This is a genomic window from Nitrospirillum amazonense, assembly GCF_029594735.1.
GTDB classification, from domain to species: domain Bacteria; phylum Pseudomonadota; class Alphaproteobacteria; order Azospirillales; family Azospirillaceae; genus Nitrospirillum; species Nitrospirillum amazonense.
The window spans coordinates 564,524-676,008 of sequence record NZ_JARPAF010000002.1 but is presented as its reverse complement, the minus strand read 5'-3'; the positions used below and the strand labels follow the sequence as shown (position 1 = coordinate 676,008).

At 68.3% G+C, this 111,485-nt stretch carries 101 protein-coding genes, 3 tRNA genes and 1 other RNA gene (2 of these 105 running past the window's edge); 63 read left to right on the top strand and 42 right to left on the bottom strand.

The window, feature by feature from the left end:
• From yidC to P5F91_RS09270, 4 genes are all read left to right on the top strand, one after another.
• Positions 1 to 905 carry the 3' portion of a membrane protein insertase YidC gene (yidC, locus tag P5F91_RS09285; protein WP_145610551.1) on the top strand. It extends 823 nt beyond the left edge of the window, so only the last 905 of its 1,728 coding nucleotides appear in the window; the start codon falls outside the window, past its left edge; it ends in the stop codon at positions 903 to 905.
• A 211-nt stretch (positions 906 to 1,116) separates the two neighbouring features.
• A complete protein-coding gene (gene yihA / locus P5F91_RS09280) occupies positions 1,117 to 1,782 on the top strand; it encodes a ribosome biogenesis GTP-binding protein YihA/YsxC (RefSeq protein WP_145610552.1) in 666 nt (221 codons plus the stop codon).
• 131 nt (positions 1,783 to 1,913) lie between these two features.
• Positions 1,914 to 2,840 carry an acetylglutamate kinase gene (gene argB, locus P5F91_RS09275; protein ID WP_277907069.1) on the top strand — a complete coding sequence of 309 codons (927 nt, stop codon included), beginning with the start codon at positions 1,914 to 1,916 and terminating at the stop codon, positions 2,838 to 2,840.
• A 136-nt stretch (positions 2,841 to 2,976) separates the two neighbouring features.
• Entirely contained in the window at positions 2,977 to 3,774 is a 798-nt protein-coding gene (locus P5F91_RS09270) for an abortive infection family protein (RefSeq protein ID WP_277907068.1), read from the top strand.
• 4 nt (positions 3,775 to 3,778) lie between these two features.
• On the opposite strand, the gene P5F91_RS09265 is transcribed toward P5F91_RS09270, so the two are convergent.
• Complete coding sequence (locus P5F91_RS09265) at positions 3,779 to 5,026, bottom strand: DUF2336 domain-containing protein (RefSeq protein ID WP_145610555.1); 1,248 nt, start codon at positions 5,024 to 5,026, stop codon at positions 3,779 to 3,781.
• Positions 5,026 to 6,744, bottom strand: a complete 1,719-nt coding sequence (locus P5F91_RS09260) for a sensor domain-containing diguanylate cyclase (RefSeq protein ID WP_277907066.1) — start codon at positions 6,742 to 6,744, stop codon at positions 5,026 to 5,028. The genes P5F91_RS09265 and P5F91_RS09260 overlap by 1 nt, the downstream gene beginning before the upstream one ends.
• A 219-nt stretch (positions 6,745 to 6,963) precedes the next feature.
• On the opposite strand from P5F91_RS09260, the gene P5F91_RS09255 reads away from it, so the two are divergent.
• The 4 genes from P5F91_RS09255 (at position 6,964) to P5F91_RS09240 (ending at position 10,520) form a co-directional block, all read left to right on the top strand.
• A complete protein-coding gene (locus tag P5F91_RS09255) occupies positions 6,964 to 7,713 on the top strand; it encodes a pyrimidine 5'-nucleotidase (RefSeq protein ID WP_145610557.1) in 750 nt (249 codons plus the stop codon).
• A 163-nt stretch (positions 7,714 to 7,876) separates the two neighbouring features.
• Positions 7,877 to 8,722: a 2,3,4,5-tetrahydropyridine-2,6-dicarboxylate N-succinyltransferase gene (gene dapD, locus P5F91_RS09250; protein WP_277907065.1), complete on the top strand. Its 846-nt coding sequence runs from the start codon at positions 7,877 to 7,879 to the stop codon at positions 8,720 to 8,722.
• A gap of 5 nt (positions 8,723 to 8,727) precedes the next feature.
• A complete protein-coding gene (gene dapE / locus P5F91_RS09245; RefSeq protein WP_277907064.1) occupies positions 8,728 to 9,918 on the top strand; it encodes a succinyl-diaminopimelate desuccinylase in 1,191 nt (396 codons plus the stop codon).
• Entirely contained in the window at positions 9,915 to 10,520 is a 606-nt protein-coding gene (locus tag P5F91_RS09240) for a hypothetical protein (RefSeq protein ID WP_277907063.1), read from the top strand. The genes dapE and P5F91_RS09240 overlap by 4 nt, the downstream gene beginning before the upstream one ends.
• 95 nt (positions 10,521 to 10,615) lie before the next feature.
• Here P5F91_RS09240 and truA read toward each other — a convergent pair whose 3' ends face one another.
• The 3 genes from truA to def all read right to left on the bottom strand — a co-directional run bounded on the left by truA (position 10,616) and on the right by def (position 12,945).
• Positions 10,616 to 11,356 carry a tRNA pseudouridine(38-40) synthase TruA gene (gene truA / locus P5F91_RS09235; RefSeq protein WP_277907061.1) on the bottom strand — a complete coding sequence of 247 codons (741 nt, stop codon included), beginning with the start codon at positions 11,354 to 11,356 and terminating at the stop codon, positions 10,616 to 10,618.
• A 4-nt stretch (positions 11,357 to 11,360) separates the two neighbouring features.
• Positions 11,361 to 12,305 (bottom strand): methionyl-tRNA formyltransferase, encoded by a 945-nt coding sequence (gene fmt, locus P5F91_RS09230; protein WP_145610562.1) that lies wholly within the window; start codon positions 12,303 to 12,305, stop codon positions 11,361 to 11,363.
• A 133-nt stretch (positions 12,306 to 12,438) separates the two neighbouring features.
• Positions 12,439 to 12,945, bottom strand: coding sequence for a peptide deformylase (def, locus tag P5F91_RS09225; RefSeq protein WP_145610563.1), 507 nt, complete (start codon positions 12,943 to 12,945; stop codon positions 12,439 to 12,441).
• Positions 12,946 to 13,176: 231 nt separating this feature from the next.
• Here def and P5F91_RS09220 point away from each other — a divergent pair, with 231 nt between their 5' ends.
• From P5F91_RS09220 to P5F91_RS29870, 3 genes are all read left to right on the top strand, one after another.
• Positions 13,177 to 14,022, top strand: a complete 846-nt coding sequence (locus P5F91_RS09220) for a TonB family protein (protein ID WP_145610564.1) — start codon at positions 13,177 to 13,179, stop codon at positions 14,020 to 14,022.
• Positions 14,023 to 14,086: 64 nt separating this feature from the next.
• Positions 14,087 to 15,232, top strand: coding sequence for a TonB family protein (locus P5F91_RS09215; RefSeq protein WP_277907060.1), 1,146 nt, complete (start codon positions 14,087 to 14,089; stop codon positions 15,230 to 15,232).
• 62 nt (positions 15,233 to 15,294) lie between these two features.
• Entirely contained in the window at positions 15,295 to 15,840 is a 546-nt protein-coding gene (locus P5F91_RS29870) for an energy transducer TonB (protein WP_422394474.1), read from the top strand.
• Here the strand turns inward: P5F91_RS29870 and recR are convergent.
• The 4 genes from recR to ffs all read right to left on the bottom strand — a co-directional run bounded on the left by recR (position 15,814) and on the right by ffs (position 18,998).
• Positions 15,814 to 16,422: a recombination mediator RecR gene (gene recR / locus P5F91_RS09210; protein ID WP_277907059.1), complete on the bottom strand. Its 609-nt coding sequence runs from the start codon at positions 16,420 to 16,422 to the stop codon at positions 15,814 to 15,816. The two genes, P5F91_RS29870 and recR, sit on opposite strands and share 27 nt — an antisense overlap.
• Before the next feature lie 123 nt (positions 16,423 to 16,545).
• The gene (locus P5F91_RS09205; protein WP_088870677.1) at positions 16,546 to 16,869 is read right to left on the bottom strand and encodes a YbaB/EbfC family nucleoid-associated protein; all 324 of its coding nucleotides are present in this window, start codon (positions 16,867 to 16,869) and stop codon (positions 16,546 to 16,548) included.
• Between the two features lie 3 nt (positions 16,870 to 16,872).
• Positions 16,873 to 18,810: a DNA polymerase III subunit gamma/tau gene (locus P5F91_RS09200; RefSeq protein ID WP_277907057.1), complete on the bottom strand. Its 1,938-nt coding sequence runs from the start codon at positions 18,808 to 18,810 to the stop codon at positions 16,873 to 16,875.
• Between the two features lie 90 nt (positions 18,811 to 18,900).
• An RNA gene (ffs, locus tag P5F91_RS09195) (signal recognition particle sRNA small type) lies at positions 18,901 to 18,998 on the bottom strand.
• Positions 18,999 to 19,132: 134 nt separating this feature from the next.
• On the opposite strand from ffs, the gene nudC reads away from it, so the two are divergent.
• Complete coding sequence (nudC, locus tag P5F91_RS09190; protein WP_338424071.1) at positions 19,133 to 20,089, top strand: NAD(+) diphosphatase; 957 nt, start codon at positions 19,133 to 19,135, stop codon at positions 20,087 to 20,089.
• A gap of 28 nt (positions 20,090 to 20,117) precedes the next feature.
• Positions 20,118 to 20,525 carry a phage tail protein gene (locus tag P5F91_RS09185; protein ID WP_277907056.1) on the top strand — a complete coding sequence of 136 codons (408 nt, stop codon included), beginning with the start codon at positions 20,118 to 20,120 and terminating at the stop codon, positions 20,523 to 20,525.
• Here P5F91_RS09185 and P5F91_RS09180 read toward each other — a convergent pair.
• From P5F91_RS09180 to P5F91_RS09170, 3 genes are all read right to left on the bottom strand, one after another.
• Positions 20,522 to 21,100 (bottom strand): hypothetical protein, encoded by a 579-nt coding sequence (locus P5F91_RS09180; RefSeq protein WP_277907055.1) that lies wholly within the window; start codon positions 21,098 to 21,100, stop codon positions 20,522 to 20,524. The two genes, P5F91_RS09185 and P5F91_RS09180, sit on opposite strands and share 4 nt — an antisense overlap.
• A gap of 49 nt (positions 21,101 to 21,149) precedes the next feature.
• Positions 21,150 to 21,929, bottom strand: coding sequence for a histidinol-phosphatase (gene hisN / locus P5F91_RS09175; RefSeq protein ID WP_277907054.1), 780 nt, complete (start codon positions 21,927 to 21,929; stop codon positions 21,150 to 21,152).
• Positions 21,930 to 22,057: 128 nt separating this feature from the next.
• On the bottom strand, positions 22,058 to 22,597 hold the full coding sequence (locus P5F91_RS09170) for a c-type cytochrome (RefSeq protein ID WP_145610572.1): 540 nt from the start codon (positions 22,595 to 22,597) through the stop codon (positions 22,058 to 22,060).
• Between the two features lie 273 nt (positions 22,598 to 22,870).
• On the opposite strand from P5F91_RS09170, the gene P5F91_RS09165 reads away from it, so the two are divergent.
• The 3 genes from P5F91_RS09165 (at position 22,871) to P5F91_RS09155 (ending at position 25,628) form a co-directional block, all read left to right on the top strand.
• Positions 22,871 to 23,653, top strand: coding sequence for a 3-deoxy-manno-octulosonate cytidylyltransferase (locus tag P5F91_RS09165; RefSeq protein ID WP_277907053.1), 783 nt, complete (start codon positions 22,871 to 22,873; stop codon positions 23,651 to 23,653).
• Positions 23,654 to 23,808: 155 nt separating this feature from the next.
• Entirely contained in the window at positions 23,809 to 24,684 is an 876-nt protein-coding gene (locus tag P5F91_RS09160) for a prephenate dehydratase (RefSeq protein WP_277907052.1), read from the top strand.
• Positions 24,685 to 24,695: 11 nt separating this feature from the next.
• Positions 24,696 to 25,628 (top strand): 2-hydroxyacid dehydrogenase, encoded by a 933-nt coding sequence (locus P5F91_RS09155; RefSeq protein WP_277907051.1) that lies wholly within the window; start codon positions 24,696 to 24,698, stop codon positions 25,626 to 25,628.
• Here the strand turns inward: P5F91_RS09155 and P5F91_RS09150 are convergent.
• The 7 genes from P5F91_RS09150 to P5F91_RS09120 form a co-directional block, all read right to left on the bottom strand.
• Complete coding sequence (locus tag P5F91_RS09150; RefSeq protein WP_186454725.1) at positions 25,622 to 26,365, bottom strand: cyclic nucleotide-binding domain-containing protein; 744 nt, start codon at positions 26,363 to 26,365, stop codon at positions 25,622 to 25,624. The genes P5F91_RS09155 and P5F91_RS09150 overlap by 7 nt on opposite strands.
• A gap of 172 nt (positions 26,366 to 26,537) precedes the next feature.
• The gene (locus tag P5F91_RS09145) at positions 26,538 to 26,915 is read right to left on the bottom strand and encodes a response regulator transcription factor (protein WP_246134370.1); all 378 of its coding nucleotides are present in this window, start codon (positions 26,913 to 26,915) and stop codon (positions 26,538 to 26,540) included.
• 127 nt (positions 26,916 to 27,042) lie between these two features.
• On the bottom strand, positions 27,043 to 27,687 hold the full coding sequence (locus P5F91_RS09140; protein ID WP_186454726.1) for a response regulator transcription factor: 645 nt from the start codon (positions 27,685 to 27,687) through the stop codon (positions 27,043 to 27,045).
• The gene (locus tag P5F91_RS09135; protein WP_277907050.1) at positions 27,677 to 29,179 is read right to left on the bottom strand and encodes a PAS domain-containing sensor histidine kinase; all 1,503 of its coding nucleotides are present in this window, start codon (positions 29,177 to 29,179) and stop codon (positions 27,677 to 27,679) included. Before P5F91_RS09135 ends, P5F91_RS09140 begins: the two co-directional genes overlap by 11 nt.
• Before the next feature lie 134 nt (positions 29,180 to 29,313).
• Positions 29,314 to 30,183 carry a C40 family peptidase gene (locus P5F91_RS09130; RefSeq protein ID WP_145610579.1) on the bottom strand — a complete coding sequence of 290 codons (870 nt, stop codon included), beginning with the start codon at positions 30,181 to 30,183 and terminating at the stop codon, positions 29,314 to 29,316.
• Positions 30,184 to 30,189: 6 nt separating this feature from the next.
• Complete coding sequence (locus P5F91_RS09125) at positions 30,190 to 30,621, bottom strand: MarR family transcriptional regulator (RefSeq protein WP_145610580.1); 432 nt, start codon at positions 30,619 to 30,621, stop codon at positions 30,190 to 30,192.
• Between the two features lie 194 nt (positions 30,622 to 30,815).
• Entirely contained in the window at positions 30,816 to 32,246 is a 1,431-nt protein-coding gene (locus P5F91_RS09120) for a leucyl aminopeptidase family protein (RefSeq protein ID WP_422394458.1), read from the bottom strand.
• A 170-nt stretch (positions 32,247 to 32,416) separates the two neighbouring features.
• Between P5F91_RS09120 and P5F91_RS09115 the strand changes: the two genes are divergently transcribed.
• Positions 32,417 to 33,094, top strand: a complete 678-nt coding sequence (locus P5F91_RS09115; protein ID WP_277907049.1) for a glutathione S-transferase family protein — start codon at positions 32,417 to 32,419, stop codon at positions 33,092 to 33,094.
• Positions 33,095 to 33,113: 19 nt separating this feature from the next.
• On the opposite strand, the gene P5F91_RS09110 is transcribed toward P5F91_RS09115, so the two are convergent.
• Together P5F91_RS09110 and P5F91_RS09105 are read right to left on the bottom strand one after the other, a co-directional pair.
• A complete protein-coding gene (locus P5F91_RS09110; RefSeq protein WP_277907048.1) occupies positions 33,114 to 34,250 on the bottom strand; it encodes a TAXI family TRAP transporter solute-binding subunit in 1,137 nt (378 codons plus the stop codon).
• Between the two features lie 136 nt (positions 34,251 to 34,386).
• The gene (locus P5F91_RS09105; protein ID WP_145610583.1) at positions 34,387 to 34,935 is read right to left on the bottom strand and encodes a PAS domain-containing protein; all 549 of its coding nucleotides are present in this window, start codon (positions 34,933 to 34,935) and stop codon (positions 34,387 to 34,389) included.
• A 113-nt stretch (positions 34,936 to 35,048) separates the two neighbouring features.
• Between P5F91_RS09105 and P5F91_RS09100 the strand changes: the two genes are divergently transcribed.
• Positions 35,049 to 35,705, top strand: a complete 657-nt coding sequence (locus P5F91_RS09100) for a glutathione S-transferase family protein (protein WP_277907047.1) — start codon at positions 35,049 to 35,051, stop codon at positions 35,703 to 35,705.
• Between the two features lie 24 nt (positions 35,706 to 35,729).
• Here the strand turns inward: P5F91_RS09100 and P5F91_RS09095 are convergent, their stop codons facing one another.
• Positions 35,730 to 36,491, bottom strand: a complete 762-nt coding sequence (locus P5F91_RS09095) for an SDR family NAD(P)-dependent oxidoreductase (RefSeq protein ID WP_145610585.1) — start codon at positions 36,489 to 36,491, stop codon at positions 35,730 to 35,732.
• Positions 36,492 to 36,726: 235 nt separating this feature from the next.
• Here P5F91_RS09095 and P5F91_RS09090 point away from each other — a divergent pair, with 235 nt between their 5' ends.
• From P5F91_RS09090 to P5F91_RS09065, 6 genes are all read left to right on the top strand, one after another.
• Positions 36,727 to 38,640: a di-heme-cytochrome C peroxidase gene (locus P5F91_RS09090; protein ID WP_277907046.1), complete on the top strand. Its 1,914-nt coding sequence runs from the start codon at positions 36,727 to 36,729 to the stop codon at positions 38,638 to 38,640.
• A gap of 137 nt (positions 38,641 to 38,777) precedes the next feature.
• Positions 38,778 to 40,085 (top strand): hypothetical protein, encoded by a 1,308-nt coding sequence (locus P5F91_RS09085; RefSeq protein ID WP_277907045.1) that lies wholly within the window; start codon positions 38,778 to 38,780, stop codon positions 40,083 to 40,085.
• Positions 40,086 to 40,094: 9 nt separating this feature from the next.
• Complete coding sequence (locus tag P5F91_RS09080; RefSeq protein WP_145610587.1) at positions 40,095 to 40,559, top strand: SMI1/KNR4 family protein; 465 nt, start codon at positions 40,095 to 40,097, stop codon at positions 40,557 to 40,559.
• A 9-nt stretch (positions 40,560 to 40,568) separates the two neighbouring features.
• Positions 40,569 to 40,889: a hypothetical protein gene (locus P5F91_RS09075; protein WP_145610588.1), complete on the top strand. Its 321-nt coding sequence runs from the start codon at positions 40,569 to 40,571 to the stop codon at positions 40,887 to 40,889.
• Positions 40,890 to 40,945: 56 nt separating this feature from the next.
• The gene (locus tag P5F91_RS09070) at positions 40,946 to 41,347 is read left to right on the top strand and encodes a hypothetical protein (RefSeq protein WP_277907044.1); all 402 of its coding nucleotides are present in this window, start codon (positions 40,946 to 40,948) and stop codon (positions 41,345 to 41,347) included.
• Positions 41,344 to 41,715: a hypothetical protein gene (locus P5F91_RS09065; protein ID WP_277907043.1), complete on the top strand. Its 372-nt coding sequence runs from the start codon at positions 41,344 to 41,346 to the stop codon at positions 41,713 to 41,715. Before P5F91_RS09070 ends, P5F91_RS09065 begins: the two co-directional genes overlap by 4 nt.
• Positions 41,716 to 41,727: 12 nt before the next feature.
• Here the strand turns inward: P5F91_RS09065 and P5F91_RS09060 are convergent, their stop codons facing one another.
• From P5F91_RS09060 to P5F91_RS09050, 3 genes are all read right to left on the bottom strand, one after another.
• Positions 41,728 to 42,354: a ParA family protein gene (locus P5F91_RS09060; RefSeq protein ID WP_145610591.1), complete on the bottom strand. Its 627-nt coding sequence runs from the start codon at positions 42,352 to 42,354 to the stop codon at positions 41,728 to 41,730.
• A 37-nt stretch (positions 42,355 to 42,391) separates the two neighbouring features.
• Positions 42,392 to 44,053 carry a CYTH and CHAD domain-containing protein gene (locus tag P5F91_RS09055; RefSeq protein ID WP_145610592.1) on the bottom strand — a complete coding sequence of 554 codons (1,662 nt, stop codon included), beginning with the start codon at positions 44,051 to 44,053 and terminating at the stop codon, positions 42,392 to 42,394.
• A gap of 132 nt (positions 44,054 to 44,185) precedes the next feature.
• Positions 44,186 to 44,770 carry a hypothetical protein gene (locus P5F91_RS09050; RefSeq protein WP_145610593.1) on the bottom strand — a complete coding sequence of 195 codons (585 nt, stop codon included), beginning with the start codon at positions 44,768 to 44,770 and terminating at the stop codon, positions 44,186 to 44,188.
• A gap of 166 nt (positions 44,771 to 44,936) precedes the next feature.
• Between P5F91_RS09050 and P5F91_RS09045 the strand changes: the two genes are divergently transcribed.
• Entirely contained in the window at positions 44,937 to 46,127 is a 1,191-nt protein-coding gene (locus tag P5F91_RS09045; RefSeq protein ID WP_145610594.1) for a phosphoglycerate kinase, read from the top strand.
• A gap of 157 nt (positions 46,128 to 46,284) precedes the next feature.
• On the opposite strand, the gene P5F91_RS09040 is transcribed toward P5F91_RS09045, so the two are convergent.
• On the bottom strand, positions 46,285 to 46,998 hold the full coding sequence (locus P5F91_RS09040; protein ID WP_246134372.1) for a M48 family metallopeptidase: 714 nt from the start codon (positions 46,996 to 46,998) through the stop codon (positions 46,285 to 46,287).
• 723 nt (positions 46,999 to 47,721) lie between these two features.
• Here P5F91_RS09040 and glpK point away from each other — a divergent pair.
• The 4 genes from glpK to P5F91_RS09020 all read left to right on the top strand — a co-directional run bounded on the left by glpK (position 47,722) and on the right by P5F91_RS09020 (position 52,730).
• Positions 47,722 to 49,209: a glycerol kinase GlpK gene (glpK, locus tag P5F91_RS09035; protein WP_277907042.1), complete on the top strand. Its 1,488-nt coding sequence runs from the start codon at positions 47,722 to 47,724 to the stop codon at positions 49,207 to 49,209.
• A 169-nt stretch (positions 49,210 to 49,378) separates the two neighbouring features.
• Positions 49,379 to 50,425, top strand: coding sequence for a retropepsin-like aspartic protease (locus P5F91_RS09030; RefSeq protein WP_277907041.1), 1,047 nt, complete (start codon positions 49,379 to 49,381; stop codon positions 50,423 to 50,425).
• A 79-nt stretch (positions 50,426 to 50,504) separates the two neighbouring features.
• Positions 50,505 to 51,584, top strand: a complete 1,080-nt coding sequence (locus P5F91_RS09025; protein WP_186454729.1) for a retropepsin-like aspartic protease family protein — start codon at positions 50,505 to 50,507, stop codon at positions 51,582 to 51,584.
• A 150-nt stretch (positions 51,585 to 51,734) separates the two neighbouring features.
• Positions 51,735 to 52,730, top strand: coding sequence for a retropepsin-like aspartic protease (locus tag P5F91_RS09020; protein ID WP_277907040.1), 996 nt, complete (start codon positions 51,735 to 51,737; stop codon positions 52,728 to 52,730).
• Between the two features lie 188 nt (positions 52,731 to 52,918).
• On the opposite strand, the gene gltB is transcribed toward P5F91_RS09020, so the two are convergent.
• Entirely contained in the window at positions 52,919 to 57,490 is a 4,572-nt protein-coding gene (gltB, locus tag P5F91_RS09015; protein WP_277907869.1) for a glutamate synthase large subunit, read from the bottom strand.
• A 21-nt stretch (positions 57,491 to 57,511) separates the two neighbouring features.
• On the bottom strand, positions 57,512 to 58,957 hold the full coding sequence (locus P5F91_RS09010) for an NAD(P)-dependent oxidoreductase (RefSeq protein WP_277907039.1): 1,446 nt from the start codon (positions 58,955 to 58,957) through the stop codon (positions 57,512 to 57,514).
• Between the two features lie 451 nt (positions 58,958 to 59,408).
• Here P5F91_RS09010 and P5F91_RS09005 point away from each other — a divergent pair, with 451 nt between their 5' ends.
• Positions 59,409 to 60,227 carry an undecaprenyl-diphosphate phosphatase gene (locus P5F91_RS09005; RefSeq protein ID WP_145610600.1) on the top strand — a complete coding sequence of 273 codons (819 nt, stop codon included), beginning with the start codon at positions 59,409 to 59,411 and terminating at the stop codon, positions 60,225 to 60,227.
• 235 nt (positions 60,228 to 60,462) lie between these two features.
• On the opposite strand, the gene P5F91_RS09000 is transcribed toward P5F91_RS09005, so the two are convergent.
• Positions 60,463 to 61,467 carry a complex I NDUFA9 subunit family protein gene (locus P5F91_RS09000; RefSeq protein ID WP_145610601.1) on the bottom strand — a complete coding sequence of 335 codons (1,005 nt, stop codon included), beginning with the start codon at positions 61,465 to 61,467 and terminating at the stop codon, positions 60,463 to 60,465.
• Between the two features lie 297 nt (positions 61,468 to 61,764).
• Here P5F91_RS09000 and P5F91_RS08995 point away from each other — a divergent pair.
• The 9 genes from P5F91_RS08995 to ptsN all read left to right on the top strand — a co-directional run bounded on the left by P5F91_RS08995 (position 61,765) and on the right by ptsN (position 68,911).
• Positions 61,765 to 61,851, top strand: a tRNA-Leu gene (locus P5F91_RS08995).
• 274 nt (positions 61,852 to 62,125) lie between these two features.
• Positions 62,126 to 62,212 (top strand) — tRNA-Leu (locus tag P5F91_RS08990).
• A 146-nt stretch (positions 62,213 to 62,358) separates the two neighbouring features.
• Positions 62,359 to 62,970: a ribonuclease D gene (locus P5F91_RS08985; protein ID WP_145618763.1), complete on the top strand. Its 612-nt coding sequence runs from the start codon at positions 62,359 to 62,361 to the stop codon at positions 62,968 to 62,970.
• A 209-nt stretch (positions 62,971 to 63,179) separates the two neighbouring features.
• A complete protein-coding gene (lptC, locus tag P5F91_RS08980) occupies positions 63,180 to 64,022 on the top strand; it encodes an LPS export ABC transporter periplasmic protein LptC (RefSeq protein ID WP_277907038.1) in 843 nt (280 codons plus the stop codon).
• Positions 64,019 to 65,062 carry an LptA/OstA family protein gene (locus P5F91_RS08975; protein WP_145610604.1) on the top strand — a complete coding sequence of 348 codons (1,044 nt, stop codon included), beginning with the start codon at positions 64,019 to 64,021 and terminating at the stop codon, positions 65,060 to 65,062. The genes lptC and P5F91_RS08975 overlap by 4 nt, the downstream gene beginning before the upstream one ends.
• Complete coding sequence (gene lptB / locus P5F91_RS08970; protein ID WP_145610605.1) at positions 65,059 to 65,868, top strand: LPS export ABC transporter ATP-binding protein; 810 nt, start codon at positions 65,059 to 65,061, stop codon at positions 65,866 to 65,868. The genes P5F91_RS08975 and lptB overlap by 4 nt, the downstream gene beginning before the upstream one ends.
• 61 nt (positions 65,869 to 65,929) lie before the next feature.
• The gene (gene rpoN / locus P5F91_RS08965; protein ID WP_277907037.1) at positions 65,930 to 67,465 is read left to right on the top strand and encodes an RNA polymerase factor sigma-54; all 1,536 of its coding nucleotides are present in this window, start codon (positions 65,930 to 65,932) and stop codon (positions 67,463 to 67,465) included.
• Between the two features lie 138 nt (positions 67,466 to 67,603).
• On the top strand, positions 67,604 to 68,248 hold the full coding sequence (gene hpf / locus P5F91_RS08960) for a ribosome hibernation-promoting factor, HPF/YfiA family (RefSeq protein WP_088870641.1): 645 nt from the start codon (positions 67,604 to 67,606) through the stop codon (positions 68,246 to 68,248).
• A 204-nt stretch (positions 68,249 to 68,452) separates the two neighbouring features.
• Entirely contained in the window at positions 68,453 to 68,911 is a 459-nt protein-coding gene (gene ptsN, locus P5F91_RS08955) for a PTS IIA-like nitrogen regulatory protein PtsN (protein WP_040844426.1), read from the top strand.
• A 183-nt stretch (positions 68,912 to 69,094) separates the two neighbouring features.
• Here ptsN and ubiG read toward each other — a convergent pair whose 3' ends face one another.
• Positions 69,095 to 69,838, bottom strand: coding sequence for a bifunctional 2-polyprenyl-6-hydroxyphenol methylase/3-demethylubiquinol 3-O-methyltransferase UbiG (gene ubiG, locus P5F91_RS08950; RefSeq protein ID WP_145610607.1), 744 nt, complete (start codon positions 69,836 to 69,838; stop codon positions 69,095 to 69,097).
• A 413-nt stretch (positions 69,839 to 70,251) separates the two neighbouring features.
• Here ubiG and P5F91_RS08945 point away from each other — a divergent pair, with 413 nt between their 5' ends.
• The 10 genes from P5F91_RS08945 to leuC all read left to right on the top strand — a co-directional run bounded on the left by P5F91_RS08945 (position 70,252) and on the right by leuC (position 84,065).
• The gene (locus P5F91_RS08945; protein ID WP_145610608.1) at positions 70,252 to 71,487 is read left to right on the top strand and encodes an aspartate kinase; all 1,236 of its coding nucleotides are present in this window, start codon (positions 70,252 to 70,254) and stop codon (positions 71,485 to 71,487) included.
• A gap of 171 nt (positions 71,488 to 71,658) precedes the next feature.
• Positions 71,659 to 72,750: an NAD(P)H-dependent flavin oxidoreductase gene (locus tag P5F91_RS08940; RefSeq protein WP_145610609.1), complete on the top strand. Its 1,092-nt coding sequence runs from the start codon at positions 71,659 to 71,661 to the stop codon at positions 72,748 to 72,750.
• Positions 72,751 to 72,905: 155 nt separating this feature from the next.
• Positions 72,906 to 75,113, top strand: a complete 2,208-nt coding sequence (ptsP, locus tag P5F91_RS08935; RefSeq protein ID WP_277907868.1) for a phosphoenolpyruvate--protein phosphotransferase — start codon at positions 72,906 to 72,908, stop codon at positions 75,111 to 75,113.
• A 162-nt stretch (positions 75,114 to 75,275) separates the two neighbouring features.
• On the top strand, positions 75,276 to 76,511 hold the full coding sequence (locus tag P5F91_RS08930; RefSeq protein WP_145610610.1) for a helix-turn-helix domain-containing protein: 1,236 nt from the start codon (positions 75,276 to 75,278) through the stop codon (positions 76,509 to 76,511).
• Positions 76,511 to 78,133 carry a GH39 family glycosyl hydrolase gene (locus P5F91_RS08925; protein WP_277907036.1) on the top strand — a complete coding sequence of 541 codons (1,623 nt, stop codon included), beginning with the start codon at positions 76,511 to 76,513 and terminating at the stop codon, positions 78,131 to 78,133. Before P5F91_RS08930 ends, P5F91_RS08925 begins: the two co-directional genes overlap by 1 nt.
• 140 nt (positions 78,134 to 78,273) lie before the next feature.
• The gene (ispG, locus tag P5F91_RS08920; protein WP_145610611.1) at positions 78,274 to 79,407 is read left to right on the top strand and encodes a flavodoxin-dependent (E)-4-hydroxy-3-methylbut-2-enyl-diphosphate synthase; all 1,134 of its coding nucleotides are present in this window, start codon (positions 78,274 to 78,276) and stop codon (positions 79,405 to 79,407) included.
• A 171-nt stretch (positions 79,408 to 79,578) separates the two neighbouring features.
• A complete protein-coding gene (prfA, locus tag P5F91_RS08915; RefSeq protein ID WP_145610612.1) occupies positions 79,579 to 80,667 on the top strand; it encodes a peptide chain release factor 1 in 1,089 nt (362 codons plus the stop codon).
• On the top strand, positions 80,664 to 81,530 hold the full coding sequence (prmC, locus tag P5F91_RS08910) for a peptide chain release factor N(5)-glutamine methyltransferase (protein ID WP_145610613.1): 867 nt from the start codon (positions 80,664 to 80,666) through the stop codon (positions 81,528 to 81,530). The genes prfA and prmC overlap by 4 nt, the downstream gene beginning before the upstream one ends.
• A 348-nt stretch (positions 81,531 to 81,878) precedes the next feature.
• Positions 81,879 to 82,334, top strand: a complete 456-nt coding sequence (locus P5F91_RS08905; RefSeq protein WP_145610614.1) for a DUF4167 domain-containing protein — start codon at positions 81,879 to 81,881, stop codon at positions 82,332 to 82,334.
• A 321-nt stretch (positions 82,335 to 82,655) separates the two neighbouring features.
• Positions 82,656 to 84,065, top strand: coding sequence for a 3-isopropylmalate dehydratase large subunit (gene leuC / locus P5F91_RS08900; protein WP_145610615.1), 1,410 nt, complete (start codon positions 82,656 to 82,658; stop codon positions 84,063 to 84,065).
• A 183-nt stretch (positions 84,066 to 84,248) separates the two neighbouring features.
• Here the strand turns inward: leuC and P5F91_RS08895 are convergent, their stop codons facing one another.
• Positions 84,249 to 85,517, bottom strand: a complete 1,269-nt coding sequence (locus tag P5F91_RS08895) for an NADH:flavin oxidoreductase/NADH oxidase family protein (RefSeq protein WP_246134374.1) — start codon at positions 85,515 to 85,517, stop codon at positions 84,249 to 84,251.
• A 68-nt stretch (positions 85,518 to 85,585) separates the two neighbouring features.
• On the opposite strand from P5F91_RS08895, the gene P5F91_RS08890 reads away from it, so the two are divergent.
• Positions 85,586 to 86,032 (top strand): MerR family transcriptional regulator, encoded by a 447-nt coding sequence (locus tag P5F91_RS08890; protein ID WP_145610616.1) that lies wholly within the window; start codon positions 85,586 to 85,588, stop codon positions 86,030 to 86,032.
• Positions 86,029 to 86,484 (top strand): GFA family protein, encoded by a 456-nt coding sequence (locus tag P5F91_RS08885; protein WP_145610617.1) that lies wholly within the window; start codon positions 86,029 to 86,031, stop codon positions 86,482 to 86,484. The genes P5F91_RS08890 and P5F91_RS08885 overlap by 4 nt, the downstream gene beginning before the upstream one ends.
• A gap of 22 nt (positions 86,485 to 86,506) precedes the next feature.
• On the opposite strand, the gene P5F91_RS08880 is transcribed toward P5F91_RS08885, so the two are convergent.
• Positions 86,507 to 87,052 (bottom strand): NUDIX hydrolase, encoded by a 546-nt coding sequence (locus P5F91_RS08880; protein WP_277907035.1) that lies wholly within the window; start codon positions 87,050 to 87,052, stop codon positions 86,507 to 86,509.
• Positions 87,053 to 87,136: 84 nt separating this feature from the next.
• Positions 87,137 to 87,736, bottom strand: a complete 600-nt coding sequence (locus P5F91_RS08875; RefSeq protein ID WP_338424070.1) for a DUF1178 family protein — start codon at positions 87,734 to 87,736, stop codon at positions 87,137 to 87,139.
• A gap of 46 nt (positions 87,737 to 87,782) precedes the next feature.
• On the opposite strand from P5F91_RS08875, the gene P5F91_RS08870 reads away from it, so the two are divergent.
• Complete coding sequence (locus tag P5F91_RS08870) at positions 87,783 to 88,388, top strand: class I SAM-dependent methyltransferase (protein ID WP_277907034.1); 606 nt, start codon at positions 87,783 to 87,785, stop codon at positions 88,386 to 88,388.
• A gap of 68 nt (positions 88,389 to 88,456) precedes the next feature.
• On the opposite strand, the gene P5F91_RS08865 is transcribed toward P5F91_RS08870, so the two are convergent.
• Positions 88,457 to 88,873, bottom strand: coding sequence for a hypothetical protein (locus P5F91_RS08865; protein WP_277907033.1), 417 nt, complete (start codon positions 88,871 to 88,873; stop codon positions 88,457 to 88,459).
• A 326-nt stretch (positions 88,874 to 89,199) separates the two neighbouring features.
• Between P5F91_RS08865 and P5F91_RS08860 the strand changes: the two genes are divergently transcribed.
• Positions 89,200 to 90,006, top strand: coding sequence for a hypothetical protein (locus P5F91_RS08860; protein WP_145610620.1), 807 nt, complete (start codon positions 89,200 to 89,202; stop codon positions 90,004 to 90,006).
• Positions 90,007 to 90,026: 20 nt separating this feature from the next.
• On the opposite strand, the gene P5F91_RS08855 is transcribed toward P5F91_RS08860, so the two are convergent.
• Positions 90,027 to 90,881 carry a tetratricopeptide repeat protein gene (locus tag P5F91_RS08855; protein ID WP_145610621.1) on the bottom strand — a complete coding sequence of 285 codons (855 nt, stop codon included), beginning with the start codon at positions 90,879 to 90,881 and terminating at the stop codon, positions 90,027 to 90,029.
• Between the two features lie 188 nt (positions 90,882 to 91,069).
• On the opposite strand from P5F91_RS08855, the gene P5F91_RS08850 reads away from it, so the two are divergent.
• The gene (locus P5F91_RS08850) at positions 91,070 to 91,957 is read left to right on the top strand and encodes an SDR family oxidoreductase (protein WP_277907032.1); all 888 of its coding nucleotides are present in this window, start codon (positions 91,070 to 91,072) and stop codon (positions 91,955 to 91,957) included.
• Here P5F91_RS08850 and P5F91_RS08845 read toward each other — a convergent pair.
• Positions 91,954 to 92,676, bottom strand: coding sequence for a hypothetical protein (locus tag P5F91_RS08845; protein ID WP_277907031.1), 723 nt, complete (start codon positions 92,674 to 92,676; stop codon positions 91,954 to 91,956). The two genes, P5F91_RS08850 and P5F91_RS08845, sit on opposite strands and share 4 nt — an antisense overlap.
• Before the next feature lie 221 nt (positions 92,677 to 92,897).
• Positions 92,898 to 93,569: a glutathione S-transferase family protein gene (locus P5F91_RS08840; protein WP_040844380.1), complete on the bottom strand. Its 672-nt coding sequence runs from the start codon at positions 93,567 to 93,569 to the stop codon at positions 92,898 to 92,900.
• Between the two features lie 70 nt (positions 93,570 to 93,639).
• Here P5F91_RS08840 and P5F91_RS08835 point away from each other — a divergent pair, with 70 nt between their 5' ends.
• The 3 genes from P5F91_RS08835 to P5F91_RS08825 all read left to right on the top strand — a co-directional run bounded on the left by P5F91_RS08835 (position 93,640) and on the right by P5F91_RS08825 (position 95,367).
• Positions 93,640 to 94,113, top strand: a complete 474-nt coding sequence (locus tag P5F91_RS08835) for a GNAT family N-acetyltransferase (RefSeq protein WP_338424069.1) — start codon at positions 93,640 to 93,642, stop codon at positions 94,111 to 94,113.
• A 172-nt stretch (positions 94,114 to 94,285) separates the two neighbouring features.
• On the top strand, positions 94,286 to 94,804 hold the full coding sequence (locus tag P5F91_RS08830; protein WP_277907030.1) for a hypothetical protein: 519 nt from the start codon (positions 94,286 to 94,288) through the stop codon (positions 94,802 to 94,804).
• Between the two features lie 38 nt (positions 94,805 to 94,842).
• Complete coding sequence (locus tag P5F91_RS08825; protein WP_277907029.1) at positions 94,843 to 95,367, top strand: hypothetical protein; 525 nt, start codon at positions 94,843 to 94,845, stop codon at positions 95,365 to 95,367.
• A gap of 74 nt (positions 95,368 to 95,441) precedes the next feature.
• Here P5F91_RS08825 and P5F91_RS08820 read toward each other — a convergent pair whose 3' ends face one another.
• Positions 95,442 to 96,707 carry a polyhydroxyalkanoate depolymerase gene (locus tag P5F91_RS08820; RefSeq protein ID WP_277907866.1) on the bottom strand — a complete coding sequence of 422 codons (1,266 nt, stop codon included), beginning with the start codon at positions 96,705 to 96,707 and terminating at the stop codon, positions 95,442 to 95,444.
• Positions 96,708 to 97,197: 490 nt separating this feature from the next.
• On the opposite strand from P5F91_RS08820, the gene recQ reads away from it, so the two are divergent.
• From recQ to acnA, 5 genes are all read left to right on the top strand, one after another.
• The gene (gene recQ / locus P5F91_RS08815; RefSeq protein ID WP_277907028.1) at positions 97,198 to 99,225 is read left to right on the top strand and encodes a DNA helicase RecQ; all 2,028 of its coding nucleotides are present in this window, start codon (positions 97,198 to 97,200) and stop codon (positions 99,223 to 99,225) included.
• A gap of 334 nt (positions 99,226 to 99,559) precedes the next feature.
• A tRNA-Thr gene (locus P5F91_RS08810) sits at positions 99,560 to 99,634 on the top strand.
• A 150-nt stretch (positions 99,635 to 99,784) separates the two neighbouring features.
• The gene (gene phoU, locus P5F91_RS08805) at positions 99,785 to 100,483 is read left to right on the top strand and encodes a phosphate signaling complex protein PhoU (protein ID WP_186454734.1); all 699 of its coding nucleotides are present in this window, start codon (positions 99,785 to 99,787) and stop codon (positions 100,481 to 100,483) included.
• Between the two features lie 742 nt (positions 100,484 to 101,225).
• Positions 101,226 to 101,888: a TerC family protein gene (locus P5F91_RS08800; protein WP_277907027.1), complete on the top strand. Its 663-nt coding sequence runs from the start codon at positions 101,226 to 101,228 to the stop codon at positions 101,886 to 101,888.
• Between the two features lie 337 nt (positions 101,889 to 102,225).
• A complete protein-coding gene (gene acnA / locus P5F91_RS08795; RefSeq protein ID WP_277907026.1) occupies positions 102,226 to 104,934 on the top strand; it encodes an aconitate hydratase AcnA in 2,709 nt (902 codons plus the stop codon).
• A 109-nt stretch (positions 104,935 to 105,043) separates the two neighbouring features.
• Here the strand turns inward: acnA and P5F91_RS08790 are convergent, their stop codons facing one another.
• On the bottom strand, positions 105,044 to 106,441 hold the full coding sequence (locus P5F91_RS08790; protein WP_277907025.1) for a hypothetical protein: 1,398 nt from the start codon (positions 106,439 to 106,441) through the stop codon (positions 105,044 to 105,046).
• A gap of 38 nt (positions 106,442 to 106,479) precedes the next feature.
• Positions 106,480 to 107,562 carry a hypothetical protein gene (locus P5F91_RS08785; protein WP_277907024.1) on the bottom strand — a complete coding sequence of 361 codons (1,083 nt, stop codon included), beginning with the start codon at positions 107,560 to 107,562 and terminating at the stop codon, positions 106,480 to 106,482.
• 789 nt (positions 107,563 to 108,351) lie between these two features.
• Here P5F91_RS08785 and P5F91_RS08780 point away from each other — a divergent pair.
• Positions 108,352 to 110,607: an ATP-binding protein gene (locus P5F91_RS08780; RefSeq protein WP_277907023.1), complete on the top strand. Its 2,256-nt coding sequence runs from the start codon at positions 108,352 to 108,354 to the stop codon at positions 110,605 to 110,607.
• A gap of 42 nt (positions 110,608 to 110,649) precedes the next feature.
• On the opposite strand, the gene P5F91_RS08775 is transcribed toward P5F91_RS08780, so the two are convergent.
• A complete protein-coding gene (locus tag P5F91_RS08775) occupies positions 110,650 to 111,354 on the bottom strand; it encodes a periplasmic heavy metal sensor (protein ID WP_145610633.1) in 705 nt (234 codons plus the stop codon).
• A protein-coding gene (locus P5F91_RS08770; protein ID WP_145610634.1) for a hypothetical protein crosses the window boundary here: on the bottom strand, positions 111,351 to 111,485 show its final stretch. Its footprint extends 429 nt past the window's final position; only the last 135 of its 564 coding nucleotides appear in the window; the start codon falls outside the window, past its right edge; it ends in the stop codon at positions 111,351 to 111,353. Before P5F91_RS08770 ends, P5F91_RS08775 begins: the two co-directional genes overlap by 4 nt.

Sequence of the window (111,485 nt, the reverse complement as noted above, 5' to 3'; positions counted from 1 at the left end):
TGCCGGACCAGGCCAAGAGCCTGACGGCCCACGTCACCCATCAGGAAAAGGGCGACCTGTACCAGACCGACTATGCCGAGCCGTCGGTGACGCTGGAGGCCGGGCAGAGCACGGAGAGCAGCGAACGCCTGTTCGCCGGCGCCAAGGAGATGAAGCTGCTGGACAGCTACCAGGATGACCAGCACATCCCGCTGTTCAACCGGGCCATCGACTTCGGCCACCTGTGGTTCCTGACCATGCCGTTCTCGCTGGCGCTGGACTTCTTCGGCCGCCTGCTGGGCAACTTCGGCCTGGGCATCATGCTGTTCACCATCTGCCTGCGCACGCTGATGTTCCCGCTGGCGCAGAAGCAGTTCCGCAGTGCGGCCAAGATGAAGAAGCTGCAGCCGCAGGTGGAGGCCATCCGCAAGCGCGCCGGCGACGACAAGCAGAAGGCGTCCATCGAGATGATGGCGCTGTACAAGAAAGAGGGCGCCAACCCCATGACGGGCTGCCTGCCCGTCCTGATCCAGATGCCCATCTTCTGGTCGCTGTATAAGGTGCTGTCGGTCACCATCGAGATGCGGCACGCGCCCTTCTTCGGCTGGATCCATGACCTGTCGGCGCCTGATCCGACCAGCCTGTTCAACCTGTTCGGCCTGCTGCCCTTCGCCCCGCCCGCCTTCCTGCACCTGGGCGTCTGGCCCATCCTGCTGGGCGGCACCATGTTCCTGCTGCAGAAGATGACGCCCACCCCGGGCATGGATCCGACGCAGCAGAAGGTGATGATGACCATGCCCCTGGTCTTCACCTGGATGATGGGCTCCCTGCCCGCCGGCCTGGTGATCTACTATGTGTGGTCCAACCTGTTCAGCGTGACGCAGCAGTACGTGCTGATGCGCCGCATGGGTGTGAAGCCGACTTAAAGGCGCCCTCAAGCGCCGGGCGGCCGCATCCGCGGCCTTGGCTTCCTCGCTCCGCCCTGCGGTACTCGCTCCGGCGGACGCACTTGCGTCCTACAACGGCATGCGGCGTGGCCGCACACCGTTGATGTAAGACCTGTTTTCATACGGCCGGGGGCATGGGACAAGGTTCCATGCCCCCGCGCCATTTCCAGATCGTGAGAGAGTACGGCCCATGGCCATCCAGCTGCCCCCCCTGCCCGCCCTGACCCCCATCTCGCCCGAGGCGCTGGAGCAGGGACGCCTGCTGTTCGCCAAGGAGTGCGAGTTCAAGTGGGGTGCTTCGGCCAAGGACAACCTGCCGCCGCAGGGCTTGCCGGAAGTGGCCTTCGCCGGCCGGTCCAACGTGGGCAAGTCCAGCCTGGTGAACGCCCTGACCGGCCGCAAGACCCTGGCCCGCACCTCTCACACGCCGGGCCGGACCCAGCAGCTGAACTTCTTCGACCTGGGCGACCGGCTGTCGCTGGTGGACATGCCGGGCTACGGCTACGCCAAGGAAAGCAAGGACAAGGTGGAGGCGTGGAACGAGTTCGTGCGCGCCTATCTGAAGGGCCGGGTGACCCTGCGTCGCTGCTGCCTGCTGATCGACAGCCGCCACGGCTTCAAGCCCATCGACATGGAGGTCATGGGCATGCTGGACAATGCCGCCGTCGTCTACCAGGTGGTTCTGACCAAGACCGACAAGCTGACGCGCCAGGCATTGAACCACGTGCACGCCGCCACCCAGGCCGCGATCAAGAAGCACCCCGCCGCCCATCCCGAGGTGCTGTTCACCAGCAGCGAGACGGGCCAGGGCGTGCCGGAACTGCGGGCCAGCCTGGCGGCTTTAGCCAATCCGTAACACGCACGGACGGCCGGCACCGCTATGCTGGTTCCCATCGCCGCACCGGCCGTAACGGGGGATTGCCCCAGGGCCGGGTCGGGTATAGATACGAACCGCCCTTCCATTCCCGTGACACGGATCCCGAGCCGATGACCGCTGCCACCGCCGCTTCCTCCTCCCTGGCCGCCTCCCGTGAGGAGTGGCTGGGCAAGGCCCTGACCCTGTCGGAAGCGCTGCCCTACATGCGCCGCTACGCCGGCCAGACCTTCGTCGTGAAGTATGGCGGCCACGCCATGGGCGACGAGCGCCTGGGCGAGATGTTCGCCCGTGACATCGTCCTGCTGAAGCAGGTGGGCATCAACCCCATCGTGGTGCACGGCGGCGGGCCGCAGATCGGCCAGATGCTGGACCGGCTGAAGATCAAATCGGAATTCATCGACGGCCTGCGCGTCACCGACAAGGAGACGGTCGAGATCGTCGAGATGGTGCTGTCCGGCTCCATCAACAAGCAGCTGGTGCAGCTGATCAACGACCAGGGCGGCCAGGCCATTGGCCTGTCGGGCAAGGACGGCAACCTGATCGAGGCCCGCAAGGTGCTGCGCACCAAGCGCGACCCCGACAGCAACATCGAGCGGGTGCTGGACCTGGGCTTCGTGGGTGACCCCTTCAACGTCAACCCGGGCATGATCCGCCGCATCCAGGACGCCGGCCTGATCCCGGTCATCGCCCCCATCGGCTTCGGCCCGCATGGTGAGACCTTCAACATCAACGCCGACACCGCCGCTGGCGCCGTGGCCGCCGCCATGAACGCCAAGCGCCTGCTGCTGCTGACCGACGTGGCCGGCGTGCTGAACAAGGACAAGGCCCTGATCCCCGAGCTGTCGGTGGAACAGGCCAAGACCCTGATCGCCGACGGCACCGCCAGCGGCGGCATGATCCCCAAGATCGAGACCTGCGTGCAGGCGGTGGAAAAGGGCGTCGATGCCGCCGTCATCCTGGACGGCCGCGTGCCCCACGCCATCCTCATGGAAATCTTCACCGAGGGCGGCGCCGGCACACTCATCGGCCACAAGTAAGCGCCCCCACGGTCCTTGAAGCGTGAAACGCCGGGTGGAGTGATCCGCCCGGCGTTTTGCATTTTGAATAGGCAGCGGCTCAGAATTCCGCCCCCTCGCCTGTGGATAAAGCTCTGCCGTTGCATACAATCAACGGATGAGCTCTGACATCTTTGACTCTCCTCGCCGCAACCCTGTCGCGGAGCTGCCTTTGGAAAGGCTTGAGAGGGCCATGGCCTTGCGCAATGGCCTCATCTCTCTATGCGAAGGGCAGGGGAAAATGGTCGACGAGGTTTATCGGGTCCTTCGTCTAGAATTTATGAATGACCCAACAACAAAAACTTTAGTTCCTCAATTCGTACGGTCAGCCCACGACACGGGATCTATGTGGGCATTCCTGAAATCTCATTCCGGCCAGTGGGCGCCACGCCGCCAATTCGTCCGCGATCAGTTCGTAAGCCTAATCAACTATTTGGAATCCGGTGCGTCTCCTGCGGATTTCCTAATTTCAGACACGCTCATCAGTTTTGACGCTCAAGGCGTTACTGACGCATGGCAGAAGGCACTATCGAGGCGCGAAACTGACCCTAGTGGAGCAGTTACCTCCGCGAGGACGCTTCTAGAAAGTGTATGCAAGCACATACTGGAGGATGACACGGGTGCCGCTCTGTACAGCCCGAATGACGATCTGCCTAAGCTTTACAAGTTCGCATCAGAACGGCTGAATATCGCGCCATCTCAACACTCAGAAGAAGTGTTCCGGCGTATCTTAGGAAGCGTCTCGAGCGTCGTTGAAGGACTCGGCGCACTACGTAATAAGATCGGTGATGCGCATGATCCAGGTAGGAAGCGATTCAAGGTAGCTCCTCGACATGCTGCGCTCGCTATAAACCTTGCTGGCAGCATGGCGTTATTCTTGGTCGAAACCGCCAACGCTCGCAGTCAGCGCAGCTAGCCGATCACTCAACCCCAAAAAATTCCAGCTGCCACTTCATCTCGTCGTCCGTCATGGGGTATTTGGTACCCTCGCGGGCGTTCAGCACATTGGACGGGGGGATCTGGGCCAGGCGCATCTGCACCTGGCGGGCGGCGCGCATGGTCAGCTTTGCCTTCCAGCACAGGGCGGTGACGCCGCGCGGGCTCTGGCCGGCGATGATCTTTTCCACGATGGGCAGGGGCAGGCCGGACAGCAGCGCCAGCGAGGCCATGACGAAGCCGCGGTCGCCTTGGCCCAGGGCCATGGTCACCGTATCCTCCGTCAGCTTCTTTTCCTTGTGCAGGCGCCGGGCCCGGTCGGCCGGGCGCTCCTTGGGGGCTTCCTCCTCATCCACCAGCCCGTTGCCGGTCGCGTTGCCCGCCTTGGCGGCGGGCAGGCGCTGGCGCACGGCCTGGGTGATCGCCTGGCGGGTTTCCGCCGGCAAGTCGCTGCGGCTTTCCAGCACCTTGACCAGGCTGTCGGTGACGAAGCCGGCGATGCGCGCGGCCGCCGCCGGCGGCAGGTGGGGGCGGCGCACCAGGGGGGCGTGCCAGGGCTCATGCTTGGGTGCGAGATCCAGGATGCGGTCCAGCGTCTCTTCCCGGATCTGGGCGCTGGCGTTGCCCAAGAGGCTGGCCACCGCCGCCTCGCGCTCCGTCTGCACGATGGCGTCGGACACGGCGACGCTGACGTCGGCACGCTCGGCGATGGCGCACAGCCGCTCATCCTCCGGCGCCCCGGCGATGATCTCCAGCAGGTCGTCGTCGGTCAGGATGGGGGAGTGGCGCAGGACGGGACCGGAGATGGAGGCATCCAGGTCGCGGGCCAGCTGCTGGATGACCGTGGGCGGGGCGTTGGGCATGTCCTTCAGCGCCGCCACCATGACGCCGCGCACCGCCACCGCCCGGTCGCGGGCCAACGTCTCCAGGATCTGCAGGGTCATGCGCTCGATCTGCCCCACCCGGTCGGCGGACAGCGTGGGCACCAGGGCCGCGATCTTGGAGGCCAGGCCGCTGCGCACGCCCTCGTCCACGTCGGTGGACAGCATCATGTCCGCCTGGCGGGGCGTGGAACTGTTCAGCGCGATCTCCCGCCGCACCTCGGCGCTTTTGTCGGTCGCCAGCAGGTACAGGATTTCCGGCTGGGTCTCGGCGCGCGAGGCGACGAAACGCCGGTCGGCCGCGTCGCCGGTGGCCAGCTTCTTGGCGGTATCGTAGTCCAGTCCGCCCATCACTCGTCCTTTTCCCCGGGACCCTCTTTCCCGGTGTCGTCACTATAGGCGGGCGACAGGCAGCGATGGCCCTTGCCCAGACGTTTGGCGGCGTACATGCCCTGGTCGCCGCGGTCCACCAGGCTTTGCACCGGCTCGCCTCCCCCGCCCAGGTGGACGGCCACGCCGATGGAGACGCCCAGCGGCTTCTCCGGGCCGGCCGACAGGGGGCGCAGGAATTCCGCAGCCTCGCGCAGCAGGCGGTCGGCCACCGACAGGGCCTGGGCCTCGTCCACGCGGTCGACCCACAGCACGAATTCATCGCCGCCCAGGCGCCCCGCCAGGTCGCCCGGCCGCGCCATGCGGCGCAGCAAATCGCCCACGGCGCGCAGCACGTCGTCCCCGGCGGTGTGCCCCCGCAGGTCATTCACCGCCTTGAAGTTGTCCAGGTCGAAATACAGCAGGGCCGAGGCGCCACCGGTCTTGGCGCCCAGGCGCTGGCCCAGCAGTTCCATGACCGTGCGGCGGTTGTACAGGCCGGTCAGGCCGTCGCGCTCCGACAGGGTTTTCAGCCGTTCCTGGTAGCGGGCCTGGGCGATGGCGGCGCCGACATGGTCGGCGATGGTGCGGGCCATGGACAAATCGTCGGCCGACCAGCCACCCTCTTTCGCGCCCACCCCAGGCCCATTGTCGGGAACCGTTTCGGGTGTGGGCCGCCATACCAGGACGGCGCCGTTGACCTCATGGCGGAACAGGGTGCGGGCGGCCAGCACGTCATAACCGGCGGCGGTGACCGTCACCGGCCCCTCGCTTTCCGCCGCCCGGTGGGGCAACTCGGCCAGCGTCGCCTCCAGCTCCGCCGGAATGTTTTCCGCCACGCCCACGGGGACGTAGCTGTCCGCCCCCTCGACCCGGGCGCGCAGGGCGGAGCCGGCGGCGCCGGTGGCGTTCACCGCCACGCCGGCCGCGATCTCCAGCGTGCGGGCGGGGTCGACGTCGTCACGGGTGGAGGAGACGATGTAGCCCAGGTAGCGCTCGCGCAGGCGCACCTGGGCCAGTTCCATGGCGCGCAGCCGGGCGTCGGTGATGTCGCGGCAAGCGCCGCGGGCCCCGACCCATTGCCCGTCCGGCCCCGTCAGCGGCAGGGCGGAGGAGATGAGGCAGGCGGGGCGGCCATCCGCCGCGCGCAGCCAGACCTCCACCCGCTCGATGGCGTCCCGCGCCTCGAACGGCGACAGGCCGTCGTCGAACTCCGGCAACAGGAAGTCGTTGGGGTGGCGCCCCACCAGGTCGTCCGGCCGATAGCCGATGGCTCCGGCGGGTGAGACGAAGGCGAAACGCCCGTCCGGCCCGGTTTCCCAGGCGAAGTCGCTGGAGATTTCCACCAGGTCCTTATAGCGCTGGCGCGACTCCGTCAGCGCCTGGCGCAGGCGGCGTTCCAGGGTGGCCATGCGCCCCAGCAGCAGGTACTGCGCGCGGCCCGCCCCGTCAGGGGGCAGCGACAGCGGCGTCCATTCCACCACCTCCTGGTCCGGCAGGGGGCTGGAGTGGGTGCCGGGCTGCAGCACGCCGCCATCCGCCACCCAGCGCGACAGCAGATCCAGCCAGCCGTCGTCACGCAGCAGCAACTGGGCGCCCATCGGATTGGCGGCGGTGACCCGGCCCTCGGCATCGACCGCCAGCCCGGGACCGGCCCACCCCGTCAGCAACGCCTGGCCATCGATCAAATCGGAACCCATGCCCCCGCCTCGCGCGCCCAACAGCCGCCCGCGCCCGCCAAGTCCTTGGGCTCAAATACCTGGACCGGCAAGCCTGCCTCCCCAAAGGAGTAGCTTACTCCCCGGATGGCGGCAACTGGCCCGGACGGGCACCCCGTGCCGCGTCAGGATAGGGTGCGGGCCCCGCCGGTGGTCAGTCGCGGCTTGCCCGGAACGGCCGGCGGGCCCATGGTGGGGGCCATGATGACCGACACCGCCGCGCCCCTGACCGTCACCCCCGCCGACCATGCGCCCATGGGCAGCCCCTTCGCCCATGTCGACACCTGGATCTTCGACCTGGACAACACGCTGTATCCGGCGGCGTGCAACCTGTTCGCCCAGGTCGACGTGCGCATCGGCGCCTATATCGCCGAGGCCCTGGGGCTGGACGCCGACGCGGCCAAGCGCCTGCAGAAGGACTATTTCCGGCAGTACGGCACCAGCCTGCGCGGCCTGATGCTGAACCATGGGGTGCAGCCGGAGCCCTTTCTGGACTATGTCCACGACATCGACGTCAGCGCCATTCTGCCGCAGCCGGCCATGGCGGAAAGCCTGGCGGCCTTGCCGGGGCGCAAGATCATCTACACCAACGGCTCGGCCGGCCATGCGGAGAACGTGATGCGGCGCCTGGGCGTGGCCGACCAGTTCCACGCCGTGTTCGATATCGTGGCCGCCGACTTCACCCCCAAACCGACCCCCGCCCCCTACGCCACGCTGATCCAGCGCCACGGCATCGACCCCACCCGCGCCGTGATGGTGGAGGACATCGCCCGCAACCTGGAACCGGCCCGGGCACTGGGGATGGCCACCGTGCTGGTGGAGACGGACTCGCCCTTTTCCCTGCCCAACCCCGACGCGCCGCCCGCGGCGTTGCCCTATGTGCAGCACCGCATCACCGACGTGCCCGCCTGGCTGGCCCAGGTGGTGGCTGACCTGGCCGGTCCCAAGTAGGCCCGCCCACGCAAGAATATGTCCGGGAGAGGCTGCTAAAGTAGGGTCTGGCCTGCCGCCGGGGGCGTTGACAGGGGTCGAAGCCCCCCGCCATTGTCCCCCCGCTTAATCGGACACCTCCGCCCCCAAAGCCGCCGACCAGGCGCCATCCGGACGACGCCCCATGACCGCTTTCACCGACCTGCAGAGCCATATCGAGCAAGCGTGGGAAACCCGCGACACCCTGAACGCCAGCACCACCGGCGCCACCCGCGACGCAGTGAACGAGGCGCTGTCGGCCCTGGACCGGGGTGACCTGCGGGTGGCGGAAAAGGTGGACGGCTCCTGGGTGGTGAACCAGTGGCTGAAGAAGGCCGTTCTGCTGTCCTTCCGCCTGACGGACAGCGCGCCGATGCCCGGCGCGCCGGGGGGCAGCACCTGGTTCGACAAGGTGCCCACCAAGTTTGAAGGCTGGGACGACGCCCGCTTCCGCGCCGCCGGCTTCCGCGCCGTGCCCGGCGCCATCGTGCGCCGCAGCGCCTACATCGCCCCCGGCGTGGTGCTGATGCCCAGCTTCGTCAACATCGGCGCCCGCGTGGGCAAGGGCACCATGGTCGACACCTGGGCCACGGTCGGCTCCTGCGCCCAGATCGGTGCCAACGTCCACCTGTCGGGCGGTGTCGGCATCGGCGGCGTGCTGGAGCCGCTGCAGGCCGGCCCGGTGATCATCGAGGACAACTGCTTCATCGGCGCCCGGTCCGAGGTGGTCGAGGGCGTGGTGGTCGAGGAGGGCGCCGTCCTGTCCATGGGCGTCTACATCGGCGCCAGCACCAAGATCATCGACCGCGCCACCGGTGAGGTCTTTATCGGCCGCGTGCCCGCCTACTCCGTCGTCGTGCCCGGCAGCATGCCCGGCAAGCCCCTGCCCGATGGCAGCCCGGGCCCCAGCCTGTACTGCGCCGTCATCGTCAAGCGCGTGGATGAGCAGACCCGGGCCAAGACCTCGATCAACGACCTGCTGCGGGACTGATCCCCATGGCCGCCAGCCCCCTTTCCACGCCGCTGGACGCCACCGACCCGGTGGCGCTGACCCAGGCGCTGATCCGTTGCGCCAGCGTCACGCCGGCCGACGCCGGCGCCCTGGGCGTGCTGGAAGGGGTGCTGGGCGCCCTGGGCTTCACCTGCCACCGCCTGCCCTTCACGGAAGAAGGGACGGCGCCGGTGGAGAACCTGTACGCCCGGCTGGGCGACGCCGGCCCCAACTTCTGCTTCGCCGGCCACACCGACGTGGTGCCGGTGGGGGATGAGGCGGCGTGGACGGTGGCGCCCTTTGCCGGGGACATCATCGACGGCCGGCTGTTCGGCCGGGGGGCATCGGACATGAAGGGGGCCATCGCCGCCTTCGTCGCCGCCGTGGCCCGGCACAAGGCCGCCGGACTGCCCATGGTGGGCAGCCTCAGCCTGCTGATCACCGGGGATGAGGAAGGCCCGTCCATCAATGGCACCCGCAAGGTGCTGGGCTGGCTGGCGGAGCGGGGCGAGGGCCTGGACGCCTGCCTGGTGGGCGAACCCACCAACCCGCAGCGCCTGGGCCAGATGATGAAGATCGGCCGGCGGGGCAGCATCACCTTCACCATCACCAGCCTGGGCGCTCAGGGCCATGTGGCCTATCCCCACCTGGCCGACAATCCCCTGCCCCGCCTGGCCCAGGCCCTGGCCCGCCTGTCGGGGGAGCCGCTGGACCAGGGCACGCCGCACTTCCAACCCAGCAGCCTGCAGATCACCACCATCGACGTGGGCAACCCCACCACCAACATCATCCCGGCCAAGGGCACGGCGGTGTTCAACATCCGCTTCAACGACCTGCACAGCCCGGCCAGCCTGGAGGCCCACGTGCGCGGCGTCCTGGCCGACGTGGGCGGGGCGTGGGACGTGAAGGTGACGGTCAGCGGCGACGCCTTCCTGACGCCGCCGGGGCAGCTGAGCGGTATCGTTTCGCAAGCGGTCCAATCCGTCACAGGGCTGGAGCCGGAGCTGAGCACCAGTGGCGGCACCTCCGACGCCCGCTTCATCAAGAACCACTGCCCGGTGGTGGAGTTCGGCGGCGTGGGCGCCAGCATGCACAAGGTGGATGAGCACATCGCCGTGGACGACCTGACCCGCCTGACCGACATCTACGCCCGCGTTCTGGCCGACTGGTTCGCGGCCCACGGCGCCGCCGCGTGATGGGGGAATTGGGCCGCAGCCTGGCCGGCGCCCTTCGTCTGGTCTTCCTGGACAAGACGGCCGCCGCCCGCTTCCCGGCCGACCGCGCCGGGGCGTTGCGCAGCTTCTGGGTATTCCTGGCCCTGCTGCCGGGCGTGGTGGCGCTGGACACGGTGGAGCGTTGGATGGGCCACCCGCTGACGCCGCTGGGCGACGGCACAGCTCTCGCCACCATCCCCGTGGCACGGGCCGTTCCCGCCACCCTGCTGGCCTACCTGATCGGTACCTTCGGCTATTTCCTGATGGTGGAGCGTATCCTGCACCTGCAGGGTAACGGCGCCTTATTCCCCCGCTTCATCGCCGCCTTCAACTGGAGCGGCATCGTCGCCCTGCTGGTGGCGCTGCCCCTGGCGGTGCTGGCGCACAGTGGCCTTCTGTCCATGCCCATGGGGGCCGCCATCATGGCGGTCACCTATTTCTGGAGCCTGTTCTACGAGGCCTACGTGACCCGCGCCGTGCTGGGCTGCGGCTGGCTGACCGCCACCGGCTTCGTGCTGCTGGACGTGGTCGTCAGCGACCTGACGACCACCCTGGTCCATGGGCCGCTGATGGCTGCCAGTTAGTTTCCTGTTCCCTGGAAACTTCCGCCCCGGAAACTTCCGGCGAACGCGGTCGCATCCTACTGCGGGATGAGGCGCCGCCTCACCCCGCAGGGCTTTCACTCATACCACGCCTCGGTGAAGTACAGCCCATCCGGCGGGGCGGTCTGGCCGGCGGCGGCGCGGTCGCGGGCCTCCAGCGCCCGGGTCACGTCATCGGGCGTCCACTTGCCCTCGCCCACCAGGCGCAGGGTGCCGATCATGTTGCGGATCTGGTGGTGCAGGAAGGACCGGGCGCGGGCCACCATGTGGATCTCCTCCCCCACCCGGCTCACCGTCAGCAGGCTCAGCGTCTTCACCGGGCTCTTGGCCTGGCAGATGCTGGCGCGGAAGCTGGTGAAGTCGTGGTTGCCCACCAGGCGCTGGGCGCCTTCGTTCATGGCGTCGGCGTCCAGGACGGTGGGCACGTGCCAGGCGCGGCCGATGTCCAGCGCCAGCGGCGCCCGGCGGTTGACGATGCGGTAGAGATAGGCGCGGCCCTTGCACGACAGGCGGGCGTGGAAGTCGTCATCCACCGCCTCCGCCCTCACCACGGCCACGGGCTCCGGCCGCAGGTGGAAGTTCAGGGCGTCGCGCACCGTGTCGGCCTTGGTCGGCTTTTCCAGGTCGAAATGGCAGACCTGGCCCAAGGCGTGGACGCCGGCATCGGTGCGGCCGGCGGCATGCACCCGCACCACCTCACCCGAAAACCGGCGGATGGCTTCCTCCAGGCAGGCCTGGACGGAGGGGCCGTGCGGCTGCAGCTGCCAGCCCTGGTAGGGCCGGCCGTCATATTCGACGGTGAGTTTCCAGCGCGGCATGGGGTCAGACGGCGGCGATGGGCTTGCCCACCGCGTGCGGGAAGCCGCGCAGGAAGGCCGCCCCCTCGACGGGGCCCTTGCCCGGGCGCTGCACGGTGGTGAGGCGCAAGGCACCCTCACCGCAGGCCACGGTCAGGTTGGCATCCAGCAGGGTGCCGGGGGCGCCGGTGCCGGCCACGGGCTCGGCCGCCAGCACCTTGATCTTCTCAATCGCACCACCCTCAAGGGCCGCCTCGAACCAGGTGCCGGGCCAGGGGGTCAGCGCCCGCACCTGGCGATCCAGATCCGCCGCCGGCTTGGTGAAGTCCAGCAGCCCTTCCTCCTTGGTCAGCTTGGCGGCGTAGGTCACGCCCTCCTCCGGCTGCACCGTGGCGGGCAGGTCGCCGGCCGCCAGGCGGTCCAGCGCCGTGACGATCAGGCGGGCGCCCAGGACGGAGAGGCCGTCGTGCAGCTGGCTGGCGGTCATGCGCGGGGTAAGGGCGATGCGCTCCTCCAGCAGCATGGGGCCGGTGTCCAGCCCGGCCTCCATCTGCATGATGGTGACGCCGCTCTCGGCGTCACCGGCCAGGATGGCGCGCTGAATGGGCGCGGCGCCGCGCCAGCGGGGCAGCAGCGAGGCGTGGATGTTGAGGCAGCCCAGGCGCGGCGCGTCCAGCACCGCCTGCGGCAGGATCAGGCCATAGGCGACCACCACCGCGACATCCAGGTTCAGCTCCCGGAACTCCGCCTGAGCCTCCTCGTTGCGCAGGGTGCGCGGCGTGCGCACCGGGATGCCCAGCGCCTGGGCCCGCGCGTGCACCGGCGTCAGCTGCTCCTTGTGCCCGCGCCCGGCCGGGCGGGGCGGTTGGCTGTAGACGCAGGCGACCTGATGCCCGGCCGCGACCAGGGCGTCCAGCACCGGAACGGAAAAGTCGGGCGTGCCCATGAAGGCAAGGCGCAGGCGGGTCATGGCTGCCTCCAACCAAACAAGTGAACCAGGCCTGCGACCGCGGGCCCCGGAGATTTCCGGGGAGCGTAGCGGACTGGAAATCGAGGATAGCCAAGCGGCCGGACGGCCGCGCCCGGCGCCTGAGGGAACAGCGTCAGCGAGCCGCCTTGGTCACCTTGCGCATGATCATGTTGCGCTTCAGCGAGGACAGGTGGTCGATGAACAGCACGCCGTTCAGGTGATCAACCTCGTGCTGGATGCAGCGGGCCAGCAGGTCGTCGCAATCGCGTTCCTGCACGCTGCCGTCGCGGTCGACGTAGCGCACGCGGATCTGCTTGGGCCGCACCACGTCGGCGTAGATCTCGGGGATGGAAAGGCAGCCCTCGTTGTGCACGCAGGTCTCATCCGACAGCCACAGCAGCTCCGGATTGGCCATGGCGATGGGTTCCTTGGCGCCTTCCTTATGCTCGGACACGTCGACGACGATAATGCGCTCCAGCAAGCCGATCTGCGGGGCGGCCAGGCCGATGCCGGGCGCCTTGTACATGGTCTCCAGCATGTCATCCATCAGCTTCACCACGCGGCCGTCGACATTGGCGATGGGCGCGCACTTCTTCTTCAGGCGGGCGTCGGGAACGGTCAGGATGGGCAGGAGGGCCATGGGTGTCGTGTCCGGATCAGGCGGCTGGTGAATGAGGGCGGTGAGTATAAACGCTCGCCCATCTGCGAGATAGGGGAAGCCGGCCGCCAGGGCAAGGCCCGGTTGCGTAGCGGGGGGTATGCGGGTGGATGTGCAGGGGGCGTTCATGGGCGCGGCGCATGCATCCCACCGGTTGCTTCACGATCCTGTTTATTCTAACGCTAAGGCCATGCGTGAACGGGGGAGACGCGCTTGACCATCCAACACCGCCGTTGCGGACACCTGCTCGCCGTCTTGTGCCTGGTTCTGATGCCGGCCGCCGCCGGAGCGGCCGACCAAACCGCCCAACCCGACCCGGCCAAGCCGCGCCTGGACCTCGCCTCGTTCAAGCAGCCGGACTATCCGCCAGAGTCGGCGCACGCGGGCGAGGAAGGCCGTGTGGGCGTCAGCGTCCAGTGCCAGGCGGACGGAAGCGTCACCGATCCCCAGGTGGTGGAGCCCAGCGGCTACGCCCGGCTGGACAATGCCGTGCTGTCGGTCGTGCCTGGCCTGCGCTGCTTCCCCGGCCACGATGCCCAAACCGGCGAGGTCGTCACCGGCCCGGCCAAGTTCCGCTATAACTTCAAGCTGCGCACGCCACCGCCCCCCGCCAGCCTGCACCTGACGTCCGAGGACATCCGCGACCTGGTGGCGGCCGCCCGCGCCGCCAACCCCGGCGTGACCATTCCCGAGCCCACGGACAGCAAGAGCCAGCAGGTCATGTGGAACCTGGCGCTGGACGCCAAGCTGGCCCCCGGCGCCTTCAGGCGCCCCGCCTATCCGGCGGCGGCCCTGGCGCAGCGCGAGGCCGGCACGGTGGCCATCGCCTTTCTCTGCGGCGCGGACAGCCACGTCACCGCCACCCGCGTCATCAACAGCGCTGGCAGCCCCCGCCTGGACGCGGCCCTATCCGACGCCGTGCCTCCGGGCACCGCCTGTCAGCCCACCACCACCGGCGCAGACCATACGCCGGTGGCCTCCTGGGGCTTCGTCGCCCACGCCTTCGTGCCGCCCGAGGCGCCAGTGGGACCCCCGCCAGCGGGCACCCAGCCTTTCTAAGGACCATGGTGCCGACCGCCATCAATTCCGTAACCATCGTCTTGGCAACAACCCGGAGAGAGACATGGCAAGGTGGTATGCCCACACCGGCAGGCTATTGTTTCTCAGCATGATGTATGACGCCTGGACCATGGAGGCCCACGCCATCCCTGCGGACTCGCCATCACCAGCTGGCTCCCCGGTCAAGCTGGACGCGAAGTCCTTCTTCGACGCGCAACCCATCTATCCTCCGGACTCCATTGCCGCGCAGGAGGAAGGACGCCTCGTCTTCATCGTATTGTGCGACGTCGACGGCACCGTCAGCGACGCCGTGATCATGGAAAGCAGCGGCCACGAGCGGTTGGACCAATCCTTGCTGACCGCCGCCCGTGCCCACCGGTGGGGGTGTGCCATCCATGACGCCAACGGCGACCCGCCAGACGGCATTCGGCGGGCCATTTGGGGCAGCACCAAGATAGCGTATCGCTTCCAGCTGCAGATGAGCGATGGAAGCCGCCCCACGCCAAACCGGCCACCACCTCCGGAAGCAGCGGTACAGCTGGAAACGGTGACGCCGCCGGTCTATCCGGCTGCCGCACGCGCCGCCGGGGAGCAAGGCCGGGTCGACCTGCGCTTCCTCTGCCAACCCGACGGCCGGCTGAGTGACATCACGATCGACCATTCCTCCTCACACGCGGATTTGGACCAAGCGACCCTGGCCGCGGCGCAGAGCGGGAAATGGCGTTGCCAGCTGCCGGCGGATAGCCGAGAGGCCACGGTGGGGTCATACAGCCACACGTTCCGCCTCTCCCCGGTGCCGCCGCAGCCAATCCCGCCCCCTCCGCCACCGCCGTCAAAGCCGATGCCGTTCTGGGAACGACAATTCTTGCCGCAGTTGCCGGTTGAGATCAGCAGCGCTGCCCTACCGCGCCTTCCAGTGCCGTATCCCCCTGAGTCCGTAAGACTGAAAGAAGAGGGCCGGGTTCGCTTCACAGCCTTTTGCAACGACGCTGGGATGTTCACGTCCGCGCACATCCAGTCGTCCAGCGGCTATAAAAGGTTGGACGATGCGCTGCTGGCCGCCGTGGACTCTCATCGCTGGCGATGCGCGAATCCCAAATCGGCCAAGCCGCCGCTCACCTCCCTCGTCGAGGCCGAGTATCTGTTCCGACTACCCGCGCGGCAAAAGGGCGGCCCGCGCGTTCGTGACAAGCCACTGCCGAAACCTTGAGCTGCGACAACCCTCTTTCACTTCTGCAACGTTTATCTCTTGGGGATGAGAAGGGGGACTTCATGCGGACTAGCGGAAGCCAGGCGGTCATTAGCGGCATCCTGGTTGCGGTAGCTTGTTGGCCGTTAACTCAAATGTCATCGTTGGCTGAACCACCGGAGAGGGTCTTCAGGCCGGCATGGTCGTCAATAATATCCGACTTTCCTTTCGCGCATGATGAATCGTTCTACTTCGGCTTTGCCGCCATCCCCCAGGGTGCCGCACTCGATGTCCCGTCTTTCCGCCGCTTCCCTCCGGTTTATCCCTTGGAGGCGGTGAGACTGAAGAACCAGGGCCGGGTTAACTTCATCGCGCTCTGTGATGCGAAGGGTGTTGTCACCTCCGCCGAGATCCCGCGGAGCAGCACACATCCTGAATTGGACGATGCCGTACTGGCGGCTGCCCAATCCGGCCAGTGGCGCTGCAAACCAGCTCTCGTAAATGGACTGCCTGAAACCTCATGGGCGAAAGCGAGTTTCCGCTTCCGTCTCAGCGACGTTGGGAAAGCCCGCGCACACCAGGCGGCCGCCGTCCGCACCCCCTCACCCCAGCGTCCGCCGCGCCCGTAACGCCGCGGTCAGCGTGCCGTCGTCCAGGTAGTCCAGCTCGCCGCCCACGGGCACGCCGTGGGCCAGGCGGCTGATGGCGACGTTCAGGCCGGAGAGGCGGTCGGTCAGGTAGTGGGCGGTGGTCTGGCCGCCGGCGGTGGCGTTCAGCGCCAGGATGACCTCGCGCACGGGCGTGCCGTCCGTGCCCTGGGCCACGCGGGCCAGCAGGCCGGGCACGGCCAGGTCGTCGGGACCGATGCCGTCCAGCGCCGACAGGGTGCCGCCCAGCACGTGGTAGAGGCCGCGATAGGCGCCCGTGCGCTCCAGCGCCCAAAGGTCGCCCACCTCCTCCACCACGCACAGGATAGCGCGGTCGCGGGAGGTGTCGCGGCAGACGCCGCAGGGGTCGACCGTGTCCAGGTTGCCGCAGACGGGGCAGGTGCGGATGCGGGCAGCGGCGGCGGCCAGCGCCTCGGCCAGCGGGTCCATCAACTGGTCGCGCTTCTTGATCAGGTGCAAGGCGGCGCGGCGGGCCGAGCGCGGGCCCAGGCCCGGCAGGCGCGATAACAGCTGTATCAGGCGGTCGATTTCAGGGCCGATCATGGCCCCAAGATAGGGGCTGTGCCGGCTTTGTTCCAGCCCGGCTTTGTTCCAGCGGGAAAATGAAGACGCCGGGCCCGTCGCCAGGCCCGGCGTTCAAAACCACACCCTGAAGGGCGGCGCCGATCAGAACGGCAGCTTCATGCCCGGCGGCAGCTTCAGGCCGCCCATGAGCTTGTTGGTCTCTTCGGCGATGTGCGCCTCGACCTTGCCCTTGGCGTCGTTGAAGGCGGCGACCAGCAGGTCCTCCAGCACCTCGATGTCCTCGGGGTCGACGACGGACTTGTCGAGCTTTACCTTCTTCAGCTCGCCCTTGCCGTTGACCACGACGCGGACCATGCCGGCGCCGGACTGGCCGTCGGCCTCGATCTCGCCCAGCTTGCCCTGCATTTCCTGCATCTTGGCCTGCATCTGCTGGGCCTGCTTCATCATCTGGCCGATGTTCTTCATGGCCTAAAAATCTCCTTCCCAGTCGCCGTCGCTCATGTCGGGCGGGGCGTCGAAATACGGGTTGTCGGGGGCATCCATACCGCCATCCTCGTAAGAAGGGAAGGCGGGGGTGAGGGCGGCCTCTTCAGCGGCGGCCTTGGCGGCCGCCGCGGCCAGCTGGTCCAGGTCGCGCACCACCGCCATCCTGGCGCCGGGGAACGCGGCCATCAGGGCCTGCACCAAGGGGTTGGCCGCGGCCTGTTCGCGGGTGCGGTTCTCCGCCGCGCGGTCCTGGTCGCTGAGCGTGGGTTCGCCGGGCGCGCTGGAGACGGTGACGATCCAGCGCCGGCCGGTCCATTCCGTCAACAGCTGGCCCACGCGGCCGGCCAGGTTGGGCACGGCCATGGCGGTGGGCCGCAGCTCGATCAGCCCCGGCTCGAACTTCACCAGGTGGACCATGCTCAGGAGGTTACCCTGTAGCATGCCCTCGCGCCGGGCGCCGAACAGCTCCGCCACCTCGCGGAAGGATTTGGGATCGGCCGGGGGTAGATCCGGAACGGGCTCCATCACAGGGGTGGGAGCGACCACGGGAGCCGCCTTCACCGCACCGGCCAAGCCGCCGCGCAGGACGGCCATGGGGGCGCCATTCGGGCCGCCGCCGCCGGCCATGGCCATACCGCGCGCCGTGGCGCCGCCGCCGCCGCCGCCCATGGAGCCGCCGCCCATCGGCGCGCCGCCGCCATTCCCGCCCGTGGTGGGCACACCGCCCTCCATCACCTTGCGCACCAAATCACCCGGGCTGGGCAGGTCGGCGGCGTAGGCCAGGCGGATCAGCACCATTTCCAGGGCCTGCATGGGTACCGGCGCCTGCTGCACCTCGCCCAGGCCCTTCAGCAGGATCTGCCAAGCACGGGCCAGGGCCGGCATGCCCAGCTTGGCCGCCAGGTCGCCGCCGCGCACCCGCTCCATCTCCGGGATGCCCTGGTCCTGGGCCGTGCCGGGAACCACGCGGGCGCGGGTGAGGAAATGGGTGAAGTCCAACAGGTCCTGGGCGATGACCACCGGGTCGGCGCCGCGCTTGTGCAGATCGTCCAGCACGGCCAGCGCGTCGGCCGGCCTGCCCGACAGGGTCGACTCGAACAGATCCACCACCAGGGTGCGGTCAGCCAGGCCCAGCATGTCGCGGACCTGCAGGCCGGTGACCGTGCCGCCGCCCAGCGCTATGGCCTGATCCAGCAGCGACAGGCCATCACGCACCGAGCCATCGGCGGCGCGGGCGATGAGGCTCAGCGCCTCCGCCTCCACCGGCACCGACTCCTGCGCCGCGATACGACCGAAATGGGCCTGCAGCGTACCCTGGTCCACCCGGCGCAGGTCGAAGCGCTGGCAGCGCGACAGCACCGTCACCGGCACCTTGCGGATCTCGGTGGTGGCAAAGACGAACTTCACATGGGGCGGCGGCTCCTCCAGCGTCTTCAGCAGCGCGTTGAACGCGCTGCGCGACAGCATGTGGACCTCGTCGATGACGTAGACCTTGTAGCGGGCACCAGCGGGGGCGTAGCGCACGCCCTCGATGATCTCGCGGATGTTGTCGACCGAGGTGTTGCTGGCCGCGTCCATCTCGATGACATCGACGTTGCGGTCCTGTGAGATGGACACGCACTGCTCACACACGCCGCAGGGGCTGACGGTGGGGCCGCCCTGGCCATCCGGGCCGATGCAGTTCAGGGCCCGGGCGATGATGCGGGCGGTGGTGGTCTTGCCCACGCCGCGCACGCCGGTCAGCATGTAGGCTTGGTGGATGCGCCCCGACTGGATGGCATTGCGCAGGGTGCGCACCAGCGCGTCCTGACCGATCAGCTCATCGAAATTGCGGGGGCGGTACTTGCGGGCCAGAACCCGGTAAACGGCATTACCGGCGGCGGTGTCGGAAGCGGAGGAAAGCGGGCTTTGATCGGTCACGGGATCGCTCAACCCTTCCGGCGCTGGCAGGGACAGGGCGCGCCGGCGGCTAGCGCCGGGTGCCCGCCTAGGGGCTTCTCATTTTATGAGGTGGGAGGCTGGACATGCGACCCGCGCCGAAACTCGTTACGGCTGCTTCCTTCCGGACCTGACCGGGTTGGCGAGGGACACGTCCGCCGCCAACCTCCCGCCGCCATATATCGGCATCGACCCGCCCCATAGCAAGTGAAAAGGCGGCAGGGCCGACCCGCCCCTTCCGATGCGCCGCATGACGAGGGGTGGCCTTGCCCGCTCCGGCCCCATCATGAGACGAATGGTGATCATGACGAACCGGTCCCAGAAAAACTTCTACACCGGCGCCGGCCTGGACCGCGCCACCATCGCCCGCAAGCAGGCCGACTGGCTGGCCCAGCGCCTGGCGGCCCCCGAAAGCCGTTTCCTGGCCGTCTGGCGCGGCCTGTTCCTGGTGGCATCACCGCCGCAAGGGACGCCAGAGGAAGCGTCGGTTCAGCCCGTCTATCTGGACCCAGCCAGCCCGTGGTGGCGCGAGGCCGCGACCCTGGCCCCCGCCTTCCTGGGCGTGGAGGGGGACGTCGCCCACTTCGCCGTCGACTTGTCGGGGCTGGAGGAAGGCCATCCGGACCTGCTGGGCCTGGGCACACCGACGGAGCTGCGCACCTTGGCTCATCAGGTGGACCGGTCCACGGCCAGCCTGCTGGCCTATGTGCGCGGTCTGCTGGGCTGGCATCAGCGTCACCGCTTCTGCGGCGTCTGCGGCACGGTGACAGAGGTGATCGAGGGCGGGCATGTCCGCCGCTGCACCAACCCCGACTGCAAGACGCTGCACTTCCCCCGCACCGACCCGGCCGTGATCATGCTGGTGCACGATGGCGACCGCTGCGTCATGGGCCGGCAGGCCCGATTCGGCCAAGGCATGTATTCCACCCTGGCCGGCTTCGTGGAACCGGGCGAAAGCCTGGAGGAAGCGGTGGCGCGCGAGGTGATGGAGGAGGCCGGCATCCAGGTGACGGACGTGCGCTACCAGTCCTCCCAGCCCTGGCCCTTCCCCTCCTCCCTCATGCTGGGCTTCCACGCCCGCGCCGTGACCACGGAGCTGAAGGTGGATTTGGAGGAGCTGGAGGACGCGCGCTGGTTCACCCGGGAGGAGGTGCGCGAGGCCAGCCTGCGCCGCGGCCCCCTGGACGGATCCTTGCGCCTGCCCCCGGCCGACAGCATCGCCCGCCGCCTGATCGAGGATTGGCTGGAGGGCGAGGTTTAGGCTATCGACCAAATCGGGGGAGGAAACCATGTCGGGGGAAACGCAGACCAGCACCTGGCCGCTGCCCAAGTTCTATTTCTCGGTCCAGCTGGGCAACGGCGTCGCCGCCACGTTCCAGGAAGCGGCGGGACTGGATACCGGTGCCCAGCCCACCCCGGCATCAGGCCCGCTCGGGAACGTGACCCTGCGTAAGGGCGCCGTCACCAACGGCGGCGCCCTGTGGGACTGGTTCAACCAGATCAAGCTGAACGCGACCACCCACCAGACAGTGGTGATCAACCTGCGGGACGAGGCCGGCGCAGTGGCGATGGGCTGGACCCTGAACAACGCCTTCCCCACCAAGATCACCGGCGCGGACCTGAAGTCCGAAGGCAACGAGGTGGCCGTGGAGTCGCTGGAGGTCGCCTTCGAAACCCTGGTGATCACAGCACCTTAAGGCGTGGTGCAAGAACCCCCATAAGCGTCGGCATAGGGCTTGCCAAAGCAGGCCAACAGGCCATCGACGATTCCCATGTTCATGGGCCAGCTCAGCATCATCATGGAATCGCCTGTGGTGTCCGATTCCAGTGGCGGCCGTGGAACATGGCTCAGGCGATCCCGCGCCGCCTGCAACGCTGGCCGGTCGTGGCGCAGGAAGGCCAAGGTCGCGTCGACGTACGCATTCCATGCCTGGGCCCGGGATGTGTCGCGCGAATCGTGAGACTGTTCCATCAACGTGAGGGCGGCGGTGTCGCCGGCGAGGGCCCGCACCTGTCCCTCGTGCCAGTACAGGATACGTGCCGGCTCCTGCGGATGGGCGGCCCGGTAATCGCGCAGCAGGTCGGCCGCCGCCATCAGACAGCCCGGCTTCTCCGCGATGGGGCGCCATCCCCCGGTGAGATCCTGGTCGAACGCCTGCTCGTCCAAGGCCAGCAGCGCGGCCCGGTCAGGCACGCAGGCATCAGCCGCCAGCGCTGACACGGCAGCAAGGGACAGAGAAACCAGCAGCACGGCCGGACACCACACCTTCATGGGCACACCACCATCGCGATTGACGGGTGGGATGCTAACCCAAAAAGTGTCAGCCGCCCATGATGGCCAGCGCCTGGGCATGCGCGCGGGCGTCGCCGGACGCCACCACCTCACCCACCGCCCCCAGCACCAGGTCGCGGCCCTGCCAGTCGGTCATGCGGCCACCGGCGCCCTCGACCACCGGCACCAGGGCCGCCCAGTCCCAGGGCGCCAGGTCGCGCTCCACCGAGATGTCCAGCCAGCCGTTGGCCACCTGGGCGTAGCCGTAGCAGTCGCTGCCGTAGACGACGTAGCGCGACGCGGCCTTGAGCTGGGCGAAGCGTTCCGCCTCCACGCCCTTGAACATGTCCGGGCTGGTGGTGGTTACCGTCGCCTCCGCCAGGGTGGCGCAGGCGCGGGTGCGAACGGGCGTGCCGTTGAAGCGGGTGGGGTGGCCGACACCGCCGATCCAGCGTTCGCCCAGGATGGGCTGGTCGATGACGCCCAGCACCGGGCGGCCGTGGCGCAGCAGGCCGATCAGGGTGCCGAAGATGGGCCGGCCGGTCATGAAGCTCTTGGTGCCGTCGATGGGGTCCAGCACCCAGACGTATTCGCGGTCCAGGCCGTGGGTACCCAGCTCCTCGCCCAGGATGCCGTCGTCGGGGCGCTCGGCCGCCAGCAGGGCGCGCAGCGCCTCTTCCGCCTGGCGGTCGGCGATGGTGACCGGCGTCAGGTTGGACTTAGCGTCGATTTCCACATCCGCCCGGAAATAGCGGCGGATGACGGCGCCCGCCGACTCGGCCATGCGATGGACCAGGGCGATGAACTCTTCTGGAACGGGCGTCGTCATGGGTTCTTCCTGGGCTGCGGGACATGCAAAGAGGGGCGGCCCCGGCCGGGACCGCCCCTGCTTTTATACCGGAGAGACCGCCGCCTCAAACCCAAGGCGGCCGGCTATTCCTTAAGCGCACCCGCTTGTCACGGCAGCGGGGCCGGGCTGTCGGCCTGGGCCCGCAAGTAGGCGATGACGTCGGCGCGGTCCTTGACGGACTTGAAGCCGGCGAAGGTCATCTTGGTGCCCGGGGCGTAGGTCTTGGGGCTGGCCAGGAACTCGTTCAGCTTTTCGTAATCCCAGGTGCCACCCAGCTTCTTGATGGCGTCGGAGTAGGCGAAGCCCTCCATATGGCCCTGCTTGTTGCCGATGATGCCCCACAGGTTGGGGCCCACCTTGGCCGGGCCGCCTTTGTCGAAGGTGTGGCAGGCCTGGCAGACCTTGGTCAGCTTGGCGCCGTTATCGGCGCTGGCAGCGGCCAGCAGCGGGCTGACCGGGTCCGGCTTGGCCGGCGCCGCCGGTTCGCCACCCGCGGCCGGGGCCGCCTCCACGCCTTCGATCTTGTACACGTTCTCGGTCAACATCGTCGGGTGCACGGCCTTCTTGGCGATGAACCCCGCCAACAGGGCGATCAGCGCGCCCAACAGAATGGCCATGGAAATCTTGTTGAAGAAGCTACCCGCCATCAGATCAAGCCCTCATGTCCCACGCTGTTTGCCGTTCGCGTGCTGGTTATGGTTCCTGCGCGTCCAGGTTAACGCCAGGTGGTGACGCTTGTCGATGCCCGGGGCCGTTATGGTCCGGCCATCATTCTCCCAAATTCCGGGCGACGATAAGCGGCCTGTTCAACCAGGGCAAGATAGTTCGGCGCCCTGCCTGCAAACCGGCTTGACCATGGGAGGTAAATGTCGCACGCCTGCCCCAGCCATGAGCCAAATCAAATCGTAGGCCGAAGCCCGATGTCTTCAAGCCCCACCGCCTCTCCCCTGGGCGCGCCCAAAGCCCCCATCGTGATCATTCCGGCGCGGATGGCTTCCACCCGGCTGCCGAACAAGCCGCTGGCCGACATCGGCGGCGCCCCTATGATCGTGCAGGTGTGGCGGCGCGCGGCGGAGGCCGACATCGGCCCGGTGCTGGTGGCGGCGGCGGAAAAGGAAATCGTGGAGGCGGTGCGCGACGCCGGCGGCCAGGCGGTGCTGACCGACCCCGACCACCCCTCCGGCTCCGACCGCATTTACGAGGCGCTGCGCCTGGTGGACCCGGAGGGGCGGCACGACGCCGTGGTCAACGTCCAGGGCGACTTGCCGACGGTGGAGCCGGCCACGGTGCGCGCCGCCTTCGGCCCGCTGGCCAATGGGCAAGTGGACATCGCCACCCTGGCGGTGGAGATCACGGTGGAGGAGGAGCGGCACAATCCCAACGTGGTCAAGGCGGTGATCGAGCTGGCGCCGGGCGCCCGCGTGGGCCGCGCCCTGTACTTCACCCGCACCACCACCCCCTGGGGTGCCGGCCCGCACTATCATCACATCGGCCTTTACGCCTATCGCCGCGAGGCCCTGGCCCGCTTCGTCGCCTTGCCCCCCGCCGCCCTGGAGCAGCGGGAGAAGCTGGAGCAGCTGCGGGCGTTGGCCAACGGCATGCGCATCGACGTGGCGGTGGTGGACGCGGTGCCCCTGGGCGTGGACACGCCGGAGGATCTGGAACGGGCGCGGGCCCTGATCGGCAGCATGACGGCCCCGTAAAACAAGCGGCATGAGCCATGGGTCATGCCGTTGTAGGCTGCGACCCCGATATACGGGAAAGGGCCGCCGGAGCTTTCCGGGAAGCGAAGCGGACTGGAAAGCAAGGAAGCCAAGGCTACGCACGTGGCCGCCCGGCGCTTGAGGGGGAAAAGAATATGTCCGACGCCGCCGAGAACAGCATCGCCTACCAGGGGGCGCCGGGCGCCAATTCCGACATGGCGTGCCGGCAGGTGTTTCCGGACATGGTCCCCCTGCCCTGCCATTCATTCGAGGACGCCTTCGCCGCCGTGACGGAGGGCCGCGCCCGCCTGGCCATGATCCCCATCGAGAATTCGGTGGCCGGCCGCGTGGCCGACATGCACCACCTGCTGCCCCAGGGCGGCCTGCACATCATCGGGGAGCATTTCCAGCGGGTGGTCCATTGCCTGGTGGCGCCTAAAGGGGCCACGATCGAGGGCCTGAAGCAGGTTCATTCCCACATCCAGGCGCTGTCGCAATGCCGAGGATACCTGCGCACCCATGGCATGGCGCCTGTCACCCACGCCGACACGGCCGGTGCCGCCGCCGACGTGGCCAAGTGGGGCGACCTGACCCAGGGCGCCATTGCCTCGGAACTGGCGGCCCAGATTTACGGGCTGGAGGTGCTGGCGCGCGGCATCGAGGATGCGGAGCACAACACCACCCGTTTCCTGATCCTGTCGCGGGAGCCCAAGCCGGCGACGCGCGGGGCAGGCCCCGTCATCACCAGCTTCGTCTTCCGCGTGCGCAGCGTGCCGGCGGCCCTGTACAAGGCCATGGGCGGCTTCGCCACCAACGGCGTCAACATGACCAAGCTGGAAAGCTACATGGTGGGCGGCCGCTTCACCTCCACCCAGTTCTACGCCGACGTGGAAGGCCACCCCGAGGACCGGTCCCTGCGCCTGGCGCTGGAGGAACTGGACTTCTTCGCCCGCGAACTGAAGATCCTGGGCGTCTATCCTGCCCACCCCTTCCGCTCCGAAAGCAGCCAGCGCGACGACGGGCAGGATTAAGGAGTCTTTTGATGGCCCTGCTGTTCGTCTCCGCCCACGACCACGCCGCCGACTGGGTGAACGAGCTGAACGCCCAATTGCCTGAGCTGGACGTGCGGGTATGGCCGGAGGGCATGGGCGACCCGGCGGAGATCGACTACGCCCTGGTCTGGAAGCCGCCGGCGGGCCTGCTGGCCAGCCTGCCCAAGCTGAAGGCCATCTTCTCGCTGGGCGCCGGGGTCGATGCCCTGCTGGCCGACCCCACCCTGCCCGACCTGCCGCTGGTGCGCATGGTGGAGCCGGGCCTGACCGAGGGCATGACCGAATATGTCTGCCTGCATGTGCTGCGCTGGCATCGCGACGCCCCCCTGTTCGAGGCGCAGCAGCGGGCGGCGCAGTGGAAGCAGCTGACCCACCAGCACCTGGCGCGGGAACGCAGGGTGGGCATCCTGGGCCTAGGCGCCCTGGGCAGCGACGCGGCGCAGGCCCTGAGGGCCCTGCGCTTCGACGTGGCCGGCTGGAGCCGCTCAGCCAAGCACCTGGACGGCATCGCGACCTATCATGGGGCCGGGGGCTTGGCGCCCTTCCTGGCGCGCACGGACATCCTGGTCTGCCTGTTGCCCCTGACGCCGGACACGGAGAACATCCTGGACGCGGGCCTGTTCGCCCAGCTGCCCCGGGGTGCCGTGGTCATCAACGCGGCCCGGGGGCGCCATCTGGTGGAGGAAGATCTGCTGGCGGCGCTGGACAGCGGCCACCTGGCGGGTGCCACCCTGGACGTGTTCCGTACGGAACCGTTGCCGACTGACCATCCCTTCTGGACCCACCCCAAGGTGACCGTCACCCCCCACGTCGCCGCCATCACCCAGGCGCGCACGGCGGTGGAACAGGTGGTGGGCGGGCTGAAGCGGCTGGCCGCCGGCCAGCCGCTGATCAACCTGGTGGATCGGCGTCTCGGCTATTGAACGAGGCCGGACTGGCCGCCGCCTTCGGACAAGTCGACCAAGGCCTCGATATCCACCAGTTCCACCATCTGATCGGGCAACAGCCGGATGAGGTGGGTGGTCTTGAGCTTGGTGAAGGCGCGAGAGACCGTTTCCATGGTCAGCCCCAGGAAATCCGCGATGTCGGTGCGGGTCATGGGCAGCGGGATGCGGCAATGGTCCTGAGGCTCGGGCGTCACCCGCCGGGCCTGGCGCAACAGGAAGCTGGCCAGCCGCTCCGGCGCGGTCTTGCGCCCCAACAGCAACATCTGCTCCTGTGCCACCTGCAGTTCGGTGGCGGTGGCCGCCAGCAGGCGCAGGCGCAATTCCGGATCCCGGTCCAGCAGCGTGTCGAACTGCGTGCGGGACAGGCGCCGCAGGGTCACGGGCGTGACGGCCTCGGCGGAATAGAGATAGGTGCCGCCTGGGGCCAGCCCCAGCATGTCGCCGGGCTGCAGGAAGCCCACGATCTGCCGCCGGCCGTCGGCCATCATACGCAGGATGCGGACCATGCCGGAGGTGATGATGCGCACGCTGCTGGCCGTATCGCCTTCCGAGAAGATCACCTGGTCCCGGCTGTAGGCGGAAGCCTCGTCCGCCCAGGGGGCGAATGGGCCGGCCGATGCGGCCCGGCTGGCGGACGGCGCCGGCAGGACGGTGAAGACGGCCGGGCTGGGCTGGCGGGGGGCGGTCGGGGCGGTGGCGAGCGATGGCGTCATCTGGGGGCTCCCGTTCATGTCGGGCCTGAACCAGCCCGTCGTCGTTCCGTGAGAGAACCCTAGCGCCCAGCGTTCCACCTGATGAGTTCGGTCTTCTACCTACGTAAAACCCCTTATGGGCGTAAAACCCCTTATGGGCGCAAAGCCCCTATGGACGCAAAACCAGGGTCCGTCAGGCAGGGCCGCCCAGCAGCCGCCGCAATTCATCCAGCAGCCGGCCGGTATCGACGGGCTTGTCCAGGAAGCCGGCCACCCCCGCCCGAAGGGCCCGGTCGCGCGTCTCCGCCTCCATGTTCGCGGACATCATCAGGACAGGCACGTCGCGCAGCAGGGCGCGATGCCCCTCGACGAACTCGACGCCCGTCATGCCGGGCATATGCTGGTCAAGCAGCAGGCACCCCGGACCGCCATCGAAATCGGCGGCGAAGTCCTGGCAGGAGGCGTAAAGATCGACCTCAAAGCCGTACAGCCGCAGCAGGAACTTTAGGGAGTCGCGGACGGACTCGTCGTCATCAACGACATGGATCCGTCCCGCCGCGATCTCGGCCACATCAAATCTCCTAGAGGCGTTACACCGGCGGCGGTGATGCCAACCCCGCCGACCCATTGAGGTTAAGGTGTCGACGCCTACAGGAGTAATAAGGGTTTCCCCGTATTCCGGGCGGGTTTGACGCGGATCAACCCGCGTTCGGGCGAATACCGGCCGCCAGCGCCAGCCGCACCAGGTGGGACAGGCTGCTGGCGCGCATCTTTTCCATCACCCGGGCGCGGTGGATTTCAACGGTGCGCGGGCTGATGGACAGGTCGAAGGCGATAATCTTGTTGGGCTTGCCATCGACCAGCCCCTGCAACACGTCCAATTCCCGCGGCGTCAGCGCATCCAGGCAGGCCAGCGCCTCCGGCGACGGCGTCTCCGTCCCGGTGGAAGGGGGAGACGCGTCGGCCACGGCACGGGGCCGGGACAGCGCCGCCTGGAGGGACGTGAGCAGCGTCTCCTCCTCGAACGGCTTTTCGATGAAGTCCAGGGCGCCGGCCTTCATCGCCGCCACCGCCAGGGGGACGTCGCCATGGCCGGTCATGACGATGACCGGAAGGGTGGACCCACCCGCGACCAGCCGTTCCTGGACCTCCAGCCCCGTCAGGCCGGGCATGCGCACGTCCACCACCAGGCAGGCGCAGCGCGCGGGCGCGTCGGAGTCCAGGAACTCCAGGGGTGAGGAAAAGACCGCGACCTGGTAGCCCGACGCCATCAGCAACAGCCGCAGCGAATCCCGCACGGCGGCATCGTCATCCAGCACGGCGATGATCGGCTCAGGCGTCATGGTTTCTCTCGGTCTCAGGCAGCAGGGGTAGCGTGAAACGGAAGGTCGCGCCGCCGTGTTCGTTACGTTCGGGCCATAGCCGCCCGCCATGGGCCTCGACGATGGACCGGCTGATCGACAGCCCAACCCCCATGCCCCGTTCCTTGCCGGAAACGAAGGGCTGGAACAGGCGGGCCATGGCGGCCTCATCCAGCCCATGGCCGGTGTCGGCCACCGCGATCTCCATGAACCCCGCGCCATCCGGCATCGCCGTGATGGACAGGATGCGTTCCGGCCGCCCCTCCATCGCCTCGACCGCGTTGCGGATGAGGTTGAGCAGCACCTGCTGGATCTGGATTTTGTCGATGACGGCGCGCAGGTCCTGCCGCTGCAGGCGCAATTCCATGCGCACACCGCTTTCGCGCGCGCCGACCAGGGCCAGGGCGGCCGCCTCCTCGATCAGGCCATCCAGGCTTTCCGCACGCCGGTCGGTACCGCCCTTGGCGATGAAGTCGCGCAGGCGCCGGATGATCTGCCCGGCCCGCAGGGCCTGCGCCGACGCCTTTTCCATGGCCTCCCGCGCCAGGGGCATGTCGATGGCTTCCGGCCGCTCCAGCAGCCGCAGGGACGCCTTGATGTAGTTGACCACCGCCGTCAGCGGCTGGTTCAGCTCATGCGCCAGGGCCGACGCCAGCTGCCCCATGACGCTGACCCGGCTGACGTGCAGCAGTTCCGCCTGCAGCTGCTGCAGCCGCCGCTCCACCGCCTGGTGTTCCGTCAGGTCGTGGATGAAGCCGGTGAACAGACGCTCGCCCTCCAGGTCCACGGCACCGACCGCCAGTTCCATGGGGAACACGGTTCCGTCGCGGCGCTGGCCGGAGACGATGCGGCCCACGCCGATGATCCGCTTCTCCCCTGTGGCGAGATAGCGGGCGATGTACTGGTCGTGCTGCTCCCGGTAGGGCGAGGGCATGAGCATGCTGACGTTCCGCCCCTGCACCTCGGCCTCGGCATAGCCGAACAGGCGCTGGGCGGCCGGGCTGAACGAGCGGATCAGCCCCTGGCCGTCGATAACGATAAGGGCGTCCGGGATGGTCTCAATGATGGAAGCCAGGCGCGCCTCGCGGTTGCGCAGGGCCTGTTCCGCCGCCCGCCGGTCGCTGATGTCGCGGATGATGCCGATATAGGCGGGGGGCCCGTCCTGCAGCGCCTCGCCCACCGACAGTTCCATGGGGAAGGTGGTGCCGTCCCGGCGCAGGCCTGTGACCTCGCGGCCGATGCCGATGATCCGCTTTTCCCCCGTGGCGCGGTAGCGGGCCAGATACTGGTCGTGCTCTTCCTGGTAGGGGGCGGGCATCAGCATCTTGACGTTACGGCCCACCACCTCCGCCGCCGTCCAGCCGAACAGGCGTTCGCAGGCGGGGTTGAAAGACTGAATCGTGCCCTGGCCATCGATGACGATCACGCCATCGGGCACGGTATCCATCAGCGCGCGGAAATGGGGTGAAAGCATGGGGGTCTCCCGTCCGTTCCACCATATGTCGTGGCACGAACGTTTCCCATACCAAACTAATCAAGCCCCACGCCAGGTTGAGCTTTTCCGACTGCCCACCCGAGAAACACGAGGCGCCTGACCGTCCGATGCCCTCACCCCAGCCGCTTGACCGCGCTGACGCCCTTGCCCGCCGCCATCCGCGCCAGGACATCGGCCAGGGGTTCGCGCACCGTGGCCATGTGATGGGCGTTGGCGTGCACCAGGTGGGTCTCATCCGCCATGATGCCGACATGGCCGGGGAAGAACACCAGGTCGCCGCGCTGGTAGGTGTGGCCGGCGCCATCGGCCGAAACCACGGTACCCAGGGCCGCCTGCTGCTGGTCGCTGTCGCGCGGGCACGGCAGGCCCGCGGCGTCCAGCGCCAACTGGATCAGGCCGGAGCAGTCGATGCCCACGCTGGTGCGCCCGCCCCACAGATACGGCGTGCCCAGCAGGCGCAGGGCGGTGTCCACCGGGTCGGCCTTCACGGTCCCGATCTCCGCCACATGCACCAGGGGGACCCAGCCGCCGCCCGCCACGCCGGCGAAGCCGTTGGCCTCTTCCACCACGCACAGCGGCGCGCCCAGGCTGATCATGTCCAGCGGCGGGGTCTTCAGGTCCGGTTCGGGATGGAAGAAGCTGCGCAGGGCCGTCAGCTTGTGCGTCGGCTCCGCCAGCTCGTCATCCAGGGCCTCCAGCTGCAGGTAGCCGACATAGCCGTCGGTGGCGTTCTGGCCCCAGACCCAGCCGTCCTTCTCCTCGAACACCGTGAAGACCTCGCCGAACAGCAGCTGGCTGGACTGGCGGGCGGTGAAGGTGGGTTCTTCCTTCAGGCTGACGTAGCCGGCGCGCACCTGGCAGGGCACGCCGTCGACATAGCGCTCGGCCGTGACCTTGCCGTAAAGGTGGGCGGAGGCGAGGTCGGAACGATAAGGGTTCACGCGCGGGTCGAGAACCGGCGTGGTCTTGGGCTTGCTGGACATCTCACATCATACCGGTGCGGAAACCGGCTCCGAAGCTGACGGGGGGGCGACGGGGGTCGCGGCGGCCGGCCGGGGCGCCGCGACACGTGACCCGTCCAATGCGCCCTGCACGGCGCCCGCGTCAATCACCATCTGCCCGAACTCATGCAGGAAGACGGAGCCCTTGACCGTGCGCTGGACCAGGACGTTGCGCCGGTCCTCTGCGTCACGCTTGCGCTTGGTGAAGCCCAGGCGGCCCAGCCGGTCCAGGGCCCGGGTGATGGCGGGCTTGGACACGTTCAGCGTCGCCGCCAGGCCGCGCACCGTGTGGGGCGGCGGGGTCATGTAGACGGTGAGCAACAGGGCCAGCTGGCGGGCCGAGAGATCCGGGCTGGCGGCCCGCACGCTTGCCACCAGCGCGCCGCGCCAGAGTTCCAGGGCTTCGAGATTACGCGACATGATGCCCCCCGCACCCGGAAACGTTTATCCGGCCCGCCCGTTGTTCCGGCCCCGCCGTCATTCCGACAGCGTATCGGCCAGCCGCAACTGTCGGGAGTGTGCCGAAAGTCCTGCCCAGCGGCAAGGGCTTGCCACCCCCGAAGGGGTAGCGGAACGCTACATAATTATTTTTTATCCAAGCCGGCGCCTCCCGGTCATTTCCCAGGAGGCGCCGGGTATTTCAGGCCTGGGCCGGGTACCGGCGGCTCAGCATGGCGAAGGCGGCGCGCAGGCCCATGGCCTCCCCCCCCCTCCGGCCGACCGGGCTTGGCGCTGGCGTTCCAGGCCATCAGGTCGATGTGGGCCCAGGGCGTGCCCTTGGTGATGAAGCGCTCCAGGTACAGGGCCGCCGTGATGGCGCCGCCATAGCCGCCGCCGGGCGCGTTGTTCAGGTCGGCGATCTTGCTGTCCAGCTGCTTGGCGTAGCCCTGCCACAGCGGCATGCGCCACAGCGGATCACCCGTTTCCTTGGCGGCGGCCAGGATGTCGTCGGCCAGCTGGTCGTCGTTGGCGAACAGGGCCGGCAGGTCGGTGCCCAGCGCGATCCGGGCGGCGCCCGTCAAGGTGGCGAAGTCCAGGATCAGGGCGGGCTTGGCGCTGTCGGCTTCCGCCAGGGCGTCGCACAGGATCAGCCGGCCCTCGGCATCCGTGTTGCCGATCTCCACCGTCAGGCCCTTGCGGGTGGTGATGATGTCCATGGGACGGAAGGCGTTGCCGGAGATGGCGTTCTCCACCGCCGGCACCAGCACGCGCAGGCGCACCGGCAGCTTGGCCGCCATGACCAGGCGCGCCAGGCCCAGCACATGGGCGGCACCGCCCATGTCCTTCTTCATCAGCAGCATGCCGCCCGCCGCCTTGATGTCCAGGCCGCCGCTGTCGAAGCACACGCCCTTGCCCACCAGGCAGACCAGCGGGTTGGCAGCGTCGCCCCAGGTGAGGTCGATGAAATGCGGCTTCTTGTCCGCCGCCCGGCCCACGGCATGGACGGTGGGGTAGTTGTGGGTCAACAGGTCGTCGCCGACGATGACCGAGACCTCGGCACCGAACTCCGCCCCCAGTTCCTTCGCGGTGGCGGCCAGGTCGGCCGGCCCCATGTCCTCCGCCGGGGTGTTGATAAGGTCGCGCACCAGGTAGACGGCGCGGGCCATGCTGTCCACGGCATGGGCGTCGGCGCGGGCCGGCAGCACCAGGCGCGGCAGGTCCTTCGTCGCCTTGCGATAGCGGGTGAAGCGGTAGCTGGCCAGCGCCCAGCCGGTGGCGGCGGCCGTCGCCTGCTCAGGACTCAGGCTGTCGTCCAGGGCGTAGCTGGCGCCAGCCCCTTTTGCCCCGGCGGGCAGCGTCGTGGGCAGGCCGGCGAAGCTCCACAGATCCAGCGTCTCGCCCACGCCCACCAGCACCCGGTCCAGTTGACCGTCGGCCGAGGGCAGCAGCGCGGTGGCGCCAGGCTCGGCCGTGAAGCCGACGCTGTGCACCCAGGCGGCGGTGGCGGCCGGGGCCGTTTCCAGCCAGGCGTCCAGCCTGTCCTTGCGCACGGGGATCAGGGTGACGGTGTCGGCGGCCTTCTGGGCCAGGAAGCAGGACAGCACGGGCGGAACCTTTCGGCTTCGGAAAGTCAGGCGCGCAGGGTTCCACATCCGGGCCCTGGTTTCAAACGCGGCGGTGCCGGGTGCGACGCCGCTGGCGCGGGGGGCCGTCGCCCGCTACCCTTTCGCCCCGCCTTCCGGCCCTGCCTCCCGCCCGACGCTGAGGAAACACCATGTCCGCCGACCTGACCCTGATCCTGGGCAGCAAGACCTATTCCTCCTGGTCGCTGCGCCCCTACCTGGCGCTGCGCCACGCCGGCCTGGCCTTCGAGGAGGTGGTGATCCCCCTGCGGCAGGCGGACAGCAAGGCGCGCATGCTGGCCCATAGCCCGGCGGGCAAGGTGCCGGCCCTGGTCCACCACACCGGGCCCCACCGCGCCGCGGGCGGCGACATCACGGTGTGGGATAGCCTGGCCATCTGCGAATACGCCGCCGAGCTGGCGCCTGAGGCCCGGCTGTGGCCGGAGGACGCCGCCGCCCGCGCCCACGCGCGCTCCATCAGTGCCGAGATGCACTCCGGCTTCATGGACGTGCGCCGCAACCTGTTCATGGATCTGGGCCGCACCATCGACCGTCCGGAGCGCCTGGCCAAGGCCGCCGGCGACATCACCCGCGTCCAGGCCATCTGGGCCGACTGCCTAGACCGCTATGGCGGCCCTTTCCTGTTCGGCGCCTTCACCATCGCGGATGCCATGTACGCCCCAGTCGTCACCCGCTTCCAGACCTGGAAGGTACCGCTGAGCGAAGCGTCCCAGGCCTATGTCGACGCCATCGAGGCCCTGCCCTCCATGAAGGATTGGCGTGCGGACGCCGCGAAGGAAACCGTCGTCCTGGACATGCTGCTGGATTAAGGGGTCAACCCGACGTGGGTCAGCCCGACGTGGCCAGGGTCACGTCGAAACCCTGTTCCCGGTAATAGCGCGCGGCCCCTGGGTGCAGGGGCACGGCCAGGCCGGTCAGCGCCGCTTCCTTGCGGATGCTGTCGCCCCGGGGGTGGCCCGCCACCAGCAGGCGGTGGGTGTTGGGATGCCACAGCGCCTTGACGATGCCGTAGGCCAGCTCATCCGGCAGGGCGGTGGTGGCCAGCCATTGGGCGCCCACGCCCAGGGTCTTGGTCTCCGGCACGCCGACATAGGCGCCGTCGCCGCCGATGGTGGTCTCGGTGAACAGGGGCAGGCCGGGGCTGAGACGCGGCAGGCGGGCGTCGATGATGGAGATGAGGCGCACGGGCAGGCGCGCCGCCACGTCGGCCACCGCCGGCAGGGGGTAGCCGCCAATGATGAAGAAGGCGTCCAACTGGCCGGAGGCCAGGCGGTCCCCCGCCGTGCCGGGGTTGAGGTAGAAGGGCTGCACCGTCTTTTCCGACAGGTCGTGCGCCTGCAGGATCAACAGCGCGGTAGGCAGGGTGCCGGAGCCCTTCTCGCCCAGGGCCACGCGCCGGCCCTTGAGGTCGTTCACCGTCTTGATGGGACTGTCGCCCCGCACCACCAGGTGCACCGTCTCGCTGTACAGGTTGGCAAGGGCCCGCAGCTCGGTGAAGGGCGGCTTGCCGGCATAGGGGCCCTTGCCCTTATAGGCCAGGAAGCCGATGTCGGCCTGCACCAGCCCCGTCTCATACCGGGCGGTGCGCAGGGCCTCGATATTCTCCACCGCGCCGGAAGTGGTCTGCGCCACGGCGATGACGCCGGGAATGCCGCAGCTGCCGCCCCGGTCACAGCCCGGGCTGCCCGGCGGGTTGCTGATGGCGTTGGCCAGGATGCCGCCGATGGGGAAGTAGGTGCCGCCGGTGGTGCCGGTGCCGATGGTCAGGAAGCGGATGGATTCGGCGTGGCCACCGCGGCCGCCGCCGCCCCAGCCCAGCCCAACCGCCGCCAGGGCGCCCAGTCCCCCCACCAGCAGACGCCGCCGCGAGGGGGCACCGGAGGGTGGAACAGCCCCCACGCGCCCCGCCCCTGGGCCCTCCCCTGATGACGGGACGGGATGCCGGCTGTCGGGGACCTCGGACACGGGAAAACATCCTTTGGCGGATGGCGCGGCGGCACCGGGAAACGGGGCACGCTCGGGTAATTATTATCGCGCCCGAGGCAGGTCCCGCGCAACGTTCGAATGCCGCGACCGCACGCTTCCTTCGGCCACTGTGGCCTTAAAGCGCCACCAGCCGCAGTTCGCGACGCAGCAGCCGGGCGCGATCCTGGAACACCCGCAACCGTACCTTGAAGTTCTCCGGCGTCGGCTGGTAGTGCATGACGATGGCCAGCCGGTCCAGGCTGCCGTCGGCGCCCTGGAAGGGCAGGCCGATGCGGGGCACGTGGTACATCACGCCCTCATCCGTGCCCACCTGGTCCTGGCCGAAGATGGGCTGGGCGTCGCGCACGATGGCCGCCTGAAAGCCCAGCGCCGCCTCCAGCATGTCGGGCGGATAGAATTCGTCAAAGTACCGGCCCGTGGGGTCGCTGCCGGCGGCCAACGCGGAGAGGGAGCCGCAGAACACCACCCGCACCCGGCCATCGGCGCGGAAGGCCGTGGTCACCGCCAGGTGGGGCAGGAAGCTGTCCGGCACCGCCGCCAGATCCAGCGCCGCCGAGGGCGGCGGCACGGCCCCGCCCCCCAGCCCCCGCCACCACGCGTAGGCATGGGCGATGGGACCGTCGGGCAATTCATCGGCACCGATGAAACCCGCGATATCCGGCAAGGGTTGGCAGGCATTCAGTGGCATAATGGAACGACCATACCGTCCAGCCCCGCTGACCGCCAGCCGCAAGACCATCATGCCTGGTCCACCTTTACGGTTAGAGGAGACAGCCCTTGAAACTTTATGGCGCCGCCCTGTCCCCCTACACCGCCCGCGTCGTGCTGGCCATCCGCGCCAAGGGCCTGGAAATTCCCCTGGTGGAGCCTCCGGGTGGCCAGAAATCGGCCGCCTTCCAGGCCATCAACCCGCTGGGAAAGACCCCGGTGCTGGATGCCGATGGCGCCCACATCCTGGAGTCCGCCGTCATTTGTGAATTTTTGGAGGATGCGTTCCCCAAGCCAGCGCTACTGCCGGCCGATCCGGTGGCGCGGGCAACCCAGCGCACGGTGGCGCGCCTGCTGGACCTGTACGTCCTGCCGCCGCTGCTGTCGCTGATGGCCCAACGGGCGACGCCCCAAAGCGGCGACGCCGCCGGCGGCGCCAACCGGGTGGCGGAGCTGACGCGGGGGCTGGACGCGCTGGAGGTGGTGGTGGATCGGGGGCCCCTGCCGGCCCCCTCGCCGCACACGCTGAGCTTGGCCGATTGCGCGCTGGCCCCCACGCTGATCTTCCTGGCGCGATTCCTGCCCCGTTATACGCCGCAGGACATGCTGGAAAAGCGGCCGGCGCTGGCGGCCCTATGGACCGCCTATGCCGCCCACCCCCTGGTCACCCCCATCGCGCGGGACATGGAGGACGCGCTGGAGGCGTTCCGCCAGCGGCGGGGCTGACGCCCCGACCGCCATTGGAGAGCGTTACTTCGCATTCATGCGCACGGCGCCATCCAGGCGAATGGTCTCGCCGTTCAGCATGACGTTGCGGACGATGGTCAGGGCCAGTTCCGCGTATTCCTCCGGCTTGCCCAGGCGCTTGGGGAAGGGGATGGAGGCCGCCAGGCTGTCCTGCACCTCCTGTGTGAAGCCCGCCACCATGGGTGTCCAGAAGATGCCGGGGGCGATGGTCATGATGCGTACGCCCACGCGGGCCAGTTCGCGGGCGATGGGCAGGGCCATGGCGTGCACGCCGCCCTTGGACGCGCTGTAGGCGGCCTGACCCACCTGGCCGTCGAAGGCGGCGACGGACGCGGTGTTGATGATCACCCCGCGCTCGCCGTCCTCCAGCGGGTCCAGCGTGCTCATGTCGGCAGCCGCCAGGCGCAGGATGTTAAAGCTGCCGATCAGGTTGATCTCGATGACCTTGCGGAAGGCGTCCAGGGCCAGCGGGCCCTCTCGGCCCAGCACGCGGCCAGCGGTGGCGACGCCAGCGCAGTTGACGGCGATGCGGGCCGCGCCATGGGCCTCGCGCGCGGCGGCGATGGCGGCGGCGGCGCTGTCGGCGCTGGTGACGTCGCAGCTGAGCGCCAGGCCGCCGATCTCGGCGGCCACCGCTTCCGCCGCGGCCAGGTTCACGTCCAGCAGGGCGACCTTGGCACCCTCGGCCGCCAGCCGGCGCGCCGTGGCGGCGCCCAGGCCCGAACCACCGCCGGTGATGATGGCGGCAACACCTTGAACCTGCATGCTTCTCTCCCAATGGTTAGGCGGGTGACCAGTCTCTCCCGGCTTTTACCCGCCTTTCTGGCAAGGATGGGCCCCCGCGTCCAGCGGGCATCCGGCACGCCGGCTGTGCGCGGGACCGCATGCGACATGGCCCATGCGTACGCACGGTTGAAGAAACCCCTTGCCATTCCGTACGGCACGGCGCAAAGGCACCGATGGGGGATCAAAGCGCGACGACGGCGATGGGGAAGGTGCCATGCGGGTTTTCAGCATGCGGCGACGCATGGCGGCGGCCTTGGCCGGCCTGGGCTTGCTGGCGGCCACGGCACGGGCGGCCACGCCCGCCCCCTTCCCCGCGGCGCAGACGCCCGAGATGGTGCGCCTGCTGGACCAGAACTGGCCGCAGTCGGTGCGCCAAGGCTTCTACACCACCAGCCAAGGCTCGCAGCTGATGCCGTATAGCTGGTTCAAGGCGCTGGAGCGGCCGGCCTCGACCGAGCTGTTCTTCGCCGACCGGCTGGCACGCTTCAACTATCTGCCCAACGACGTCTCGGCGCAGAACCCGGAGGGGCTGCCCGTGGGCTTCGCCCTGGACCGGGGCACCGGCCCCACCTATATCGGCATGACCTGCGCCGCCTGCCACACCGGGCAGATCACCTACAAAGGCACGGCCCTGCGCGTCGACGGCGGCCCGGCCGACGCCGACTTCCAGGGCTTCCTGGTGGAGCTGTCGGCCGCCCTGGCCGATACGGTGTCGGACCCGGGCAAGTTCAACCGCTTCGCCGCCCGCGTCGGCGGCGACAAGGCCGCGCTGAAGGCCGACCTGGCCGCCTTCTCCACCGCCTGGGGAGCGTTCTTCAGCGCCGCCTTGGACGGGCAGGCGTGGGGCCCGGCGCGGCTGGATGCCTTCAGCATGATCTTCAACCGCCTGACCGGCCTGGATTTCCGCGTGCCGTCCAACGTGCTGCCGGCCCATGCCCCGGTCAGCTACCCCTTCCTGTGGAATGCCCACCAGCAGGATGCGGTGCAGTGGAACCTGTCCGCCCCCAACGGCAACTACATCAAGGCGCTGGCCCGCAACGCGGGTGAGGTGCTGGGCGTGTTCGGGGCGCTGAACGTCTGCGTCGCCGGCAAGGACATCGCGGGGCAAAGCTGCCCGGGCGACCGGCGGCGCTTCGCCTCTAGGCTGTTCCCCCACATCCCCTTCTACGACAGCTCGGTCAGCGTTCCGGGCCTGATGAAGCTGGAATGGGCCATCACCCAGCTGGCGCCGCCCGCCTGGCCGTCCACCGTCTTCGGCGCCATCGACGCCGGCAAGGCGGAACAGGGGCGCCAGCTGTTCAACGAGGTCTGCGCCGATTGCCACCACATGACCCGGGCGGCCCTGAGCCAGGACGTCTGGCCCGTGATGGACCAGCGCCCCACCGACACCGACCCCACCACGTACCGCAACGCCCTGCGCTGGGCGAAGACCGGGCCGCTGCAGGGCACCCGCGCCCTGCTGTTCGGCGACGGCGGATCGGTCAGCGTGGGCGACATGCCGGCCGACGCCCAGGCCGTCAGCGTCCTGACCAACGGCGTCATCGGCAGCGTGGTGGACGGCCTACTGAACCAGAAGGGCGGCAAACTCAACCATGACGACTACGCCAACCTGGGCCTGACGCCGCTGAGCCTGATCAAGCTGGCCATCGACCAGAAGACCGGCTCGGTCAACGACGTCGAGCAGGCCATGGGCCCGGCCTTCAAGGCCGTGCCGCCCGCTGGCCCGCCGGCGCACAAGACGTCCTGCGTCACCAGTGACGGCGCGGCGGGCGACCAGACGCCACCGGTCTATGAGGCGCGGCCCCTGTTCGGCATCTGGGCCACCGCCCCCTACCTGCACAACGGGTCGGTCCCTACCCTGTGGGGGGTGCTGAAATCCTCGGCCCGGCCCGACGCCTTCGCCGTGGGCAGCAGGGAGTTCGACCCCGTGCAGGTGGGCTACGTCAGTGCGGTGGGCACGCCGGGCACCTGGGTCTTTGATACCCGCCTGCCCGGCAACTGCAACCAGGGCCACGACGATTACCGCCGCGCCGACGGCAGCCAACTGACGGATGACCAGCTGTGGGCAGTCCTGGAGTTCCTGAAGATGCTGACCACCAAGGATCAGCTCTGGACCAGCGTATACTGAGGATAAGGGTGCGCCGTCGGGCCCTATGCCGGGCGGCTTACCCCTGAGGAAAAGCCCCTCCTCCGGCCCCTTTCCGTGCCCCCGTCGCCGCCTTAGTTCATCCGCCGTAACCGGCTGAACCAGAGGCGGGAGGGGCGGTGCCTGACAGTTTCTCCAGTCACGCGCCCTTCGCGGCGGCGCCCGGCCAAGCGATGCGCGGCTGGGTCGAGGCCGCCATCCCCGAAGGCCGGCTGCTGATCGGCCCCACCCTGGCCGTGCCCGCCGGCATGCGCCGCTATGCCATCACCCAGCCCTTCCGCCCCTGGCAGGACAACCGCGTCATCCACGCCCTGAACAACCTGGATGAATTCGGGCGCCAGCGGCTGCGCCTGGTGGTGGACGGCGTGGACCATCGCTGCAGCACCGGGCAGCTGATGGGCCGGGTCATGGCCGACTTCGCCAACGGCAGCCTCAGCGCCTATCTCATCCCCCACGCCACGCCGCCCATATCCCCGCCCACCACGCCTCCGCCCCACTCCGGCGCGTATGGACAGCAGGACGGCGACCCACCGGGCCAGCCGGCGCAATGGTCGATGATCGAACGCGTGGTGGGCATGCTCCGCCGCAGCATCCCCTACCTGCCGCGCGACATGCAGCAGGCGGCGGGAAGCCTGTTCACACTGGAGACGCTGTACTGGCTGGCGGGTTTCCTGGCCGCCTGGGCGGTGGGCCACGCCGCCGGCTATGGCGAGGCCATCGACGTCATCCTGCTGGGCGTGGGCTATGCCATGGTGGGCTGGTCGGTGTTCGGCGGCCTGAACGACCTGGGCCACGGCGTGGCCATGGCCACCACCGCCAAGACCGAGCATGACCTGGACGAGGCCGCGAAACGCACCGCCGCCGGCCTGACCGTGCTGACCATCAACGCCCTGATCGCCCTCATCGCCAAGGTGAAGCCGGCCTCCGGCGGCAAGCGCCCGCCGGTGGTCGAGGAAGAACCGCCACCTCCTCCGCCGCCGCCGCCGCCGGACCCGCCAGTGAAGCCGGTTGAGCCGGCGCCCAAGGCCCCAGTTTACCCTGAAAAGCCCACAGCCTATAGCGTGGCTTATGAAATGAAGCTGGACCCTAGCGACTTTGGCAAAAGCCGCTCAGTGCAGTTCAACCGAGCCAATGCGGCGCTGGACAACGCCCTTAAGAGCGATCCTGAATTCGCGGGGCAGATGGAGGAATTGATCCCCGGCGTGCAAAAGAGCGTCTCTTCCGTAGGTGGTAGGGCGACCCCGAAGGATTGGGTTTGGGAACACGCATCGACATCTACCGCCTCGGGACAACAGGGGGTCATGAGACTGGTGCCTGATTTCCAACACACCCCTGGGTCACCTTGGTGGCGCGTCCTGCATCCTGACCCTGGCGCCTCCGGTGGCTATTCCGAGTGGGCGATTCCCAATGGTGCGCCAAAGAACTAAGGATAGGTCATGGATATCAAACGCCTGAACGTCAACTTTGGTGGCACCCCCTCCCCTGGCTATCAGGGGGGCGACGCCGCTTTCAATGACGTGGCGGCGCTGGTTCATAGCGCGCTGCCCTCCAGCTACATCGATTTTATAAAAGAAGCGGATGGTGGCCATCCGGAAATCGGAAGCTTCGCGCCAGTGGGCGGTGATGCCGGCAATCTGTTCGACATCGACCTGTTCTATTCATTCGGCGACAGCCCGGGGATGAACATCAAAGCCGCTCTCGCTCGTTGGGGCAGTATCCTTGGCCAGAACGCCCTTCCCATTGGGCGGGACGGGGGCGGCAATCAAATTTACATCGATCTGACGAATGGCGGCCAATCGGTCTGGATTTTTCTGCACGACGAAGAAAATCATAGACTTAAGATAGCCAATGATTTTGAAGCCTTTATTGATCTTCTGCAGGAAAATCCGGACTTCATCTAGAGGAAGACGATGGACAGGTACACCGGCAAGCCGTTCCTACGCCTGATCGAGTGCTACATTCTGGATCTTATCGACCAGCTTGAAGACAAGCAGCGGGCGACGTTGAAGGCGATGGAGCCCAACCTGCAAAAGACCTACAGCGCGCAAGGAACGTGGCAGGAAATCGTCGCCGCTCAAATGGCGTTTACCGAGTCATTCAACGCACAAGTTCGCACGTTCTGGAACGGATATCTAAACCATGCGAGGGCCAACCACGCCTCCGTACATCCGGAGGAGTTCGTAATCTCCCTAGTCGATCAGAACTTCAACTCTGATCAATCACCCCGCTGAAACGGCGCCCCCGAATGACGACAGAGGGTGATCAATTCCAAGTCTGGCTGATGGATATGAGTGACGCGATCGAGCGCTTCCTTCAGTCCGTCCCCACGCAGGTCGCTACGCGGCTGGACTACTCGCCCGAATCGCTGAACGTGATCGAAGAGTACATTCTGGACAGATACCCCACGATCGACGACATCAAAAAGCAGAGCGACGCCAAGATCGTCGACGGCATGGCGCGCTATGTCGGCCAAGTATTTCGCAAGCACTTCGGCGGGAAATGGATCATCGATTTTTCCGACAAGAAGAATGCGTTCTACGGCCTTCCTCAGTTGTCGGGCATGCAAGAACAGCGGACGGCGTCTTGCCCGCTGACCCTGGTGACGGCGTCCACCGACCGGCGGACGGGGAAATTCATTCGGACCGTCTTTGAAAACTATCGCCAGCGGATCGCCCAGGCCCCGAAATGAACGACGCAGCATCGGCGCTGGTCATCGACCTCGTACAGGAATTCATCACCTTCCTGAACAGCCGCAGCCCCGGCTGGATCAAAGGCTATTACCGGTTTCGGGCGGAGGAGGCCCGGCATGGCGCCAACGCCTCCTACACCACCGCTTCGGACGTCCAGCTCATCGGCGCGGTGAAGGCCAGCCCGCTTTACGCCGCGATGAACGAAACGGGATCTGCGCTGCTCCGCGCCCTGGGGAAGGAAACGGGTGTCTTCCTACTGACGGTGGATACCGGCGCTCAATACGACATCCGGTTCGATTGGGATGATCTGGACCGGTGGCGAATCACCAAGCTGGACGGCGGCACGGGTTTGCCAGCGGGGGCGTGACGCCCCCGCCCCTCAGCTCGGGTCCTCGATAAAGGCGATCAGCGGGGCCCAGTCCTGGCGCAGGTCGGCCAGGCGCTTGGCCTTCTGGTCGAACAGGCTGAGGCCGGCGGCGGCCGCGTCGGGGTAGGCCTGGCTGTCGCGCAGGCGGGTCACCACGCGATGGCCCACCGTGCCCAGGAAAGTGTCCAGCCGGTCGGCGGCGCGGGTGCGGGCGCGCACGCGGTTGCCCACCACCGCCACGGCCTTGCGGCTTTTGCGGATGGGCTTCAACTCGTCCAGCTTCTTCAGGAAGCGTTCCGTCGCCTGCTCGTCAAACGCGCCGGGCAGCAGGGGCAGCACGATCACGTCGGCCTCGGCCACCAACTGTTCCACCTCCTTGGGCTTCAGGGCGGCGGGCGCGTCGATGACCAGCACCTCGGCCCCCTTAGGCACGCCGCCGATCTCCTTGGTCCAGTCCAGGGCGGCGATGACCGGGGCGGTGACCGGCCGGCGGGCCAGCCAGCCCAGGGACGACTTCTGCCGGTCCACATCGGCCAGGACGGTTTGCCGGCCGTCGGCGGCGAAGGCGGCGGCCAAGTGGGTGGCGACCGTGGTCTTGCCGACGCCGCCCTTGATGTTGGCCACGAGGATGGAAAGCATAGGGTGCCGGTTCCTTGAAATGCAGCAGTGAGGAGGGTCAGGAGGGCGGGTGCGGCCAGTGGTCCACCGGCGTCCAGAAGGGGTCAGCGTCCAGGAAGTCGTCCACCGCGCGGCAGAGTGCCTCCTCCCCCACCGCCATGTGGGCGGCGTGCCAGCCCAGCACCAGGCCGGCGCCCATGTCCCAGCCGGCGGGGCTCACGTCCTTGGCGGCGGCCAGGTCGGCCCGCAGCTCCCGGATCAGCGCGTCCATGGTGGCGACGTCGTTCAGGTGGCCCAGCCCGTCCTGCAGGCCGGACAGCCGTTCCAGATACTTGCGCACCGCCTTCTGCGGGTAGATCTCGCGGAAAAAGTCCACGGCGTAGCGCAGCTTCTTCATGGCGATGCGCAGGCCGTGGCGGGCGGGCGCGTCCAGCCGTTCGAAATGGCGGCTGCGCTTGGCGGCGCGGTGGCGCTGCCGGGTCAGCACGGCGTCGGCGAAGGGCAGCAGCGGCTGGCCAAGCCAGGCCAGGCGATCGGCCGGGGCATCATCGCGCCAGCAGCGCCCATCCACCCAGCGGCCCAGGGTCAGCAACAGCTCGGTATAGCCCGGGCCCGACACGGCGGCCCGCGCCGCCGTATGGCCCCGGCCCCGCGCCCCTTGCGCCGCCACAGCCAGCGCCTGCAGGCTTTCCTGCTCCGGCATGGCCGCCGCCACCGGCGTCAGCAATTCCTCCAGGAACACGTCCCAGGACCGGGCGGGGCCCACGGCATCGGCAAGGCCCTTCAGCGCCGTCTTCAGGGTGGTGGCCTGCGCCTCGGGCAGGATGGCCTTGAACAGGGTGAGGGCGGAGCGCAGGCGCCGCACCGCCACCCGCAGCTGGTGCACGCCCGAGGGATCGCCGGCCAGCACCGCGCCCTCGTTCGCCGCCATGTGGTGCAGGCAGGCGCGGGCCACGCCGGCCAGCGCCGCCTCCACCGTATCATCGGGATGGAAGTTCAGGGGGCCGGCCTTCACCGCCTTGGGCGCCGCCGCATCCCCCCGCGCCAGGGCGTAGCCACGCTCCGCCTTGGTGCGCAGTTCCAGGCGCAGGGGCACGGCGCGGTGCAGGGCCAGCGCCAGGTCATAGAGCACGCGGCGGTCCTGGCCCTCGGCCAGTTCAAGCTCCAGCTCCGCGATCGGCTCTTCCCGGCCGTCGGCCGCGCGGGTGACGCCCTGGTCCACCGCCACGTCCACCGCCAGGCCGGCGACGAGCGGGAGGGTGCGGGTCCAGCGCTTGACCTCGTTGCTGAAGACGGGTCCCAGGCGGCGCAGATCGACACCGCCCAGCAGGGCCTGGGCGGCGGCGTCGGTGAAGGCCTGGGGCACCAGATGCCCATCCGGCGCCGGGATTTCCCATTCCGACCGGGCCAGGGCCATGCCCCCACCGGCCGCCGGCCCCTTCAGGGTCTGCAGCACCTTAGCACCCGAGTGGCGCAGGCGCAGGCTGACGCCCCGGGCGGCAAGGTCGCCCTCCGGCGTGTCGAAATAGGTGTTGCGCAGCGTCTTGGTGACGGCGCGCGGGCCGGCCAGAACCGGCGCCGTCTTCAGCCGGCCGAGGTGCCGGGGATCGACCGCGAGCTTGAGCTCGATCTCCTGCGGGGCGGCCGCAGGCACGGAAACGGGCGCACCCTCCGCCGGATTGGCGGGGGGAACGGATGACGTCGACGGGGATTCGGGCATCTAGGCGGGGTCCGGCATTGCCAGGGGCGGCGGCCGCTTGGGGGCGCGCCCTTGTCCCCCAACGCTATAGGACGCCCCGGGCGGCGACAATATGGTGAATGGTTAAACTTTAAGCGCTCACCGGTGCGCCCATTACAAGTGACCATGCCGCACGATGGCCAGGTTGATGGCCAGGTGCACCACCACCGTCAGCACGAACCACAAGGTCCGCGCCGCCGGATACGTCGCCCGCACCGCCCACAGCTGGCCGAAGGACAGCGCCACGTGCAGCAGGCTGGGCACCGACCGCGCCACCAGCACCGTGCCCAGGGCCAGCAAGGGCGGGAATCCCAGGCTGAGACAATGGACATTGCCGGCCGCGCACAGCGGCAGCATGCCGCGCGCCAGCGCCCAGACGGCCACGCCCAGCTCCCACGCCGCCCAGGCATAGCCGGCGCTGACCGCCGCCCGGGTGTCACGGTTGCTGAGCGACAGCAGCAGGTAGCGCCCCGCCTCCTCCACGCAGGCCCCCAGGATCAACAGCAGGGTCACGGGCCCGACATGGCCGCCGGACAGGCCCAGGGCGCCCAGGTCGTGGGCGAACCAATCCTCCATGGCGGTGACCCCGGGCAGGACCAGCAAGCCGGCGGCCAGCACCCGCCCCTCCAGCACGCCCCGGCGGGCCAGCACCAGGGTCACCAGGGCCAGGATGACCAGGAAGAGGATGTAATAGATCACGCGGGCGTTCCCATTTGTTCGAGCGCCAATGAGGTAAAGCGGGCTCCGCCTTTCGGCCAGAGTGGTGTAGCGGGGCGGCTTGTGCGGTTGCAACAGGGTCCCGCCTATGCTTCCTTGGCCCCCGTCTCACGCCATTCCACCTTGATACGGGCCGGGAACCGAAGCCATGACTTTCAAGACCCTAGACGATATCGCCCCCGCCAGCCGCACCGTGCTGGTCCGCGCCGACCTCAACGTCCCCGTGCAGGATGGCCAGGTGACGGACGCCACCCGCCTGGTCCGTCTGGTCCCCACCTTGAAGGAACTGGCGTCCAAGGGCGCCAAGGTCGTGGTGCTGTCGCATTTCGGCCGGCCCAAGAACGGCCCGGACGAGAAGAACTCCCTGCGCCAGGTGGTGCCGGCCCTGTCGGACGCCCTGGGCGCCCCGGTGGCCTTCGCCGGCGATTGCATCGGCAAGCCGGCGCAGGACGCCATCCGCGCCCTGGAAAAGGGCCAGGTGCTGGTGCTGGAGAACCTGCGCTTCCACGCCGGTGAGGAGAAGAACGACCCCGCCTTCGCCGCCGAGCTGGCCAAGCTGGGCGATATCTACGTCAACGACGCCTTCTCCGCCGCCCATCGCGCCCATGCCTCGACCGAGGCGCTGGCCCGCCTGTTGCCGGCCGCCGCCGGCCGCCTGATGCAGGCGGAACTGGTGGCCCTGTCCAAGGCGCTGGGTCAGCCGCAGCGGCCGGTGGCCGCCGTGGTCGGCGGCGCCAAGATCAGCACCAAGCTGGACCTGCTGCTGAACCTGGTGGGCAAGGTCGACATCCTGGCGCTGGGCGGCGGCATGGCCAACACCTTCCTCTACGCCCAGGGCGTGGACGTCGGCGCCTCGCTGGCGGAGAAGGACATGGCCGACCAAGCCCGCGCCATCCTGGCCAAGGCCGAAGCCGGCGGCTGCCAGATCCTGCTGCCCAAGGACGGCGCGGTGGCCAAGCAGTTCAAGGCCCACGCCCCCTCGCGCATCGCCGCCCCCGGCGACATCGCGGCCGATGAGATGATCCTGGACGCCGGCCCCGCCACGGTCGCCTATTACGGCGAGAAGCTGGCCACCGCCAAGACGGTGGTGTGGAACGGCCCCATGGGCGCCTTCGAGATCGAGCCCTTCGACGCCGCCACCAATGCCGTCGCCAAGATCGTGGCCGACCTGACCAAGGCCGGCACCGTCCTGTCCGTGGCCGGCGGCGGCGACACGGTCGCGGCCCTGGAGCATGCCGGCGTGGCCGACGCCTTCAGCTACATCTCCACCGCCGGTGGCGCCTTCCTGGAATGGCTGGAAGGCAAGGAGTTGCCGGGCGTAAAGGCGCTGGAAGAGTAACCCTCAATCGCCGGGCGGCGGCATCCGCCGCCTTGGCTTCCTCGCTTTTCAGTCCGCTGACGCTCCCCAAAAAAGCTCCGGCGGACGCGGTCGCGTCCTACAGCGGCATGAGGCGATCTCATGCCGCTGGCGGGTTGAACACCCCTCCCCTATAAAATTAACCAAACCGGTGCAGCTTGGCGCCGTGCGCCTTAAGCCAGGCGCGCGGTTTGTCGACGTCACCGGCCAAGTCCGCGCACAGGGCCCAGAACTTGGGCCCGTGGTTCATCTCCTTGAGGTGCGCCACCTCGTGCGCCACGACGTACTCAACGATCTGCGGCGGGGCCAGGATCAGGCGCCAGGAATAGCTGATGCGGCCGGTGGCGGAGCAGCTGCCCCAGCGGCTGCGGGTGTCGCGCACGGAGACGCCGCTGGCACGCAGTTTGGCGCGGGCAGCCGTCTCGGCCGTCAGGGCCGACAGGTGGCGCCGCGCCTCCGCCTTCAGGAAATCGGTGACGCGGCGGTTCAGAAATTCCGCCTCCCCGCCCACGCACAGGTCCAGGCTGGCCGGTCCCTCGACCAGGCGGGCGCCGCCCCTACGGCCGGGGTCGTGGCGGATGACGGCCGACCGGCCCAGCAGGGGCACCGCCATGCCATCGATGAAGGGCTGGCGCGGCGGCAAGGCTGCCAGGCGGGCGTTCACCCAATCCAGGTGGCGGCCGACGAAGCCCGCGACCTCGGCATCGCCCACGCGCGGTGGAACGGTGACGCGCACGGTGTCGGTGGCGCCGTCGACCTTGAGCGAGAGGCGCCGGGCGCGCGGGCTGCGCCGCACCTCCACCGGCTGGGTTATGCCGGCCACGCGCAATTGCGACACCGTGGTCGGCGCCACCCGCGCCTTCGTCCTGGTTTTCGGCGCTGGCCTTGTCGGGGCCGTCAGCCCCATGCCGCGCAACAGGCCCATCAACCCCATTGGTCCCGGCCCCTCGACATCCTCCGGCGGCCAAACCATGGCCCGCCACTCACCTCTATATAAGGGGTCCCGGCACGAGGCGCACCCCCATATGCGCCGCCCGCCGGTGTGAACGGGACGGGCGGTGGATAATGATGGGTAGATGTCCGGGTAGGATGGGGCATCGGCGCGGCGGGGCCGCCCCCACAAAAGCGAACCCCCGTGCCGGTCAGGGCAACGGGGGTTCTGTTGGCTTCAGTGAAGCTCAGATAGTCCATCGAGCGATACACCGGTCAGTAACCGGCATCAGCAATCGCTATATGTGTGGAGCTGTCACACAGCTCATACAGTACGCATCGGTGGAGTCATGGTTTGACACACCCTCCTGGTTACGGGCAACACATCGAATACTGCATGCATTCGACGATTTACCTGATCTGGTGGGCTAATCTGGTTTCTGATGCCTCCTGAGTGCTTCGGTAAGACAGATGGTGCGCCTGTTACAGTTCGGCGTCAACCCCATTACGCACGCCTTTTCGCCCCCCTTCTGGATAGCTTTTTCCGACCCCGCCGTTGACAGGTCGGCCCCCGCGACGCACCGTCGGCGTACAGCGCACGGGGCAACCAGCGCCGTGATAACAAGACCCTGAGGGAGGGGCCCCGATGCCCGCCGACCTGATCCTGGCCATCGACCAGGGTACCACCTCCACCCGCGCCATCCTGTTCGACGCCAACGGCCGCCCCCTGGCCACGGCCCAGCGCGAGCTGCCGCAGCATTACCCGGCGGATGGCCAGGTGGAGCATGAGCCGGAGGACATTTGGCGCGACACGGTGGCGGTCTGCCGGGACGTGGTGGACCAGGCCGGGGTGGCTGCCGCCCGCGTGGCCGCCATGGGCATCACCAACCAGCGCGAGACCACGCTGGTGTGGGACCGGCGGACGGGGGAAGCGCTGCACCCCGCCATCGTCTGGCAGGACCGCCGCACCGCCGGCCTGTGCCAGGCCCTGCGCCGCGAGGGGGCGGAGGCCATGGTGCGCCAGCGCACCGGCCTGCTGCTGGACCCCTATTTTTCCGCCACCAAGCTGGCCTGGATCCTGGACACCGTCCCCGGTGCCCGTGCGCGGGCCGAAGCGGGGGAGCTGGCGTTCGGCACCATCGACTGCTTCCTGCTGTGGCGCCTGACGGGCGGCCAGGTGCACGCGACCGACGCCACCAACGCCGCCCGCACGCTGCTGTTCAACCTGGAGACCCTGGACTGGGATCCGGAGCTGCTGCGCCTGTTCGGCATCCCGGCGGCCGTCCTGCCCCGGGTGCTGGACAACGCCGGCGCCTTCGGCGTCGCCACCGCCGACCTGCTGGGCCGGCCCATCCCCGTGCTGGGCATGGCGGGCGACCAGCAGGCCGCGGCCATCGGCCAGGCCTGCCTTACACCCGGCATGATCAAGAGCACCTACGGCACCGGCTGTTTCGCCCTGATGAACATCGGCGACACCCCGCGCCCGTCCAACCACCGCCTGCTGACCACCCTGGCCTACCGCCTGGACGGCCGCGCCAGCTATGCCCTGGAGGGGTCGATCTTCGTGGCCGGGGCGGCGGTGCAGTGGCTGCGCGACGGGCTGAAGCTGATCCCGGACGCGGCGTCCAGCCAGGGCCATGCCCAGGCGCTGGCCGACACCGGCGGCGTCTATCTGGTGCCGGCCTTCACCGGCCTGGGCGCGCCTTATTGGGACGCCGACGCGCGGGGCGCCATCCTGGGCCTGACGCGCGACAGCGGCATCAGCCACATCGTGCGCGCGGCCCTGGAGTCCGTCTGCTACCAGACCCGCGACCTGATGGACGCCATGGCGGCCGACAGCGGCTGCGCCCTGACCGCCCTGCGCGTGGATGGCGGCATGGTCGCCAACGACTGGCTGATGCAGTTCCTGGCCGACCAGCTGGACCTGACGGTCGAGCGGCCGGCGGTGACGGAAACGACGGCCCTGGGCGCCGCCTTCCTGGCCGGCCTGGCGGCGGGCCTGTTCCCCGGGCTGGACGCGATATCCACCCTGTGGCGGGAAGAACGGCGCTTCGAACCCGCCGCCGATCCGGCCGCGCGGGAGCGCCTGTATGACGGCTGGAAGCGGGCGGTCGGGCGGGTGCGGAGCGGCTGATTGCATGCGGCGTTTCGTCGCGGATTATCGCTATGCGTGCAAATTTTCGAGGAGATTCTTACACAATCATAGCATTCGATGGCGTCGCGCCAGCCCTGGGGCGAAGCCGGCATGGGCGGGGGCCCGGCCATCCTCAACAAGGTGGGGGCGGGTTTTGAGTCGTTTTTTGATGCGCATGGCGACCTTTACAGGAGTGGCCATGGCGGGGGCACTGGGTCTGGCGCTGCCCCCGGAGGGCGTCACCGCCCAAGCCGCGGACGCGCAATGCACCCTGGACCGGTGGATCGTCCCCGTCGTCATGGAAGGCAACCAGCCCCTTATCCCCGGCGAGATTAATGGAACGCCCGTCAAATTCCTGATCGACACCGGCGCCAACGACAGCTTTATCCTGCAAGGTGCGGCCAAGCGATTGAACCTGCCGAAAGGTCGGCTGAAGGGCTATGCCTATGGCGTGGACGGCAAAAGCGACATCAACGACACCATCATCAAGACACTGACCCTGAACGGCAGCAGCGCCAGCGATGTCCCCATTACCATCGCCGGCCAAGGCGACAATTTGGGTCACCCCGATGTCGTCGGCGTATTGGGAGAGCGCTTCTTCAGCCACTATGATGTCGAGCTGGATTTCGCCCATAGCCGGGTGGTGCTGTATACGCCCCATAATTGCGGCGACGCCGACTTGATGACTTGGCAGGGCAGCTACTCCGTGGCGAGTTTCCGCCCCATGACGTCCTTCCTGCCGCAGGTCATCATCGACTTGCAGATCAATGGCACTCCTATACAGGCCTTGCTGGACACCGGTGCTTATTTCTCGGTGCTTACACTGGATGCTGCGCAACGGCTGGGAATGACACCGGCCTCGCCCGACGCTAGACCGGTGGCACCCAGTGGCGGCGTCAACGGCAGGGCCGTTTCCACCTGGGTTGGAACTTTCGACAGCTTCACCCTGGGGGACGAAACTATCCGGCATCCGAAGATGCGCTTCGGCCTTCTGCGCAGTGGTTTCGAATCTTTCAATGCCCGGGATGCGACCACGGTGGCCGGAATGCAAATGCTGCTGGGGGCGGACTTCCTGCGCAGCCACCATGTGCTGATCGCCCATAGCCAGCATAAGCTCTACTTCAGCTATGTGGGCGGCCCGGTGTTTCAGACTGATGCGCCGCCCCCCGCCGTGGCGGCACCCGTCGCCCCGGCGACCGAGCATCAAAGCGAATAGAACGCTGGCCGGCGCCGGACAGGCGCGCGCATAGTCACGGCAACGCGAAAAAAAGGATGAAGACGGGGGCCTCATGGGGATGATGAAGACGAAAATTCGCGCGGGCGTGTCGGCGCTCGCCCTGATGGCGCTGGCGCTCCTTCCTTCGGTGTCCGCCCAGGCGGCCTCCTCCTGCAAACTGGCCCAGGTCGCGGCCATTCCCCTGGAGATGGACGGCAACATCCTGCTGGCCCGCGTCGCCATCAACGGCAAGCCCGCGCGCATGCTGGTCGACACCGGCGCCTGGATGTCGATCCTGACCCGGTCGTCGCTGGCCCCCTTAGGCCTGAAGGCGGTGGACGCGCAAGGTGAGATGATCGGCATCGACGGAACCAGCCGCCTGCTGCAGACCACCATGGACAGCCTGGAACTGGGTACCTGGCATGGCCGCGATGTCCGCGTCTATGTCGGCGGCTATGGGTCCTTGGGGGACAATGCCGTCGGCGCCCTGGGCATGGACCTGCTGGAACGCTACGACATGGAATTCGACCTCGCCCACAACCTGCTGAACCTGTTCAAGCCGGAGAAGTGCGACAACGATGTCCTGGCCTATTGGTCGAACAGCTACAACGTCACAGACATGGATGATGTGCGCGGCAACCGCTCCCGCATCCGCGTTCCCGTGCTGGTCAACGGCCAGACCGTGCACGCCGAACTGGACAGCGGCGCCAGCATCACCGTGCTGGATGAGGGCGTGGCCCGTCGCGTGGGCGTCGATGTCGTCGCCGGTGAGGGCGCGAAAGCCGGGACCCTGCAAGGCGCCAACGGCTATGCCGTCGAGACCCATATCGGCACCTTCGACAGCTTCAGCATCGGCGATGAGACCATCCGTCATGCCAAGCTGCGCGTGACCGACCTGTACAACCGCGTGGGCACGACCTATGTCGGCAGCCGCCTGAGCACTTCGTACGGCGACACCGACATGTACCTGGGGGCGGATTTCCTGCGCAGCCACCGCGTCTACATCGCGTCCAGCCAGCGCAAGGTTTATTTCACCTATCAAGGCGGCCCGGTGTTCCAGGTGGTGGGCCCGGCGCTGACCTCCGCGTCCCGCGGCGCCAAAGCGGACGAGGAGACGGAGCCGTCCGCCGCCGCCCCGACGAAAGCCCAAGGGCAATAGCGGCGGGGCCCGTTTCCCGTCGCGGCGCTTGATCCCTACACCGTTTGCGTGCACTCCTCTATGTGCATAAATGCGAACAACGATGTCGGGCAGGAGATGGGGAAGCGGATGCGCGTGCGATCGCGGGCTTTGCTTGCTGGGGTAGCCTTGTTGGCCCTGTCCATGGTCGCCGGAACGACGGCCTGGGCCGCCGACACCTGCCAGATGATCAAGTCGGATACCCTGCCGGTGGTCATGGATGGCAACCAGCCGCTGGTGAAGGTGGAGGTCAACGGCCACCCCGTCTATTTCCTGGTCGATACCGGCGCTGCCCTCAGCATGATTCTACGCAGCAAGGCGGAGGAGTTGGATTTGCCAGGCTTCAGCGGCCGCAACGGCACGCTGAGTGGCGTGGGCGGGCGCAGCGACATCCAGACCACGCGCATCAAGACCTTCACCCTGGGCAGGCAGACGGTCACCGACATGGCCCTGAACCTGGCGGGGGAGCGGGCGCTCGGCCGCGAGGATGTGGTGGGCCTGCTGGGCGAGGATGTGTTCCGCAAGTTCGACGTGGAACTGGACCTGGCCCATGAGATCATCAACCTGTACCAGCCGCGCGGCTGCGAGAACGCCTTCCTGGGTTTCTGGGCTGACAACGCCATGACCGCTGACATCCACACGGTGAACCCGCAGAACCCTCATATCATCATGGACGTGACCCTGGGCGGCCAGGCGGTGCAGGCCATGCTGGATAGCGGCGCTACGCATTCCGTCCTATCGTCGCAGGCGGCGGCCCGCATCGGCGTGACGCCAGAGACGCCGGGCGTGGTCATGGCCAACGCCGCCCAGGGCCTGGGTGCCAAGACGGTGCAGGAATGGGTCGGGGTCTTCGATGGCTTCACCCTGGGCGATGAGACCATCAATCACGCCAAGCTGCGCTTCGGCGACTTGTTCGGCAGCGGAACCTACACCGACAGCGGGTCGCGCATCGCCCGAACCACCCAGGCCAGCACGGACATGCTGCTGGGTGCGGACTTCCTGAAAGCCCACCACGTGCTGATCGCCCACAGCCAGAACAGGCTGTACTTCACCTACAACGGCGGCCCGGTGTTCCAGGTAACGGGCCCCGCCCTGAAGCGCGCGGCGGGCGGCGACGGCGCCAACTGACCCACAAACAAAAACCGCCACCGGAATGCCTCCCGGTGGCGGTCGCGTTTTCCGGGGGGCGGTGACGGATGCCGGTCGGCACCCCCTCGCCCCCTCTCCTTCGTCCCTCTTCGTGGGGCTCCCTTCAGGGAAGACGCCCCGATCGAAACCGGGGCGCCCGAGTGGAAAAGGTTACTCGGTGCTGGCCTCTACTCCGCGCTGAGGGCCTGGGGCGGGACAACGGGCACCGCCAGGCGGTGCAGCATTTCCTTCGGCACGACCTGCCAGAAGTGGCCGCGCACCAGCGGCCAGTCGTTCAGCAGGGTCATGGCCCAGCGGCTCTGCGTCCGCGCCACGTGTTCCTCGATCAGGGACACCAGCATGTCCTCGTAATGCTGGACCTCGATGCGCTGGAAGATGACGCTGTCGGGGTTGATGTGCAGCGGCAGGGTACCCGTCTGGTCATAGACGAAGGCCATGCCGCCGGTCATGCCGGCCGCGAAGTTGTCGCCCACGCCGCCCAGGATGACCACCATGCCGCCGGTCATGTACTCGCAGCCGTTGGAGCCGCAGCCCTCCACCACCACCGTGGCGCCGGAGTTGCGGACGGCGAAGCGCTCGCCCGCCTGGCCGGCGGCGAACAGCTTGCCCGCCGTAGCCCCGTACAGCACCGTGTTGCCGATGATGGTGTTCTCGTTCGACTTCAGCGGCGTGGCCGTCATGGGCCGCACAATGATGGTCCCGCCCGACAGGCCCTTGCCGACATAGTCGTTGGCGTCGCCGAACACCTCCAGCGTCAGGCCCTGGACGGCGAAGGCGCCCAAGGACTGGCCGGCGGAGCCGCGCAGCCGCACCGTGCAGTGGCCGGGCTGCAGGCCGCTCATCCCGAACTTGCGGGTGATCATGGCCGACATCCGGGTGCCGATGGCGCGGTGCGTGTTCTGAACGTTGTAGGCCAGCTGCATCTTCTCGCCATCATCGAACAGCTGACGGGCGTCGCGGATCATCTGGGCGTCCAGCGTGTCCGGCACCTCGTTGCGGCCGACCTGGGTGCAGTACCGGGCGCTGTCGCCGGCGGGGTCGGCCTGGGCCAGCAGCGGGTTCAGGTCCAGGTCGTCCAGGTGAACAGCACCGCGGCTGACCTGGTGCAGCAGGTCGGTGCGGCCGATGACCTCCTGCAGCGAGCGGAAGCCCAGGCTGGCCAGGATCTCGCGCACCTCTTCCGCCATGAAGCTGAACAGGTTCACGACCTTTTCCGGGGTGCCCACGAACTTCTGCCGCAGGCTTTCATCCTGCACGCACACGCCCACCGGGCAGGTGTTGCTGTGGCACTGGCGCACCATGATGCAGCCCATGGCGATCAGGCTGGCGGTGCCCACGCCGAACTCCTCGGCCCCCAGCATTGCCGCCATGACGATGTCGCGGCCGGTCTTCAGGCCGCCGTCGGTGCGCAGGGTGACGCGATGGCGCAGGCGGTTCAGCGTCAGCACCTGCTGCACCTCGCTGAGGCCCATTTCCCACGGCAGGCCGGCGAACTTCACGCTGGTCTGGGGCGAGGCGCCGGTGCCGCCGACATTGCCCGACACCAGGATGACGTCGGCGCCGGCCTTGGCCACGCCGGCGGCGATGGTGCCGATGCCCGAGCGGCTGACCAGCTTCACGCAGACCTTGGCGTCCGGGTTGATCTGCTTCAGGTCATAGATCAGCTGCGCCAGATCCTCGATCGAGTAGATGTCGTGGTGCGGCGGCGGGCTGATCAGCATGACGCCGGGCGTGCTGTGCCGCAGGCGGGCGATCAGTTCCGTCACCTTGAAGCCGGGCAGCTGCCCGCCCTCGCCGGGCTTGGCGCCCTGGGCCACCTTGATCTCGATCTCGCGGCACTGGTTCAGGTACTCGGCGGTGACGCCGAAGCGGCCCGACGCCACCTGTTTGATGGCGGAGTTCCAGTTGTCGCCGTTGGCATCCGGCTTGAAGCGTGCCGGATCCTCACCCCCCTCGCCGCTGTCGGACTTGGCGCCGATGCGGTTCATGGCGACGTTCAGCGTGCCGTGCGCCTCGGGGCTGAGGGCGCCCAGCGACATGGCCGGGGTGATGAAGCGCTTGCGGATGGCGGTGATGCTCTCCACCTCGTCCACCGCGACCTTGCCCTTTGAGGGGCGGAAGTCCAGCAGGTCGCGCAGCTGCAGCGGCGGGCGCTTGTGCACGCCTTCGGAGTAGCGCTTGAAGGTGGAATAGCTGTCGTTGGACACCGCCTGCTGCAGCAGGTGGATCAGGCCGCCTTCCCAGGCGTGGCGATCGCCGCCCTTGCGGAACTTGTAGAAGCCGCCGATGGGAAGGGCCACGACCTCCTCGTTCCAGGCCAGCGCATGCTGTTCCAGCACGTCCTTTTGGATGCCGACCAGACCCAGGCCGGAGATGCGGCTGATCATGCCGGGGAAGTGCTCGGCCACCAGCGAGCGGGACAGGCCCACCGCTTCGAAGTTCAGGCCGCCGCGATAGCTGGAGACGATGGAGATGCCCATCTTGGACATGATCTTCAGCAGGCCTTCATTGATGGCCTTCTTGTACCGCTCCAGGCACTTTTCCAGGGGCATGTCGCCGAACAGGCCGCGCCGCTGGCGGTCGGCGATGGCCTCCTGCGCCAGGTAGGCGTTGACCGTGGTGGCGCCCACGCCGATCAGCACGGCGACGTAGTGCACATCCAGGCACTCGCCCGCCCGCACGTTCACCGAGGTGAAGGTGCGCAGCTGCTGGCGGATCAGGTGGGTATGGACGGCGCCCGTCACCAGGATCATGGGCAGGGCGGCGCGGCCGGGGCCCATGGCCTCGTCCGTCAGGATCAGGTGGGTGGCGCCGCCGCGCACCGCGTCCTCCGCCTCCTGCCGCACGCGGCGCAAGGCGTCGGTCATGGCGAACTCACCACCGTCGGGATCGAAGGTGCAGTCGATCTCCGCCGCCGTGTCGCCCATGTAGCGGCGCATGGCGATGAATTCCGCCGTCGTCAGGACGGGAGTCTCCAACTGCAGCAGGCGGGTCTGGCTGTCATCCTCGTCCAGGATGTTGCCCAGGTTGCCCAGGCGGGTCTTCAGGCTCATCACCCGCTGCTCGCGCAGGCTGTCGATGGGCGGGTTGGTGACCTGGCTGAAGTTCTGACGGAAATAGTGGTGCAGGCCCCGGTAGCGGTCGGACAGCACGGCCAGCGGGCTGTCGTCGCCCATGGAGCCCACGGCCTCCTTCGCGTCCTCCACCATGGGGTGCAGGATGGTCTCCACATCCTCCATGGAGATGCCGTAGGCCACCTGGCGGCGGCGCAGCTGGTCGCGGCTGAGCTCGGCCGTGGCGGCGGGCGCCCCCTTCACCAGGTCGTCCAGCGCCGTGATGTGGCGCACCCAGCTGCCGTAGGGCTTGCCGGCGGCCAGGGTGTCCTTGATCTCGCGGTCCTTGTAGAGGCGGCCTTCGGCCAGGTCCAAGGCGATCATCTGCCCGGGCCCGAGGCGGCCCTTTTCCTGCACCGTATATTCCTCGACCTTGGTCATGCCCGTCTCGGAACCGGCGATCAGCAGGCCGTCGCCGGTGACGACGTAGCGCATGGGGCGCAGGCCGTTGCGGTCCATGCCGCCCACGACCCAGCGGCCGTCATACATGGCCAGGGCCGCCGGGCCGTCCCACGGCTCCATGACCGCGTTGGCGTAGCTGTACAGGTCGCGGTGGTTCTGCGGCATGGTCTCGCGATCGGACCAGGCCTCCGGCACCAGCATGGTCTTCACCATGGGGGCGGAGCGGCCGGAGCGCACCAGCACCTCGAACACGGCGTCCAGGCAGGCGCTGTCCGACCCGCCGGCGGGGATGATGGGCTTCACGTCTTCGATCAGGTTGCCGAAGATCTCGTGACCCATGCGGGTCTCGTGCGCCTTCATCCAGTTGACGTTGCCGCGCAGCGTGTTGACCTCGCCGTTGTGCGCCAGCATGCGGAAGGGCTGGGCCAGCCACCAGGTGGGGAAGGTGTTGGTGGAGTAGCGCTGGTGGTAGATGGCGAAGTTGGACTCGAAGCGCTCGTCCAGCAGGTCCGGATAGAAGGACGTCAGCTGCTCAGCCAGGAACATGCCCTTGTAGATGATGGAGCGGCAGGACAGCGTGCAGATGTAGAAGTCGCTGATGCTCTCCGCCTTCACCGCCTTCTCGATGCGGCGGCGGATGACGTAGAGGTCACGCTCCAGCTGGTCTTCCGGGATGTTGCGCGGGTTGCCCACCATGATCTGCTCGATCTCGGGGCGGGTGGCGTTGGCCTTCTCGCCGATGATCTCGATGTTGATGGGAACTTGGCGCCAGCCGTAGATGGTGTAGCCGAACTTCAGGATTTCCGTCTCGACGATGCAGCGGCAGCGCTCCTGCGCCTCCATGTCGGTGCGGGGCAGGAAGACCTGGCCGACGGAGATCAGGCCGTCCGGCGGCAGGTGGCCGCTGCGGGCCACATGCTCGCGGAAGAAGCTCTGCGGGATCTGCAGGTGGATGCCGGCGCCGTCGCCGGTCTTGCCATCGGCGTCGACGGCGCCGCGATGCCACAGGGCGCTGAGCGCCTCCACCGCCTTCTCCACGACGGAGCGGCGGGGCTTGCCATCGATGGCTGCGACGAAGCCAACGCCGCAGGCGTCATGCTCCATCTCCGGCGACCAGACGTGCGCCGCTTCCAGGCGGGCGGCGCTGGCGCGGTAGCGCTCGACGAACTCGGCGCCGGTCTCGGTTCCATTGGAAACGGAAAGGGGGCTGCCGTTTTCGATCATCTCGCTCATCTCAAATCCCCCTTACTCGGCGGCCAGCGCGGCGGCGGCGCGGGCGGTGATATAGTTATGGATACCGGCGGCGGCGTCGCGGCCGTCGCGGATGCCCCAGACGACCAGCGAGGCGCCGCGCACGATGTCACCGGCGGCGAACACGCCTTCCAGGTTGGTCATCAGGGTGCGCGGGTCGGCCATGACGGTGCCCCAGCGGCTGACCTTCAGGCCCGGCTCACCGAACAGGGTGGGCAGCGGCTCGGGATCGAAGCCCAGGGCCTTGATCACCAGATCGGCCTCCAGCGTGAAGGCGGAGCCCTCGATGGGCTGCGGCGTCTGGCGGCCGGAGGCGTCGGCCACGCCCATGTGCATGCGGTGGGCGCGCACGCCCGTCACCTGGCGGTCGCCCAGGAAGGCGTCCGGGGTGGCCTGCCACACGAACTCCACGCCCTCTTCCTCGGCATGGGCCACCTCGCGCTGGCTGCCCGGCATGTTGGCGCGGTTGCGGCGGTACAGGCACTTCACCGACTTCGCCCCCTGGCGGATGGCGGTGCGCACGCAGTCCATGGCGGTGTCGCCGCCGCCGATGACGACGACGTTCTTGCCCTTGGCGTTCAGGCGGCCGTTCTCGAAATCCACCACCGTGTCGCCCAGGCCGGTGCGGTTGCTGGCGGTCAGGTAGTCCAGTGCCGGGACGATGCCGTCCACGCCGCTGCCTGGGCCTTCCAGCTCACGCGCCTTGTAGACGCCGGTGGCGATCAGGATGGCGTCGTGCTGGACGCGCAGCTGGCCCAGCGTGGCGTGGCGGCCAACCTCGAAGCCCAAATGGAAGACGACGCCGGCGTCGGCCAGCAGCTTGGCCCGGCGCTCCACCACCTCCTTCTCCAGCTTGAAGCCGGGGATGCCGTAGATCAGCAGGCCCCCCACGCGATCGTAACGGTCGTAGACATGCACCTGATAGCCCTTGCGGCGCAGCTGGTCGGCGGCCGCCAGGCCGGCGGGGCCGGCACCGATGATGCCAACGCTCTGCGGCCGCTCGCGCACCGGGGCGGCCGGCTTCACCCAGCCGCGTTCCCAGGCCGTGTCGGTGATGTACTTCTCGACGGCGCCGATGGTGACGGTGCCGTGGGTCGACTGCTCGATGGTGCAGTTGCCCTCGCACAAGCGGTCCTGCGGGCAGATGCGCCCGCAGATCTCGGGGAAATTGTTGGTGGCCTGCGAGACCTCATAGGCCTCTTCCAGGCGGCCCTCGGCGGTCAGCTTCAGCCAATCGGGGATGTTGTTGGAGACGGGGCAATGCACCTGGCAGAAGGGTACGCCGCACTGGGAGCAGCGCGAGGCCTGGGTGGCGGCCTGATCGTCCGCGAAACGGGCGTAAATCTCGTCGAAATCCTGCCGGCGCAGCGCGGGCTCGCGTTTGTCAGGCATTTGCTGGTCCGTGTGGACGAACTGGAGCATCTGCTGCTTCTGCGCCATGGCCTTGATCCTTCGTGCTCTGCCCCGACGACCCGTGCGGTGGCCGGCGGAGATGTTCCCCGTCTCGCCCGCGCCGCGGCAAGGCGCCGGGTCACGGGCTTGCGCACAAGCGGGTGCGCCGAGTTCATATAAGTCGTTATGCCCCACCGCTCCAGCACTTTTTTCACGTTATGTCAGCTTAACTGTCCTATTGCGCATCAAGCACATGACTCGCGTGTGGAAAAGCGGTGACAGGTCCATTCGCACCCGCGGTAAATAGTACTAATTTGTTTACTATATGCACTCATATCGTTGATTTTGCTACAAACGCGGAATGAGAACTCCTGTCACGCGACAGCATCCGCTTTCCCAAGCCGCTGTCGCCGCCCGGCGCGACCGCTGCTATAAGCAGGCTGCCATCCAGCGGTCGGGTCCCGTCCGGCCGCCAATCGCCCCTAGACGTTGAGGCGCCATGTCTTTTTTGCAGACCCTGATCTTCGCGATCATCCAGGGCATCACCGAGCTTTTCCCCATCAGCAGCGTCGCCCACGGGGTGCTGACGCCCTTCCTGCTGGGGTGGGGCCTGGACCAGGCCTTTCTTAAGGAACACTTCCTGCCCTATCTGGTGATGCTGCACCTGGGCACAGCGGCGGCCTTGCTGGTGTTCTTCTGGCGCGATTGGGTCAACCTGCTGGCGGGTGTGGTCAAGGGGGGGCCGGACCGCCGTGTGCTGGCCCTGCTGGTTGTCGGCACCATTCCCGCCGCCATCCTGGGCCTGGCCTTCGAGAAGGTGCTGCGCGCCGCTTTCAGCGATCCGTTCAACGCCGCCATCTTCCTGATCGTGAACGGCTTCCTGCTGTTTTTCGGCGAGCGGCTGCGCGGCCGGGGTGAGCGCACCCTGGCGGAATTGAGCTTCGTCCAGGCCCTGCTGATCGGCCTGGCGCAGTCGCTGGCCCTGATCCCCGGCTTCTCCCGCTCCGGCGCCAGCATGGTGGCGGGCTTTTGGGCCGGCCTGAAACATGAGGAGGCCGCGCGCTTCTCCATGCTGTTGGCCACCCCCATCATCGCCGGCGCCAGCCTGCTGGTGGTGCCCAAGATGCTGCGCCAGGCGGAGGGCGACGTGATCCAGAGCGCGCTGGTGGGTGGCGCGGTCTCTGGCGTTTGCGCCCTGGTCGCCGTCTGGGCGCTGATGCGCTGGTTCAAGCGCAACGAGATCGACGCGATGCGCCCCTTCGCCTTCTACTGCTGGGCCCTGGGCGCAGTGGTGCTGGGGATGATTTATATCGGATAAGGAGCGCCTTCCGGGCCTCGCCGAATCGGCAACGAAAAGGGCGCCTCCCGGCCGGGAGGCGCCCTTATTCTTATTCGGCATCAGCCACAAATGGCTCAGGTCAACGGCTTGAGGACTGCCTTATGCCGTTGTAGGACGCGACTGCGTCCGCCGGACCTTTGCGGAAAGCGAAGCGGACCGCAAAGGGAGGAAGCCAAGCCCGCGGATGCGGGCGCCCGGCACCTGAGGGACGCAATCAATAATGCGTGCCGTGGGCGTCGATCTTGGTCAGCGCCGGCAGGGACGGCCCCTGGCGATGGCTGTCGTAACGGCCGGCCAACTGGAAGCGATCCAGGTAGGTCGGCAGGATCACCTCGGCGGCGGTGGGCGTGACACCCAGGTCGGCCAAGCCCGGCAGCTTACCGGACAGGACATTGTCGCTCTTCAGCAGGGTCACCTGGTCGCGGGTCAGCGGCTTGCCGGGCACCATCTCCAGAAAGGTGGCCTGCAGGCTGGCCAGGCCCCAGGGCAGGGACACCAAGCGGGTCTTACGGCCGGTCAGGTCCAGGACCAGCTGGATCAGTTCGCGGAAGCTGTAGGCGCGGGGGCCGCCCAGCTCGAAGGTCTTGCCCTCGGCGCCGGCGCGGGTCACGGCGTTAATGATGGCATCGGCCACGTCACCGACATAGACGGGCTGGAAGCGGGTGGCGCCGCCGCCGATCAGCGGCACGAAGGGCAGCGTCTTGGCCATCCCGGCGAAGCGGTTGAAGAAATTGTCCTCAGGCCCGAAGACGACGCTGGGACGCAGGATGGTCGCCTCGGGGAACACGGCGCGGACCGCCTGCTCCCCCGCCGCCTTGCTGCGGGCGTAGGCGGAGCGGGAATTGGCGTCGGCGCCCAGGGCGGAGACGTGCACCAGGCGGGCGACATCGGCCCCCTTGGCCAGGCGGGCGATGCGGCCGGCGGCCTCGGCATGCACCAGGTCGAAGCGCTGGCGCCCGCTTTCGGCCAGGATGCCCATCAGGTTGATGACGATGTCGGCGCCCTGGATGGCGCGGGCGACGGAGGCGTCGTCGGCGATGTCCACGGCCATGGGGACGATCTGGCCCACGGCGCCGTTCATCTTGAGGAAGGCGGCCTCGCCCGGGTGGCGGGCGGGCACGCGGATGACGCAGCCCGTCTTGGCCAGGCGCCGGATGACATGGCGGCCGATGAAGCCGGCCCCGCCGAACACGGTGGCGATACGAATGCTAGTGCCCATCCTCTTAGACCCTCTGCCCACTAAACGAATGACCCGCCGGACCTGTTGGTTCCGACCATACCCGCATGCGGGGGGTGACCGGGGCCGGCGGCGGCCGGAGACCCAAGCTTATAGCGAAGCCCGCGGGCGAGGGCTAGGCGCTTGGCCAAGGCCTGAAATGCAAGGAGAAGGACGCGCCCATGCACATGCGTGGGCGCGCGCAGCAGGGCGGCGGACGCCCCTTCACAAAAAACGAAAAGGGCCGAAAGAAGAGTATTGACAGGCCCCGGCCATGATCGTACTTAGGCGGCCCGCGCTGCCCAGGTGGCGGAATTGGTAGACGCGCAGGTTTCAGGTACCTGTGGCAGAGATGTCGTGGAAGTTCGAGTCTTCTCCTGGGCACCAATTACAGCGCGGGTTCAACGCAGGGCCGCCGTGTTCCAAATGGAACCGGCGGCCTGCGGCGTTTCTGGGGTCCGCTGACGCGTCGAACAGCGCCATCCTTCCCATCGAATACCTGACTGGTCGCCCCGTCCACCCCCCTCGACCTGGACGGGCGGGATCGGCGCCGTGCATGGGACCATCCCAGCGCCTGGCGCCACCGTCAAAAAAATTCAAAGGCGCCAAAAGAAGGGTGTTGACAGGCCCCGGCCATAATCGTACTTAGGCGGCCCGCGCTGCCCAGGTGGCGGAATTGGTAGACGCGCAGGTTTCAGGTACCTGTGGCAGAGATGTCGTGGAAGTTCGAGTCTTCTCCTGGGCACCAATTCAGCGCGGGTTTAAGGTCGCAGGGCCGCCGATGTTCCGATGGAACGCCGGCGGCCCGCGGCGTTTCTGGGGTTCGCTTTCGCGGGATGCCCCGGCGCCGGCGGGCCTTCCTCGGCAGCCCCTCCAGCATGAAGGACCGGTTTGATGCCCATCGATCTCTATGACGGCGATTTGCCCGACGGCCTGGACCTGGGCCCGGTGGTGGCCATCGACACCGAAACCATGGGGCTGAACCCGCACCGCGACCGCCTATGCCTGATCCAGCTGTCGTCCGGCGACGGGCGCTGCCACCTGGTGCAGCTGCGCCAGGGCCAGTACGACGCCCCCAACCTGAAGCGCCTGCTGACCAATCCGGAACAGCTGAAGCTGTTCCACTTCGCCCGCTTCGATATCGCCGTGCTGAACCAGTATCTGGGCGTCGTGACCGCCCCGGTCTACTGCACCAAGATCGCGTCCAAGCTGGTGCGCACCTATACCGACCGCCATGGCCTGAAGGATCTGTGCCGCGATCTGCTGGGCGTGGAGCTGTCCAAGCAGCAGCAGTCGTCCGACTGGGGTGCGGAGGAGCTGACGGCAGAGCAGCTGAAGTACGCCGCCTCCGACGTGCTGTACCTGCATGACATCAAGGCGAAGTTCGACGCCGTGCTGGCCCGCGAAGGCCGCACCGAGCTGGCCGAGGCCTGCTTCCGCTTCCTGCCGCACCGCGCCCTGCTGGACCTGAGCGGCTGGGACGAACCGGATATTTTCGCCCACTGAGGCGCCTTTCGGGGAAGGGGTCGCCCCCCTTCCCCCGGGTCCCGCGCGGGCGCGCCGCATGGGTGGGTAGCGCGCCGTCCCCCTGGAAAAAGGGACGGCGCATGACGATTTGACCGTGGAATCACTGCTCAGTTAGATTGGGCCTCAACCGGTGGCGGCAGCCGCCGGACATGCCTGCGCCACAATTGGCGGCCAAACCCCGTGGAACCATGACCCTGCCCCCCCCTTCAGAAAACCCCGGCGCCGGCACCGGCGACGCGGGCGGGATTCGGCAGCCGGCACCCCCGGCCGGTTCCGCGCCCCCTTCCGGCCACCTTTCGGATCAGCGTGCCCCGGACCCGCGCGGTCAGGACCCGCGCGGCGAGGAGCAACGGGGCCGGGGCGCCAGCGCCCGGCACACCCGCCGCGTCAACCAAGCCAAGGTGGTGTTGCCCACCCTGGCCGGCCTGACCATCGCCGCCATCGCGCTTTGGCCTCTGATCAAGGAAACCACCAATCCCCGCCCCGCCGACCCCGGCACCGGCCAGTTGGAAATGCTGGACGCCCATTTTCTGGGAACGGACAAGACCGACCGGCCCGTGGAAGTACGTGCCGACCGGGCCATGCAGGAAAGCAATCAGGACAACCTGATCGATCTTGTTTCGCCCGAGGCGGAGATCACGCTAAAGAATGGGCAGTGGGTGACCCTGAACGGGGACACCGGGCGGTACGACAAGCAGTCTGGCCACCTGACGCTGGAGGGGAGGGTCACGCTGTTTCACGATCACGGCTATGAGTTCACCACCGACAAGGCGGAAGTGGACACCAGCAAGAACATCGCCTGGGGCAACGCGCGCGTGGCCGGCCAGGGCCCGTTCGGCGACATCGACGCCGGCGGCTTCCGCATGACCGACAAGGGCAGCACCATCGTCTTCACCGGCAAGGCGCGCCTGCGCCTGGTGGAGAAGGAGCACCACGCCGACGGCGCCACGCCCGCCGGTCCCATCCCTGCACTCCCCATCACGGCACCCCCCATCACGGCACCGTCGCGGACCGGAGGCAAGAAACCTTGAGTATCCGGTTCACAAAGACGGTCCCGGCGGTGCGGACCCTGATGCTGAGCGGCCTGGCGGTTGCGGCCACGGCCCTGGTCGCCTTGGCCCCATCCTCCCGCGCGGAGGAAGCGGCGGGGGCCAAGCCCGTCGCCGGAAAGCCCGCTGGCGAAAAAGTCGCCAAGGCCAAGAAGCCCGCCGCTCAACCGGCGCAGAATACCGCCGTCCCCGGCGAGCCTGGCCTGCTGCCTTTCACCCCCGCCGAGGTCACGGCCTCCCCCCCGGGCGCCATCGACATCACCTCGGACGAGACAATGGAGTGGCACAACGACCAGCTGGCCGCCGTGGCCCGGGGCCACGTCATCGTGACGCGGGGGGAGGACACCCTGCACTGCGACACCCTGGTGGTGTACTACCGCAAGGCCAATGACGGCTCGACCGAGATGTACCGCATGGCCGCCGACGGCCAGGTGGTCATGACCTCGCCCAGCCAGCAGGCCTATGGCGACCACAGCGTCTACGATGTGGACCAGGACGTGACCGTGCTGACCGGCGACCATCTGCACCTGGTCACGCGCAGCGACACGGTTTACGCCCGCGACACCCTGGAATACTGGCGCCAGCAGCAGTTGCTGGTCGCGCGCGGCAACGCCATTGCCATCAATGACAAGGGCGACCGCATCCGCGCCGACGTGCTGGTGGGCATCATGGAAGAGAATGCGACTAAGCAGTTGGAGATGACGCGCATGGATGCCAAGGGCAACGTGCTGATCGTCACCCCCAAAGATATCGCGCGCGGCACCGAGGGCACCTATAACGTGAAGACGCGCATCGCCATCCTGACGGGCGATGTGAAGCTGACCCAGGGTCAGAACCAGGTGAACGGCCACCGGGCCGAGGTCAACAACGCCACGGGGGTCAGCCGCATGCTGCCCGACGAGACCGTCAAGGGGGGGCGCGTGCATAGCGTGCTGATACCCAAGAAGTCCGATCAGCCGGCCGCCCCTGCCGCGCCGCCCGCTGGCGGCGCCAAAACCCCCGGCGGCGGAGCGCAGCCATGAGCAAGACATCCGAACCCGCGAAGGCGCCGGCGGCGCCCAGGGAACCCAAAGCGGGAGGCCCGCGCCTGGTGTCAGACAACCCCAACAGCGGCCTGACGGCCACCAAGCTGGGCAAGAGCTATAAGGGCCGCCCGGTGCTGCGCGATGTCAGCGTCAGCGTACGCCGGGGCGAGGTCGTTGGCCTGCTGGGCCCCAACGGCGCCGGCAAGACCACCAGTTTCTACATCATGACCGGGCTGATCATGCCCGATTACGGCACCATCACCCTGGACGGGCTGGAGGTCACCGAACTGCCCATGTACCGCCGCGCGCGCTTAGGGATAGGCTACCTGCCTCAGGAGGCCTCGATCTTCCGCGGCCTGACGGTGGAAAACAATATCCGCGCCGTGCTGGAGGTGGTGGAGCAGGACCGCGACAAGCGTGAAGCCACGCTGGATGAGTTGCTGGCCGAGTTCTCCATCAGCCATCTGCGCCGCACCTCGGCCCTGGCCCTGTCGGGCGGTGAACGCCGCCGCGTGGAAATCGCCCGGGCCCTGGCGTCCCAGCCCAACTTCATCCTGCTGGACGAGCCGTTCGCCGGCATCGACCCCATCGCCGTCAACGACATCCGCGAACTGGTCAGTCATCTGCGCGAGCGCGGCATCGGCGTCCTGATCACCGACCACAACGTCCGCGAAACCCTGGACATCGTTGATCGCGCATACATTCTTCACGATGGTATGGTATTGATGGAGGGTGAACCGTCCGAGATCGTGGCCCACAAGGATGTGCGCCGCGTATACCTTGGCGAACGGTTCAGTCTGTAACTAAGTATAAGCGCGTTCTGCGCAATTCCATTTCGGGCCACTGTTCTTATTCGGGCGGGTGATGGCGCTTCAACAACGCCTTGATCTTCGGCAGACCCAGGCGCTGGTGATGACTCCCCAGCTGCAACAGGCGATCAAGCTGTTGCAGCTGTCTAACCTGGAGTTGGCCGACTACGTCGATCGCGAGATGGAGCAGAACCCGCTCCTGGAACGCGATGATGGCGACCGTAACCGCGATCCCGCCCCCGATGGAGTGGATCGGGAGGAGGTGGTCGCGCGCACCGACGACCTGCCCATGCGCGACACGGCCGACCTCACGGCTTCCGACCACATGGGCTCCTCCAGCGACGCGCCACTGGACACGGACTTCGAGAACGTCTGGACCAATTCCAGCGCGGTCGACATGGCGGCCGACGGCATGGGCGAGGGCGGAGAGGCCTTCGGCAACTGGTCGGGACGCGGCGGCAGCTTCGAGGATGATGAAAACTCGTTCGAGCAGACGCTGTCCGGCAGCGTCTCGCTGCGCGACCACCTGACCGAACAGATCACCATGGACATCGCCGATCCCCTGGATCGGATGGTGGCCTTCGCCCTGATGGACTACCTGGACGAAGCCGGCTATTTCACCGGCGATGTCGCCCTGGTGGGGGATCAGCTGGGATGCACCGAATTCCAGGTCGTTTCGGTTCTGGAACGGTTACAGCGCCTGGACCCCGTGGGCATTTTCGCCCGGTCGCTGAAGGAATGCCTGGCGCTGCAGCTGCGGGAGCTGGACCGGCTGGACCCCTGCATGCAGGCCCTGCTGGACAACCTGCCCCTGCTGGCCGCGCGCAACGTTCCGGCCCTGCTGAAGGTCTGCCAGGTGGATGCCGAGGATCTGGCCGACATGGTCGGCGAGATCAAGGCGCTGAACCCCAAGCCGGCCCTGGCCTTCGATCATGAGCCGGTGCAGACGGTGGTGCCTGACATCGTCATGCGCGCCCAGCCCGGCGGCGGCTGGCTGGTGGAGCTGAACAGCGACACCCTGCCCCGTGTGCTGGTCAACCAGCGCTACTACGCCCGCATCCAGGGGGCCGCCCGGAACAAGCAGGACAAGGAGTATCTGACCGAGCAGTTCCAGTCGGCCAGCTGGCTGGTGAAGTCGCTGCACCAGCGCGCCAACACCATCCTGAAGGTGGCGACCGAGATCGTGCGCCAGCAGGACGCGTTTTTCCTGCACGGCCTGCAGTTCCTGCGCCCCCTTATCCTTCGGGATATAGCGGAGGCGATCGGCATGCACGAATCCACCGTCAGCCGCGTGACGACCAACAAGTTCATGGCCACGCCCCGTGGCCTGTTCGAACTGAAATACTTTTTCACATCAGCCATTTCCGGGGCGGACGGCCAGGCCGCGCACTCGGCCGAGGCGGTGCGTTACCGCATCAAGGTGCTGATCGACGCGGAAAAGCCGGACGAGATCCTTTCGGATGATCGCCTGGTCGAGATCCTTCGGGATGAGGGGATCGACATTGCACGGCGGACGGTCGCCAAGTATCGTGAAGCCATGAAGATCCCTTCCTCAGTCCAGCGTCGCCGGGAGAAGGCCCTTGGGATCTGAACCATGCGCCCGATGGATGGCGCATGACGGCTGGCCTTCCCAGCAGCAAAAGGCCGGCCGCGGGCTATTGTAAAGGCCGACGGCAAGGCACAACGCCGCCGCCACTCCTGGCTTCCAACCAAGCGAGACGGACAGGCCATGCATATAATCGTCAAAGGCAAGCAGCTAGACGTTGGCGAGTCCCTGCGCACCCATGTCGAGACCACACTGACAGGGTTGGTGGAGAAATATTTCAGCAGTCCACTTGAGGCGACCGTCGTGCTGTCGCGCGAGGCGCATCTGTACAAGGCGGACATCCAGGCCCACGTCGGCCGCGGCATCCTTCTGCAAGCCTATGCCGAAGCCACGGAACCCTATCCCGCCTTCGATGAGGCGGCGGAGCGCGTCGCCAAGCGCCTGCGACGCTATAAGCGCCGGTTGCGCGACCATCACCAGCGCGTGCATGGCGAGGCCGAGGCCGCCGTGCCGGCCCGAAAGTACATCATCAACGCCGACGCCCACGACGACGAGGCCGATGAAGGCGGTCAAGGGGCCGGCAGCCACAACGGGCACGCGGTGAACGGCAACGGTGCCGACCACCACCCCATGATCATCGCCGAGATGCAGACCAACATCGACATGCTGACGGTCAGCGAGGCGGTGATGCGCATGGACCTGGCGGATCTGCCGGCCCTGCTGTTCCGCAACCGCGCGCATGGCCATCTGAACATGGTCTATCGTCGGCCCGACGGGAACGTCGGCTGGGTCGATCCCTCCGACGGCAAGCCCACGGCCACCCACTGATCGGAACCTGCTGATCAGGATACGGCTTCCAGAGCTATCCCCGCCGACCTTGGCCCCATTGACCTCGGGGCGGGGATAGCCGAAGCTTGGAACCGGGGGTTGGGCGGAAAAGTTTGATAAACCTTTCCGCCCTATAAAACTTCAAGCGAAATGCCCGTGTAAGCGAGTGTGGTGGCAATGCCGTCCCAGTTTTTGTTGACGCCGATGGTCGAGCTTCTGAAGCCGGACGGCATTGTCGCCAATCTCAAGGCCTCCTCCAAAAAGCAGGTACTGCAGGAACTCGCCAAACGGGCCGCCGACCTGACGGGTCAGCATGAGCGGGCCATCTTCGACGTGCTGCTGGAGCGGGAGCGCCTGGGCACCACCGGCGTGGGCCGGGGCATCGCCATCCCCCATGGCAAGCTGCCCACCTTGCCCAAGGTCTGCGCCCTGTTCGCCCGCCTGGAACGGCCGGTGGATTTCGATTCCATCGATGAACAGCCGGTGGACCTGATCTGCCTGCTGCTGGCACCGGAATCGGCCGGCGCCGATCACCTGAAGGCCCTGGCCCTGGTCTCGCGCATGCTGCGCAACCCGCTATTCTGCGAGAAGCTACGCGGCGCCGACACCGCCGACGCCATCTACGCCCTGCTGACGCATACGGAAGCCAGCAACGCGGCGTAGGTCGTTTTCCTCAAGCGCCGGCAGGCCCGTCCGGGCCTTTGGCTATCCTCGATTTCCAGTCCGCTGCCGCTCCCCGGAAATCTCCGGCGGCCGCAGTCGCGGCCTACGGCGGCATGTGATCATGCCCCCGCTTGGGCGGTATTGACTGCCTGGGCCGTGTTGCCTATTTGGCCGCTGGTTGCCTCAGCGGCTGGCCCAGAGCAGGTAGTTGACGTCCAGGTCGCGGGCGTCCAGGCGGAAGGTGTCGTTGAAGGGGCTGTAGACCAGGCCCATGACCTCGCGCACCGTCAGGCCGGTGGCGCGCAGGCCGGCGGCCAGTTCCGACGGCTTCAGGAACTTGCGCCAGTCGTGGGTGCCGCGCGGCAGCCAGCGCAGGACGTATTCCGCGCCGATGATGGCCATCAGATAGGATTTGGGCGTGCGGTTCAGCGTCGCCATGACCAGCAGGCCCTCGGGCTTCATCAGGGCGGCCAGGCTGTCCAGGAACAGCGGCACGTCGGCCACGTGTTCCACCACCTCCAGCGACAGCACCGCGTCGAACGTCTCGCCGGCGGCCACCAGATCCTCCGCCGTGGTGTGGCGGTAGTCGACGGTAGTACCCGTCTCCATCGCGTGGGTGGCGGCGGTCTTCACGTTGCGCTCGGCGGCGTCGATGCCCACCACGTCGGCCCCCATCCGGGCCAGCGGTTCCGACAGCAGGCCGCCGCCGCAGCCAATATCGACCAGGCGCAGGCCCTGCAGCGGCTGGGGTGCCAGTGGATCGCGGCCGAAATGGGCGCAGATGCGGTCGCGCAAATATTCCAGGCGCACCGGGTTCAGCTTGTGCAGCGGCCGGAACTTGCCCGCCTCGTCCCACCATTCGGCGGCGATGGCGGAAAAGCGCTGGATTTCCCCGGGATCGACGGTGGTCGTGGCGGTCTGGCTCATCATAGGCACCCTTGAACGGAACGCACCCCAATGGGGAGCGCGGCGGAGTATGTGCCGCCCTCGCGGTCAACTCAACCGCGCCGGCTGAATGGCTGCACCCGGCCGGGCTCGCAGAAAGGCGGGGGACGCGACCGCGTCCGCGGGAACGTTTCAGGGGGCGTCGGCGGGCTGAAACGGGAGGATAAACCCTGCCCGGCGGATGCCGGCGCCCGGCGTTCAAGGGGGGCCATGACCACGAAATAGAAATGCTCTGTCGCCCGGTTTACGCAACCCTGACCTTTTATTGCCCATTTATTGCCTGGACGCGCCCGACAGGGTAAGGATAGCGCGCTTTCCGGAAAGCCTCGCGCCCGGGAGCCCCCTTGCATCCACCGGCTGGCGCCTGCCGGCCTCTCACAAGGCAGACACGGGTTATGGCACGCCTCGTTTTGAAGTTCGGCGGGACATCGGTCGGCACCATCGACCGGATTAAGAATGTCGCCCGCAAAGTGAAACAGGAGGTCGACGCCGGCCATGAGGTGGCGGTGGTCGTCTCCGCCATGTCGGGCGTGACCAACCAGCTGGTGGACTATGTGAAACAGGTCAGCCGCCTGGCGGACGAGCGCGAGTACGACGCCGTGGTCGCCTCGGGCGAGCAGGTGACCAGTGGCCTGCTTGCCATCGCCTTGCAGGAGATCGGCATCCCGGCCCGGTCGTGGCAGGGCTGGCAGATCCCCCTGATCACCGACGATGTGCACGGCAAGGCCCGCATCGAGCGCATCGAGTCCGGCGACCTGGTGGCCCGCATGGCCACCGGCGAGGTGGCCGTGGTGGCGGGCTTCCAAGGCGTGTCCAAGGATGGGCGCATCGCCACCCTGGGCCGCGGCGGCTCGGACACCTCGGCCGTGGCCCTGGCGGCGGCGGTCCAGGCCGAGCGCTGCGATATTTACACCGACGTGGATGGCGTCTACACCACCGACCCGCGCATCGTGACCAAGGCCCGCAAGCTGGGCCGCATCACGTACGAGGAAATGCTGGAGATGGCGTCCCTGGGCGCCAAGGTCCTGCAGACCCGGTCGGTGGAAATGGCGATGAAGCACCGGGTGCGTGTCCAGGTGCTGTCGACCTTCGAGGAAGCGGCCGGCAGCGCGTTGCCGGGAACTCTTGTCGTTGATGAGGACGAAATCGTGGAACAGGAACTGGTCAGCGGCATCGCCTACAGCCGGGATGAGGCGAAGGTGACCCTGGTGGGGGTGGAAGACCGGCCGGGCGTGGCCGCGGCCATTTTCGGCCCGCTCACCGACGCCGCCATCAACGTCGACATGATCGTGCAGAACGTGTCGGAAGACGGCACCACCACCGACATGACCTTCACCGTCACCAAGGCCGATCTGGACCGCACCGTGCAGGTGCTGGAGGGCGCCAAGGACGATTTGAAGTTCCGCCGCCTGATCGCCGACAGCAACGTGGTCAAGGTCTCGGTCATCGGCGTCGGCATGCGCAGCCACGCCGGCGTGGCCCAGCGCATGTTCAAGGCCCTGGCCGACCGCGGCATCAACATCCAGGTCATCTCCACCAGCGAGATCAAGGTCAGCGTCCTGATCGCCGAGGAGTACACCGAACTGGCATTGCGCGCCCTGCACACCGCTTACGGCCTGGACCAGGCATAAGCATCTGAGCGACACTCTGCCCCGGGGGACTGGAGAGCGTCCCCCGGGGCATTGTTGTTTTCAGAGGTTGTTTTAGGTTAGGGATCGGCGTCGTTCCCCCGCCGCGGGGCACCGGCCGCCGCATCACGGGCGCGGGTGATACATTTTTTCCGCCAAAAGGAAGCGTTTTTGATGTCGACCACCACCACGATTGGAACCGCTCGCGACAAGCTGGACGCGCTGTGGGCCCGTGGGCGCGATTTCCTGGGCACGGAGCTGGCCGTCATGGGCGGCGCGATGACCTGGGTGTCGGACGCCGGCCTGGTGGCCGCCATTTCCAACGGCGGCGGCTTCGGCGTGCTGGCCTGCGGCGCCATGACGCCCGAGATGCTGGCCCAGGAGATCGACGCCACCCGGGCGCTGACGGCGAAGCCCTTCGGCGTCAACCTCATCACCATGCACCCGCAGCTGGACACGCTGGCCGCCGTTTGCCTGGACCACGGCGTGCACCATGTCGTCCTGGCCGGCGGCCTGCCCCCGGCACCGGTGATCAAGCAGCTGAAGGACGGCGGCGCCAAGGTCGTGTGCTTCGCGCCGGCCCTGATCCTGGCCAAGAAGCTGGTGCGCATGGGCGTGGACGCCCTGGTGATCGAGGGCATGGAGGCCGGCGGCCATATCGGGCCCGTCGCCACCTCGGTCCTGGCGCAGGAGATCCTGCCGGAGATCCGGGACGTGCCCGTGTTCGTGGCCGGCGGCATCGGCCGGGGCGAGGCCATCGTGGCCTACCTGGAGCTGGGGGCCGCCGGTGTGCAGCTGGGCACCCGCTTCGTCTGCGCCACGGAGTCCCGCGCCCACCCCAATTTCAAGCGCGCCTTCATCCGTGCCAGTGCCCGCGACGCCATGCCGTCCGCCCAGCTGGACAGCCGCTTCCCGGTCATCCCGGTCCGCGCCCTGCAGAACGAGGGCACCCGCCGCTTCATGGATTTCCAGCGCGAGGTGGTGGAGCGTTTCAACCGCGGCGAGGTGGAGCAGAAGGACGCCCAGCTGGAGATCGAGCATTTCTGGGCCGGCGCCCTGCGCCGCGCCGTCATCGACGGCGACGTGGAAAACGGCAGCCTGATGGCCGGGCAGTCGGTGGGCATGGTGACGCGCGAGCAGCCGACGGCCGAGATCCTGGCCGAGCTGGTGGCCCAGGCGGAGGACGCCCTGGCCGGCCGGTACGGCCATGCCAAGGACACAGGGGAAGCGGGACCGGCGCTGGCGCTGGCGGGAGCGGCAGGCTAGTGGCACCGCATTCCGGAACTCCCCCCATCCTCATCGACCCGGGGCTTGAGGTTCCGGAAACCGGTTCCATCACCACTGATACCGCTACCGAACGCCGCCGGTCCGCCGACGCGGCCGGCGGCGCCCGGCGTCTGCTGGCCCGGCTGCGCGACGTCATGGCCGCCGGCGGCACCGCCCAGTCGCGGCTGGACAAGATCGTCATGCTGATCGCCGCCGAGATGGGGGCGGACGTCTGTTCCTGCTATGTCATGCGGGCGGGCGAGGTGTTGGAGCTGTTCGCCACCATCGGCCTGAACCTGGACGCCGTGCACAAGACGAGGCTGAGGGTGGGTGAGGGCCTGGTGGGCGACATCGCCGCCCACGCCCGGCCGGTGGCCCTGGCCAACGCGCCCAGCCATCCCAATTTCGCCTACCGTCCGGAAACGGGCGAAGACCCGTTCGACAGCTTCATGGGCGTGCCCATCCTGCGCGGCGGCCGCGTGCGCGGCGTGCTGGCCATCCAGCACATCGCGCGCCGCGCCTATGACGAGCAGGACGTGGAGACGCTGGAGACCATCGCCATGGTGGTCGCCGAGCTGGTGGCCACGGGCGAGCTGGTCGATAATCGCGAACTGCAGGTGGCCAACGACCTGGTGCTGCTGCCGTCCCGCCTGGACGGCGTCAGCCTGAACCGGGGCATCGCCATGGCCGTGGCCGTGCTGCACCGGCCGCAACTGACCATCCGCCAGATGGTGGCCGATGACCCGGAGCTGGAGCTGCGCCGCCTGCGCGAGGCGGTGGACAGCATGCACTCCGCCATCGACCGCCTGCTGATCCTGTCGGGCGAAACCGGCGGCGAGCATCACGAGATCATCGAAACCTATCGCATGTTCGCCACCGACCGTGGCTGGCTGTCGCGCATCCGCGAGGCCATCCGCACCGGCCTGACGGCGGAGGCGGCGGTGCAGCAGGTGCAGAACGACAACCGCGCCCGCATGGCGTCGGTAACCGACAGCTACATCCGCGAACGCCAGCTGGACCTGGACGACATCACCAACCGCCTGCTGCAGCATCTGGCCGGCCGCCAGGACAAGGCGGACGGCGGCACCCTGCCCGACGCGTTCGTGCTGGTGGCCCGCAACCTGGGGCCCGCCGAGCTGCTGGATTATGACAGCACCCGCCTGCGCGGCCTGGTGCTGGAGGAGGGGGCAGCCTACAGCCACGTGGCTATCGTGGCGCGGGCCCTGGACATCCCGGTGGTAGGGCAGTGCACCGGTGTGCTTAACCGCATCGACCCGCTGGACTTCGTCATCGTCGACGGCGACCACGGCCAGGTGTTCGTGCGCCCGGCGGAGGACATCACCGAGGCCTTCCTGAAAAGCATCGAGGTGGGGGAGGAGCGCAAGCGCGAGTTCGCCGCCGCCCGCAAGCTGGAGTCGGTGACGCGCGACGGCGTGGCCGTGCGCCTGATGCTGAACGCCGGCCTGTTGATCGACCTGCCCCACCTGCATGCCACCGGCGCCGACGGCATCGGCCTGTACCGCACCGAAATCCCCTTCATGGTGCGGCACACCTATCCCGACACCGCCGTGCAGAAGGAGACCTACGCCAAGGTGCTGGACGAGGCGGACGGCAAGCCCGTCACCTTCCGCACCCTGGACGTGGGCGGCGACAAGACCCTGCCCTACTTCCCCGACCTGGGTGAGGAGAACCCGGCCCTGGGCTGGCGCGCCATTCGCATCGGCCTGGATCGTCCCGCCATGCTGCGCAAGCAGCTGCGGGCATTGCTGTGGGCGGCCTCGGGCCGCGACCTGCGGGTGATGTTCCCCATGGTAGCCGAGGTGTCGGAGTTCCTCCGCGCCCGCCGCGTGCTGGACCTGGAACTGCGCCGGCTGGAGCAGGATGGCGTGGCCCGCCCCCGCGACCTGAAGGTGGGCGTGATGATGGAGGTGCCGGCCCTGCTGTTCCAGCTGGACGCGCTGCTGCCCCACATCGATTTCATGTCCGTGGGATCCAACGACCTGCTGCAGTACCTGTTCGCCAGCGACCGCGGCAATCCCATGCTGAACAACCGCTATGACCTGCTGTCGCCGGCCATGCTGTCGGTGCTGCGCATGCTGGTGCGGCGGTGCGATGAGGCCGGGGTGCAGCTGTCGCTGTGCGGCGAGATGGCCAGCCGGCCCCTGGACGCCATGGCCCTACTGGGCTGCGGCTTCCGCACCCTGTCGATGAGCCCTGGCGCCTTCGGCGAGATCAAGACCATGATCCGCTCGGTCGACGTGGGCGTGCTGCAGCGGTTCCTGGACAGCCTGCTGGGGCGCCCCGACCGGTCGTTGCGCCAGCACCTGCTGGCCTTCGCCCGCGACCACGGCGTGCGGCTCTAGCCAATCTAATTAATTCTGACGGCACGATGGTTGCGGTACCGCGGCGCCCTTGATAAGACTCCCCCGTCAACGACGGTTGGGTAATATTCGAACCGGCGGTTGGGACAATTCAAATACGAATTCCGGGTGCCCTCTGGGGCCTTCTGTGCTGGGACCGCCGTCATGACTGAACGCCGCGACCGTTATCGGGACATGATCGACGCTGGCCGCGCCGCCGAACCACAGGCGCCGCGCGAAACCGTGGGCGACATCCTGCGCATGCGGCGCGAGGAACTGGGCTATGACCTGACGGGCGTGGCCAACGTCCTGCGCATCCGCCGCCCCTATCTGGAAGCCATCGAGGACGGCCGTTATGGCGACCTGCCGGGCCAGGCCTACATCCTGGGCTTCCTGCGCAGCTACGCCGACCTGCTGGGCATCGATTCGGGTGACCTGCTGAACCGCTTCAAGGATGAGACGGCGGGCCACGTCCGGCCGGCGGAACTGTACCTGCCCATCCCAGTCAGCGAGAACCGGGTGCCCAGCGGCGCGCTGATCGTGGGCGCCGTCGTGCTGGCCGCGGCCCTCTATGGCGGATGGTACCTCTATTCCTCCGCCGACCGCAGCGCCCTGGACCTGGTGCCCAAGCTGCCGGAGCGGCTGGCCCACCTGACGGGCAACAGCGACGCCTCCTCCCCGCCGCCGGCCAACGTGCTGCCGGCCCCCGCAGTGCAAGCCCTGCTGAACCAGGCGCAGCCCACGGCGCCGGAGGTGGGGGCCGCCCCCGACGCCACCGCGCCGCTGCCCGACGCGATGCCCGGCCCCGTGCCCGCGGCCCCCGCCAATGCCCAGGTCGCCCCGCAGGCGCCGGCGACCAATGCCCCCGCAGGCCAGGGGACCGCCGCGCCGACCGCCGCGCCGGGCAAGATCGCGACGGCGCCGCAGCCGGCCGCGCCCCAGCAAACAACCTCGGCACCGGTGGCGTCCGAGGCGCCGGATGACGAGGCGCCGCAGATGCCCGACCTGGGCCAGCCCAAGACCGCCGCCGCCGATCCGGATACCGCCCCGGCCGACGCCAGCATGCGCCCCGACACCACCGCCCCCGGGACGGCGCCGGCCCCCGCCAAGGGCCGCGTCTTCGGCCAGACCGGTCCCGCCCGCGTGGTGGTGCGCGCCACGGACGAAAGCTGGATCCAAGTGCGCGACGCCAAGGGCACGCTGTGGGCGTCCCGCGTGCTGCACCCGGGCGACAGCTTCCGCGCCCCCGACGTGCCTGGCCTGACCCTGGAAACCGGCAACGCCGGCGGCGTGGTCGTCAGCCTGGACGGCAAGGACCTGGCCGCCCTGGGCGCCAAGGGCCAGGTGGTGCGCAGCTATCCCCTGCAACCGGATGATCTACAGGCTCGGGTGACTCACTGATGGCTTCCCTGTTTCGCAGCAAGGCGGCCGTCGCCGCCTGTCTTTCCGCCTGCGTGGCCCTGGCCGTGGGCGTGGGCCTGGCACCCCAGTTGGCCCAGGCCGAAGGCCGCACCCGCCAGGTCGAGGTGGACGTGGCCAAGGCGACCCAGCCACTGGACCGCTTCTACGACCTGTCCGTCGGGTCCGACTACCCGGGCACCCTGATGCGGCCGGACAGCATGGCGCAGCTGAAGACCACCCAGGACGAGCTGGGCTTCCGCTACATCCGCTTCCACGCCATCTTCCACGACGTGCTGGGCACGGTGAAGGCCGAGAACGGCACCATCACCTATGATTGGAGCAAGATCGACCAGCTGTACGACGACCTGAAGGCGCGCGGGCTGAAGCCTTTCGTCGAGCTGGGCTTCACGCCCAAGGCCATGGCGACGTCGGAGAACAAGATCTTCTATTGGGAGGGCAACACCTCCCACCCCCGGCCCAACGCCTGGCGCGACCTGATCACCGCCTTCGTCCAGCACATCGAAGCCCGCTATGGCCAGGCCGAGGTGCGCAGCTGGTTCTTCGAGGTGTGGAACGAGCCCAACCTGTCCGGCTTCTGGGAAGGCGGCGACCAGCAGGCGTATTTCGCCCTGTACGACCTGACGGCCAACACCATGAAGGCCATCGACCCGGAATTGCGCGTGGGCGGCCCCGCCACGGCCGGCGCCGCCTGGGTCCCGGAATTCCTGGACCATGTGGCCAAGAGCGGCGCGCCCGTGGACTTCGTCACCACCCACACCTATGGCGTGGACGGCGGCTTCCTGGATGAGGCGGGCAAGGCCGACACCAAGCTGTCACCTTCCCCCGACGCCATCGTGGGCGACGTGCGCAAGGTGCGCGAGCAGATCGCCGCCTCGCGCTTCCCCACCCTGCCGCTCTATTTCACGGAGTGGAGCACCAGCTACACCCCGCGTGACCTGGTGCATGACAGCTACGTCAGCGCGCCCTACATCCTGGCCAAGCTGAAGGCCAGCCAGGGCATGGTCCAGGGCATGAGCTACTGGACCTACAGCGATCTGTTCGAGGAACCCGGCCCGCCCACCGCCCCGTTCGAGGGCGGCTTCGGCCTGATGAACCGCGAGGGCATCCGCAAGCCGGCCTACTTCGCTTACAAGTACCTGCACGCCCTGCAAGGCCAGGCGGTGCCGGTGACGGACGGCCAGGCGATGGCGTCTGCGACGGAGGGCAAGGCCGCCGCCCTGGTGTGGGATTTCCAGCAACCGCACCAGCCCGTCAGCAACCGGTCCTTCTACAGCAAGATCGTCCCAAACAAGGCCGCCCCGTCGGTCAAGGTCTCGTTCCGGGGCCTGAAGCCCGGCAGGTACCGCCTGGCGGTGCACCGCACCGGCTTCCGCGCCAACGACGCCTATTCCGCCTACATTGACATGGGCGCGCCCAAGTCCCTGTCACCGGAACAGCTGGCCAAGTTGACCGACCTGACGCGCGACCTGCCGGAGGCGGACAAGACCGTGACCGTGGGGGCCGACGGCCGCTTCGCCACCACCCTGCCCATGCACAGCAACGACATCATGCTGGTCACGCTGGACAGGCCCGCCGGGGACCAGGCCGCCGGCGGCAAATAGGTCAACCGCGTCGGCCGCTTAACCATTATGCACCGCGCCGTCCCGCACACGGCGCGGTGAAGCCTTGTGCGATGGCCTCTTGATCCCGGGGCCTTCCGGCAGCACTTTACCGATCAAATTCCCCCATGAGGCCAGTTCCCATGTCCACCTCCCATCGTGCGTATCGCCAGATCCTGCGCCGGACCTCCCGTCAGATTCGTGTCGGCAACGTCCTGGTCGGTGGCGACGCGCCGATCTCCGTCCAGACCATGACCAACACCCTGACCGCCGACGCCAAGGCGACGATCGAGCAGGTGTTGCGGGCAGAAGAGGCCGGCGCCGACATGGTCCGCGTCTCCTGCCCCGACGAGGAATCGACGGCGGCGCTGAAAGAGATCGTGAAGGCGGTGCACGTGCCCATCGTGGCCGACATCCACTTCCACTATAAGCGCGCCATCGAGGCCGCCGAGGCCGGTGCCGCCTGCCTGCGCATCAACCCCGGCAACATCGGTTCCGCCGACCGGGTGCGAGAGGTGGTGCAGGCCGCCAAGGACCATGGCTGCGCCATGCGCATCGGCGTCAACGCCGGCTCGCTGGAGCGCGAGCTGCTGGAGCGCTATGGCGAGCCCTGCCCCGAAGCCCTGGTGGAAAGCGCCCTGACCCACGCCAAGATCCTGGAAGACCATGACTTCCGGGAGTTCAAGATTTCCGTGAAGGCCTCGGACGTATTCCTGGCCGTGGCCGCCTACCAGGGTTTGGCCGAGGCCTGCGACTATCCCCTGCACATCGGCATCACCGAGGCCGGCGGCCTGCGCGCCGGCACCGTGAAGTCCTCGATCGGCCTGGGCATGCTGCTGTGGTCGGGCATCGGCGACACCATCCGCGTGTCGCTGTCCGCCCCCCCGGAGGAGGAGGTCAAGGTCGGCTTCGAGATGCTGAAGTCGCTGGGCCTGCGCCGGCGCGGCGTCACCGTCATCTCCTGCCCGTCCTGCGCCCGCCAGCAGTTCGACGTCATCAAGACGGTCGAGGTGCTGGAGGAGCGGCTGGCCCACATCACCACCCCCATGACCGTGTCGGTCATCGGCTGCGTGGTGAACGGCCCGGGCGAGGCCACCATGACCGATATCGGCTTCACCGGCGGCGGCAAGGGCGTGCACCAGGTGTTCCTGGCGGGCCAGCCAGCCCACCGCCTGAAGGACGAGAGCATCGTCGACCACCTGGTGTCGCTGGTGGAAAAGAAGGCCGAGGAGATCAAGGCCGCCCAGGCCGCCGAAGCCGCCGCTGCCGCTGAGTAACATGGAAGTGCGCGGCATGGGCTTTTGCTCATGCCGCTAGGCCCCAAGTGGGGCCGCCGGAGCTTTTTGGGAAGCGAAGCGGACTGAAAAGCGAGGAAGCCAAGCGGCCGGATGGCCGCGCCCGGCGCTTGAGGGCTTTAGTCAGCCCGGACACGGGATGACGGAACAACCATGACCACCACATTGGAAGAACGGTTCGGGGACACGCTGGCCAAGCTGTCGGCCCGGCATGACGAGCTGCGCGACGCCCTGGCAACGGGCACGCTGGCGGCCGACGCCTACACCCGCATGAGCAAGGAATTCGCGGAGCTGACGCCGGTGGCCGAGTCTATCGCCGAGCTGCGCCGCGCCCGGTCCGACCTGGCCGAGTTGGCCCGCATGGCGGAAGCGGAGTCCGATCCAGAGATGCGGGAGCTGGCGCAGGAGGAACTGATCCAAGCGGAGAAGGCCCTGCCTGGGCTGGAGCGCCAGGTCATGCTGGCCCTGCTGCCCAAGGATGCCGCCGACGACAAGAACGCCATGTTGGAGGTGCGCGCCGGCACCGGTGGCGACGAGGCGGCCCTGTTCGCCGCCAACCTGTTCGACATGTACCGCCGCTACGCCGCCATCCAGGGCTGGCGTTTCGAGGTCATTGAGATCTCGGAGACCGGCCTGGGCGGCTATAAGGAAGCCATCGCCAGCATTTCCGGGCGGGGCGTGTTCCGTCGGCTGAAGTTCGAATCGGGCGTGCACCGGGTGCAGCGCGTGCCGGCGACCGAGACTCAGGGCCGCATCCACACCTCCGCCGCCACCGTGGCCGTGTTGCCCGAGGCGGAGGAGGTGGATATCCAGATCGACGAGAAGGACCTGCGCATCGACGTGTTCCGCTCGTCCGGTCCGGGCGGCCAGTCGGTCAACACCACCGACAGCGCCGTGCGCATCACCCACCTGCCCACCGGCCTGGTGGTCAGCCAGCAGGACGAAAAGTCACAGCACAAGAACAAGGCCAAGGCCCTGCGTGTGCTGCGGTCCCGCCTGTATGACCTGCAGCGCAGCGCCCTGGACGCGGAACGCGCGGCCAACCGCAAGAGCCAGGTGGGCAGCGGCGACCGCTCCGAACGCATTCGCACCTACAACTTCCCCCAAGGCCGGGTGACCGACCACCGCATCAACCTGACGCTCTACAAGATCGATAAGGTCATGGCGGGCGAGGCCCTGGATGAGGTGGTGGAGGCGCTGATCGCCCAGGACGAGGCCGAGCGCCTGGCCGAACTTCAGTGAGCGGTCCCCTTCTCCTCCGTGATGTCTTAAAAACGGCCGAGGAACGCCTCGCCGCGGCCGGCTGCGCCAGCCCCCGGCTGGACGTGCGCCTGCTGGCGGAGGAGGCGCTGGGCTGGTCGCGCACCGCCCTGCTGCTGGACGGTGATCGACCGGTATCGGCCGAAGCCCAGGCCGCCCTGGCCACCCTGGTCGATCGTCGCGCCGCACGGGAACCGGTGTCGCGCATTCTGGGCAAGCGGGAGTTCTGGAGCCTGGAGTTCCGCCTGGCGCCGGACACGCTGGACCCCCGGCCCGATACCGAGACCCTGGTGGAAACCGCGTTGCGCCACCTGCCCGACGGCCAGCGCCCCCGGCGCCTGCTGGACCTGGGCACGGGCAGTGGCTGCATCCTGCTGGCGCTGCTGTCCGAGCTGCCAGGCGCCTGGGGCCTGGGCGTGGACATCGCCCCCGGCGCCGCCCGTGCCGCCGCGGCCAACGCGAAGGCCCTGGGATTCGCCAGCCGCAGCGCCTTCCTGGTCGGCAGCTGGACAGACGCGCTGGGTGCGGGAGCGCGCTTCGACGCCATCGTGTCCAACCCGCCCTACATCCCGGCCGCCGACATCGCCGGCCTGGAGCCGGAGGTGCGGACCTTCGATCCCATGCGCGCGCTGGACGGCGGCGCCGATGGGCTGGATCCGTACCGTCACCTGGCCGCTGTGGCCGGCGACCTGCTGCTGCCCAGCGGTCTGCTGGCGGTGGAACATGGCGCCGGCCAGGGGGCCGACGTGGCGGCCCTGTTCGCCGCCGCGGGCCTCGAGGTGCTGGAACGGGTGGACGATTTGGCCGGGCACGACCGGGTGGTCGCCGCCCGGCGGCTTGGCTGATTCCCCAAAAGACCAAGGCTCCTGACCACTTGCGCCAACCGCGCAGGGCGGCATCGCCAAAAAAAATGTTGGATTAGCGGGATTCAGCGTTTAGGGTCATTTTGCGTGGTGAAGGCCGAAGGGGCGACGCGCCAGGTTCGAAACGGGGGACACCGTTATAGGGGCCGGGCTAGCGTTCATGGGCCGATGATGATCACCACGGCATGCCAGTTTGCCCAGCATGGTCGATCCGGTTTCCTTCCGGGTTACGGTGTGGATTCCGGGATCGGATGCGGTGGCGCGGATGATGATGTCCGCCCCCTTGGCACGGCATGCATCGAACTCCAACGGGGCTAGAGCAGCAGTCGGATGAGACAGGGACCGAACTCCAGGCGTTCGCGTGGACGCGGCGGTAACAACGGTGGCAATGCCGGCGGCAACGGCGGCGGCAATGGCGGTGGCAACAACGGTGGCGGCAATAACCGCCGCCAGAACGTGCCCCTGCGCCATCAGACCTTTGACAGCAACGGCCCGGATGTGCGCATCCGCGGCAACGCCTTCCAGGTGCATGAGAAGTACTTGGCCCTGGCCCGTGACGCCCAGTCGTCCGGCGACCGGGTGGCGGCGGAAAACTATCTGCAGCATGCGGAGCACTATTTCCGCATCATCACGCAGATCAACGAGTCCGAACAGCGCCAGCGCGGCGGCGAGCCCAGGGGCTACCAGCCCCAGCCGGGCTACGACGACGCCGAGGGCGGCGATACGGCCGACGACGGCGAGGGCGATGCCCAGGCCGAAGACGAGCGCGAGCCGCTGAGCGCTTGATCTTAAAAAGCCCCGCCTGACAGCGGGGCTTTTTTGTTGTCTCAGGCGCCGGCGGCGCATCCGCGCCTTGGCTTGTCCTCGTTTTGCAGTCCACTGCGTTCCGCGCAAAACTCCGGCGGACGCGGTCGCGTCCTTGTCGCTTCGCTCCGAAAAAGGAGGGGCCCTGGAAGGGACGGGACATAGGCCCTATGCGGCCACAGCGCGAGCCGCCCCTTGTCCGCGACAGGACCGGTCGTTATTCTGCGCCTCCGTGAAACAAAAAGACCCGCCGCACGGGTTTTGGTGTTTCGGAAATGTCGGTCCGCATCAGAGTGAAGATCCATGGGCAAGCCGCGCACCCTCTATGACAAGATCTGGGACAGCCACGTCGTCCACCGCCAGGAAGACGGCACCTGCGTGCTCTACATCGATCTCCACCTCGTGCATGAGGTGACCAGCCCGCAGGCCTTCGAAGGTCTGCGCATGGCCGGCCGCAAGGTGCGCCGCCCATCCGCCACCCTGGCCGTTGCCGACCACAACGTTCCCACCAGCCACGACCGCCTGGCCGGCATCAAGAACGAGGAAAGCCGCATCCAGGTGGAGCAGCTGGCCATCAACACCAAGGAATTCGGCGTCGACTACTACGACATGTCCGACATCCGCCAGGGCATCGTCCACGTCGTGGGGCCGGAGCAGGGACTGACCCAGCCGGGCATGACCATCGTCTGCGGCGACAGCCACACCGCCACCCACGGTGCGTTCGGCGCCCTGGCCTTCGGCATCGGCACGTCGGACGTGGAACACGTGCTGGCCACGCAGACCCTGCTGCTGAAGCCGTCCAAGAACATGCGCATCAGCGTGGATGGCGAGCTGCCCGTGGGCGTGACCGCCAAGGACGTGGTGCTGGCTATCATCGGCAAGATCGGCACCGCCGGCGGCACCGGCCACGTCATCGAGTTCGCCGGCTCCGTCATCCGGGGCCTGTCCATGGAAGGCCGCATGACGGTCTGCAACATGGCCATCGAGGCAGGGGCCCGCGCCGGCCTGATCGCCCCGGACGAGACCACGTTCGCGTACCTGAAGGGCCGTCCGCAGGCGCCCAAGGCCGCAACCTGGGAGCAGGCCGTCAACTGGTGGAAGAGCCTGCCCTCGGACGAGGGTGCGGTGTACGACCGCGAGGTCGTGCTGAAGGCCGAGGACATCGCCCCCATGGTGACCTGGGGCACCAGCCCGCAGGACGTGCTGCCCATCACCGCCGCCGTGCCCAACCCCGCCGACGAGGCGGATGAGCACCGCCGCGCCGCCATGGAACGCGCGCTGAAGTACATGGGGCTGGAAGCCGGCACCCCGCTGGACGCCATCCCCGTGGACAAGGTCTTCATCGGCAGCTGCACCAACAGCCGCATCGAGGACCTGCGCGCCGCCGCCAAGGTGGTGGAAGGCCGCCATGTGAAGGATGGCATCTACGCCATGGTGGTCCCGGGGTCCGGCCTGGTGAAGGAACAGGCCGAGTCCGAGGGCCTGGACAAGGTGTTCACCGCCGCCGGCTTCGACTGGCGGGAGCCCGGCTGTTCCATGTGCCTGGCCATGAACGACGACAAGCTGAAGCCGGGTGAGCGCTGCGCCAGCACCTCCAACCGCAACTTCGAGGGCCGCCAGGGCCCCGGCGGCCGCACCCATCTGGTGAGCCCCGAGATGGCAGCCGCCGCGGCATTGACCGGCAAGCTGACGGATGTGCGCACGCTGAACTGAGCGAACGCATCGGTGCGATGTGAGCGACGGCGCGGAGCTCCAGAGGGTCCGCGCCGTTCGCTTACGTAAAGGTTCCCTCAGTCACCCGGCGGCCACATCCGTCGCGTTGGCTTCCTCGATTTCCAGTCCGCCATGCTCCCCGGAAAGCTCCGGCGGATGCGGTCGCATCCCACAGCGGCATGCTCATGTCGCTGGCGTCGTTCGGCTGCGATAACGGTAGCTGCGCCAGCCCAGCCGCAGCTGGTCGGTCAGCAGGGCCAGCGCAGGCGAGATGTCCGGCTTGGCCGGCTGCCCACGGCCCAGGCGGCGCAACTGGGCCTTCACCACCGCCATGGTGCCCATGGCCGCCAGGGTCTTGCGTTCCCAGCGGATGGGCGGCAACGCCGCCTCCACCCCCTGCCCGCGCTGCCAGGCGCGGGGTAGGCCAGGGTTCAGCGCCAGGGCGGTGGCCATGCCAGCCATGGCCACGCCGCTGTCCACCACCCGGGCCGCCACCTCCACCCGGCGGATGCCGCCCGTCACCATGAGCGGCATCCGCGCCACCTGATTGATGTCGGCGGCGAATTCCAGGAAATAAGCCTCGCGCGCCAGCGTCCGGCCGTCGCGGGTCTTTTCCGATGTCCCTGGCCCCTGCATGGCCGGCGCCTCGTAGGAACCGCCCGACAGTTCCACCAGATCGACGGCCAGGTCGTTCAGCCAGGCGACCACTTGGCGCGCCTCCTCCGGCGCGAAGCCGCCACGCTGGAAATCGGCGGAGTTCAGCTTCACCGCCACGCAGAAGCCGGGGCTGATGGCGGCGCGCACCGCCCGCACCACGTCCAGCAGCAGCCGCGCCCGATTCTCCAACGGCCCGCCCCAGCAATCGTCACGCCGGTTGGTCAAGGGCGACAGGAACTGGCTCAGCAGATAGCCGTGGGCGGCATGGATCTGCACGCCGGTGAAGCCCGCCTGTTCCGCCAGTGCTGCGGTCTGGGCGAAGCGGCGGGTGACGTCAGCGATGTCCGCCTCGGACATGGCGCGGGGCACCGCGAACAGCTTGGAGTAGGAACCGAGGTCCAGGGCCACGGCGGATGGCGCCACCGTTTCCTGGCCCAGGCTGGCGCGCATCTGCCGGCCGGGATGGTTGATCTGCATCCACAACTGCCCGCCGCCGGCTCGCCCGGCCTCCGCCCACTGTCGGAAGGGGCCCAGGTCGGCCCCCTGCTCCAGCACCACGCCGGCGGGGCCGGTCATGGCGCGGCGGTCGATCATGACGTTGCCGGTGATCAGCAGGCCGGCCCCGCCCTCCGCCCAGGTGCGGTAGAGGCGGATGAGGGTGGGCGACGGGCGATGGTCCGCTGTCGCCATGTTCTCCTCCATCGCCGCCTTGGCCAGGCGGTTGGGGATGATGGCGCGGTTGGGCAGGACCAGGGGCTGGAAAAGGGTGGGGACGGGCATGGCTGCGACGGTCATTCGGTTGACGGTCCCCCGACCCTAAGCTTAAAGTGAACTTTAAGGTCAATAGCTGTTTCGAGGCCATCATGCGCATCGGTGAACTGGCGCAACGCAGCGGCCTCTCCCCCTCCCGCCTGCGATTCTATGAGTCCGCCGGCCTGATCGGCCCGGCCGACCGGGGAACAAACGGCTATCGCGCCTTCCCGGCGGAAACGCTGACGCGGCTGGAACTGATCACCGGGGCGCAGAGGGCCGGCTTCACATTGGATGAAATCCGTGGCCTGCTGCCCGGCTGCGATAATGACGCCATCGGCCACGGCCCCCAGATCGCCGAGGCCCTGCGCCGCAAGGTGGGGGAGATCGAGGCGCTGCAACAGCGGCTGGAAACCAGCAGAGCCCGCCTGCTGGCCATCATCGACAGCCTGGAGAACGGCCCCCAGGACCTGGGCTGCGCCGCCAACACCCGCCGGGTGCTGGCGGAGATCAAGCTGACCGACATCAAGGAAACGGCGGCCAAGGAGGCAGCGGAATGAGCGACGGCAAAGTGGACGGCGTCACCGGGGGCTGCCAATGCGGCGCCGTGCGCTATCACAGCACCATGGCGCCGGAGGGCGTGCATTTCTGCCACTGCCGCATGTGCCAGCGGGCCGTGGGCAACGTCTTCGCCGCGCTGGCGGGGGTGCGCAAGGACACGGTGACCTGGAGCGGGACGGGGCGGCCCACCTTCTACGCCTCCTCCTCGGTGGCGGAGCGGGGCTTCTGCGCCCAGTGCGGTACGCCGTTGACCTTCGCCTACCCCGACAGCGACTGGATGAGCGTCACCATCGGCAGTCTGGACGACCCCGAGGCGGTGGTGCCGGAGGTGCACTGCGGCGTGGAAAGCCGGCTGTCCTGGCTGCACGTCCAGGACGGCCTGCCGGAGGAATACACCGACCCCAAGAGCGACCGCCTGCGCGACATGGTCAGCCACCAGGTATATTTCTGATCGTGGAAGGAGTGTCGGCGCCCTACAGCCCATCCACCGGATTGGTCGCCGGGGCGAAGGGCTGGCCGGCATGGATGAGGTCCCGCCGGACCTCGTACTCGCGCAGCGCCCAGTCCACACTGGGAAAGGCCAAATCGGTCCAGGGAATGTCGTCCCAGGCGAACAACGCCACCTCCTGGCTTTCCGGGCCGGCGGCGATGTCCGGGCTGGTCAGCCGCGCCAGGTAGATCAGCTGCACCTGGCTGATGCGGGGGATGTTGTAGACGGCCAGCAGCGGGCCGATGGCCAGTCGCGCCCCCGCCTCCTCCCACGCCTCGCGGGCGGCACCGTCCTGGGAGGTTTCCCCCAGTTCCATATAGCCGGCGGGCAGGGTCCAGTAGCCGATTCGTGGCTGGATGGCGCGGCGGCACAGCAGGATGCGGTCCTGCCACAGGGCGACCGAGCCCACCACGATCTTGGGGTTGTCGTAGGCGATGTAGCCGCAGTCCGGGCAGACCAGCCGCTCCCTATCCTCCCCCGGCGGCACCGTCACCACGCGCGGGCCGAACGTCGGCAGGGGGTCGGACATCGGCGTTCTCCCTGGTTGATTTCCGTCACTATAACCGCCCCGACGCCCCTTGGCTTGCGGGCGCTTCAAGGTGGCGAACGCCCCTCAACCATCATGCTTGGGCACCCAGGGGATGCGGGCGAAGGTCACGCCCTCATCCTCCAGTTCCGCCGCTTCCTCGTCGGTGGTCTCGCCGTAGATGGCCTTGGCCTCGGCCTCGCCATAGTGGATCTTGCGCGCCTCTTCGGCGAAGCGGTCGCCCACATGGGTGGCGTTGGCCTCGACCTGGCGGCGCATCTCGCGCAGCAGGGACATCACCGCCGCCGGACCCTGGGCCGCGGCCTCCGCCACCGCCGCGGGCGTCACCTCTGGTGCCGGCTGCGGCGGGACCGGGACGGGTGCCGGCGTCTCTTCCACGCGCGCGCCCCGGCCCTTGGCGATGCGGGGCGCCATGGGGGCCTTGCCCACCTTGTGGTCGCCGCAGACCGCGCAAGCGACCTCACCAGCCGCGACCTGCTGGTCGCAGGCGTCCGCGTTGCGGAACCAGACGTCGAAGGTGTGGCCTTGGCCACATTTCATTTCATAGAGGATCATGGGGAATGCGGCGACGATGGATAACGGCCCGTCCAGTTCGGCCAGGAAAATGTCATATACAGTCTGGATGTGGGTGGGGAAAGCCACCCCGGCAATGAGCATGCCCCGCATGCCCCGTATCCGCACACCCACCTCTGGGAACGCATAAGGCCACGCCATGATCCCCACGCCCCATCACGACCCCCGAGGCCAAGCCAGCGCGTGGGTGGCCCGTTTCGCGCCGCTGGTGGCCCGGGGTGGCGCCGTGCTGGATCTTGCCTGCGGTGGGGGGCGCCACACCCGGCTGTTCCACGGGGCAGGCCATCCGGTGACGGCGGTGGACATCGACACGCGCGGCGTGGCCGATCTGGAAGGCCGAGCCGGCGTCACCGTCCTGCAGGCGGACCTGGAGGGGGACGTGTCGCTAGATCCGGGCGGAGTGGACCTGGGCGGCCCCTACGCCGGTATCGTCGTCACCAACTATCTGCACCGGCCGCTGCTGCCTCGCCTGCCCGGTCTGCTGGCCCCTGGCGGGGTCCTGCTGTATGAGACCTTCGCCCAGGGCAACCAGCGCCATGGCCGCCCGTCCAGCCCGGCCTATCTGCTGCGTGCGGGCGAGCTGCTGGCCCTGGCCCACGACACCGGCTTGCACGTTGTGGCCTTCGAGCAGGGGGAGATCGCCCTGCCCCGCGCCGCCGTGGTGCAACGCCTGGCGGCGGTGCGGCCCCTGGCGGCGTCCGACCTGGGCGGCGACCCGGAGCCGCGGCCGCTGCCGCTGGCCTGAAACAGGAACGGCCCCGACCGCTGAGGCCGGGGCCGTCCTGGTAGACGGATGGGGAAGGTCGGGCGCGCTTACTTCTTGGGCGCGGCCGCCTCGGTGGTCTTGGCCACCTCGGCCTTGGCCTTCTTCACATGATGGTGGGCAACCGTCTTGGTCTCGGTCTTCGCGCCCTCAGCCTTGGCTTCGGTCTTGGCTTCCGTGGCCTTCACCTCGGTCTTCACCGCCGCACCCTTGGCTTCCACCGCCGGCTTGGCGGCTTCCGTGGTCTTGGCGACGTCGGCCTTGGCGGCCGTGGCGGCGGCCTCGGGAGCCTTCTGCACCGGGGCGGCCGTGGTCGCGCTAACCTGGGTCGCGGCGGCCTGGACGGCAGGGACCGGGGCGGCGGGGGTATCCGCCGCGAACGCCCCGGCGGAGAACGCCACTGGCACCATCACGGCCGCGGCGGTAGCGAGGGCCAGCAGGGGACGGCGGTGGGCGAACATGCTCATGGTCGTGATCCTTAATTTGATCGGGCGTCCCACCATCGGGGCGCAGGGTCATAGTCCCAAGGGAAGGGGGCCGCCGTTCGACCGGATTGTGGCGAAGGCGGGATATGATCGCGGCCTTTCCGCCGAACTTCTTGCTGGAAGGTTAAGACTTTCCTCCGCCCTTCCCCCAGCCTGGCGCGGCCGTGCACGCGTCCCGACGGACGGGAAAACGGCCCCTTCGCCGGACGGCGGAGGTCCGCTTAAGCCTTCCGGCCGCCGCCCATTTTCCACGGAACCCGCCAAAACCGCCGCCGTTAACCCAGCGCATCATCTCTTGAGGCGCCGGCATGACGACCGACAACGAACAAGCCAATCGCGAGCAGGTGGCGAAGCTGGTCCGCCTGCTGGGTTCGGATTTCGAGGGCGAGGCGGTGACGGCGCTGGCCAAGCTGCGCCGCCTGCTGCCCAAGCGGGGCCTGGGCTTCAACGATGTGGGCCAGTGGATCCAGTCCCCGGCCAAGGTGGTCTATCGCACGGCCCCGCCCCCGCCGCAGCCTGACACCCGGTCGCTGGAGGACCGCATCCTGGCCTTGGAGCGCCAGCGGGAGGAAGCCTTGCGTGCCCTGCGCGTGGCCCAGGCCCGCGCCGACGAGGCAGAGGACCAGGCAGGCCAACTGGTCAGCGAGCTGGTAGCGGCCCGCCACCAGGCCGGTGCCGCCGCCAAACCGGCCCGCTCGCCCAAGATGAAGCCGCGCGGCCGCTGGCGCGGCTACGTCTTGGCGGCCCTGGTGGGTGTCGCCGCGACCGTGGCGACGCGCGCCTATATACCACCCGCCGGCGCCACGGGCACCGACACCGGCCAAGCCCTGCTGGCGCGTGCCGCCCTGCTGCTCACCCCAGCCAAGGCGCATGTCACCGTAGCGGGGCGCAGCGCCTTCCTCTACCCGGCCCCCACCAACCAGCAGGCGGCCGTAGCCCTGCTGCCGCCGACCACGGAGCTGGAGGTGCTGGCGGAAGACGTGCCGGCTGGCGGTGTGCCCGGCGGCTGGGTCAAGGTGCGCGCCCGGACCGAGCAGGGCACGACCGTGGGCTACGTCGAGCGGCGGCGGCTGGGTCAAGCCACCGAAGTCGCGGTTCGCCGCGTCCCGGGTTAAGGCCCTTCAGACAAGGCCGGTCATTGACCCTTGGGCTTGTCCTCGGTCTTGGCATCCGCCTTCGGCGCCTTGCCCGGCGCGTCATCCTTCATCGGATCCTTGCCGTCCAACCGGGCCAGGTTGTCCTGGGCCGCAGCGCCGGCGGCACTGTCGCCCGCGACCTGCACGGCGTGGGTCCAGTCGGCCTTGGCACCCGGCTTATCCCCCCGGTCGGCCTTGATGTTGCCGCTGAGCAGCAGGCCCTGGGCGTTATCCGGATCCAGCGAGAGGGCCATGCGCAGATCACGCCCGGCCTCCACGTCACGACCCAGGCGGTGCTTGGTCTCCGCCCGCATGACCATGGCATCGACGCGGCCGCCATCCAGGCTGAGCGCCCGGTCGAGGTCGCGCAACACATCCCACCAGCGCTCCGCCCCTGCCCGTTCCGTGGCGCGATCGATCAGCAGGTCGGGGTCCTCGGGCTGCAGGCCGATGGCCTTGGTGTAATCGGTGTCGGCCTTGGCGTGTTCCTTGGCGTTGAACCAGGCCCAGCCGGCCTTGCCCCACAAACCGGCCGTCACCTTGGGCGGCAGGCCCAGGACGGGGATCACCGCCTCCAGCGCCACCGCCGATTCCTTGTATTCCCCCCGGAACAGCTGGGCCATGGCCTGGCACAGGCGGGCGTCGTTGCCGCCACCCTTCTTCTCCCACAGCTGGGCCTCGGCATAGGCGAAGTCGGGCAATTCCTTGGCCCGCTGCAGGCAGGTGTCACGGTTCAGCGCCACGGGCACGGCGCCGGCGCCGGTGGCGATACCGCAGAGGATGGTGCCGCCGAGGATTGTGGTGGCGGCCAGAACACGGCTGGAAAGGTGGGGAAGCTTGAGGGTAATCATCATGGCGCCTAGAGTCCCGAATGGCGGATGGATCGCAAGTGCTTTCATCCCGGGCCATCCCTTTGCAGGCGCGGCCTCGGGTTGCAGGATAGCACGGGCGGGCCCCGCCCCGGCAGGCGCGGGTCCCTGCCATCCCGATGGTGCGGGGGTCGCACATCCGCGCCCCACTGGTTAAATGGAGCCTGGTTCGCATGCCGCAATCCCCCACTCCCGGCCGCCTGTTCTGCTTCGGCCTGGGCTTCAGCGCCACGGCCCTGGCCCACCGCCTGCTGGACGCCGGCTGGCAGGTGGCCGGCACCTGCCGCACGGCGGAGAAGGCAGCGGCCCTGCGCGCCCAGGGCATCGAGGCCCATGTGTTCAGTCCCGACCAACCGCTGGAGCGGGGCGCCCTCGCCGGCACCACCCATCTGCTGGACTCGGTGCCGCCCACGGCGGAAGGCGACAGGGTGCTGGCGGCCCTGACGCCCGATATCCTGGCGCTGCCTAATCTGCGCTGGGTGGGCTATCTCTCCACCACCGGCGTCTACGGTAACAAGGACGGCGGCTGGGTGGACGAGTCGGCCCCCGTGCAGCCCAGCACGGAACGGGGCAAGGCCCGCGCCGTGGCGGAGGCGCAATGGATGGCCCTGCACGACACCCACGGCCTACCCGTGCACCGCTTCCGCCTGCCCGGCATCTACGGCCCCGGGCGTAGCGCCCTGGACCAGGTGCGGGCGGGCACCGCCCGGCGGGTGGACAAGAAGGGCCAAGTGTTCAGCCGCATCCACATCCACGATTTGGGCAGCGCGATCATCGCCAGCATAGGGCGGCCCAACCCCGGCGCCATCTACAACGTGGCCGACGATCACCCCTGCCCCTCCCCCGACGTGGTGACCTACGCCGCCGAGTTGCTGGGGTTGGAGCCGCCGCCGCTGGTGCCGTTCGAGCAGGCCGAGCTGTCGCCCATGGCCACCAGCTTCTATGGCGAGAACAAGCGCATCTCCAACGCCCGCATCAAGGCGGAACTGGGGGTGACCTTGCGCTATCCCAGCTATCGCGAAGGACTGGCGGACCAGCTGGCGGCTGAGCGCCAGGTTTAGCGCCCGGCAGGGGCCGCCGGCGCGTAGGCCGAGAAGGTGACGTGGGCCGTCTGCGTCGCCTTCTGCGCCACGTCCAGCCCGCCGTCCTCTGGTGGTTCTGCCGCTATCTTGTCCATGGCCATCATCGGCGCGCGCCGCAAGCCGCCGGAGACCACGGGCGCGTTGAAGTCCACGCGGCCGACGCGGAAGTCGCGGCCGGGGAAGGCGGCGTTCAGGCCCTTCATCTCCTCCGTCACGCGGCGGTACAGCGTCTCGCGCAGGCGGGTGCGCACGGCCTCCTGCTCCGCCAGGGTGGGGGTGAAGTCCACGCCTTCCACCCGGATCTGCAGGCCGGCGCGGCTGGCCTGGCGGGCGCGGTCGGCCAGGCCGCCCAACTGCGCTTCCGGCAGGCGGGCCTCAAGCGCCGCCCGCCAATGGTCCAGGCCGGCGGCGTCCTGCTGCCGGTCGAAGGAGACGACGCGCCACTCGCCCTTGTCCGACACGGCCTGCGCCGCCTTCAGCACGTCGGCGCGGGCGGAACCGGCGTTGCCGCCGCCGGCATCCACCGTCAGCGACACGCGCGCCGTGTCGGTCTTCACCCAGTCTTCCGCCGTCAGGGTCAGGGTCACCTGGTCCTGCACCGGCTGCGCCGCCATGACCTGCGCCGTGGCGGGGGCGGCGGCCAGGGGTAAGGCCAAGCTGGCGGTCGCGATCAGGGAGGCGGCAATCAGGCTACGCATCGGGGTCCACCCATCGTTCCTCGGCCGAAGCGGAATGCCCCGGCGGTCCCCCCGCTTGTGGCAAAGGGTCGCGGCGGATTTATGGCGGGAACGACGCCCCGAACGCTCCCCCCCCAGCGGCATCTCATGCCACTGTAGGCCCCGACCGGGGCCGCCGGAGCTTTCCGGGGAGCGTAGCGGACTAGAAAGGGCGAATGCCCGCGCCCGCCGTCTGAGGGAAGTCAGAAATCCAAATCCGCGTAATGCTTGGGCGGTGGGGCGCCCGGCAGGTGGTCACCCAGCAGGGGGCGGAAGCTGGGACGGCACTTGATGCGCATGTACCAGTCCTTGGCCTCAGGATGCTGGTCCCAGGGCACGTCGCCCAGATAGTCGATGGTCGACAGGTGCGCCGCCGCGGCGATGTCGGCCAGCGAGAAGTCGTCCCCGGCCAGCCATTTCCGCCGGTCCGCCAGATAGGCGATGTAGTCCAGGTGGTAGTGGATGTTGGCGAGGCCGGCGCGGATGGCCTGGGCATGCGGCGTGCCGGAACCGGAGAAGCGCTTGATCAGCTTCTCCCCCACCAGGTTTTCCGTCACCTCCTGGTTGAACTTGACGTCGAACCAGGCGGCAAGGCGCCGCACCTCCGCCCGCAGCAGGACCTCGCGGCCCAGCAGCGTGGGGGCGTGGGGGTAGGCCTCTTCCAGGTAATTGCAGATGGCGGCATGTTCCACCACCGTCGCCCCGTCATCCTCGACCAGCACCGGCAATTCGCCAGCCGGATTCAGCGCCAGGAACTCCTCACGGCGTTCCCAGGGCTTTTCGACCTCGAGTTCGACCTCGAGGCGCTTTTCCGCCAGCACGACGCGGACCTTGCGCGCGAAGGGGGACAAGGGATGGTGGACAAGTGTACGCATGTGGGCCGGCAATCTAACGTAAGCGCGTGGATTTCAATAGAGCCTAAAGGCCTTAAGCGGAGATCACCCTATGGCCATGCCCGAGTCACCCCGCCCAGAAATTAAGATAGAGCCCATTGGCGCCAATGACGAGGCCGCATGGCGCCCCCTATGGGATCAATACTGCGCTTTTTACCAGGTCAGCGTGGATCCGGGCGTGACAACCACGTTATGGGCGCGCTTGCACGATCCAAATTCGGCCCTGAAGGCGCTGGTGGCTCGCGACGCGGAGGGGCGCGTCCTGGGCTTCTGCCACTACGTCCTGCACCCCAACACCTGGGGCACCAGCCTGATCTGCTATCTGGAGGATCTGTTCACCGACCCGGCGTCGCGCGGCCAGGGCGTGGGCCGGGCCCTGATCGGGCGCTTGGCCGAACTGGGCCGCGAACATGGCTGGGGCCGCGTCTACTGGCACACGCACGAGACCAACGCCACCGCCCGCCGCCTGTACGACAGCGTGACCGACGGCGCGGACGGCTTCGTGCGCTACGTCATCCGGCTGTAGCGCATGCGTCAATCCGACGCGGGGCGCATCCCGAGCCACGACCGGTGTTTTACTGACAGAAATGCCACCGATCACCCCTCAATCCTCCTGATATTGGGGCCAAGTCATTGGTTCGCCACAGCGGGCAAGTTGATTTATGCATAGATGGGACGGGGAAATGCTTCCTGGAAAAATGAAGACGGCCATCACCATGGCCGCGCTGCTTGGCATCTGTGGCTGCACCTCCAGCAGCACGAGCCAGTCCAGTAAATCGCCACAATACACGGCCGCCCTCACGAAACTGTTCGTGATCACCAATATGGGCAACGGCCTGCGCACGACGTTCGGCGATGAAACCGACGATTTCATCACGCTGACCAAGGCCAGCCTGGACAGCTGCGGCGTCAAAGCGGAATTCCATACCAGGGACCCACTGGCGCTGAAGGACACCCTGCCCCAGCAGGTGGCCCAGTTCGGCCCCGACGCCGTCTTGGAGCTGTCCTGGAGCAAGGATGTCTCGGGCCGGACCACGCACGTCATCGACTACACCGCCAACCTCTACGACCCGAAGAGCCGGTCGGTGGTGTGGACGGCAACCATCACCCTGAACCAGCACTACAAGGCCGGGGCGGAAATGGCGGGTACCCTGATCGGCCAGATGAAAAAGGATGCGCTGCTGGGCGCCTCCTGCCAGGCGCCCAAGGCGTCGTGACGGGCGGCCAGACAATCAACACGTGTGGGATGGGGATCATGACTTCCAGGAAAATCCTGACGGCCGCCGCCGTAGCGGCCCTACTGTCCGTCTGCGGGTGCGTTTCCAGCACCAAGGTCGAATCGAACCGGGCGGCCGACTATACCCCCAACATCAAGAAGCTGTTCATCCTGCCCAACCTGGGAAAGACGCTGATCACTGTTGACGGCAACGAGACCGGGCACGTCCTCGCCCTGCTGAAGGCCGGGTTCGAGGGATGTGGCATCACCGCCACGGGCTATGCCGTACAGGCCCTGGCCACCCCCAAAGCCATCGATGACGCCGCCCCCGACGCCGTCCTGGATATCGCCTGGACCAAACAGACGCGACAGGGTTACGACAACACCGTCGATTATCTGGTGTCCCTGTACGACAGGCACGGCAAGGCCATCGTCTGGAAAGCCACCATTGAACTCAATCAGCACCTGAAGGCGGCGGAGGAACTGTCCTACGCCATCACCAGCCGCATGCAAAAGGATGGCCTGGTCGGCACCGCCTGCGTGACGCCTAAGCCCAATCTGTGATCCGTCTGAAAGCCGGCAAATAAAAGGGCGGCCCCAGCGGGACCGCCCTTCCATCTCAGCGCATCACCGGTCGATCAGACAGCGGTCCCCCGGCGCGGCTTGGCCACGGCCACGCGATCATGGCTGCGGATGAAGTCGCGCACGCGCGGCATGATGTGCTCGCGCCAGCGGCGGCCGTTGAAGATGCCGTAGTGGCCGACACCGGCCTGCAGGTGGTGCCGCTTCATGCCGTCGTCCAGGCCGCTGCACAGCGCGTGGGCCGCCACCGTCTGCCCGGGGGCGGAGATGTCGTCCAGCTCACCCTCGACCGTGAACAGCGCCGTCTTCTTGATGGCCGACGGGTCGACGCGCATTCCGCGGTATTCCAGGGTGCCCTTGGGCAGGTCGTGGTCCTGGAACACGATCTTGACCGTCTGCAGGTAGAACTCCGCCGTCAGGTCCATGACCGACAGATATTCATCGTAGAAGCGGCGGTGGGCCTCCGCACTCTCGCCATCGCCGCGCACCAGGTGCTTGAACAGGTCGACGTGGGCGCCGACGTGCCGGTCCAGGTTCATGGACATGAAGCCGGTCAGCTGGATGAAGCCCGGGTAGACGTGGCGCATGGCGCCCGGATAGTAGACCGGGACCGAGGTGGTCACCGTGCGTTCGAACCAGCCGATGTCACGGGTTTCGGCCAGCTGGGTCACCTGGGTGGGCGACACGCGGGTGTCGATAGGGCCGCCCATCAGGGTCATGCTGCGCGGCTGGCAGGTATCTTCCATCTGCGCCATGACGGCCGCGGCCACCAGGACCGGCACGGCCGGCTGGCAAACGGCGATGACATGGGTGTCCGGACCCAGGAAGCGGATGAAATCCATGACGTATTCGACGTAGTCGTCGAAGTCGAAGCGACCGCGTGACAGGGGCACCAGCTTCGCATCCACCCAGTCGGTGATATAGACGTCGTGGGAGGGCAGCAGCGCCTCCACCGTGCCGCGCAGCAGAGTGGCGTAGTGGCCCGACATCGGCGCCACCACCAGCACCTTGGGATCACTGTGCGGCGTGGCGCGCTGGAAATGACGCAGGACGCAGAAGGGCTTGCGCAGCGCCGCCTCTTCCGTCACCGCGACCTCGCGGCCGTCGATGTGGGTGATGTTCAGACCGAATTCCGGCTTGCCCCAGCGGCGCGTCGTGCGCTCGATCAGCTCGCCGGCGGCGGCCATGGCGCGGCCCATGCCGGTGTAGGAGGCCGGGACGAAGGGATTGCGGAAGGTCGCCTGCGTCGCCTCCGCCACGAGGCGGAGCGGGGTCAGGGCGGCATGGTGCATGTCAAACAGCTGGTACAGCACGCGGATCATCCTCGTCATTGGACGTGGCGGCGCCGGACATCCCTTGCGGTGGGTTGGGCGGCGTCTCGGGGACACGAAGGCTTGCCGCGATGGCGGCCCCAGGCGCGCCGCTTACCCAACTGCCGGCCCCGGACCTATATCCGAGGGGGTAGGCGGCCATTCAACTACGCCTCGTCCCTTATCCTACGTAGGTAAGGATGAAAAGGCCCTTAATGAAGGGGGCGAACGATACCGGTCACATTCTCGCAATGAAAGACCGATTTCTTCAAGCCGTCTCGTGATCCTGGCCTCTCCTCAAAAAGAAGGACGGCGGTCCCGCGCCGGGTGGTCCATCCTTAAACCGCCGGCGTTCCCGCGATGTTCCGGCCATGATGGCGAAAGCCACAGGAAGCAGTGGACAGCGACCCTGCGGGGCCCCTAGATATGGGCTTATCCTAGCTCCGCACCGCTATCCCTGGCCCTGCCTGCGCCTTACGGCGGGCCATGCCCCAGAGCCGTCATGTCCCACGCCCGGCCCCTTTCCGTCAGCCTGTTCGATCAGGAGCCTGATTTTCCGGACACCGGTTATCCGGATGCCGGCTTCCATGACTCCGGGCATCCGGAGGCCGGTGACTTCGTGCCCGACCATTACGGCGACGCGCCGGAGCCCAGCATCATCCACGGCGACTGGCCGGAGGATGATGCGCCGCAGGGCACGCGGGACCCGGTGGCGACGGCGCGGGACATCCTGAAGCGCGTCTACGGCTATTCCGCCTTCCGCGGCAACCAGGAAGACATCATCACCCACGTCATCCAGGGCGGCGACGCCCTGGTGCTGATGCCCACCGGCGGCGGCAAGTCGCTGTGCTTCCAGATCCCGGCCCTGGCGCGGCCGGGTGTGGCCATCGTCGTCAGCCCCCTGATCGCCCTGATGCGCGACCAGGTGGACACCCTGCGCCAGGCGGGCGTGCGCGCCGCCTACCTCAACTCCACCCTGGACTGGCGCGAGGCGCTGGACGTCGAGCGCGCGTGCGAGCGCGGCGATTTGGACCTGTTGTACGTGGCGCCGGAGCGGCTGGTCACCCCGCGCTTCCTGGAACTGCTGGATAGGTCCCGCATCAGCCTGTTCGCCCTGGACGAGGCGCACTGCGTCAGCCAATGGGGCCACGACTTCAGGCCGGAATACCTGCAGCTGTCGGTGCTGCACGAGCGTTTCCCCACCGTGCCGCGCATCGCGCTGACGGCCACGGCCGACGCGCAGACCCAGGCCGACATCGTGGAACGCCTGGCCCTGGGCGAGGCGCGGCAGTTCGTCTCCAGTTTCGACCGGCCCAACATCACCTATCGCGTGGCGCCCAAGGATAATGAGCGCCGGCAGCTGCTGGACTTCATTCGCCGCCACCATGCGGAGGACGCGGGCATCGTCTATTGCCTGTCGCGCGCCCGGGTGGAGGCGCTGGCCGACTGGCTGAAGGAACAGGGCCTGGACGCCCTGCCCTACCACGCCGGGCTGGATGCGTCCGTGCGCCAGGCCAACCAGGACCGCTTCATCAAGGGCGAGGGCGTGGTGGTGGTGGCGACCATCGCCTTCGGCATGGGCATCGACAAGCCCAACGTCCGATTCGTCGTGCATATGGACGCGCCCAAGAGCCTGGAGGCTTATTATCAGGAAACCGGCCGCGCCGGCCGCGATGGCCTGCCCGCCAACGCCCTGATGCTGTACGGCCTGCAGGACGTGGTCATGCTGCGCCAGATGATGGACGCCTCGGACAGCAGCGCCCAGCACAAGCGGACGGAGCGGCGCAAGCTGGACGCCTTGCTGGGCTTCTGCGAGACCGCCCATTGCCGCCGCCAGGTGCTGCTGACCTATTTTGGCGAGGAGCATCCCGGCAACTGCGGCAACTGCGACACCTGTTTCGAGCCGGTGGAGACCTGGGACGGCACGGTGGCGGCGCAGAAGGCGCTGTCGGCCGTCTATCGCACCGGCCAGAAGTTCGGCGTGGGCCACCTGATCGACGTGCTGCGCGGCGGCGCCACGGAGAAGGTGGTGCGTTTCGGCCACGACCAGCTGAAGACCTTCGGCTGTGGTGCTGAAATTTCCAAGGGCGACTGGCAGACGGTGTTCCGCCAACTGGTGGCGCTGGGCCACCTGACGGCCGACCCGGAGGGCCATGGTGGCCTGATGCTGACCGACCAGGCGGCATCGGTGCTGAAGGGGCAGGAGACGGTGCGCCTGCGCCGCGATCGCGCCGTGCTGTCAGGCGACGGGCGCCGCGGCGGCGGCCGTGCCGGCGGCGGACGCGCGGGCCCCTCGCTGGCCCCGCCGGATGACAAGCTGTGGCACAAGCTGAAGGCCGTGCGCCTGGAACTGGCCAAGGCCCAGGGCGTGCCGCCCTACGTCATCTTCCACGACAGCACGCTGATGGAAATGGTGATCAGCCGCCCGCGCGACCTGACCGGCCTGGGCCTGCTGCCCGGCGTGGGCGTGCGCAAGCTGGAGCGCTATGGCGCGACTTTCTTGGACGCCATCCTCTCCGAGGCTGGATAGATTCCCTCAAACGCCGGGCGCGGCCATCCGGCCGCTTGGCTTCCTCGCTGCCCCCTGCGGTGCTCGCTGCGGCGGCCGCGGTCGCGGCCTAGCCCAGTTCCATGAGAACTGGGCCTCATGCACCCTGGCCGAGCGGGCGCACCTGGAGCGTAGCGACAAGGACGCGACCGCGTCCGCCGGAGATTTCCGGGGAGCGTAGCGGACTGGAAATCGAGGACAGCCAAGGGGCGGATGCCCCGCCGGCGCCTGAGGCAAACTAAATAGACTCAAAACCTCACCGCGCTGTTGCCATCCGCGTTTCGGTCTGCTAATACCCCCCTCCATTCCAAGGGGCGCCCCAATAGCTCAGTGGTAGAGCAACCGCTTCGTAAGCGGTAGGCCGTTGGTTCAAATCCGACTTGGGGCACCATCCTTCCCATCATCCCCGCATCATCGGTCTGACGAACGTCCAGCTGGGCGCGGAATTGCCATCCCCTGCGACGCACGGTCGCACGATTGCAATATGATGACGGTATGGTGGCGCCACCCTGGTTTCCACCCATCGCTGGATGCACCGCCCATGTCCGAGCAGTTGCCCCGTCACATCGTCACCTCCTACGAAAACGAGCTGCAGCGCCTGGACGCGCTGCTGGCGGAAATGGGCGGCCGGGCCGAACAACAGCTTCAACAGGCGACCCGCGCCGTGCTGGAGCGCGACGACGCGCTGGCGCGTGAGACCGTGGCGCAGGACCAGGTGCTGGACGCGCTGGAGCATGAGGTCGAAAGCCTGATCATCCGCCTGCTGGCCCTGCGGCATCCCATGGCCATCGACTTGCGGCACACCCTGGCCGCCCTGAAGGCCGCCAACGCGCTGGAACGCGTCGGCGACTATGCGAAGAACATGGCCAAGCGCGCCCTGGTGCTGAACAGCGTCCCCGCCATCAGCGCCACGGCCTCGGTCGGGCGCCTGTCGGACCTGGCCCGCAAGCAGCTGGCCGGCGCCATCGAGGCCTTCACCCGCCGCGATACCGCCTTGGCCGCCGAAGTCTGGCGCCGTGATGCGGAGTTGGATGACATGCACGCCGGCGTGACGCAGGAGATTTTCGCCTTCGTCGCCAAGGATGCCAGCCTGATCGAAGCCTGCACCAGCCTGCAGTTCATCGCCAAGAACCTGGAGCGCGTGGGGGATCTGGCCACCAACATCGCCGAGATGGTGCAGTTCGACGCCACCGGCACGCTGGTGGACCCCGGCCGTCCGCGCGGCGGCGAGGCGCACTGATCAACTGACCGCTTGTACCGGCCGGGGCCAGACGGTTCCGGTTCCCGGTTGACGGCCTCCCGGGCCGCCGCTCCCCGTTCCCGAGTCTGGCGGCCCGGCGTTTTTGCACGGCCGTCCCGCGCGAGCCGGCGCCAGACGGCGCGCGCCCTTGATCCACCAACGCCCGATGGCGGCCCAGGACGCGGCTGGCCGGCTGTAGGGGGACTACCCCTATCGCCTAGTTTCAGGTTCCCGGGAGGCGTGTGTCCCCACAACTTGCCCACATCTGCTTTTTCTTTTCCCGCGAGGCGCTTAGCCGAATTTCGCGACGCCGAGACCTGTCACGGTTGCCAAATCAACCCCAACCACAGGTTCGGATTATATGAATTAACCCGTTCATCATTTGGGTGATGAGCTACGATCTTAGGAAAGGATTTGAAAACGCGGCGTCGCGTAAAAGAATACATATCCTTTTGCTACCGGTTCATTGCTTGACATCTTTTACGCCATGAGCTTTAGGTAATGTGTCCTGTATCACAGAGCAGGACCCAACTGCCAAAACTCTCGGCCCGCCACTTCTTGAAGTGTGCGGGCCGTATTTTATCCAAAATACACTTCGCCACCCTCGGTCGTTTCTGAACGGCGCCGCAACCACGTCAGGTAAAGCACACGGTGACTTGGGCCGTTGCGCCTCCGGTTCGGCCAAGACCGGATGTGATCCAGCGCGCGCTTATGCCGCAGCCGTGTTATGAAGGGTCGATCCATGACCGGAACGGCTGCCTTCCCCATGCTGCTTGCTGAATTGACCGCCCTGATCCAGGTGTTGCTGATCGACCTCGTCCTGGCAGGGGACAACGCCCTGGTGGTGGGCATGGCGGCCAGCGGCGTGCCGCTTGAAAAGCGCCGCAAGGTCATCTTCTGGGGCATCGGGGTGGCCGTGCTGATGCGCATCGGCTTCGCCCTGCTGGCGACCCGCCTGCTGGACATTATCGGCCTGACCCTGGCCGGCGGAATCCTGCTGCTGTGGGTGTGCTGGAAACTGTGGCGCGAGCTGCGCCAGCACGGCAAGGAACAGGCGGAAGCGGCCGAGGGGGAACCCCACATCCCGTCGCTGGCGGGGAAGAGTGTGGGCACGGCCATCCGGCAGATCGCGCTGGCCGACGTTTCCATGTCGCTGGACAACGTGCTGGCCGTGGCGGGCGCCGCCGAGGACCACACCTGGGTCATGGTGTTGGGCCTGGTGCTGTCCGTCGCCCTGATGGGTGCGGCCGCCACCCTGATCGCCCGCCTGCTGGCCCGCTATTTCTGGATCTCCTACATCGGGCTGGCCATCATCGCCTATGTCGCCTGCCATATGATCTGGGATGGCGGTACCGAGGTGGCCCCGTTCGCCCAGCCCCTGATCGACATGATCCGCCGCATTTGACGTCCGGCAGTGGGCGTCGCCTGACGGCGGCGCCGGGCTCCCAGGTTGTTCCGTCAACGCGCCGGGGAATCTCGGCAGGGGAGGCATGCGATGTCGCCCCTGCCGCAACCGTCCGGGCATTTGATCGCAGGCGCAAAAAGCGGTAAACCTCGCGCGCGCGCCTTTCCGCGCAAGCCTTCGATCACGCACGTCCCCAGCCCGGTATTCCTATTTCATAAGGGCTTCATAAGGGGCGTCGCGAAGGGTGTCGGAATGGCCGTCCGCATCGTTGGCCATGACACCCGCTGAAGGGTGCCGGCGACGCGGTACCATCCCCTTCCCCTAGGAGGCCACTCCTGTGTCCACGATCACCGGTCACGACACGCTGAAAACCCGCCGCAGCCTGAGCGTCGGCAGCAAGAGCTATGACTACTTCAGCCTCAAGGCGGCTGAGGAAGCCGGCCTGGGCGACCTGTCCCGCCTGCCCTACAGCCTGAAGGTGCTGCTGGAGAACCTGCTGCGCTTTGAGGACGGCCGCACCGTCAGCGTCGACGACGTGAAGGCCGCCGCCCAGTGGCTGGTCGACCGCCGCAGCGACCGTGAGATCGCCTACCGCCCCGCCCGCGTGCTGATGCAGGACTTCACCGGCGTTCCCGCCGTGTGCGACCTGGCCGCGATGCGCGAGGCCATGGTGGGCCTGGGTGGCAAGCCGGAGCGCATCAACCCGCTGACCGCCGTCGACCTGGTCATCGACCACTCGGTGATGGTGGACTACTTCGGCGGCCCCGACGCCTTCCAGAAGAACGTCGACGTCGAATTCCAGCGCAACGGCGAGCGCTACGCCTTCCTGCGCTGGGGCCAAAAGGCCTTCAACAACTTCCGCGTCGTGCCGCCCGGCACCGGCATCTGCCACCAGGTGAACGTTGAGTACCTGGCCCAGACCGTGTGGACCGACGGCGACCAGACCGGCGCCACCGTCGCCTACCCCGACACCCTGGTCGGCACCGACAGCCACACCACCATGGTGAACGGCCTGGGCGTGCTGGGCTGGGGCGTGGGCGGCATCGAGGCTGAGGCGGCCATGCTGGGCCAGCCCATCTCCATGCTGATCCCGGAAGTCATCGGCTTCCGCCTGACGGGCAAGCTGAAGGAAGGCGCCACGGCGACCGACCTGGTGCTGACCGTCACCCAGATGCTGCGCAAGAAGGGCGTGGTGGGCAAGTTCGTGGAGTTCTTCGGCCCCGGCCTGGACGCCCTGACCCTGGCCGACCGCGCGACGATCGCCAACATGGCCCCGGAATACGGCGCCACCTGCGGCATCTTCCCGATCGACGCCGAGACCATCCGCTTCCTGAACTTCACCGGCCGTGACGCCGACCGCGTCGCCCTGGTGGAGGCCTATGCCAAGGCCCAGGGCATGTGGCGCGACGCCAACAGCCCGGAGCCGGTGTTCACCGACACGCTGGAACTGGACCTGAACAGCGTCGAGTCCTCGCTGGCCGGCCCGAAGCGCCCGCAGGACCGCGTGCTGCTGTCCAACGCCAAGACCGAGTTCGAGGGCGTGTTCGCCAAGGACTATGCCGGCAAGCCCGCCAGCAACCCGGCCAAGGTCGCCGGTGAGGACTTCACGGTCGACCACGGTGACGTGGTGATCGCGGCCATCACCAGCTGCACCAACACCTCCAACCCCAACGTGCTGGTCGCCGCCGGCCTGCTGGCCAAGAAGGCGGTCGAGGCCGGCCTGGCCACGAAGCCGTGGGTGAAGACCTCGCTGGCCCCTGGCAGCCAGGTCGTGACCGACTACCTGAACGCCGCCGGCCTGACCCCATACCTGGACAAGCTGGGCTTCAACCTGGTCGGCTACGGCTGCACCACCTGCATCGGCAACTCCGGCCCGCTGCCCGAGGCCATCGGCGCCGCGGTGGACGCCAACGACCTGCTGGCCTGCTCCGTCCTGTCGGGCAACCGCAACTTCGAAGGCCGCGTGAACCCGCAGGTGAAGGCCAACTACCTGGCCTCCCCGCCGCTGGTCGTGGCCTACGCCCTGGCTGGCACCTTGCGCAAGGACCTGACCACCGAGCCGCTGGGCAAGGGCAAGGACGGCAAGGACGTCTTCCTGAAGGACATCTGGCCGAGCAGCGCCGAGATCGAGGAGGCCATCTCCAAGTCCCTGACGCCGGAGATGTACCGCTCGCGCTACGCCAACGTGTTCCTGGGCCCGCAGCAGTGGCAGTCCATCGAGACCGCCACCGGCCTGACCTACAAGTGGGAAGACGACAGCACCTATGTGAAGCTGCCGCCGATCTTCGAAGGCATGACCACCACCCCGGGTGCGGTGCATGACGTGAAGAAGGCCCGTCCGCTGGCCATCCTGGGCGACAGCATCACCACCGACCACATCTCCCCCGCCGGTTCGATCAAGAAGACCAGCCCCGCTGGCACCTACCTGATCGGCCACGGCGTGGAGCCGGTGGACTTCAACGGCTACGGCGCCCGCCGCGGCAACCACGAAGTCATGATGCGCGGCACCTTCGCCAACATCCGCATCAAGAACGAAATGGTGCCCGGCGTCGAAGGCGGCGTGACCAAGTACATCCCCACCGGCGACGTCATGTCGATCTACGACGCCGCCATGAAGTACCAGGCCGATGGCACCCCGCTGGTGGTGTTCGCCGGCCAGGAGTACGGCACCGGCTCATCCCGTGACTGGGCGGCCAAGGGCACCCGCCTGCTGGGCGTCCGCGCCGTGGTGGCCGAGAGCTTTGAGCGCATCCACCGGTCCAACCTGGTGGGCATGGGCGTCCTGCCCCTGCAGTTCAAGGACGGCGCCAGCCGCAAGATCCTGGGCCTGGACGGCACCGAGGTCATCGACATCACCGGCGTCGAGGCCGGCCTGAAGCCCCGCATGGACCTGACCCTGACCATCACCCGTGCGGATGGCAAGGTCGACACCGTGCCGGTGCTGTGCCGCATCGACACCCTGGACGAGGTCGACTACTTCAAGCACGGCGGCATTCTGCAGTACGTGCTGCGCAACATGCTGAACCAGCCGCAGGCGGCCGAGTAAGCAGACGTATTGGTTCCCGGCGGTCTTCGGATCGCCGGGGCCAAAAGGAAAGGGGCGCAACCCGGCCGGGCTGCGCCCCTTTTTTCATGACCTCACGAACGGAAATGGATCAATCAAACTGCAGGTCGCTGACGGCACCGCCCACCTCGGAGACCGGCAACAGGCCGGCCGCCGTCAGGTCGCCCGCCGCCACCAGCAGGGTGCGGCCGGCGGCGCCGGGGATGCCGGCGGCCTGGGCCAGGCTGGCCAGGGCCTCGCGGGTCGGCGCCTGGCTGATGACGCCGTTGCCGTAGATGAGGATGGATACGGCCAGGGTGCCCGGCCGGCTCTTTTCCACCAGGGCCGCCGCGTTCATCAGGCCGCGCAGGGTGGAGACGCGGGGGAAGCCGCTGTCGCTGAGGGTGTCGCCCGCCTCATCCAGCACCCAGTGGCGGCCCACCAGGTCCTCCACGCCCACCAGGATGGCCAAGGGCATGCCCCGGTGCCGGCCCGTGGCCACGGCCACCAGGCCGCCGTCCTGCGGCGTCTGCGGCAGCTGCACGGTGCCCCCCAGGATGTGCTTCACGCTGTCCAGCACCGAGGCCACGGCCTGGGCCAGCGCCTCCGCCCCCGTGGGCCGCATCAGGCTGGGCCAGGCGCCAAACACCAGGGAGGCGAGGCCGGCGGTGCCGCCGTCGGCCCGGTCCCCCGGGGCGGACGCGGGCGCACGGCGCAGCTTTTCCTCCACGGCGTCCAGCCGGCCGGCCAGAGCCTGGACGGTGCCGGCGTCGCCGGCCGCCCTGGCGGTGTCCGGGGCCTTGGCCTCACCGCCGGTGGGTGGCGGCAGGGCGGGGAGGCCGCCCTTCACCTGGTCGCGCAGGTCGCGCAGGTCCAACTGGGTGGTGCGCACGGCGTTGACCACGCGCAGCAGCGATTCATGCAGATGGTCGACCAGGCCACTGAGCTGTTCCGGCAGGGGGCCGGGGGGCAGGTCGGGCAGGCGCACGCCGTTCACCGCCTTGGCGTGGCTGAGCCAGTTTTCCAGGACGCCCACGCGCTGGGTCACATCTTCCAGAGTATGCTTCAGCTCGCCCATGCCCCGGGACAGGCGCTCCGCCTCTTCCGCCGGCCGGCCGGCATGATGGCTGACCACCCCCGTCAGATGGGCCACGCGTTCACGCAGTTCCTGGATGGACTGGCCCAGAGCATTGATGCGCATCGTTTCCGGTAGCGAAACGACGGCGGAGTGCATGGCCGTTAGATCGTTACGCAGGTCGCGCAACCGGCTGCCGACATGCAGCGCCAGATCGCGGACGATGGATTCGGCGTAATCGAAGGGATCGACGCCCTCTTCGATTTCACCCTCCCGTGCGCCCCCTTCCTGCACAGCCGGCGTCACGACCTCGGCGTCCATGATAGGCGCATCGCCGGCCGGCGCATCAGCGGCGGGCGCACCGGGGGCCGGGCTATGGGTACCCGGACCGGCGTCGCCATCGGGGCCTGGGGCGTCACGGTGCTCGTCGGTCATGGCATCGCTCACGAGGGTCGGGGAAAAGGGACTGGCGTCTAGAGATCGCCGGCAATGGCTTCTAGCAGACGGGCACGGCGCTTGTCCGCCTGTTCGCGTGGTAGACGCGGCACCGCCGCGGCCGGGCGCCGCGACACCGGCGGCTGGGGCGGCGGCACCGGCGCGTCGGAGGAGGCCTGGGGCGGAGTCTGCACCACCACCGGTGTCACCAGCGACGGCGCCTCGGCCGTCTCCGCCACCGGGGAAGGAGGCGGGGGCGCGGGCGGGACGGGTGCCACCGGCGCGGGCTGGGCCGGCGTCGACTTGAACGAATGCAGCGTCACCCGGGCCGCGGTAGCGGGGGCGGAGGCCATGCGGATCGCCCCGGGCACGGTGACGACAGGGGCAGCGACGCGGGGCGGCACCGGCTGGCTGGGCGTGGACAGGGGACGGGCCGGCAGGGGGGCGGCGACGGCCGACGGGCGCACGGGCGTTGGCGGAGCGGCGCGGAGCGACATGGCCCCCGGCACGCGGGGGGTGGGCGTGGGTACGGCCCGCATCTCCGCCTGGCCGGCCGAAGCGTCGCGGCCCTTGGACGCCAGGCTGGTGAACAGCGGCCCGGCGCGTGACGGCTGCGGCCCGGGCACGGGCTGGGCCGCGGGGGCCGGGGCCGGCTGGACGGGGACCGACAGGGGAGCGGTGCCCACGGCGGCGCTGGGCGGCGCCGGCGGGGCGATGGGCGCCGGGGCCGGAGACATCTCCGCCTCCGTCCGGACGGCGGGGACCGGTGCGGGCGCCGGGGAGGCGGCCGGGGTTTCAGTCGGCCCCCTGACGCCATCGCTGACGTCGGTCAGCAGGCGGCGCAGCACCGTGGCGGCGGCGGAGCGCGGTTCCCCCACCCGGTCAAGCGCCTTGGCGGTGAGGGCCGGATCGATACTGATCTGCAGGAAGCCGAATTGTTCGCTCGACAGCGACTGGAGCTTGCGGGTTAGGCCCTCGGCCTGTTCCTCACCCGCGACATAGCGGCGGATGGTCTCAATGGTGGAAGTGACGACAGCGGCGTCGCGCACGGCGCGGGAAGAGAAGACGGGGCTGCGGCCCCCATCGGATCGGCCGCCCCCATCGGATCGGCCAATGTCCATGCGCGCAGGCTCCGCCCCGGCGCCCGCTTGGCCGGACGCCCCGGGTCCATGCGATGCATCCCGCCCGGACGTTTCCCCCTGGGGCCCGTTGCCGTCAGGCCCGTTGGTGGGAAGGAGAGCATCCGGCGAGGCGGACGCATCATCCCCCTTGCCGGCGATCCAGCCCATCACCTTCCGAAACATGCCACCCTGCCCCCTGCAAGAGACCGGATTATGACCCCGCGGGTCCCGGCACGGCAAACGGTTTGCACCGGCCGTAAGTTCTCGACGGACTAATGGTTACCACGGCCTGTCAGGCCGATTCAATTTTCCATCCCCAGCGAATTCTTCGGGCTCTTGAGCCCTGTAATGCAAGAAAAAAGGCGTCTTCTGCCGAGCTTCATCCCATTTCTCCGCGCCGGCGTGACAAGTGGGGGACAGCAATCGTGGATTGATCCATCCAACACCCGGATTCCACTTATCCCCGGGGGCGCGGGCGGAGCGGTGCCGGACGGAATTATAAAATTTTAGGGATTTTGTCTGTCCGATAATTACGCGGTCCATTCGCAAATATGATTGGCCGATTCCCACCGCCGTCGTACAGTCCGCGCGGGGAATGGGTCCCGGCTGCTACCTAATCAGGGATCAGGTCGGCTCCCGCGCCCCATGTGGCAGTGGACCAGTTGGCAGTGGCCCACTTGGCTGTTGAATCGCCGGCGCCAAAGCCGGCGGATCGATCCGGATCGGACTACGGGGTAACCGGACGTGCGGCGCTTGAAACGGGGATTGCGGCGAAGGGACCGCCCGCTGGTGGGGCGTCCCCCCTCTGGCGGCCGCCGTGCCGACCCCTTGGAAGCCCTGGGCCGCCGCGCCGAATCTGTGCCGCGTGGGCAGCTGATCGAACTGGGCCAACTGATCCTGATGGCCCTGAACCATCGCGAGGACGCGTGGCTGGTGCCGGTGCTGACGGTGGTAGTGGCTGGCGGTGCCGCCACCTGGGCGCCCTGGCCCGCCGTCGCCGCCTGGGCCCTGCTGTCGGTCGCGACGGTAGGCGTGTCACAGCTGGCCCTTCATCGTTTCCTGGCCCAGGCCGACCACGTGACCGATTCCCGCCCCTGGCTGCGGCTGCTGGCCACCGCCCGCCTGCTGCCCTCGGTGGTGTGGAGCCTGCTTCCCCTGTTCGCCTGGCCGGGCGACCACATGGCCGGCCGCTTTTTCCTGATTCTGGTGCTGGGTGCAGCCATGGCCCTGCGCACCAGCGGCACCGCCCCCCATCCCCTGGTGCTGCGGCTGCAACTAGTGCCGCCCGCCCTGGCGCTGCTGGTCCTGACGGGCACCGCCCTGGCAGGCCCCCGCGCCAGCGTCAGTGCGGACGCGCCGGGCCTGGCCCTGGTCCTGAGCAGCCTGCTCTATCCCGTGTTCCTCTACCGCATGGGGCGGCAGACCTGCCTGCGCATGCGCCACATGCTGGAACTGCAGCTGGACCTGACGGCGGCCAAACGCGCCGCCGACCAGGCCAACGGCGCCAAGTCCAGCTTCCTGGCGACGCTGAGCCATGAAATCCGCACTCCCATGACCGGCATCCTGGGCCTGACCCAGCTGCTGCTGGAAACAGGCCTGTCGATGCGCCAGCGCGACTATGTCCGCACCGTGCACGAGTCCGGCGAATCCCTGCTGGCCATCCTGAACGACGTGCTGGATCTGTCGAAGGTCGAGGCCGGCAAGCTGGAGATCGAGCGGACGGCCTTCGACACCGGCCCGCTGCTGGACGGGGTGCGCAACCTGATGGCCGGCCGCGCCGCAGAAAAGGGGCTGGACCTGCAAATCCGCAAGGGCCCCGGTTTCCCCGAACGCCTGATGGGCGACCCCTTGCGCCTGCGCCAAGTGCTGCTGAACCTGGTGGGCAACGCTATCAAGTTCACCGAGCGGGGTTGGGTGCGCATCAGCGCGTCGGCCGACCGCCTGGCCGACGGCCGGCTTCAGTTCGGCATCATCGTGTCCGACACCGGCGTCGGCGTGCCGGAGGCGGCGCAGGGCCGACTGTTCGAGACCTTCGGCCAGGCCAGCGCCGAGGTCACCCGCCGCTACGGCGGCAGCGGCCTGGGCCTGGCCATCGCCAAACAGCTGGTCCAGGCCATGGGCGGGGAGATCGGCTTCCACAGCCGGCCGGGGGATGGCAGCCATTTCTGGTTCACCATCCCCACGGCGGAACCGGAGGCGGGCACCGCCACCGGCGCGATGGACCCCCAGGCCACCGCCATCGCCCTGCCGCCGCTGGCGGTGCTGGTGGTGGAGGATGTGACCGCCAACCAGGTGGTGCTGGACGCCCTGCTGCGGGCGCGGGGACACAAGGTCACCGTGGCCGCCGACGGCGCCGCCGCCGTCCGGCTGGTGGCCCGCGGCCGTTTCGACCTGGTGCTGATGGACATGCAGCTGCCGGGCATCGATGGGCTGGAGGCGGCGCGCCGCATCCGCGCCCTGCCCGACGCCACGCGCGCCCAGGTGCCGGTGGTGGCCACCACAGCCAACACCGACGCCGCCGACGGTGGCCGCTGCCTGGCGGCGGGCATGGACGGCTTCGTCACCAAGCCCCTGCGGCCGGAGGCGCTGGTCGAGGCCATGCACCAGGCGTGGGTGGCGCGCGGCGCGCGGGTCTGGCCGGAGGAGCCGGCGACGGAAGGCGCGGCCCAGCTGGACATGCGCCAGATGGACACCGTCGCCCAGGCCATCGGGCCTCATGACATGCCGGAATTCATCGCCATCACCGCCCGCACCCTGGTGGAGACGGCGGAACGCTTCCTGGAAAAGGTGTCGGGTGGCGACCTGCCAGGCGCGGGCCAGGCCGCCCACACCCTTTATGGCGTGGCCGCCAACGTGGGCCTGTCGGGGCTGTCGGCCGACGCCCGCCGGGCGCAGCAGGCCCTGCGCGACGACCACCCCGAAATCCAGCGCGCCCTGGCCATCCGCCTGCGGGACAACGCGGAAGAGGCGGCGGAGATGCTGGACCGCTGGCTTGGCGAATGGCTGGGCGGCCAGCCGACCGCCTCGCACAGCGCCGTCGCCTGACGAAAGCGGCCTTTGACCGGTCGCGATCAAAGGCCGCGCCTGTCAGTGCGGGGTCACCGGGGTCGCGGTGGGGGCCCGCGGCGTGAGGGGAATGCCGCCGTCATTGTGCGGCGTGGCCGCCGGATTCGCCGCCGGGCTGCCGGCGGGGCCCGGCCCGTCCGGGCCCTCATCGGGCGGCGGGGGCGGGCCATCGGGGAAGGGCGGATGATCGAAGCGACCCTCCGGCCATCCCGGCCCGCCCGGACCGCGCCCGTCAGGCCCGCGCCCGTCCGGACGGGGGCCATGCATACCGCCCAGGATGAAGGGGGCCTTCATCTCCGACAGCTTCTTGCGGCCTTCGGGCGACATCCGGGATAGGGCGTCGACCAGGGCCGACTGGCGCGACGCCTCGAAGGCGCGGCGGCTGTCCGCCACCTTGCGCAGGGCAGCGGCAAAGGCCTGGGCGTCGAAGGGCTCGGCCGCCAGCAAGGGCTGGATTTCGGCCCAGCTTTCCCGGGCCTGCTTCTCCAGCGCCTGGAAGTCGGCACGGTCGGGCGCCATGGCCTTCTGCAGCAGCTCGGCGTCCGCCGGCGGCAGGATGTCGGACAGCGGACGCGGCCGGTAGTTCAGGCCGGGCGCCGGCCCACGCTCCGGCCCCACCTCGTGGTGCCGCAGAAGATGGGGGACGAAGGTGCCGGCCAGGAACAGGTTCACACCGACCGACGCGATGAGCAGGGGCCCACGCCACCGGCTGGAAAACACACTCATCGGGCGTGGGTCTCCACGGTGTAGGAAGTGAACAGCAGGCTGGGCATGTCCGTGACGTCGGCCTGCGCCGTCTCCACCGCCGTTCCGGCCTGGGCCGTCGTGGTCTCCGCGCCGGACAGCGTGGCGGACGG

What these genes read in the sequence shown, in the direction of transcription:
- recR (WP_277907059.1), bottom strand. Translation starts at nt 16,422, where the DNA reads ATGATCGGCCCTGAAATCGACCGCCTGATACAGCTGTTATCGCGCCTG.
- P5F91_RS09155 (WP_277907051.1), top strand. Translation starts at nt 24,696, where the DNA reads ATGGCCCTGCTGTTCGTCTCCGCCCACGACCACGCCGCCGACTGGGTG.
- fmt (WP_145610562.1), bottom strand. Translation starts at nt 12,305, where the DNA reads ATGACCCGCCTGCGCCTTGCCTTCATGGGCACGCCCGACTTTTCCGTT.
- recQ (WP_277907028.1), top strand. Translation starts at nt 97,198, where the DNA reads ATGTCCCACGCCCGGCCCCTTTCCGTCAGCCTGTTCGATCAGGAGCCT.
- P5F91_RS09150 (WP_186454725.1), bottom strand. Translation starts at nt 26,365, where the DNA reads ATGACGCCATCGCTCGCCACCGCCCCGACCGCCCCCCGCCAGCCCAGC.
- P5F91_RS08850 (WP_277907032.1), top strand. Translation starts at nt 91,070, where the DNA reads ATGCCGCAATCCCCCACTCCCGGCCGCCTGTTCTGCTTCGGCCTGGGC.
- P5F91_RS08890 (WP_145610616.1), top strand. Translation starts at nt 85,586, where the DNA reads ATGCGCATCGGTGAACTGGCGCAACGCAGCGGCCTCTCCCCCTCCCGC.
- P5F91_RS08790 (WP_277907025.1), bottom strand. Translation starts at nt 106,441, where the DNA reads ATGACCGACGAGCACCGTGACGCCCCAGGCCCCGATGGCGACGCCGGT.
- P5F91_RS08840 (WP_040844380.1), bottom strand. Translation starts at nt 93,569, where the DNA reads ATGCGTACACTTGTCCACCATCCCTTGTCCCCCTTCGCGCGCAAGGTC.
- P5F91_RS08895 (WP_246134374.1), bottom strand. Translation starts at nt 85,517, where the DNA reads ATGACCGTCGCAGCCATGCCCGTCCCCACCCTTTTCCAGCCCCTGGTC.
- phoU (WP_186454734.1), top strand. Translation starts at nt 99,785, where the DNA reads ATGTCCGAGCAGTTGCCCCGTCACATCGTCACCTCCTACGAAAACGAG.
- P5F91_RS09055 (WP_145610592.1), bottom strand. Translation starts at nt 44,053, where the DNA reads ATGCCCGAATCCCCGTCGACGTCATCCGTTCCCCCCGCCAATCCGGCG.
- P5F91_RS08830 (WP_277907030.1), top strand. Translation starts at nt 94,286, where the DNA reads ATGAAGACGGCCATCACCATGGCCGCGCTGCTTGGCATCTGTGGCTGC.
- def (WP_145610563.1), bottom strand. Translation starts at nt 12,945, where the DNA reads ATGGCCCTCCTGCCCATCCTGACCGTTCCCGACGCCCGCCTGAAGAAG.
- P5F91_RS08775 (WP_145610633.1), bottom strand. Translation starts at nt 111,354, where the DNA reads ATGAGTGTGTTTTCCAGCCGGTGGCGTGGGCCCCTGCTCATCGCGTCG.
- P5F91_RS08880 (WP_277907035.1), bottom strand. Translation starts at nt 87,052, where the DNA reads ATGTCCGACCCCCTGCCGACGTTCGGCCCGCGCGTGGTGACGGTGCCG.
- P5F91_RS09180 (WP_277907055.1), bottom strand. Translation starts at nt 21,100, where the DNA reads ATGAAGGTGTGGTGTCCGGCCGTGCTGCTGGTTTCTCTGTCCCTTGCT.
- yihA (WP_145610552.1), top strand. Translation starts at nt 1,117, where the DNA reads ATGGCCATCCAGCTGCCCCCCCTGCCCGCCCTGACCCCCATCTCGCCC.
- rpoN (WP_277907037.1), top strand. Translation starts at nt 65,930, where the DNA reads ATGGCGCTTCAACAACGCCTTGATCTTCGGCAGACCCAGGCGCTGGTG.
- ispG (WP_145610611.1), top strand. Translation starts at nt 78,274, where the DNA reads ATGTCCACCTCCCATCGTGCGTATCGCCAGATCCTGCGCCGGACCTCC.
- P5F91_RS09045 (WP_145610594.1), top strand. Translation starts at nt 44,937, where the DNA reads ATGACTTTCAAGACCCTAGACGATATCGCCCCCGCCAGCCGCACCGTG.
- P5F91_RS09090 (WP_277907046.1), top strand. Translation starts at nt 36,727, where the DNA reads ATGCGGGTTTTCAGCATGCGGCGACGCATGGCGGCGGCCTTGGCCGGC.
- P5F91_RS09135 (WP_277907050.1), bottom strand. Translation starts at nt 29,179, where the DNA reads ATGCTTTCACCCCATTTCCGCGCGCTGATGGATACCGTGCCCGATGGC.
- P5F91_RS08985 (WP_145618763.1), top strand. Translation starts at nt 62,359, where the DNA reads ATGCCCATCGATCTCTATGACGGCGATTTGCCCGACGGCCTGGACCTG.
- P5F91_RS08825 (WP_277907029.1), top strand. Translation starts at nt 94,843, where the DNA reads ATGACTTCCAGGAAAATCCTGACGGCCGCCGCCGTAGCGGCCCTACTG.
- P5F91_RS08940 (WP_145610609.1), top strand. Translation starts at nt 71,659, where the DNA reads ATGTCGACCACCACCACGATTGGAACCGCTCGCGACAAGCTGGACGCG.
- P5F91_RS09095 (WP_145610585.1), bottom strand. Translation starts at nt 36,491, where the DNA reads ATGCAGGTTCAAGGTGTTGCCGCCATCATCACCGGCGGTGGTTCGGGC.
- prfA (WP_145610612.1), top strand. Translation starts at nt 79,579, where the DNA reads ATGACCACCACATTGGAAGAACGGTTCGGGGACACGCTGGCCAAGCTG.
- P5F91_RS08945 (WP_145610608.1), top strand. Translation starts at nt 70,252, where the DNA reads ATGGCACGCCTCGTTTTGAAGTTCGGCGGGACATCGGTCGGCACCATC.
- P5F91_RS09070 (WP_277907044.1), top strand. Translation starts at nt 40,946, where the DNA reads ATGAGTGACGCGATCGAGCGCTTCCTTCAGTCCGTCCCCACGCAGGTC.
- P5F91_RS09255 (WP_145610557.1), top strand. Translation starts at nt 6,964, where the DNA reads ATGATGACCGACACCGCCGCGCCCCTGACCGTCACCCCCGCCGACCAT.
- P5F91_RS09170 (WP_145610572.1), bottom strand. Translation starts at nt 22,597, where the DNA reads ATGGCGGGTAGCTTCTTCAACAAGATTTCCATGGCCATTCTGTTGGGC.
- P5F91_RS29870 (WP_422394474.1), top strand. Translation starts at nt 15,295, where the DNA reads ATGCGGACTAGCGGAAGCCAGGCGGTCATTAGCGGCATCCTGGTTGCG.
- hisN (WP_277907054.1), bottom strand. Translation starts at nt 21,929, where the DNA reads ATGACGACGCCCGTTCCAGAAGAGTTCATCGCCCTGGTCCATCGCATG.
- P5F91_RS09115 (WP_277907049.1), top strand. Translation starts at nt 32,417, where the DNA reads ATGTCCGCCGACCTGACCCTGATCCTGGGCAGCAAGACCTATTCCTCC.
- nudC (WP_338424071.1), top strand. Translation starts at nt 19,133, where the DNA reads ATGACGAACCGGTCCCAGAAAAACTTCTACACCGGCGCCGGCCTGGAC.
- argB (WP_277907069.1), top strand. Translation starts at nt 1,914, where the DNA reads ATGACCGCTGCCACCGCCGCTTCCTCCTCCCTGGCCGCCTCCCGTGAG.
- P5F91_RS09270 (WP_277907068.1), top strand. Translation starts at nt 2,977, where the DNA reads ATGAGCTCTGACATCTTTGACTCTCCTCGCCGCAACCCTGTCGCGGAG.
- P5F91_RS08870 (WP_277907034.1), top strand. Translation starts at nt 87,783, where the DNA reads ATGATCCCCACGCCCCATCACGACCCCCGAGGCCAAGCCAGCGCGTGG.
- P5F91_RS09130 (WP_145610579.1), bottom strand. Translation starts at nt 30,183, where the DNA reads ATGTCCAGCAAGCCCAAGACCACGCCGGTTCTCGACCCGCGCGTGAAC.
- P5F91_RS08845 (WP_277907031.1), bottom strand. Translation starts at nt 92,676, where the DNA reads ATGCGTAGCCTGATTGCCGCCTCCCTGATCGCGACCGCCAGCTTGGCC.
- P5F91_RS09140 (WP_186454726.1), bottom strand. Translation starts at nt 27,687, where the DNA reads ATGACGCCTGAGCCGATCATCGCCGTGCTGGATGACGATGCCGCCGTG.
- P5F91_RS09030 (WP_277907041.1), top strand. Translation starts at nt 49,379, where the DNA reads ATGCGCATGGCGACCTTTACAGGAGTGGCCATGGCGGGGGCACTGGGT.
- P5F91_RS08835 (WP_338424069.1), top strand. Translation starts at nt 93,640, where the DNA reads ATGGCCATGCCCGAGTCACCCCGCCCAGAAATTAAGATAGAGCCCATT.
- P5F91_RS08800 (WP_277907027.1), top strand. Translation starts at nt 101,226, where the DNA reads ATGACCGGAACGGCTGCCTTCCCCATGCTGCTTGCTGAATTGACCGCC.
- P5F91_RS09160 (WP_277907052.1), top strand. Translation starts at nt 23,809, where the DNA reads ATGTCCGACGCCGCCGAGAACAGCATCGCCTACCAGGGGGCGCCGGGC.
- P5F91_RS09080 (WP_145610587.1), top strand. Translation starts at nt 40,095, where the DNA reads ATGGATATCAAACGCCTGAACGTCAACTTTGGTGGCACCCCCTCCCCT.
- P5F91_RS08785 (WP_277907024.1), bottom strand. Translation starts at nt 107,562, where the DNA reads ATGGACATTGGCCGATCCGATGGGGGCGGCCGATCCGATGGGGGCCGC.
- P5F91_RS09065 (WP_277907043.1), top strand. Translation starts at nt 41,344, where the DNA reads ATGAACGACGCAGCATCGGCGCTGGTCATCGACCTCGTACAGGAATTC.
- truA (WP_277907061.1), bottom strand. Translation starts at nt 11,356, where the DNA reads ATGCCGCGCTGGAAACTCACCGTCGAATATGACGGCCGGCCCTACCAG.
- ptsN (WP_040844426.1), top strand. Translation starts at nt 68,453, where the DNA reads ATGGTCGAGCTTCTGAAGCCGGACGGCATTGTCGCCAATCTCAAGGCC.
- P5F91_RS08855 (WP_145610621.1), bottom strand. Translation starts at nt 90,881, where the DNA reads ATGATGATTACCCTCAAGCTTCCCCACCTTTCCAGCCGTGTTCTGGCC.
- P5F91_RS09185 (WP_277907056.1), top strand. Translation starts at nt 20,118, where the DNA reads ATGTCGGGGGAAACGCAGACCAGCACCTGGCCGCTGCCCAAGTTCTAT.
- P5F91_RS08925 (WP_277907036.1), top strand. Translation starts at nt 76,511, where the DNA reads ATGGCTTCCCTGTTTCGCAGCAAGGCGGCCGTCGCCGCCTGTCTTTCC.
- P5F91_RS09125 (WP_145610580.1), bottom strand. Translation starts at nt 30,621, where the DNA reads ATGTCGCGTAATCTCGAAGCCCTGGAACTCTGGCGCGGCGCGCTGGTG.
- P5F91_RS09005 (WP_145610600.1), top strand. Translation starts at nt 59,409, where the DNA reads ATGTCTTTTTTGCAGACCCTGATCTTCGCGATCATCCAGGGCATCACC.
- P5F91_RS08875 (WP_338424070.1), bottom strand. Translation starts at nt 87,736, where the DNA reads ATGCGGGGCATGCTCATTGCCGGGGTGGCTTTCCCCACCCACATCCAG.
- hpf (WP_088870641.1), top strand. Translation starts at nt 67,604, where the DNA reads ATGCATATAATCGTCAAAGGCAAGCAGCTAGACGTTGGCGAGTCCCTG.
- P5F91_RS08930 (WP_145610610.1), top strand. Translation starts at nt 75,276, where the DNA reads ATGACTGAACGCCGCGACCGTTATCGGGACATGATCGACGCTGGCCGC.
- P5F91_RS09025 (WP_186454729.1), top strand. Translation starts at nt 50,505, where the DNA reads ATGATGAAGACGAAAATTCGCGCGGGCGTGTCGGCGCTCGCCCTGATG.
- ubiG (WP_145610607.1), bottom strand. Translation starts at nt 69,838, where the DNA reads ATGAGCCAGACCGCCACGACCACCGTCGATCCCGGGGAAATCCAGCGC.
- dapE (WP_277907064.1), top strand. Translation starts at nt 8,728, where the DNA reads ATGGCCGCCAGCCCCCTTTCCACGCCGCTGGACGCCACCGACCCGGTG.
- lptB (WP_145610605.1), top strand. Translation starts at nt 65,059, where the DNA reads ATGAGCAAGACATCCGAACCCGCGAAGGCGCCGGCGGCGCCCAGGGAA.
- P5F91_RS09215 (WP_277907060.1), top strand. Translation starts at nt 14,087, where the DNA reads ATGGCAAGGTGGTATGCCCACACCGGCAGGCTATTGTTTCTCAGCATG.
- dapD (WP_277907065.1), top strand. Translation starts at nt 7,877, where the DNA reads ATGACCGCTTTCACCGACCTGCAGAGCCATATCGAGCAAGCGTGGGAA.
- P5F91_RS08905 (WP_145610614.1), top strand. Translation starts at nt 81,879, where the DNA reads ATGAGACAGGGACCGAACTCCAGGCGTTCGCGTGGACGCGGCGGTAAC.
- leuC (WP_145610615.1), top strand. Translation starts at nt 82,656, where the DNA reads ATGGGCAAGCCGCGCACCCTCTATGACAAGATCTGGGACAGCCACGTC.
- glpK (WP_277907042.1), top strand. Translation starts at nt 47,722, where the DNA reads ATGCCCGCCGACCTGATCCTGGCCATCGACCAGGGTACCACCTCCACC.
- P5F91_RS08820 (WP_277907866.1), bottom strand. Translation starts at nt 96,707, where the DNA reads ATGATCCGCGTGCTGTACCAGCTGTTTGACATGCACCATGCCGCCCTG.
- P5F91_RS09060 (WP_145610591.1), bottom strand. Translation starts at nt 42,354, where the DNA reads ATGCTTTCCATCCTCGTGGCCAACATCAAGGGCGGCGTCGGCAAGACC.
- P5F91_RS08885 (WP_145610617.1), top strand. Translation starts at nt 86,029, where the DNA reads ATGAGCGACGGCAAAGTGGACGGCGTCACCGGGGGCTGCCAATGCGGC.
- P5F91_RS09265 (WP_145610555.1), bottom strand. Translation starts at nt 5,026, where the DNA reads ATGGGCGGACTGGACTACGATACCGCCAAGAAGCTGGCCACCGGCGAC.
- P5F91_RS09010 (WP_277907039.1), bottom strand. Translation starts at nt 58,957, where the DNA reads ATGGCGCAGAAGCAGCAGATGCTCCAGTTCGTCCACACGGACCAGCAA.
- P5F91_RS09205 (WP_088870677.1), bottom strand. Translation starts at nt 16,869, where the DNA reads ATGAAGAACATCGGCCAGATGATGAAGCAGGCCCAGCAGATGCAGGCC.
- P5F91_RS09075 (WP_145610588.1), top strand. Translation starts at nt 40,569, where the DNA reads ATGGACAGGTACACCGGCAAGCCGTTCCTACGCCTGATCGAGTGCTAC.
- gltB (WP_277907869.1), bottom strand. Translation starts at nt 57,490, where the DNA reads ATGATCGAAAACGGCAGCCCCCTTTCCGTTTCCAATGGAACCGAGACC.
- ptsP (WP_277907868.1), top strand. Translation starts at nt 72,906, where the DNA reads ATGGCCGCCGGCGGCACCGCCCAGTCGCGGCTGGACAAGATCGTCATG.
- P5F91_RS09260 (WP_277907066.1), bottom strand. Translation starts at nt 6,744, where the DNA reads ATGGGTTCCGATTTGATCGATGGCCAGGCGTTGCTGACGGGGTGGGCC.
- lptC (WP_277907038.1), top strand. Translation starts at nt 63,180, where the DNA reads ATGACCCTGCCCCCCCCTTCAGAAAACCCCGGCGCCGGCACCGGCGAC.
- P5F91_RS09165 (WP_277907053.1), top strand. Translation starts at nt 22,871, where the DNA reads ATGTCTTCAAGCCCCACCGCCTCTCCCCTGGGCGCGCCCAAAGCCCCC.
- P5F91_RS08860 (WP_145610620.1), top strand. Translation starts at nt 89,200, where the DNA reads ATGACGACCGACAACGAACAAGCCAATCGCGAGCAGGTGGCGAAGCTG.
- P5F91_RS09000 (WP_145610601.1), bottom strand. Translation starts at nt 61,467, where the DNA reads ATGGGCACTAGCATTCGTATCGCCACCGTGTTCGGCGGGGCCGGCTTC.
- P5F91_RS08865 (WP_277907033.1), bottom strand. Translation starts at nt 88,873, where the DNA reads ATGAGCATGTTCGCCCACCGCCGTCCCCTGCTGGCCCTCGCTACCGCC.